The sequence below is a fragment of the Ideonella aquatica genome (genome assembly GCF_018069755.1).
Lineage (GTDB): Bacteria > Pseudomonadota > Gammaproteobacteria > Burkholderiales > Burkholderiaceae_C > Ideonella > Ideonella aquatica.
The window spans coordinates 169,853-279,394 of record NZ_JAGQDE010000003.1; the positions used below are offsets into that span (position 1 = coordinate 169,853).

A 109,542-nucleotide genomic window follows, 5' to 3' on the forward strand; every position below is an offset into this window, starting at 1 on the left:
TTCGAGGACAAGCTGGTCGAGGCCCTGCACACTGCCTGGGGCAACCGTGCCGATGCCCCGGTGTACATCCAGTCCTTCGAGGTGTCGAACCTGCAGTACCTGCGCACGCGCACGGCGATGCGGCTGGTGCAGCTGATCGATGCCGATGACGTCAAGGCCGACGGCTCGATGTCGCTGGTCGCCCCCTACCGCCAGCCTTACGACTTCGTGGTCAAGGGCGATCCCCGCACCTTCGCCGATCTGCTGAGCGACCAGGGCCTGGATTTCGTGAAGGGCTATGCCGACGCGGTGGGCCCCTGGAAGCCCTACCTGGTGAAGACGGTCGACGATGGCACTGACCGCGATGGCGATGGCCAACTGACGATCAATGACCGGCGTCTCGTGGGATCGACGGGCGTCATCGAGCGGGCGCACCAGCGTGGCCTGCGGGTCCACACCTGGACCTTCCGCAACGACGCCAGCGGCTACGGCTTCAGCGATCCGCAGCAGGAAATGACCTACTACATGCAGCTGGGTGTGGACGGCGTGTTCACCGACTTCCCGGCCACCGGCGTCGCGGCACGCAAGGCCCTGTGACCGGGCGGCGCCGGGCTCACACCCGGTGCAGCATCGCCCCGTGCGTGGCGCGCAGCCGCTCGATCAGCTTGGGCGCGATCTGGGTGAGCGGCAGCACCTCGTTGGCGGCACCGTGGTTGATGGCCTCGCGCGGCATGCCGAAGACCACGCAGCTGGCCTCGTCCTGGCAGTAGTTGTAGGCGCCGGCGTCGCGCATCGCCTTCATGGCCTTGGCGCCGTCGCCGCCCATGCCGGTGAGCATGATGCCGATGGCGTTGGGGCCGGCCACGCGCGCGGCCGATTCAAACAGCACCTCGACCGAGGGCTTGTGGCGGTTGACCGGTTCACCGTCGCGCACGCGGGCGATGTAGTTGGCCCCCGATCGTTCCACGCTCAGGTGCAGGCCGCCCGGCGCAATGTAGGCGTGGCCGGGCAGGATGCGCTCGCCGTCCACCGCTTCCTTCACGCGGATCTTGCACAGCCCGTCCAGGCGCGCCGCGTAGCTGCGCGTGAAGCCGGGCGGCATGTGCTGGGTGATCACCACCGCGGGCGAGTCGGGGGGCAGGTTGACCAGCACCTCCTTGGTGGCCTCGGTGCCGCCGGTGGAGGCGCCGATGAAGATCAGCTTCTCGGTCGAGACCCGGCCCAGGCTGGGCAGGGGGGCGCTGGGCGCCGCCGCAGCAGGCGCCGAGCCGGCCTGCGCCACCGTGGACGGCGGCAGGCGGCGGATGTGGGCGCGGCTGGCGATGCGGATCTTGTCGGTGATCTCCTCGGCCAGCTGACGCAGGCCGTCGGAGATGCCCACCTTGGGCTTGGCGACGAAGTCCACCGCGCCCAGCTCCAGCGCCTTGAGCGTGACCTCGGCGCCGCGCTCGGTCAGCGTGGACACCATCACCACCGGCATCGGCCGCAGGCGCATCAGGCGGGCCAGGAAATCGATGCCGTCCATGCGCGGCATCTCCACGTCCAGCGTGATGACGTCGGGGTTGATGTTGCGGATCATCTCTCGCGCGGCAAACGGGTCGGCTGCCGTGCCCACGCACTGCATGTCCGGCTGCCGGTTGATGATCTCGGCCAGCAGGTTGCGCACCAGGGCCGAGTCGTCGACCACCACGACACGTGTCTTGGCCATGTTGTTTTCCTTGGGTCCGTGTCCTCAGAACAGATCGATCGAGCCGCCGCCGGTACTGGCCGGCACCACCTTCTGGGCCGCGGCGCGTTCCTGTGCCACCAGGGCCTCGGCATTGGTGGGCGCCAGGCGCTTGACCATGGCTTTGCCGCTGGCGGGCAGGAAGCAGACCTTGCGCGGATAGATGTCCATCACGTCCTTGGAGACGATGGGGATGCGCTCGGTGGCCAGGAAGTGGGTGACGAACTCGGTGTTGCGCTCGCCCACGTTGATCGAGTTCATGCCGCTGATCACCGCGCCGCCGCCGAAGATCTTGGCCTCCATCGTCAGGCGCGAGGCGCCGCGCTTCATCATCTCGTTGATCAGCAGTTCCATCGCGTAGCTGCCGTAGCGGCCGCTGTCGCCGCTGCCCTCGGGCAGCATGAAGTGGTTCATGCCACCGATGCGCTTCTCGCGGTCCCACAGACAGGCGGCGATGCATGAGCCCAGCGTGGTCATCACCAGCAGATCCTCGTTGTCGACGTAGTACTCGCCGGGCAGCACCTTGACGGCCTCGTTCTTGAAGTGCGCGTCGTAGTAGAAGAACGAGGCTTCTCCGGGCTTGCGCGATGCGGCCTTGAGCCGTTCCAGGCGCGAGCCCGCAGGCGGCAGGCCCGTCAGGCCGCTCAGGCGCTGGGGCGGCAGGGCAGGCCGGGGCGAGGAGGTCGAGGGCATCAGGGCCATGGGGTGTCCTGTGAGGCGGGTGGTTTTGGGGTCAGCTGCGCTGATAAATGGTCTTGCCGCGCAGCTGGAACAGGTCGCGCGAGTCGGTGAAGTTCTCCGAGTGGCCAACGAACAGCAGGCCGCCCGGGCGCATCACGCCGTGGATGCGCTCCAGCACCTTGCGCTGCGTGGCATGGTCGAAATAGATCATCACGTTGCGGCAGAACACCATGTCGAACGGCTCGCCCAGCGACCAGCTGGTGGCCATCAGGTTGAACTGGCGGAACTCCACCAGCCGCGCCAGCTCGGGCTTGACGCGGATGAAGCCGGCGTTGGGCCCGGTGCCGCGCATGAAGTGGCGGCGCAGGCGCTCGGGCGACAGGCCGCGCGCATCGGCCGAATAGACGCCGCGCTGCGCGGTGGCCAGCACCTTGGTGTCGATGTCGCTGCACATCAGCTTCCAGCTGCCGCCGGTGCCCAGCACCTCGGACAACACCATGGCCAGCGAATAGGGCTCCTCGCCGGTGGAGGCAGCGTTGCACCACAGGCGCACCGGTTTGCCGGCCGGATGGGCCTGCAGGGCCTCGGTCAACGCATGAAAGTGATGCTCCTCGCGGAAGAAGGAGGTCAGGTTGGTGGTCAGGCAGTTGATGAACTCCTGCCACTCGGACTCGCCGGCGCCGTTTTCCAGCCAGCGCAGGTACTCGGCGAAGCTGCGGTGGCCGGTCTCGCGCAGCCGGCGTGAGAGCCGGCTGTAGACCATGGCCCGCTTGCCATCGTGCAGGCTGATGCCGGCGCGCTGGTAGATCAGCTGGCGGGTGCGCTCGAAATCGGCGGTGCCGAAAGCGAACTCCTGCTCGCTCTCGTCGCCTGGGCGTTGGATCTCGGCTAGCTGGTTCATCGTGGCGCACGCGGTGATCGTGGTCGGTCGGGGCAGGCCGCGCCGGGGCGCAGACCTGCGTCATGCCCCACAGTCTTGCGGCTGATGGCCGGCCGTGGCGGGTGGAGTTGCACCGGCTTTGGGGGCCTTTTCCGGGCCCTGGCCGGGTGGGGGCCGCTGCTAGACTGATCCGCACCATCCGGAAGCTGCCCAGGCAGTCCGGACCACCGCCCCCTCCACCGCCGTGACGCCACCCCTCGCCACCCGTCTGTCGGACCCCGCCGCGCTGCGGCTGGACTCGGCGCTGCAGCTGCTGCAGCAGTCGGGCCATGCCGCGCTGCCGGGTGCGCCGGGCAGCGTGGCCTGGCTGCAGGGGGTGATCGACGCGCTGTGCGACCTCTCCAGCCGCGACGCCCTGACCGGCCTGGCCAACCGCCGCGCCTTCGAGGCCGCGCTGGGCCGCGAGATCGACCGCGTCGCCCGCTCCGGCGAGCCAGCCCTGCTGCTGCTGCTGGACATCGACCATTTCAAGCGCGTCAACGACACCTACGGCCACCAGGCTGGCGACATCGTCATCCAGGCGGTGGCCGACATCCTGCGCGACTGCGTCCGGCCGATGGACCTGCCGGCCCGCATCGGCGGCGAGGAGTTCGCCATCGTGCTGCCCAACTGCCCGCCGGCCTTTGGCCAGACCGTGGCTGAGCGCCTGCGCGCCCGACTGGAGAGCCAGACCATTGCGCTGGGCCCGCAGCAGCACCTGGGCGTGACCGTCAGCGTGGGCGGCGCCTACGCTCCGCAATGGGTGCGCTCCTCGCCGACGCTGTGGATCGAGCGCGCCGACCTGCAGCTCTACCGTGCCAAGGCCGAAGGCCGCAACCGCACCTGTCTGGAACCGACTCCTGTGTCGCTGGTGAGCGCCGAGGAAAAGGGCATGCTGTTTGGCGGCCCGAGCTGGGATCAATCATGACCACCGCCCCCTCCGACCACCGCGCCCAGATCACCGCCATCACCAGCGGCAAGGGCGGCGTGGGCAAGACCTTTGTCTCGGCCAACCTGGCCGCCGCGCTGGCCCGCCAGGGCGAGCGCGTGCTGGTGCTGGACGCCGACCTGGGCCTGGCCAACCTGGATGTGGTGCTGAACCTCTTCCCCAAGGTCACGCTGCACGACGTCTTCACCGGCAAGAACTCGCTGGAAGACGCCATCCTGCCGGCCCCCGGCGGCTTCTCGGTGCTGCTGGCCGGCTCGGGCATGGTCGAGTACTCGCGCCTGACGCCCGAGGTGCGCGACCAGTTGACCGAAGTGATCCACCGCGTGCGCCCGCGTTTCGACCGCATCCTGCTCGACACCGGCGCCGGCATCTCCGACGTGGTGCTCTACACCGTCTCATTGGCCGACGAGGTGCTGGTGGTGGCCACGCCCGAGCCCACCTCGCTGACCGACGCCTACGCCACCATCAAGGTGCTGGCCACCACCCAGGGTCGGCGCGACATCCAGCTGCTCGTCAACCAGGTCAGCCGCACCGGCGAGGGCCGCACCATCCGCGGCCAGTTGCAGCAGGTGGTGGACCGCTATGTCACGCCGGGCCTGTCCGAGCCGGTGAAGCTGGCCTTTGTGGGCGAGCTGCCGGTGGACCCCAACGTGCGCGAAGCCGTGAAGCGGCGACAATTGCTGCTCGAATGCTTCCCCGGGAGCCCTGCCGCCCAGGCCGTGGTGGCCGTGGCCACCCGCTTGGCCACGTGAGCTCTGCAGACCACCCCGACGACGCCCCGCCACCCGGCCCCACGCCTTTTGACCGCCTGGGCGGCGAGCCCGGCGTGCGCGCGCTGGTCGACCGTTTCTACGACCTGATGGACCTGGAGCCGGCCTACGCCCGCCTGCGCGCGGTGCATGGCAGCACCCTGGCCGACGCCCGCGACAAGCTGTTCTGGTTCCTCTGCGGCTGGCTGGGCGGCCCGGACCATTACATCCAGCGTTTCGGCCACCCGCGGCTGCGCGCGCGCCACCTGCCGTTCAGGATCGGCAGCGTCGAGCGCGACCAGTGGCTGGCCTGCATGTTCCAGGCGATGCAGGAGCTGAACGTCGAGCGCAGTCTGGCCGAGCGGCTCGAGAAAAGCCTGTTCGACACGGCCGACTGGATGCGCAACACGCCGGGGTGACGTCTCCCTGGCGTCCCCGCTGGCGCCTTCCCAGGCACCGGTCGCGCCGCCCGCCGTCGTTTCGTCGCAGGCCCGGTGCGCCGTGGCCGCCCTGCCGCGACAGTGGCGCCATCGACTCACGCACCGGAGACTGCCATGACCGCCACCGTTCCCACCTGGGTTCCCGTCCTGTTCGTCGCGCTGGCCTGGCTGGGCTACCGCCTGTCGCTGCCGCGCACGGTTCGCCCTGGCAAGCTGCTGCTGGTGGCGCTGGGCATGTTCGCCTTCTCGCTCTACGGCCTGGTGGGCACCTTTGGTCTGGCCCCGCTGGCGCTGGGGCTGTGGCTGCTGGGCTATGCCTTGTCGATGACCCTGGGCGCCCGACACTTCACGGCGCGCGGCCTGACGGCCGTGGGCGAGCTGGTCCGCATGCCGGGCAGCTGGGTGCCGCTGGCGCTGTTGATGGGCATCTTCCTGGCCAAGTTCGTGCTGGGCGCGGCCATGGCGATGCGCTCGCCGATGCTGCACGACCTGGCCTTCATCGCCGGCATGAGCGCGGTGCTGGGCGTGCTGAGCGGCGGCTTCGGGGCCCGTGCGCTGGCGGCGCTGCGTTGCGTGGCCCAGGCCCCGGCGGCCTGAGCTCAGCTCACGCCTCAGGACTCTGGATCGAACATGATCTCCCGCACGTCCTGGGCACAGCGGCAGGCGCGGGCGATCTTCCCCGCCCAGGCCAGCGCGTCGTTACGGCTGGCCACCTCGATGATGGAGAAGCCGCCCACCACCGCCTTGCGTTCGGGCACCGGGCCGGGGATGACGGTGCCGTCCGGCGCCACGATGGCGGCCTGCTGACGCTGCAGGCCGCCGCCGAAGATCCAGACGCCGGCGGCCTTGGCCTCGCGCAGCACGGCGTGCGCGGCCTCGCCGACAGCGGGCCAGTCGGCGTCGGGGATGTGGTCCATCGCGCCGTCGTCGAAGGAAATCAGGTAGCGGGGCATCGCGGGGTTCCTTGTATCGTGGTCGGTGTCGAATTCCCGGGCGCTCAGGCGTCGTGCAGGATCCACCCCTCGTCATCGAAAGGCACCCGACCATGAGCACTGGCACCGTCCGACTGCACCGCATCCTCAAGGCGCCGCCCGAGCGTGTCTACCGGGCTTTCCTCGAGCCCGACGCGCTGGCGCGCTGGCTGCCGCCGGATGGCTTCACCTGCATCGTCCACCACCTGGACGCCCGCGTGGGCGGCACGCACCGCCTGTCCTTCCGCAACTTCGGCAGCGGGCACGCCCACTCCTTTGGCGGCGAGTACCTGGAGCTGGTGCCGAACGAGCGCCTGCGCTACACCGACCGCTTCGACGACGCCAACCTGCCCGGCGAGATGACGGTCACGGTGCAACTGCGGGCCGTGACCTGCGGCACCGAGCTGAGCGTCACGCAGGAGGGGATCCCGGAAGTGATTCCAGTGGAGATGTGCATCCTGGGTTGGCAGGAGTCGCTGGCGCAACTGGCTCGACTGGTCGAGCCCGAGATCCCGGGCTGAGCGGCGGGCGGCTCAGCGCTGCCGGCTGGCCAGCAGCACGATCAGTGCCCCGGCGCCACCCTGCGGCCCGCTGGCCTGCGCGAAGGCGATGACTTCCTGGCGCTGCGCCAGCCAGCGCTGCACCTTGGCCTTGAGCACCGGCTGCTTGCCGGGCGAGCCGTGGCCCTTGCCGTGAATCACGCGCACGCAGCGGTGGCTTTGCTGGTGGGCCTGGCGGATGAAGTGGGCCAGGCTCTCGCGCGCCTCGTCGCGGCGCAGGCCGTGCAGGTCCAGCTGGCGCTGGATCGCCCAATGGCCCTTGCGCAGCTTGGCCAGCACATCCGGTGCGATGGCGGGCCGGCGAAAGCCCAGACCGTCGTCGGTCAGCAGCAGTGACTCGACATCGACCTCGTCGGACAGCGCCTCGGCCAGCGCGGCCTGCTCATCCAGCTCGCGCTGGCGTGGTTCGGGCGGCGGCGGCTGGTGGGCATGCAGCACCCGCTGCGGTCCCTTGACCGGCTGCACCGGGCCCACGGCCAGCGCGAAGGCCTGCTGCTCCCGCAGCCGGCGCGCCTGCTCAGCGGCCTGGCGCTGGCGCTCGGCCTCGGCGGCCGCCTCGGCGCGGCGCAGCTCGTCGCGCAGGGCGCCGAGATCACGCAGGTCACGCACGGCTCGCTTGCTCATGGCCCAAGGCTAACCGATCGCGGCCGGGCAGCAGGCTGAACGGCCGCAAACCCCCTTGTCCCACTGACTGGAGCCTCCCTCCTGGAGGGAGGCTGGAGGGAGCCAACGAACGAACTGGAGCCCCCTTCTCGGAGGGGGGCTGGGGGGAGCTCAACGACACGGCCGCAGGCTAGGGCCGCAGGCCAGAGCCGCAGGCTAGGAGCCCCTTGGGCTCCTATCCTTCCCGGCGCAACGCCGGGAAGAGGATGACGTCGCGGATGCTGGGCGAGTTGGTCAGCAGCATCATCAGCCGGTCGATGCCGATGCCGCAGCCGCCGGTCGGGGGCATGCCGTACTCCAGTGCGCGGATGAAGTCGGCGTCGTAGAACATCGCCTCGTCGTCGCCGGCTTCCTTGTTGGCCACCTGGGCGTGGAAGCGCTGGGCCTGGTCCTCGGCGTCGTTCAGCTCGGAGAAGCCGTTGCCGAACTCGCGGCCGGTGATGAACAGCTCGAAGCGCTCGGTGATGGTGGGGTTGCTGTCGCTGGCACGGGCCAGCGGCGAGACCTCCACCGGGTAGTCGATGATGAAGGTGGGCTGCCACAGCTGCTCCTCCACCACCGCTTCGAACAGACCGAACTGCAGCTGGGCCAGGCCCCAGTGCTTGGGCGGCTCCTCGCCCAGCTCCTTCAGCCGGGCGTGGATGGCGGCAGCGTCGTCGGCCTGGGCGGCGGTCAGGCCGGCATGGGCCACCAGCGAGTCGCGCACCGACAGGCGGGCGAAGGGCTCGTCCAGGCGCACTTCCTTGTCACCATAGGTCAGGCGGGCGGTGCCGGTGGCCGCGCGCGCGGCGTGGCGCAGCAGGGCCTCGGTGAAGTCCATCAGGTCGTGGTGGTTCCAGTAGGCCGCATAGAACTCCATCATCGTGAATTCCGGGTTGTGCCGGACGCTGATGCCTTCGTTGCGGAAGTTGCGGTTGATCTCGAACACCCGCTCGAAGCCGCCCACCACCAGGCGCTTGAGGTACAACTCGGGCGCGATGCGCAGGAACATCTCCTGGTCCAGCGCGTTGTGGTGGGTGACGAAGGGCCGCGCATTGGCGCCGCCGGGGATGGGGTGCAGCATCGGCGTTTCCACTTCCAGGAAGCCGTGTTCGACCATGAAGTTGCGGATCGACGCCACGCCCTTGCTGCGCGCGATGAAGCGGGTGCGCGCCTCCTCGTCGGTCATCAGGTCGACATAGCGCTGGCGGTACTTCTGCTCCTGGTCGGTCATGCCGTGGAACTTGTCCGGCAGCGGGCGCAGGCTCTTGGTCAGCAGGCGGATGCGGCTGGCCTTGACAGAGAGTTCACCGGTCTTGGTCTTGAACAGCGTGCCCTCGCAGCCCAGGATGTCGCCCAGGTCCCAGTGCTTGAAGGCGGCCAGTGCCTCGGGGCCGACCATGTCCTGGGTGATGTAGAGCTGGATGCGGCCGGTGGCGTCCTGCAGCGTGGCGAAGCAGGCCTTGCCCATCACCCGCTTGAGCATCATGCGGCCGGCCACGCTCACCTGCACCGGGGCGCCTTCCAGGGCCTCGTTGTCCTTCTCGCCATGCGCCTGGTGCAACGCGGCGGCGCGGTGGCCGGGCTTGAAGTCGTTGGGGAACACCGCCTGACCGCTGGCCTGGGCCGCGGCGCGCAGGCCGGCCAGTTTCTCGCGGCGCTCGGCGATCAGCTGGTTGTCGTCGTCGGGCGTCAGGGGAACAGGCGTGTCGTGGCTCATGGCGGAAGACAAGAAAGGGTGAGGCCCGGAGGCTGCGGGCAAACCCCCGATTGTAGGTGGCCGGCTGAACCGGACATGACACCGGCGGGCGCCTTCTAGAATGCGCGCAGCATGAACGCCGCCCTGCGCGCTGCGCTGGACCAGGGCTATTACCTGGTGCTGCAGCTGATCAATGTCACCCATGGACTGCTGCCCTTTGCGCTGCGGCCGCTGCTGTACCGGGCCTGCGGCTACCGGGTGCACCGCAGCGCCACGCTGCAGGGCGGGGTGCGCTTCTTCCATGTGGGTCGGCTGGCGGTGGGCGAGGGCACGCTGATCAACCGCGGCGTGCTGCTGGACAACCGCGGCGGCATTCGCATTGGCCGGCAGGTCTCGATCGCCCACGATGCGCGCATCTACACCATGGGCCACGACCCGCATGATCCGGACTTCGCCACCAAGTCGGCGCCGGTGCAGATCGACGACCACACGGTGGTGTTTGCCGCCGCGATGATCATGCCCGGCGTGCACCTGGGCGAGGGCTGCGTGGTGATGGCCGGCGCGGTGGTCACGCAGGATGTGCCGCCGGGCAGGATGGTCGGCGGCAACCCGGCACGCGACCTGGGTGAGCGCCGCTGCACGCCGCGCTACCGCCTGAAGCGCCGCTTCTGGTTCGCGCATTGAGCACGGCGGCACCGCGGCGCATCGCCCTGGTGGACCCGGGCGCCTATGTGTTGCCCTACCTGTACCAGCTGGTGTGGGCGCTGGCTGCGCGCGGCGACGGCGTGAGCGTGTGGCTGTCGAGCACCCGCTACAACGCCGAGTTCCTGCAGGCCCTGCGCGCACTGCCGGGCGTGGTGCTGCACGAGCGGGCGATCTCGTCCTCGGTGGCGCCGCGCTGGCGCGGGGCGCTGGCCTACCTGGCGCAACTGGCCAGCCTGCTGCGCCATGCGCGGCGGCACGACCTGGTGAACCTGCAGTGGGTGGGCGCCGGGCCCTGGTGGCTGGAGGGCCTGGTGTTCGGCGGGCTGCTGCCCGCGCTGGGCGTGCCGCTGGCGCTGACCGTGCACAACGCGGTGCCGCATGGCTTTGCGGGCCGCCAGCACCGGCCCACGCGCTGGCTGGCAACGCGCGCAGCGCGGCTGATCTTCGCCAGCCAGGCCTCGCGGGACGACTTCCTGGCCCGCTATGGCGAAACCTTCCGCACCCGCTGCGCGCTGCTGCCGCACGGCCTGCTGCCGCTGACGCCCCAGGCGCCGCTGCAGCCGTGTGAGCCGCTGCCGCGGCCCGAGGCGCTGGTGTTCTGGGGCCGCGTCCAGCCCTACAAGGGCGTTGAGCTGTTTGCCGAGCTGGCGCGCAGCGACGCGCTGCGCCAGCGCGGCCTGGCGCTGGAGGTGCACGGCGCCTGGGCCACCGAGCTGCACCCCTTGCGCGACCAACTGACGTCGCTGGGCGTGCGCGTGGTCGACACCTACCTGGACGAGGCCGCGCTGCAGGCCCTGATGCGCCGGCCGGTGCTGTTCCTGCTGCCCTACCAGCGTGCCACCCAGTCGGGAGCGATGTACGCGCTGCTGCACCACGGCCGATGCTTCGCCTGCAGCGACAGCGGTGACCTGGGCCAGTTCATGCGCACCCACGGCCTGCAGGACCTGCTGCTTGGCGAGCGCAGCGCCGCTGCGGTGCTGGCCGTGCTGGACCGCCTGGCCGAGCGCGCCGAACCCCTGGCCGCGGCCTTCGCGCAGGCCCAGCAGGCCATGGGCTGGGAGCGCCTGCTGCGGATCCACCCCGAGGCCTACGCGCCGCTGCGTTGAGCCTGTCCCCCGGGTGCGACAATGCCCGGTTCCATGAAGAGCATCGTCAAAGCCGCGCTGGCCGGGGCCGGCTGGGAACTCTCCCGCCCCGCCGAGCGCGAAGACCAGGCCCTGGCCGACCTCAGCGAGGCCGACCGCGCCATCGTCCGCCGCGTGGCCCCGTTCACGATGACCGGGCTGGAGCGCCGCGCCAGCCTGCTGGGCGCGGTCGACCACGTGGTGCGCCACCGCATCCCGGGCGACATCGTCGAGTGCGGCGTCTGGCGCGGCGGCAGCATGATGGCGATCGCGCTGGCGCTGATGGCGCGTGGCGACACCTCGCGCCACCTGTACCTCTACGACACCTTCGAGGGCATGAGCGCGCCCACCGAGCACGACCGCGCCCTCAGCGGCGAGGCCGCCGCCGACCAGCTGGCCCGCACCGAGCGCGACCACCCGCTGTGGGCCGTGGCCAGCCTGGAAGACGTGCAGGCCAACCTGGCCAGCACCGGCTACCCGGCCGAGCGCATCCATTTCGTGCGCGGCAAGGTGGAAGACACCCTCCCCGCGACGCTGCCGGCCGCGGTGGCGCTGCTGCGCCTGGACACCGACTGGTACGAGAGCACCCGCCACGAGCTGCAGCACCTGTATCCGCTGCTGGCGCGCCACGGCCTGCTGATCATTGACGACTACGGCCACTGGCAGGGCGCGCGGCAGGCGGTGGACGAGTACTTCGCGGCCCAGCCCGAGCCCGTCTTCCTGCACCGCGTGGACTACACCGCGCGGCTGGTGGTCAAGCACGGCTGACGATGGCCTCGCCGCGGCTGCTGCACGCGCTGCCCGCCGTCTACGCGGCGGCCGCGGTGCGCCTGCTGCAGCCGCTGCTGGTGCTGCCGCTGATGGCCCAGCGCCTGGGCCCCGAGGCCTTCGGCCGGGTCAGCTTCGTGCTGGTCTGGAGCGCGCTGCTGGCGATGCTGGTGGAGGGCGGCTTCCTGGCTGCGGCCACCCGTATGGCGGTGAATGCCGACGCGCCGCAGCGCTGGCGCCTGGCCCAGCAGGTGGCCAGCGCGCGCAGCCTGCTGTGCCTGCCTACGCTGCTGCTGGCGGGGCTGGTGGTGGCGCTGCTGGGTGCGCCCGGCAGCGGCCTGACCGAGGCACTGATCATCGCGGCGCTGGCCTGCGCCCTGGGCTGGCCGGCCACCTGGTACCTGCAGGCCAGCCAGCAGCTGGCCGGCTGGGCGCGCACCGAACTGGTGGTCTATGCCGCGCTGATCGCGGCCACCGTGTGGCTGGCGCATGACGCCGCCACCTTCCTGGCCCTGCAACTGCTCGCCAGCACGGCGCTGGCCCTGCTGGGCTGGCGCTGGCTGCAGCGCGACCTGGCCCCCGCCGCCCAGGGCCGCGGCCTGCTGCAGCGCGACGCGCTGGCGCCGGGTCTGCGCCTGGGCTGGACGATGCTGCCGGTGTCGGTGGCCGGCGCCGCCTACAGCGCGGCGCTGCCGGCCGCGGCCTCGGTGCAGATGGGGCCGCAGGCGCTGGGCACCTATTTCCTGGGCGACCGGCTGGTGCGCGCGGTACTCAACGCCGCCGAGCCGGTGTTCGCGCTGGTCTACCCGCGCATCGTCGCGCGCCAGGCCCAGGGCCTGCGCGCCTCGCTGGCCTACGCCGGCCGCTGGGCGGTGGGCGGCAGCCTGGCCGGCCTGGCGCTGCTGGGCGGGCTGGCCCTGGCCTGGCAGACGCTGGAGCCGCTGGTGGCGCAGCGCGCCGGCCAGGTCGATCTGCCGGCCTTGCGCGCCACGCTGGGGGTGCTGGGCTGGCTGCTGCCGCTGCTGCTGGGCTGGAAGTTCATTGGCTACTGGATGCTGGGCAGCGGCCGCTTCGACGGCGCCTACCGCGCCTGCGTGGTGGTGGGTGGTGTGGTCGGCACACTGGGCGCAGCCACCTGGGCCGCAGCGGCCACGCCGCCGGGCCTGGCGCTGCTGGCCGTGGGGGTGGAACTGCTGGTGATCACGGTGGCGGTGGCCGGCATGGCGCTGACGCGCCGCTGAACACACAGAAAGAGCAAGCGTGGGCATCGACATCCACAACCTGAACCTGCTGGCCCATGCGCAGGACCTGGGCGTGTCCTTCACGCGCACGCTGGCCATCGGCCGCCAGGCCCTGTTCATCGAGGCCTACGAGCTGGAGGACCACCGCCGCCTGCGCGGCCTGCCGCCGCTGACCGAGCCGCCGCGGCCGGCGGGCGCGCCGCGCTACTTCGAGCCGCTGCTGACCCAGTGGCTGGGCGCGCAATCGGCCGAGTCGGTCGATGCCTCGGCCTACGAGCAGGCCACCCACCTGCACGACATGAACCAGCCCTGGCCCGCCGACAGCCCGCTGCCCGGCCAGTTCGACGCGGTGCTGGACTTCGGCTGCCTGGAGCATGTGTTCGACTTTCCCGTGGCCTGGCGCAATGTCACCGCGGCCTGCCGCGTGGGCGGACATGTGCTGCATGCGCTGCCGGCCAACAACCTGTCGGGCCATGGCTTCTACCAGTTCTCGCCCGAGCTGTTCTTCAACCTCTACCGGCCCGAGCGCGGCTTCGAGCTGCGCGGCCTGTGGTTCGCCGTGAAGGGCGACCGCCGCCACTGGTGGCAGGTGGCCAACCCGCGTGAGCTGCGCCGCCGCGTCAACCTGTGCAACGCGCACGAGGTCTACATGATGGTGCTGGCGCGCAAGCTGCACGAACCGGGCGAGCTGCCGCCGCCACAGCAGAGCGACTACGCCGACGACGAGTGGCTCAAGGCGCCCGCTGCGGCCCCCGCACCAGCCGCCGCGCCCGGCCTGCGCCAGCGCCTGCACGGCGCGCTGGGCCGCCAGGGCCTGATCGACCCGCTGCGTGCGCTGCGAGACCGCCTGCGCGCGGTGCGCAGCAGCGGCTGGGCGCTGCCCGCCCCCGACTACACGCGCGTCGATGTGCACGCGCTGATCCGCCGGTGAGCGCCTCGCCCAGCGCGCTGCTGCTGTGCGAGCGGCTGGACATTGCCGGCGGCGTGGAGCGCTTCGCCTGCGAGCTGGCCAACCACCTGGCCAGCCAGGGCTGGGCGGTGGCGCTGGGCAGCCTGGACACCCCGCGCGAGGCGGTGCGCTACCCGCTGGACCCCGCGGTGCGCGTGCTCTGCGGGCCACAGAGGCCTGCCGCGGCTGCGGCCCGCTCCCGCCTGGGGCGGCTGTGGGCCATGGCGCGCCACCAATGGCGCCTGGGCCGCGTGCTGGCCGCGCAGATCCGCAGCACGCAGGCCGATGTGGTGCTGCTCAACGGCCTGACCACCGCGGCCTCGGTGCTGCCCCGCTTGCGCCGCGACCAGGCCGCCCGCGTGGTCTGCTGCGACCACAACCACTTCTTCGCCCGCTCGCGCTTCTGGCAATGGCTGCGCGCGCGCCAGTACCCCCGCGTGGCGGCCCTGGTCAGCCTGACGCAGGCCGACGCGCCGCGCTTTGCCCGCCTGCACCCGGTGACCCGCGTGATCGCCAATGCGTCGGCGCTGCAGGCTGCGCAGGCCGGGGTGGTGGAGGCGCCGGTGGTGCTGGCGGTGGGACGCCACGTGGCGCAGAAGGGCTTCGACCGCCTGCTGCAGGCCTGGGCCCAGGTGCTGCCAGGCCGGCCGCAGGCCGAGCTGCGGCTGATCGGCGACGGGCCGCTGCTGGCCGAACACCAGGCCCTGGCCCGGCAGCTGGGTGTGGCCGACAGCGTGCGCTTCCTGCCGCCCACGGCGGCAATGGCCCATGCCTACCGCGACAGCGCCGTCTTCGTGCTACCTTCGCGCTACGAGGGCATGCCGCTGGTGCTGCTGGAAGCCCAGGCGATGGGCCTGCCGGCCGTGGCCTTCGATTGCCCGACCGGGCCGGCCGATGTGATCGCGCCCGAGACCGGCGTGCTGGTGCCCGACGGCGACATCGATGGCCTGGCCCGGGCACTGGGCGAGCTGCTCGACGACCCGGCGCGCCGCCAGCGCTTGGGCGCCGCGGCGATCGAGCGCAGCCAGCGCCTCTTCAGCCCGCAGCGCCACGCCACGGCGTGGACCACGCTGCTGCAGGCGGTGGCCCGACGGACGCCGGTGCCGGAGGTGCTGGCATGACGGCGCTGAACCTGCCACCGGCGGAGCCGGGCTGGGTATCGGTGATCGTGCCCTGCCGCAACGAGGCCCGCTACATCGACGCCTTCTGCACCAGCGCCCTGGCCCAGCAGCTGCCGGCCGGCTGGCAGCTGGAGCTGCTGGTGGCCGACGGCCAGAGCGACGATGGCACGCGCGAGCGCCTGCAGGCGCTGGCCGCTGCGGATGCGCGGCTGCGCTGGGTGGACAACCCCGGGCGCATCGTCTCCTGCGGCCTGAATGCGGCGCTGCAACAGTCGCGCGGCGAGGTGATCGTGCGCATGGACGTGCACACCGAGTACGCGCCCGATTACATCGCCCAGTGCCTGGCGGTGCTGGCCGAGACCGGCGCCGACAACGTCGGCGGTCCCTGGCACGCGGTGCCCGAGCCCGGCGCCGGCCCGATGCAGCAGGCGGTGGCCGCGGCCTTCCAGTCGCGCTGGGTGGCCGGCGGCGCGCGCTCGCGCGACCTGGGCTTTGACGGCTGGGTCGATACCGTCTACCTGGGCTGCTGGCCACGCCGCGTGCTGGCCCAGCATGGCGGCTTTGACGAATCGCTGGTGCGCAACCAGGACGACGAGCACAACCTGCGCCTGACCCGGGCCGGCGCGCGGGTGTGGCAGTCCAGCCGCATCCGCAGCACGTACCGCCCGCGCGCGCGGTGGGTCCAGGTGTTCCGCCAGTACCAGCAGTACGGCTACTGGAAGCCCTTCGTGATGCGCAAGCACGGCCAGGCGGCGGCGCTGCGCCAGCTGGTGCCGGGGCTGTTCGTGGCCGCGCTGGGGCTGGCCTTGCTGGCCTGGCCGCTGGCGGGCTCCGGCCTGCTGCTGGGCTTGCTGACGCTGTACGCCGCCGCCGTGGCCGCGATGACCGGCGCGGTGGCCGCGTCGTCCGACCTGGATAGCGCCGCCGTGGCGCGCGTGCCGGCGGTGATCGCCGCCTACCACCTGGGCTACGGCCTGGGCTCGCTGCAGGGCTGGTGGGCCGTGCTGCGCGGCCAGGGGCCGCAGGACCGCTTCGCGCGGCTCACCCGATGAGCAGCCCCCCCGACGACGCCGAAACCCGCGCGCTGCGCGAGCGCTACGCCCGCCGCGCGCCGCAGGACCCGCGCTACGCGCTGACCAACCCGGCCGCGCTGTGGCCGCAGCAGGAGCGCCAGCGCGCGCTGGTGGCGCTGCTGCGCCGCCACGGCTGGGCCGATCCGTCGGCCTGCCGGCTGCACGAGGTGGGCTGCGGCCACGGCGGCAACCTGCTCGAGGCGCTGCAGCTGGGCTTCCAGCCCGGGCTGCTCAGCGGCACCGAGCTGCTGGCCGAGCGCTTCGTCACGGCCCGCGAGCGGCTGCCGAGCGCGCTGACGCTGTGGCGGGGCGATGCCCGCCACCTCGGCCCGGCGCCGGGCAGTGTGGACCTGGTGTGGCAGTCCACCGTGTTCTCGTCACTGCTCGATGACACCGTGCAGCAGCAGCTGGCCCAGGCGATGTGGGCGCAGCTGCGCCCCGGCGGCGCGGTGCTGTGGTACGACTTCACCGTCAACAACCCCCGCAACCCGGACGTGCGCGGCGTGCCGCTGGCACGCGTGCGCGCGCTGTTCCCGCAGGGCCGCATCGACGCCCGCCGGGTGACGCTGGCGCCACCGATCGCCCGCGCGGCGGCTCGGCTGCACCCGTCGCTCTACACTGTCTTCAACGCCCTGCCGCTGCTGCGCACGCACCTGCTGGCCTGGATCGCCAAACCCGCATGACCGACACCCAGCCCCCGTTCCTGGCCTTTGCCCTGCCCGACATCGGCGAGGAGGAGATCGCCGAGGTGGTCGACACGCTGCGCAGCGGCTGGGTCACCACCGGCCCCAAGGCCAAGCGCTTCGAGGACGACTTCGCACGCTACCTGGGTGAGCCCGGGCTGCAGGCGATCGCGGTCAACTCGGCCACTGCCGGCCTGCACCTGGCGCTGGAGGCGCTGGGCATCGGCCCCGGGGACGAGGTCATCGTGCCCACCCACACCTTCACCGCCACCGCCGAGGTGGTGCGCTACCTGGGCGCCGACGTGCGTCTGGTGGACGTGGACCCGGTGACGCTGAACATCGACCCGGCGCTGGTGGAAGCCGCCATCACGCCGCGCACCAAGGCCCTGGTGCCGGTGCACTACGCCGGTCTGGCCGCCGACATGCCGGCGCTGCTGGACATCGCCCGCCGCCACGGCCTGAAGGTGGTGGAAGACGCAGCCCATGCGCTGCCCAGCACCTGCGGCGGCCGGCTGGTCGGCACGCTGGACAGCGACGCCACGGTGTTCAGCTTCTATGCCAACAAGACCATCACCACCGGCGAGGGCGGCATGCTGGTCACCCGCGATCCGGCGCTGGCGGCGCGTGCGCGGGTGATGCGCCTGCACGGCATCAGCCGCGATGCGTTCGACCGCTTCACCGCCACCGTGCCCAGCTGGCACTACGAGATCGTGGCCCCCGGCTTCAAGTACAACCTGACCGATATCGCCGCCGCGCTGGGCCTGCACCAGCTGCGCAAGGCCGACGCCTTTGCCGCGCGCCGTGCCGAACTGGTGGCGCGCTACAACGCCGCCCTGGCCGACCTGCCGGTGCTGCGCCCGGCGCTGCCGCCGGCCGGCGAGCGCCACGCCTGGCACCTGTATGTGCTGCGCCTGGCCGATGAGGCCCGCATCGGCCGCGATCAACTCATCGAGGCGCTGTTCAGCGCCCGCATCGGCTGCAGCGTGCACTACATCCCGCTGCACCTGCAGCCCTACTGGCGCGACCGCTACGGCCTGCGGCCCGAGCAGTTCCCGCACAGCCAGCGCGCCTACGAGCGCATGTTGAGCCTGCCGCTGCACACCCGCATGAGCGATGCCGACGTCGACCGCGTCGCTGCCGTGCTGCGGGCTGCGCTGGCCTGAGCCGCCCATGGCCAAACGCCTGCTGGATCTGACCGTGTCGGCGCTGGCCCTGCTGCTGCTGTCCCCGCTGCTGCTGCTGATCGCGCTGGCGGTGAAGCTGGATTCGGCCGGCCCGGTGTTCTTTCGCCAGGAGCGGGTGGGGCAGGGCGGCCGGGTCTTTCGCATCCACAAGTTCCGCACCATGCGCACCGACGCCGAGCGCCTGGGCCCGCAGATCACCGTGGGCCGCGACCCGCGCATCACCCGGGTCGGCCACTGGCTGCGCGACAGGCGCCTGGACGAGCTGCCGCAGTTGATTGACGTGCTGCTGGGCACGATGAGCCTGGTCGGCCCGCGCCCCGAGGTGCCGCGCTACGTGGCCCACTACCCGGCTGCGCTGAAGGCCGAGGTGCTGGCGGTGCGCCCCGGTCTGACCGACCCCGCCACGCTGGCCCACCTGGACGAGGCCGCGCTGCTGGCCGCCGCGCCCGACCCCGAGCGCGCCTACATCGACGAGGTGCTGCCGCGCAAGCTGGCGCTGCAGGCCGACTACGCCCGCCGCGCCACGCTGCGTGGCGACCTGGGGCTGCTGTGGCGCACGCTGTGCGCGCTGGTGCGCCGATGAGCAGCGCCCCCGGCTTCTGGCACCGGCTGGACCGTTTCCTGGCGCGGCTGCGTCCGCACCGCGAACCGCTGTCGATGCTGATCGACGGCGCGCTGGTGGCGCTGGCCTGGAACGTCACCTACCTGTTCCGCCTGGGCTTTGAGCGCTGGCTCAGCGCCCGCCCGGGCTACGACGGCTGGGTGCTGCTGGGCATCGTCGCGGTCTACATGGTGGCTTTCCGCGCGCTGCGCGTGCCGCAGGGCATGTGGCGCTTCTCGGGCTTTGGCGAGGTGCGACGCATAGCGCTGGCCTGCCTGGCCGCCGGCCTGGTCAGCGCGGTGGGCGTGCTGATGCTGCAGCTGGTGCAGGTGCCGCGCGCGGTGCTGGCGCTGCATCCCTTTGTCGCGCTGATGGCCCTGGCCCTGGTGCGCATGGGCTACCGCACGCTCTACGAACACGCCCGCGCGCAGATCACCGGCAGCGAGCGCGAGGTGCGCCGCGCGCTGGTGCTGGGCGCCGGTGATGCCGCGCGGCGCCTGCTGGCCGGCATCCACCAGCAGGGCTGGATCGTGCTGGGCCTGCTCGATGACGACCCCGCCAAGCAGGGCGCGCGCATCGCCGGCATCCCGGTGCTGGGGCCGCTGAGCGCGGTGACCGACAAGGCCGTGCTGCGCGGCGTCACCCACCTGGTGATCGCGCTGCCCGGCGCCACCGCGGCGCAGCGCCGCCGCGCGGTGACGCTGGCCGGTGGCACCGGCCTGCCCGTGCTGACCGTGCCCTCGGCCGATGAGCTGCGCAGCGGCCAGGCCGAGCGGGTGCGCGACATCGAGCCCGAGGACCTGCTGGGCCGCGAACCGGTGCAGCTGGACGAGGCCGGCATTGCCGAAACCGTGCACGGCCGCACGGTGCTGGTCACTGGCGGCGGCGGCAGCATCGGCAGCGAGCTGTGCCGCCAGCTGGCGCGCTTTGCGCCGGCCCGGCTGGTGCTGGTGGAGCTGTCCGAATACAACCTGTATGCGATCGAGCAGGAGCTGGCGCGCCACTTTCCCGGCCTGCCGCTGGTGCCGCTGATCGCCGACGTCAAGGACCTGCCCGCGCTGCGCGCGCTGATGCAGCGCTGGCGCCCGCAGTTGGTCTTTCACGCCGCCGCCTACAAGCATGTGCCGCTGATGGAGGTGGACAACGCCTGGGCGGCGCTGCGCAACAACACGCTGGGCACCTGGCATGCCGCGCTGGCGGCGGCCGAGGCAAGTGCCGAGCGCTTCGTGCTGATCAGCACCGACAAGGCGGTCAATCCGACGAATGTGATGGGCGCCACCAAGCGCGCCGCCGAGCTGGTGGTCTCGGCCATGGCGGCGGCGCACCCGGGCACGCGCTTCATGGCGGTGCGCTTTGGCAATGTGCTGGGCAGCAGCGGCAGTGTGATCCCGAAGTTCAAGGAGCAGATTGCCCGCGGCGGCCCGCTCACTGTGACGCATCCGGAGATCATCCGCTACTTCATGACCATCCCCGAAGCCGCCCGGCTGGTGCTGCAGGCGGCGGCGATCGGCGAGACCGCGCAGGTGCTGGTGCTGGACATGGGTGAGCCGGTGCGCATCGTCGAGCTGGCGCGCACGCTGATCCGCCTGGCGGGCAAGACCGAGGCCGAGGTGGGCATCGTCTTCACCGGCCTGCGGCCCGGCGAGAAGCTCTATGAGGAGCTGCTCGCCGATGACGACAACTCGGTGCCCACCTCCTATGCCCGGCTGCGCGTGGCGCGGCTGCGGCAGACCGATGTACGCGAGCGGGTCCAGGCCTGGCTCGATGCCCTGCCCACCACCGCCGGCGCCGATGACGCGCAGGCCCGCGCGCTGCTGCAGCAGCTCGTGACCGAATTCAGGCCCAGCCCATGAAGATCGCCCTCGGCACCGTGCAGTTCGGCCTGGCCTATGGTGCCTTCAACACCGCCGGCCAGGTGCCTCCTGACGAGGTGGCGCGCCTGCTGGCGCGCGCTGGTGCCGGCGGCGTGCGCTGGCTGGACACCGCCCACGCTTACGGGCGCAGCGAGGCGGTGCTGGGCGAGACCGGTGCCGCCCGGCGCTTTCGCCTGGTCACCAAGGTGCCGGCGATGAACGAGCAGGCCTCGGCCGAGGCGGTGCAGCGCTTCGTGGCCGAGAGCCTGCAGCGCCTGCGCACCGAGCGTGTCGACGGCCTGCTGCTGCACCGCGCCGCCGACCTGCTCGGGACGCAGGGTCCGGCCGTGTGGTCGGCGCTGACGGCGCTGCAGGGCGAGGGCCGCGTGGGCCGCATCGGCGTCTCGGGCTACGGCGCCGACGAGGTGCTGCAGGTGCTGGATCGCTACGACATCGGCCTGGTGCAGCTGCCGATCAATGTCTTTGACCGCCGCCACCAACAGGCCGGCGTGCTGGCCCGCTGCCGCGCGCAGGGCGTGGAGGTGCACGCCCGCTCGGCCTTTCTGCAGGGCTTTGCGCTGGCTGATCCGGCGGCGCTGACGCCGCACCTGTCGGCCTATGCCGGTGTGCTGCTGGCCTTTGACCAGCGCTGCCGCGACCTGGGTCTGGGCCGGCTGGCCGGGGCCCTGCATGCGGTGGCCGATCTGGCCGAGGTGGATCAGGTGGTGGTGGGGGTTGACCGTGTGGCCCAGCTTGATGAGATCCTGGCCGCGGCCGGCACGCCGTCGCCGGGCCTGGCGGCCTGGGACGGCCTGCACAGCGATGATCTGGCACTGATCGAACCTGGGAGATGGCGATGACCCCTGAGAACCTCTTCGTGCAGCGCCTGGGTCCCGGCCTGGACCGCGGCGGCCCGGTGCGCCTGCGCCCGCTGCTGCCCGACGACCTGGGCGAGCGCTACGCCGCCTGGTTCCGCGACGAGCAGGTCACGCGCTTTCTGGAGGCGCGCGGCATCAGTGCGGTGGACGCGCTGCGCCACCTGATGGACGGCTTCCTGTCCGAGGCCTGGTTCATGTACGCGATCGAGCAGCCCCAGCCGCAGCCGCGCCATGTGGGCAACCTGAAGATCGGCCCGATCAACCGGCGCCACGCCACGGCCGAGATCTCGATCGTCATCGGCGAGCGCGACTGCTGGGGCCGTGGCGCGGCCACCGAGGCGGTGCGCCTGGGCACTGCGCTGGCCTTTGGGCACTTCGGCCTGCGCAAGCTCTACGCCGGCATGGTCGAGGGCAACGAGGGCTCGGTGCGGGCCTTCGTGAAGGCCGGCTGGCGCGTCGAGGCGCAGCTGCCGGGGGCCTTCATCCATGAGGGCGTGGTCAAGGGCAAGACCGTGGTGAGCATCGACAACCCGGCCTTCGTGCTGGGCGGCTGAGCGCCAGCGCGCGCCCCGTGCCGGAGGACAATAGCCGCCTGCGCCCGAACCGCCCCACCATGACCACCACCGTCGCCATCATCCAGGCCCGCATGTCCAGCAGCCGCCTGCCGGGCAAGGTGCTCAAGCCCCTGCTGGGCCTGCCGTCCATCGTCTTCATGGCCCAGCGCGTGCGCCAGGCGCGCCGCGTCGACCGCCTGCTGGTGGCCACCAGCACCGATGCCAGCGACGATCCGCTGGCCGCCGCACTGGCGGCCCACGGCATGGAGTGCTTCCGCGGCTCGCTGGCCGATGTGCTGCAGCGCTTTCACCAGGCCGCGCAGCATGCCCAGGCCGACGTGGTGCTGCGCCTGACCGGCGACTGCCCGCTGATCGACCCCGAGCTGATCGACCGTGTTGCGGCCCGGGTGATCGACGGCGGTGCTGCCTACGCCACGAATGCCGTGCCGGCCAGCTACCCTGACGGCCTGGACGTCGAGGCGATGCGCATCGAGGCGCTGGCCGCCGCCGACGCCGAGGCCACACTGCCGTCCGATCGCGAGCACGTCACGCCCTTCATCCGCCGCGAAGCACAGCGCTTCCCGGCGCAGTCGGTCAGCGCCTTCGCCGATCTGTCGGCCATGCGCTGGACCGTGGACCACCCCGACGACCTGGCCCATGTCGAGGCCCTGATCGCCGCGGTCGGGGCCACCTCGCCCACCAGTTTCGACCGCTGGGACCTGTTCCGTGCCATCGAGCGCCTGGGCGTGCGCCGCGACGAGAACACCCACCAGCGCAACGAGGGCTACCTCAAGAGCCTGCGCGACGACGCTGCTGCCTGATCGCCACCCCATCACACGCACCCGAGCACCTGCCATGAAGTCCTTCCAGCGCTCCGAAGCCTTTCTTGAACGCGCCCAGCGCAGCATCCCGCTGGGCAGCCAGACCTTCAGCAAGAGCCGCACCCAGTACCCTCACGGCGTGTCGCCCTTCTTCATCACGCGCGGCCAGGGCTCGCGGGTGTGGGACCTGGACGGCAATGAGTACATCGACTTCGTCAGCAGCCTGTGTTCGGTCACGCTGGGCTACCAGGATCCGGATGTCACGAACGCGGTGCGCACCCAGCTCGACGAGTCCGGCGTGATCTTCTCGCTGCCGCACCCGCTGGAGACCGAGGTGGCCGAGCTGATCTGCGAGATGGTGCCCTGCGCCGAGCGGGTGCGCTTCGGCAAGAACGGCTCGGACGCCACCTCCGGCGCGATCCGCCTGGCCCGCGCCTGGACCGAGCGCGACCGCGTGGCGGTCTGTGGCTACCACGGCTGGCAGGACTGGTACATCGGCTCAACCGCGCGCCACCGCGGCGTGCCCCAGGCCACGCGCGAGCTGACGCATACCTTCGCCTACAACAACCTCGAGTCGCTCGAGACGCTGCTCAAGGCCCACCCGGGCGAGTTTGCCGCCGTGATCCTGGAGCCGATGAACGTGGCCGAGCCGCAGCCCGGTTTCCTCGAAGGCGTCAAGGCGCTGGCCCATGCGCACGGCGCGCTGCTGGTGTTCGACGAGACCATCACCGGCTTTCGTTATGCCAACGGCGGCGCGCAGCAGCTGTTCGGCGTCACGCCCGACCTGGCCACCTTTGGCAAGGGCCTGGCCAACGGCTACCCGGTGTCGGCGGTGGCCGGCCGGGCCGATGTGATGCAGCTGATGGAGGAGATCTTCTTCTCGTTCACCTTTGGCGGTGAGGCGCTGTCGCTGGCCGCGGCCAAGGCCACGCTGACCAAGCTGAAGAACGAACCGGTGGTGCAGACCATCGAGGCGCGCGGCCGCGCGGTCATGGAGGGCGCGCGCCAGGTGATCGACGCCCACGGCCTGGGCGACATCTTCTCGATGGCCGGCCACCCCAGCTGGAGCTTCCTGATGCTCAAGGACGCCCGCGGCGCCACCAGCTTCGAGATCAAGACCCTGCTGATGCAGGAGCTGCACCAGCGCGGTTTCCTGTCGGTGGGCACGCACAACATCAGCTACGCCCACAGCGAGGCCGATGTGCAGGCCCTGCTGGCCGCCTATGGCGACATCCTGCCGATGATCGGCCGCACGCTGGATGCCGCCACGCTGCGCCAGAGCCTGCGCTGCGAGCCGCTGGTGCCGCTGTTCAAGGTGCGCTGAGCGCCGGGGAGCCACACGCATGAGCCAGCAGGACATCCGCATCGGCGAGCGCCTGGTCGGCGCCGGACACCGGCCCTACCTGATCGCCGAGATGTCGGGCAACCACAACCAGTCGCTGGATCGGGCGCTGGAGATCGTCGACGCCGCCGCCCGTGCTGGCGCCGACGCGATCAAGCTGCAGACCTACACCGCGCAGACGATGACGCTGGATTGCCGCCAACCCGGCTTCGTCATCGAGGACCCGAACAGCCTGTGGGCGGGTCGCCAGCTCTATGAGCTCTACGACGAGGCCCACACGCCCTGGGACTGGCACGCGCCCATCATGGCCCGTGCGGCCAGCCATGGCCTGCACTGCTTCAGCAGCCCGTTTGACGAAACCGCGGTCGACTTCCTGGAAACGCTGGGCGTGCCGGCCTACAAGATCGCCTCCTTCGAGATGACCGACCTGCCGCTGATCGCCCGCGTGGCGCGCACCGGCAAGCCGATGATCATCTCCACCGGCATGGCCAGCGTGGCCGAGATCGATGACGCGGTGCGCTGCGCGCGCGAGGCCGGCGCCACCCAGATCGTGCTGCTCAAGTGCACCAGCACCTACCCGGCCACGCCCGAGAACACCAACATCCTGACCATCCCGCACATGCGGCAGACCTTTGGCTGCCCGGTGGGCCTGTCGGACCACACCATGGGCTGCGGCGTGTCGGTGGCCGCCGTGGCGCTGGGTGCGGTGCTGGTGGAAAAGCACTTCACGCTGCGCCGTGCGGATGGCGGCGTCGACTCGGCCTTCTCGATGGAGCCCGAGGAATTCGCGCTGCTGCGCGCTGAATCCGAGCGCGCCTGGCAGGCGGTGGGTGAGGTGCGCTACGGCGGCACCCAGGCCGAAGAGAAGTCACGCGCCTTCCGCCGCTCGCTCTACGTGGCCGAGGACATGAAGGCCGGTGAGGTCTTCACGCCGCGCAACCTGCGTGCGGTGCGGCCGGGCTTTGGCCTGCCGCCGAAGTTCCTGGCCTCGCTGATGGGCCAGCGCATCGCGCGCGACGCCGAGCGCGGCACGCCCTGCACCTGGGACTTGCTGGTGCCGTCCGACGGCGCCAAGGTGCCATCCCCGGAGCGCTGAGGGCGTGGCCCCATCGCGCGGGAGGCGCGGGCCGTCAGCGTCCCCCGGGGGAGCGCGATCATTAACGATTACACTGCCGGGCGCTGACTTGATGTCTCGCGTCCTGCCCTCCTTGCGCCCCTTGAGTGAGCCGGTGGCACCCATCGCATGAACACCCACCTCCAACCCATGGCCGCCGCCAAGCCCGCGCGCGAAGTGACCTTCCTGGACATGATCCACACGATCCTGGTTCACTGGAAGATGCTCATCCTTGTTCCGCTGGCCGCTGGAAGTCTGGCTCTGGGAGGCACCTACCTGGTGACGCCAAGGTTCACCGCCAGCGCCCAGATCACGACGCCGCAGAACCAGAACCTGGCCTCCGCGTTGCTGGGCAACCTGGGGGGCGCGGCTGGGGCGCTGGCCGGTGGTCTGACCGCCGGCCTCAAGAATCCGGCCGACCAGTGGATCGGCCTGCTCAAGAGCCGCGCCATCGCCGACGCCCTGATCGAGCGCTTCGATCTCAAGCAGCGCTATGGCGCGCAGTTCATGTTCGAGGCGCGCGAGTCGCTCGCTGGCGCGTCGCGCATCAGCGTGGGCAAGGATGGCCTGATCGACATTGAGGTCGAGGACACCGACCCCAAGCTGGCCGCCGACCTGGCCAACGCCTACCTCGAGGAATTGCAGAAGCTGGCGCGCCAGATGGCCCTGTCCGATGCGGCACAACGTCGCTCGATCTTCGAAGGGCTGCTGCGCAAGGCCAAGGATGACTTCACCCGCGCCGAGCAGGCCCTGCGGGCCACGGGGGTCAACGAGTCGCTGATGAAGATCAGCCCGACGGCCGCCATGCAGGGGCTGGCGGCCCTGAAGCAGTCCGAGATAGCCGCCGAGGTCAAGCTCAGCGTGCTGCGCAGCGCGCTGGCTGACTCCTCTCCGGAGGTTCTTCAGACGAAGCGTGAACTGTCTGGCATCCGGGCGCAACTTGCCAAACTTGACCAGACCTCGGCTGCCGCGGCGGGCGACAGTGATTACTCCGCCAAGTTCCGCGACTTCCAATATCACTCCATGCTGTTCGAGTTGACGGCCAAGCAGTTCGAACTGGCGCGCATTGACGAAGCCAGCGGCGGCGCGGTGGTTCAGGTGATTGACCGGGCTTCCGTCCCTGAGTGGAAGTCCAGCCCGAAGCGTGGTGTCATCGCTCTGGTCACGGCCGTGCTGTCCTTGTTCGTTTGCCTGACCTGGCTGGTGTTCAAGGCTCAACTGGCCGCGACGGCGGACGACGCGGCCACCGCGGAAAAGCTTGAGCGCATCAAGGCTCTCTGGCGTCGCTGAGACGTCGGACCGGCCCTCGCGACACGGGAACTTCGGCTGACATCGCATGGCGCGACGCATTGCTTTGGTGGATGCGCAGGCCGGGACAGGTCATCGGCGCGCCTATGCGCAGACCCTGATCAATGCCCTTCGTGCACGTGGCGACGACCCGGTCATACTCGGCTCGCCTGCGTGGTGCGCGTCGTTCGCGGGCGAGTTGCCTTGCATCGAGGTGGCGGCGGTGCAGGCCGCTGCCGGTTACCGTGCGCGCGGCCGGGCTTTCCAGGCGTTCCTGCGGGCGGTGTTCGAGGCGGCCAGAGCGCACCAGGTGGATGTCGTGCATCTTCTGTATCTCGATGGCTACCTGCAAGCGCTGCTGGCCGTGGGGATACCCACTGAGTTCAGCACCTGTGCGACCCTGCACTGGTACCCATTCCTTGGAGACACCGCCGGATGGCGCGACCCGCGCCGCTGGTTGAAGGCCGTGCTGACCCGCTATTGGGCGAGGCGGTTGGTGCGTGGCGGTGTGCAGTTGGTTGTCCACTCGCCGGCGGCTCAGGCCGGTCTGGCAGTCGACGCGCTGGTTCTGGACTATCCCAACTTCGACACACCGCCCCATGTCGATGCCGCCGCCAGGGAGGCGGCGCGCTGCCAGCTTGGACTGCGCAGCGATGACCGGCTCTTCCTGTGTTTCGGCGGCACCCGGACCGACAAGGGCGCGGACCGCGCCATTCGTGCCCTGGCCGGCACACCAGAGCATTGCCACCTGCTGATCGCTGGCGCGGCACAGCATTTGTCGGCCACGGCACTGTCGCAATTGGCGCAGGAACTTGGGCTGGCGGCGCGCGTCCACCTGGATCTGCGTTTCATTCCTGACCAGGAGGTGGGGAGCATCTTCTCGGCCGCCGACGTGGTCCTGCTGCCTTACCGCGAGGACTTCGCCGGGCAGAGCGGTCCGTTCGTCATCGGCGCCACGATGGGCCTGCCGGTGATGTTCAGTGACCTGCCAGTGATGGCGGAGACGGCCGAGCGGTTCCGTTTTGGTCGGCGGGTGTCGCCCGCGTCATCGCTTGAGGCACTGACCCAGGCCATGTCGGGACCGCTGCCGCCCGTGGCATCGGGCGAGGACCGAGCGGCCCTGCTCGATGCCACCGACCCGGTCATGTTCGGCCACCGCATGGCAGCGGCCTACGGAACGTCTGAGGACGGACGGCGGGCTCATGGCTGACCTGTCGGTGCAATGGCCGCAGTCCTCCACGATCGGACGTGGCGCTGACGCTGCGCGCTCGATGCTGATGGCGCTGGCCCTGATGGGTTATCCGCTTGTCGCTGCCCTGGCCGGCATCGCCGGTCTGGGGGAATCCTCGGCGCCGTCGATCGCCTTGCGCGTCGGGGTGGTGGTGCTCGCGATCTATGTGCTGTTCGAGCGGCCGCTGCGCATCACGCACGGCCTGGGCTGGTTCATTGTTGGCACCATGTGTTTCTGGAGTGCCTACCTGGGACGCATCCTGGTCGACGGTTTTGCGCGCGACATGACCCTGCAACTGTCGGGTAGCGAGTACCTGGCCTATGCGGTCATGTTTTCCCTGCTGCCGGCGTGCGGTGCGTTGCAAGGACCGCCGGAACCCACCCGTTCAACGCTGTTGCTGAGGCGCCTGGTGCTGCTGGGGCTGCTGACGATGCTGCTGGCGGCCCTGGCTTATCTGCGCAGCCTGAGTGACCTGCAGTCTGCGCTGCAAGGGCGGGCCGGCCTGGAAAAGCTCAATCCGATCTCGCTGGGCCATCTCGGTGTCAGCCTGTTCCTGCTGTCGTGCGTCCTGCTGGCCTGCGGACCGTCCGGCCGGGGCAGCATCTGGGTCACCGCAGCGGCGATGCTGACCCTGGTACTGGGCGCCGTGGCGGTGGGGATGGCGGGCTCCAAAGGCCCGTTCGTGGCGCTGCTGGTGGCTGCCAGCGCGTACCTGCTGGCGCCCATGCGGGGTGCCCAGCGGCTGCGATGGATCGTCGCGGGTGCGTTGGTGCTGGGTGTGTTGGCGGTGGCCCTGGTCAACATGGGCGATCAACTGGAGAGCGTTCAGCTGCTCGCGCGGCTGGCCGATCTGCTCAGCGGCCAGTCGGCCGACGAGAGCACCACATCTCGGATGGATGCGTATCAATCCGCCATCGATCAGTTCAGTGAATCGCCAATCTATGGCGACGCGCTGGTCGAGAGGATCCATCACTACTACCCGCACAACGCGATTCTGGAAGTCGCGATGGCCACGGGCTTGATGGGCCTGCTGCCCTTCCTGGCCATCGTGCTGGCGTCGATGATCCAGTCCTGGCGCGCCCTGGCCCAAGGCGGCGAGGGGCGCTGGATCCACATGCTCAACATCCAGTACTTCGTGGCCGCCATCTTCTCGGGCGGCGTTTTCTCGGACTCGCAGATGTGGTTCTTCCTGCTGCTGTGCTATGCCTCGTCGCAGCAGGGTTCGCCGCCTCGCGCGTCTGCGCTGCCTGCGTGACCTGACAACCGACATGTCGACCCCGACCTTGGCAGATCCAGACCCGACCGTCGCCCAGGCACCGACGCCCGGCCACGCGCCGGTTGCCGTCATGGCCTATCGCCGGCCGCAGCACCTGGACGCCACCTTGCAAGCCCTGCTGCTGTGTCCGGAGGCGGCCGACAGCGATATCCATGTGTTCGTGGATGGACCCAAAGGCGAGGCGGATCGGGCCGAAGTGCAGGCCACCCGCGACGTGGCGCGCCGCCTATTGGGGGAGCGGGCGACCTATCACTTCGCGCAGACCAACCAGGGGCTGGCCCGTTCCATCATCGGCGCGGTCACGTCCCTGAGCGCTGCGTACGGGAGAGTGATTGTCCTGGAGGACGACATCGTTGTGGCGCCCATCACGCTGACCTACTTGAATGCAGCCCTGGCCCGCTACCAGGACGACCCACGCGTGATGCAGGTGTCGGCGCACATGTTTGACAACGTTCCCTGGGCTGATGGGGATCCGGCCTTGATGCTGCCGTTCACCACCTCGTGGGGCTGGGCCACCTGGGAGCGTGCGTGGCGTCAGTTCGACCCCCTGGCCATCGGCTGGGAGGGACTGGCCACAGACAAGGCCCTGCGTCGATCGTTCAATCTGTCGGGTGTCTACGACTTTGCCAGCATGCTGGAGCGGCAGATGCGGGGCCTGCGCGATTCCTGGGCCATCCGCTGGTACTGGAGCGTGTACCGGGCCGGCGGCATGGTGCTGTATCCGCCACGGTCGCTGGTCAGCAACACTGGCTTCGATGGCTCAGGCACCCATGGCCGGGCCCTGCTTCGGCGCTTTGGCAGCGACGGTTCCAGCCCGGCCGCGCCACCGGCGCTGCCGCGTTGGCCTGAGCTGGTCCAGGTGAACGATGCGGACATGCGTGCGGTGTGCCGTGCGATTCGCAAGAGCAATGGCGGCTGGACCGGTTGGTTGGTGGACCGGTTGCGGCATCTGATCGGACGATGATGGCCGACGAGCACCTTCCCCCTCCCGGCCTGAAGGCTCGGGTCAAGGCGATGCTGCGGCAGCACCCTGTGCTGGCGCTGTGGGTGGCACGTGGCCTGGCCTCGGTCATGGCGATCCGGGCCTGGCCGCGACGCCTTCATGCCCTGACGTATTGCAGCGTGGCCGGTGATGTGCGGGTCACTGGCTGGCGCCAGGTGGCGCTGGGTCGCAACTGCGTGATTGGTGCGGGCAGCTGGCTCAACGTCAACCACCGCGGCGATGCGTCGGCTGCGCTGCGGATCGGCCATGATGCCTTCATCGGTCGGCGGAACTTCTTCACCGTCGGGCGCACGATCGATGTCGGCCCCTACTGTCTGACCGCTTCTGACTGTGCATTCGTGGGCAGTTCGCACCATGTGGCCGATCCCGGGCTCCCGTATATCGCCACCGGCACGACGCAGGACGCGGACATCGTCGTTGGCGCCAACTGTTTCTTCGGCTACCGCGCGGCGGTGCTGGGCCACGTGCGCATCGGCCATGGCTCCATCATCGGCGCGTTCAGCGTGGTCAGGCATGACTTGCCGCCGTTTTGCGTAGCCGTGGGCAATCCTGCCCGGGTGATTCGACGCTTCGACTGGGCGGCTGGCCGCTGGCGCGAGGCGGATGCCGCTGTGGACTGGACCTGTCCAGACGAGCCGACCTATCTGCGCCGGCTGCAGGAACGCCACGGGCATGTGCTGCAGCCGCTGTCAGCGGCGCGAACATGGGGAGGTGACATATGAGTGCGTTGGCAGGAGCGCCGGTTCGGTCCGCACTGGTCACAGGTGCCCGCGGCTTCATCGGGCGCCACCTGTGCCGTCACCTGGCGTTGAACGGCTGGCAGGTGGCGGGATTGGGGCATGGCCACTGGCCTGAGGCCGAGGCGATGCGTTGGGGCGTGAGCCGTTGGGTCAACGGCGGTGTCACGGCAGCGAACCTGGATGCTCTGTACCCCTCTACTGGGGCACTCAGCACGGTGTTCCATCTGGCCGGGGGGTCGTCGGTGGGGGCGGCCATCGCCAACCCCCGCGAGGACTTTGACCGCACGGTGACCACCACGGCGGATCTGATGGAGTGGCTGCGACTGAACGCGCCGGCCACGGCTGTGGTCGCCGTCTCCAGTGCGGCGGTGTATGGCGCGGGACACGAGGGTCCGATCGCCGAGGACGCCGACCTCCATCCCTATTCGCCGTATGGGCACCACAAGCTGATGATGGAGTCGCTGTGCCGGTCCTACGGAGCGAGCTTTGGCACCCGGGCGACGGTGGCGCGGCTGTTTTCGGTCTACGGTGCCGGTCTGAGCAAGCAATTGCTGTGGGACATCTGCTCGCGCCTGCACAAAGGGGTGAGGTCGTTGGAACTCGGCGGCAGTGGCAATGAGTTGCGCGACTGGGTGGCCGTGGACGATGTGGTCTGCGCACTGGAGCGCCTGGCAGACGAGGCCCATCCCGCCGTGCCTGCCTTCAATGTCGGCACGGGCCTGGCCACCCCGGTTCGGGACGTTGCCGAGTTGGTCCTGAAGGCCTGGTCCTCGACCAACGGTGGCACTGCTCCGGCGCTGTCGTTCTCCGGCGCATCGCGACAGGGGGATCCGTTCAGCCTGTGCGCCGACGTCGGTCGGCTGGCGCACCTGTCCTGGCGCGCCCGCCACGGCCTCGAAGCCGGTCTTGCCCGGTACGTGGCGTGGTTCCAGCAATCGCAGATGGATGTATCGTGATACGCGTGGGCTTCATGTTGATCGGCGGCCGGCACTGGACCGGCGGCTACAACTACCTGTTGAACCTGGTTCAGCAGATCGACCGCTTCGTGCCGGATCGAATTCGACCGGTGCTGTTCTTTGGTGATGACCTCGACCACGAGGATGTGGCACCCTTTGAGCGCATTGAATCCGCCGAAGTGGTGATATCGCCGCTGGTCAATGCTGCGCGGCGGCGCTCGTCTCTGATGCGTTGTCTGCTCTCGGGAAGAGACCCGGCGCTGGTGTCTCTCTTCGGGGCCTGCCGGATCGACGTGGCCTTTGAGAACGCGCAGTTCCTGGGCTGGCGCTGGCGCATTCCCACCATCGCATGGATCCCGGATTTCCAGCATCTGTGCCTGCCGCACCTGTTCACCCGCAGGAGCTTCTGGCAACGCGAACTCGGCTTTCAGGCCCAGGTACGATCGGGCCGCCTGATCATGCTGTCGAGCGAGGATGCCTTGCAAATGTGCGAGGCGCACTACCCAGGCAGCCGAGGTCGTACCGAGGTTGCGCGCTTCGCCATCTGGCCGCCGGCGCGCCCCAGCCTGGCTGATTCGCTGGCCGTGGCGGCGAAGTACGGTCTGACCTCGCCCTATGTGTTCATGCCCAACCAGTTCTGGAAGCACAAGAATCACCGCCTGGTGATCGAGGCGCTGAGCCTTCTGAAGGCGCGCGGCCATCGGGTCATGGTGGCGGCTTCGGGTCGGCAACTGGACACCCGTGACGCGGCGTATTTCCCGTCCATTGAGTCGCTGGTGAAGGAGCGCGGCGTCAGCGATGAATTCCGTTTGCTGGGCATGCTGCCCTATGCGGACCTGGCGCCGCTGATGCGCGCCAGCGTGGCGCTGCTCAATCCATCGCTGTTTGAAGGCTGGAGCACGACCGTGGAGGAGGCTCGGGCGCTGGGTGTGCCGATGCTGCTGTCCGACCTGGATGTGCACAAGGAGCAGGCTGGAGCGCAGGCCATGTATTTCGATCGGTGCGATGCTGGCGCGCTGGCCGATGCATTGATGGCCCTGCCACAGGCTCCGCTGCCCGACGACGCCTTGCAGGAAGCCGCCGTGAGCGAGGTCGCCAAGGCGCGCAGCAAGGCGTTTGCCCAGCGCTTTGCTGAAGTGGCGGAGCGCGCGGCGGCGATGGGGTGAGGACGCTCGTGCGAGCGTCGCTCACTCGGTGTAGAACACCGTTTCGTCGCGGTGCTGCTCGATGAACTCGTGCCGCACGGTGCGCTCCAGTGCCGCCTCCAGGCTGACTGGAGCCTCAAAACCCAGGGCAGCCGCACCGCTGGAAAACAGCGTGTTCGCGCAGAACTTCTTCACCCGGATGGCGCTGACCGGGAACTTCTTGCCGGTCACGGTGGCGACGCCATCCGCCAGGTGGCCCAGGGCCATGCCCACCGGCACGGGCAGGCGCCAACGCAAGGCCGGCCTTCCCAGCATCTGCCGCACCCGGCCGACGAGCTGATTCATGCTCAGGTCCGGCTTGTCGATGTAGTTGCACAGGTGCACGCCAGGACCGCGTTGCAAGGCGAAGGCCAGGAAGGCACTGACGTTCTCGACATAGGCCATCGACTTGCGGTTCTGACCCGAACCAATCATCACGAAGCGTCCACCGGCGATCTGCTTCAACAGGTTGTAGACGTTGCCGCGGTTGCGTTCACCGAACACCACGGTGGGACGGACGATGAAGAGACTGCGCTCAGAGGGGGCTTCGGCCTGCCAGGCACGCAGGACCTCCTCGGCCTCATGCTTGGTGCGGCCGTAGTCATTGAACGGCTGGATGGCACCGCCTTCGTCAGTGCCCAGGGGCGCAAATCCGTACACCGCGACCGAACTGGTGAAGACAATCGTGCGGACACGGCGCCTGCGCGCGGCTTCACAGACATTGCGAGTGCCTTGCACGTTGACATCGTCGTAGAGGCTCTTCGGTGTGACATCGTCGCGGTGTTCGGCTGCCAGATGCACGATGGGTGACGCGTCGGGCATGGCTGCCACCAAGGCATCCAGGTCCCGGATGTCCGCCAGCCGCACGCGTTCCGCAAACTGTGCGCTGGGCGCTTTGTCGATGATGACCACCTCGGTGCCCTGATGCTGAAGCAGGTGCTGGGTAAACCGGGTACCGATGAAACCGGAGCCGCCGATGACGGTGATGCTGGAATGCATGTGCTCTTCAGGTGCGTAGGGCCGCGATGCGAAAGCCGGGGAGCTTGGACAAGACCTTGCGGGCGACATACAGGCTGCCTCCACGGCCCTCGACCTCGTTGTAGGCGCGTCTGGACTCTTGCCAGCCTCGCCAGTAGGCTCGCACGCCGCTGGTGCTGGCACCGCCGATCTCCATCACCGCCAAGGTTCTGGGCAGGTAGTGGCCCTTGACCTGCATCCGGTTGATCAGCAGCAGTTGCTGCTTCAGGTCGGCCGAGATGCGGTAGCTTGGGTCGAACGGGCCCGACAACTGGGCCAGCACACTGCGGCGAACGAACAAGGCAGGGTGCGGGATCTGGGCAGCGCGCAGCCGTCGCAGGCAGGCATCGGTGGTCACCCATCGGCGCACAACCTGGCCCTGCGCGTCCGTCATCTCAACGTCGCCGTAGACGTAATCGGCGCCACTGCGCTCGAACGCCGCCGCGACCTCCGCCAGCACCTGATCGTCGGCGTAATGGTCATCCGAATTGAGAAACGCGACCACCTCACCCGTGCAGGCCGCGAAGCCCTGGTTCATTGCGTCATAGATGCCGCGGTCCGCCTGGTTGATGACGATGGCCGATGCACTGACGGACTGGGCAAGTTCCCGGGTGTTGTCGGTGGATCCTGCATCCTTGATCAGGTGTTCGACATCCGGATGGCGCTGACCGAGCACCGAACGCATCGTGCGCTCCAGGGTGCGTGCGCTGTTCTTGGTGACGGTGACGATGGAAATCTTCATGCAATGGGCTCGATGGCACCGGTCTACTTGGCGGCGCGGGGATTCTTCAGGACTTTCTGGGCAAAGAACTTGGTCTCTTCCCACCACGCGGCCTGCTCGTCCCAGACGCGCGGCTTGCGGGCGCCCATGTCATAGCCGCCCCACATCACAACGCCGTCGGCCAGCCGGAAGGCCGTCTCCAACTCCAGCCGCCAGTAATCGCGCTCAAGAAAGGTGTATTGGCGCGTCTTGTTGCTGTCGTGGTATTCGTTCCAGATGAAGATGTAGACCGGCTTGTCCGACACGCGCCGCGCTTCGCAGATCTGGGCGGTCGCGTAGCGGACCCAGCCGGCACGGTCTTCGTAGAAGGTGTAGACCGACGGGAAGATGATGTCAACCTGCCTGGCCAGCTCGCGCAGGCGGTTGTTCTGGGCCTGCCAGTCTGCGTAGGGACCGCTACCGATGCCTTTCATCGCCCGCCAGTAGTCCCGCACCGGAATCGCGCCGTAAAAGCCAAACGACCTGCCAGGCGCGGCGCTGCGAAATGCCTTGAGAACGCCGCTCAATGCGTCGACACCGCGTTGGGCCGTGGCGTCATCGACGGTGAAGTTGAAGGACTCGATGTCCAGCACAACGGGTTCATCGCCTTTGGGCAGCCCCTGGGCCAGTCCCTGGATGCGCTCGGGGTCGGCGGTCTGACCATTCGGCCCGTCCTTCAGCATGCCCCGGTCCAGGATCTTGAAGGTCTGGATGCCGTAGCGGGACAGCTCAGGCTTGCCCTGGAAGATGAAGGACTCGGCCAGGACAAATGGCGTGGCACGGGTGACACCGTCGGAGGCCATGCGCGGTCCACAGCCGGATGGGTCGGCTGCCAAGGCCAGGCCGGCCGTCATCAGCATGGAGAGGCCAACGCCCCATCGACACAGGGCATGGCGCGGCAATGACAAAAGGGGGTTGGTGTGCATCAGGGTGCGCAAAGTCAGTGTCAGCGTCCGCGTTGGTTGGCTGAATGATGATAGCAATCGAGGTCTGCAGGCATGCCGCCCTGCGTCACCGCCAGCGCAAGCCACGAACGACGGCGGCCCGCGCCAGCCGCCTTGCGTAGTGCCAGTCGAACTCGTCGTAACGCACCCCCATCGAGCCGGACACACCGTGGATGATTGGTGGCGGCAGCATCGCGTACCTGAACAGCGGCTCCGTCGCCAGTGCCCGTGCGAAGCAGTGCTCGAGATTGACGCCCGCCGGCTCGTCGACCTGGTGATGGGCTGTGGCAAGTCGGTCCCGGTAGAACGCCAGATCGCACAGGTAGAAGCGCGTGTCGAGCAACACCGGACGAAGGCGGCCTCGGTAGTCGAAGGAGGCGGGCTGCTGTCGGTTCCAGGCCTCGACAGCGGCCAGGTTCGAGATCCACAGCTTGCCGGTGCACTTGGCAAATCGCGTTGCCCCCTGCAGCGTCCGTCCGTGGGCGAGCGCGAACTGGACGATCTCACCTTCACCAAAGCCTTTGCCTCGCCGCTGCACCTGTGACTGGTCGTTGACGAAGTGCAGCACTTCCACCGAGGCCGACGGCGCCACGCGGCGACACAGGTCGTCGACCTGCTCCCGCAGGTCGAAGCCACTGCCGTCGCACACCACGTAGGCGAGTTCAGGTCGCAGGCGCAGCCAGCGCTCCAGGCCTTCCAGCGTGAGGGCCAGCCGTTCCTCGGTGGCCGCGACGGCAGTGCGGGGGGCATTGGCCACGACGGAGGTCGTGATCAGCAGTGGCAAAGGCGAGGTCTGAACCATGGGCGCTGTCAAGGCGGACGCTGTCGGTAGGCGAGGGCGAGCACGGCGATGGCCACCAGGCCAGACAGCGCGGCCGCCATCGCCACGCCGGGCGTGTGCCAGCGACTGATGAGCAAGGGGGCGCTGGCGCCCAGGCACAGCAACTGGGTCAGCGTGGCCCAGGTGATGGCCTGCGGCTGGCCAATGGCCCTGAAATAGGGCGAGAGCAGCATGAGGAAGCAACCGACGGTCGCCGGCAGCAACGCAAACTTCAGCAGGTGTGCGCTGGCAGACCAGTCACCCATCCAGGGTGTTGCCGTCAGGGTTGGCATCAGCAGCCAGGCCAGCACCAACAGTGCGAAGCAGTACAGGCCGAGCCCGGACAGCACCTTGCGCATCAGGGCGTCGACCAGCCGGCGCGACTCGCGATTCAGTGCCGCCAGGGTCGGGAACAGGTAGGCCGCCAGGGCCGCGATCACATCGACGGTGCAGATTTGCGCCACCTTCATCGCCACCTGGAACTGGCCCAGTTCGGCGCTGCCGAACCACCGCGCCACGATGATTTTGTCAAGCTGGTTGAGCAAGGCGGTCAGGATGCCGTTCAGCCAGATCCAGCGACCGAACCTCATCAGCGGCAAGACACCTTGCCAGTCGGGCCGCAATTGCATGTCAACCCGGAAACGGGTCCAGCTCAGCAGCAGCCGGATCGACTCGCCAGCAATGCTACCGATGATGATCGCCAGCGGTCCAACGCCCTGCCGGATCAGCACCAGGGTGACGGCCAGATCCAGCCCCACGGCCAGCATCTCCATCGCGGCCAGTCGGCGGAACTGGCGCCCCCGGCTTTGCAAGGTCAGTCCGGGGTTGAACAGGTTGCGCAGCAGGCACTGCGCCGAGGCCAGCGCGATCAGGGGTGCGGCCCGGGCCTCGCCCAGCGCCAGCGCAAACAGGTCTGCCCCAAAGAACAGCAGCAAGGCCAGGAAACCACCGCGCAGCGCGGTCAGCACATAGGCCGTGCCCAGCGTTCGAGGGCTGGCCTCCGTGCTGGATTGGATAAGCGCTTGAGGAATGCCGGTTTCCGAGATGGCCTCGGACATTGCCATCGCGACCAGCGCAATGCTGACCAGGCCGATGGCCTCGGGCCCGAGCCAGGCGGCCGCCACGAAGAACTTGGCCGCGATCGCAACACGTTGCCAGATCTGCTGCAGGTAGACCCAGCGCGCGCTGTCCTGGGCGGGCAACTGCCAGCTCATCGGCTAGGCGGACCGAGCACGCCGCGCATGTCAGCGGCGGGCCGGATCCAACGTGCTGAGAAAATCCTGGTAGGCCAGGGCGATGCCCTCGCGGAGCGTGGTGTGCGCCTTCCAGCCCTGTGCGGCCAGATGCGATACATCCAACAGCTTGCGTGGCGTGCCATCGGGCTTGGAGCTGTCGAAAACGATGCGACCGCCGAAGCCCACAACCTGCATCACCGTCTCGGCCAGCTCACGGATGGTCACATCCTGACCGGTGCCGATGTTGACCAGGGGGCCGTCATAGCCCTGCTCCATCAGGTGCACGCAGGCATCGGCGAGGTCGTCCACGTAGAGAAACTCGCGCATCGGCGTGCCAGTGCCCCACACCACGTACTCGGTTTCGCCGCGCAGCTTGGATTCATGGGCCTTGCGGATCAGTGCCGGCAGCACGTGGCTGTTGGCCAGGTCGTAGTTGTCGTTCGGGCCATACAGGTTGGTCGGCATCACGCTGATGTACTGCCGGCCATACTGCGCGTTGTAGGCTTCGCACAGCTTGATGCCGGCGATCTTGGCAATCGCGTAGGGCTCGTTGGTGGGCTCCAGCGCGCCGCTCAGCAGGTACTCCTCCTTCAGCGGCTGCGGCGCCAGCTTGGGGTAGATGCAGCTGCTGCCCAGGAACATCAGCCGCTGCACGCCTGCCAGGTGGGCGCCGTGGATCAGGTTGTTCTGGATGCTCAGGTTGTTGAACAGGAACTCGCCGCGGTAGGTGTTGTTGGCCTGGATGCCGCCCACCTTGGCTGCGGCGATGAAGACATAGTCGGGCCGGTGCTGTGCCAGGTAGGCATGCACGGCTGCGGTGTCCATCAGGTCGAGCTCTGCGCGCACCGGCGCCAGCACGCGGCTGTAGCCGCCTGCCTGCAGGCGGCGCACCAGCGCGCTGCCCACCATGCCGCGCGCGCCAGCGACCAGGATGGTGGCGTCCTTTGCGATCGCGCTCATGGCTTACTCGTGGTGGTCGAAGGTCTGGAAGCCGGCCAGCTTCACCAGGCTGTCCTTGCGGGCGGTCGCATAGTCGGCTTCCATCATCTCGGCCACCAGCGACTGCAGGCTGGTCTTGGGCGTCCAGCCGAGCTTGGTCTTGGCCTTGGCGGGGTCGCCCAGCAGGGTCTCCACTTCGGTGGGGCGGTAGTAGCGCGGGTCCACCCGCACAATCACGTCGCCCACCTTGCACTTGGCCTTGATCTCGCCATCCACCGGCTCGATGGACTTGACAGTGCCCACCTCGGTCTCGGCCTCGCCGCTGAACTCGATCGTGATGCCCAGCTCCTTGGCGGCGAAGTCCACGAACTGGCGCACGCTGTATTGCACGCCAGTGGCGATGACGAAGTCTTCAGCCTGCTGCTGCTGCAGCATCAGCCACTGCATCTCGATGTAGTCGCGAGCGTGACCCCAGTCGCGAAGCGCGCTCATATTGCCCAGGTACAGGCAGTCCTGCAGACCCAGCGCAATGCGGCTGAGGGCGCGGGTGATCTTGCGGGTGACGAAGGTCTCGCCGCGCAGCGGACTCTCGTGGTTGAAGAGGATGCCGTTGCAGGCATAGATGCCGTAGGCCTCGCGGTAGTTCACCGTGATCCAGTAGGCGTACATCTTGGCCACCGCGTACGGGCTGCGCGGGTAGAAGGGCGTTGTCTCCTTCTGGGGGATCTCCTGCACCAGGCCGTACAGCTCCGAGGTGCTGGCCTGGTAGAAGCGGGTCTTCCGGGTCAAGCCCAGGATGCGAATGGCTTCCAGGATGCGCAGCGCGCCGATGCCGTCGGCGTTGGCGGTGTACTCGGGCTCCTCGAAGGACACGGCCACATGGCTCTGCGCTGCCAGGTTATAGATCTCGTCAGGCTGCACTTTCTGGATGATGCGCACCAGGCTGGTGGAGTCGGTCAGATCGCCATAGTGCAGGATGAACTTGCGGCCGTCGACGTGCGGGTCCTGGTACAGATGGTCAATGCGGTCGGTGTTGAACAGCGACGAACGGCGCTTGATGCCATGCACCTCGTAGCCCTTCTTCAGCAGGAACTCAGCGAGGTAGGCGCCATCCTGGCCGGTCACACCCGTGATCAAGGCAACTTTTTTCTGAGACATGGCGGGATCGTTTCTTTGGACTGATGAAAAAAGAACGCGGCTGACTGCGCTGCAGGCTCAGCCACGGGGTGTCAGTTGGTGGCCGAGCGCAGACCCGCCAGGCCCAGGCCCAGTTGGTAGAGGATCTGCGTCCAGTCCTTGGCGTCCTGCAGGAGGGTGGTCTTGTTCATCTCCTCGGGCACAAAGACCGTGTCGCCCGGCAGCGCCGGCATCGAGGCCAGCGGACCATTGTTGAACCAGCCCGAGCCCTGCAGGTTGCTGACCACGCTGCCATTGGCGCGCAGCACGAAGGCGGCTTCCTTGTCGGCGCCGCGGGTGGGGCCGCCGGCCATCTTCAGATAGTCGCCAATGCTGTGGCTGCCGTCAAAGACGAAGTTGCCGGTGTTGAAGACGCTGCCGAACACGCCCACCGAGGTGGGTCGGGCCGGCACATAGAGACGGTCGCCGTCCTCCAGTTGCATCGGCGGCAGGCTGCCGGCGTCAGCCGGCAACTGCAGCACCAGGCGGCCGTCGGGCTGCAGATTGCGCATCTTTTCGACCAGGCGTGCCGCGGCGTCGGCCCGGGCCTCCTGGGCCTTGACCTCGTCATTGGTGGCAATGCGCTGGGTGGAGCTGGCGCGGGTGATGTCCACCTCCAGGTCACGCAGCACGCGGTCGTAGTTGAGCAGTTGCGCCTGGCGCACGGTCTCGCGGGTGAACTGGGCCCCGAAGACATACGCGTTGGCGGTGAATCCACCAGCCTGGTTGATCAGGTCGGCCAGGCTGCTGGCGGCCGGCAGCACATAGACACCGGGGCGCAGCACCTCGCCCTCGATCACCACGCGCTTGTTCTGGCGCACCGTGGGCTGGCGCGGGTCGATCGCGCTGTGCACGGTGATCACGTCGCCCCGTCCGAGCGGGCGGCGCGCGGCATCGGCCAGCGGCACGTCGAAGACGCGGGCGCCGCTGCGGTCGTCCAGCGGCTCGATCGACAGGCGGTTGACGTCGGCCACCGAGGACAGGCCGCCCACCATCTTCAGCGCGCTCTCCAGCGTCTCGCCTGGCTTGAGCTCGACCACGGCCGGCTGATTGACGCTGCCCAGCAGCGCCACCTGCGGCCCGACCGGCAGCACGTGCACGACATCGTCGGGCTGCAGCACCTGGTCGGCCCGGCGGTCGCCACTGACCAGCAGGTCATAGAGATCGAAGGCCACCGGTGCCTGGCCGCGGCGGCGCAGCTCGATGCGGCGGAAGCTACCGGCCGCGGTGGGGCCACCGGCCTGGATCAGTGCCGAGGAGACCGTGGACAGTGCACCGACCACATAGCTTCCCGGCCGCGCGACAAAGCCGGTCAGGTAGACCCGCATGCCGCGCAGCTGGCCCAGCGAGACGTTGAGGTTGAAGTTGCGGAACACCTTGCCCAGCTGGCGGTTCAGCAGGGCGGGCAATTCGCTGTAGCGGGTGCCCGCCACCATCACGCTGCCCGCGCGCGGCAGCGTGATGCGGCCGGAGCGGTCGACCTGCACGCGGGTGTCGACATCGACCGAGCCCCAGACCGTGATCGCCAGCTCGTCGCCCGGCACCACCAGGTAGTCGGCCGGCACCACCGGCAAGGGGTCGGCGGCCGACAGGTCGGGCTGCATCAGCTCGGCGCCCAGGCGGCGCACCGGCACCGGCATGGCCAGACGCTGCACGTACTGCTCGAACTCGCCGGGCACGTAGGGCACGGCCTCGGGCAGCCAGGGCTGGCCATTGGCCGACAAGCCGGGCCGCTGATTGGGCGAGGCCTGCAGGGTGCGCAGACCGCCCGGGCGGCCTTGCAGGCGGGGGTCCAGCGCCTGCTGGGGCACCTGTGGCGACTGCGTCGCCGGCATGCCCATGCTGCCGCCCTGTGTGCCGTAGGTGCTGCTGCCGACACCGGTGCCGCCGTAACTGCTGCCCAGGCCCGAGCCGGTGCTCCCGGTATTGCCGTTGTTGCCCAGCACCGGCCCGACGTAGCCACCGGTGACGTTGGGCAATCCAAGGCTGTTGCTCAGCGAGCTGCCGCTTTGCGCCTGCAGCGCTGGCGCGGCCAGCCCCAGCAGGGTCGCAATAACCAGCGGCAGGCTGCGCTGGACGACGGGGACGAGGGAGAAGGGCAGGCGCATCGTTGACAGGAATATGTTCACGACCGGGACCGCGTCGCCGGATCAAGCCCGCCATTGTAGGGGCCGACCCTGGACGTGACGGTAAGATGTCGGGATGGAGATCTTGTTGACATCCTTCACGGCGGCTTGGGTCCTGACCCTGATCGCGGTGAGATCGTCACGGCACTTCGCGCACCTGTCGCACGACAACGACCTGTCGGGTCCGCAGAAGATCCATGCCACGCCGGTGCCGCGCATTGGCGGGATGGGCATCTTTGGTGGCGTTCTGGCCGGCGTGATCCTGATCGATGCGCGCGAGGGCCCCGGCCTGTCCTTCGGTACCTTGCTGATGCTGGCGGCGGTGCCGGCTTTCGCCGCCGGATTCATCGAAGACCTGCTGAAATCGGTCAGCCCGGCGCGCCGCCTGCTGGCCACTGCCGCCTCGGCGGCGCTGGCAGCCTGGCTGGTGGACGCGCTGGTGCGCCGCACCGATATCCCGGGCCTGGACTGGGTGGCCGCCTCCACGGTCGGTGCCCTGGTGCTGACCATCCCGGCGGTGGCTGGCATCGCCAATGCGGTCAACATCATTGACGGATTCAATGGCCTGGCGTCGATGTGCTCGATGCTGATGCTGGCCGCCATCGCCTACGTGGCCTTCCAGGTGGGCGACAGCGCACTGGTCACGCTGGCGCTGGCGGGCATCGGTGCCATCATGGGCTTCTTCCTCTGGAACTACCCGGCCGGGCAGATCTTCCTGGGCGATGGTGGCGCCTACTTCCTGGGCTTCCTGGTGGCTGAGCTGGGGGTGCTGCTGATCGCCCGCAACCCCCAGGTCTCGCCCTTGTTCCCGCTGGTGGTGTGCGTGTACCCGGTATTCGAGACGCTGTTCTCGATCTACCGCCGGGTCGTGGTGCGCGGCCACCACGCCAGCCATCCGGATGGCGTTCACTTGCATTCGCTGGTCTTCAAGCGCCTGATGCGATGGGCGGTGGGCAGCGAGGACCCGCGTCAGCGCACGCGGCGCAACTCGCTGACCTCGCCCTACCTGTGGGTGCTGTGCTCGCTGCCGCTGGCGCCAGCGATGCTGAGCTGGCACAGCTCGGCCATCCAGGCGGCTCTGCTCGTCACCTTTGCGCTGATCTACGTGACGCTGTACTCCCGCATCGTCAGCTTCCGCACGCCGCGCTGGCTGATCTTCCGCCGCTGATGGGCGGCCGGGTCGCTCTGGCCCGGGCCGCCACGCGGCGAGATAATTCTTTTTCCAGCCTCGCAGGACACCATGCTCAGCAATCAGGCCATTCTCGTGACCGGCGGCACCGGATCCTTCGGCAACACCTTCGTGCCGATGACCCTGGCCCGGTACAACCCGAAGAAGATCATCATCTACTCACGCGACGAGATGAAGCAGTGGGAGATGGCCAAGAAGTTCCAGGGCGACCCGCGGGTGCGCTTCTTCATCGGCGACGTGCGTGACCGCGAGCGCCTGTACCGCGCGCTCGACGGCGTCGATCTGGTGGTGCACGCCGCGGCTACCAAGATCGTCCCCACCGCCGAATACAACCCCTTCGAGTGCGTCAAGACCAATGTGCTGGGCGCGATGCACCTGATCGACGCCTGCATCGACCGCGGCGTGCGCCGCGTGGTGGCCCTGTCCACCGACAAGGCTTCCAGTCCGGTCAATCTGTACGGTGCCACCAAGCTGGCCTCGGACAAGCTGTTTGTCGCTGGCAACTCGTATGCCGGCGGCCATGACACCCGCTTTGCGGTGGTGCGCTATGGCAATGTGATGGGCTCGCGCGGCTCGGTCATCCCGTTCTTCCTGTCGATCCGCGACCAGGGCGTGCTGCCGATCACCGATGCCCGCATGACCCGTTTCATGATCTCGCTGGAGCAGGGCGTGGAGCTGGTCTGGCACGCCTTCGAGGACATGGTGGGCGGCGAGATCTACGTCAAGAAGATCCCGTCGATGAAGGTCACCGACCTGGCCACCGCCGTCGCTCCCGAGGCCACGCAGAAGATCGTCGGCATCCGCCCCGGCGAGAAGCTGCACGAGCAGATGATCAGCCCCGAGGACTCGTTCTACACCTACGAGTACCCGGAGCATTTCAAGATCCTGCCGGCCATCCACAACTGGGACACCACCAGCGAGCGCATCAAGGACGGCGTCAAGGTTCCTGAAGGCTTCGAGTACGCCAGCGACAACAACGGCGAATGGATGAGCATCGAGCAGCTGCGCGAGTGGGTGGCCGTCAACGCCCACAAGATCGGCAACATCTGATGATTCCCTACGGTCGCCAGAACATCACGGACGCTGACGTTGCCGCGGTCGTCCAGGCGCTGCGCTCGGACTGGATCACGCAAGGCCCGGCGATCCCGCGCTTTGAGCAGGCGCTGGCCGCCCGGGTGGGCGCACGCCATGGTGTGGCGGTGTGCAATGCCACGGCCGCGCTGCACCTGGCCTGCATGGCGCTGGGTCTGGGGCCGGGTGACCGGCTGTGGACCAGCCCGATCACCTTCGTGGCGTCGGCCAACTGCGGCCTGTACTGCGGCGCCACGGTCGATTTCGTCGACATCGATCCGCGCAGCTACAACATGAGCGTCGTGGCCCTGGAGGCCAAGCTGCAATCCGCCCAGGCCGCCGGTACGCTGCCCAAGGTGGTGGTGCCGGTGCACCTGGCCGGCCAGAGCTGCGACATGGTCGCCATCCACGCGCTGGGCCAGCGCTACGGCTTTCGCATCATCGAAGATGCCTCGCACGCCGTGGGCGGCAGCTACCTCGGTCAGCCGGTGGGCAACGGCCGCTACAGCGACATCACCGTCTTCAGCTTCCACCCGGTGAAGATCATCACCACCGCCGAAGGCGGCATGGCGATGACCAATGACCCGGTACTGGCTCAGGCCATGGAGCGCCTGCGCAGCCATGGCATCACCCGCGATGCCGCGCTGATGGAGGGCGAACCCGACGGTCCCTGGGACTACCAGCAGATCGACCTGGGCTACAACTACCGCCTGACCGACCTGCAGGCGGCGCTGGGTCATTCCCAGCTGAGCCAGCTGGAGGGTTCGGTGGCGCGCCGCCATGCGATCGCGCAGCGCTACGACACCGAGCTGGCCGGCCTGCCGCTGATCACGCCCTGGCAGTCGCCCGATGCCCATTCGGCGCTGCACCTGTACCCGATCCAGGTCGATCCGGCGCGCACCGCTGTCAGCCGCCGCGCCCTGTTTGACGGCCTGCGCGCTGCGGGCATCGGCGTCAATGTGCACTACATCCCGGTGCACACCCAGCCGCACTACCGCCGCCTGGGCTTTGCGCGCGGTGACTTCCCGGTGGCCGAGGCCTACTACGCCCACGCGCTGTCGCTGCCGATGTTCCCCACGCTCACCGAGGCCGAGCAGGGCACGGTCATCGCCGCGCTGCGCCGCCTGCTGGGCTGATGGACGCGCGTGGCCGCCGTCTGCTGGTCCGGGCCGATGCCTCGACCACGCTGGGTGCCGGCCATGTGATGCGCACGCTGACGCTGGCCGAGGCCTGGCGCGACCGCGGCGGCGAGGCGCTTTTCGTCTGCCGTGAAGCGCCCGGCAACCTGGGGGAGCTGGTCCAGGCGCGGGGCCACGGCCTGCGCCTGCTGCCGCCCGAGGCGGTCGCACCCGCGCAGGATGCGCTGCAGACCTTGCAGGCCAGCGCCGACTGGCGTGGTGCGGCGCCGCTGGACTGGGCGCTGGTGGACCACTACAGCCTGGCAGCCGACTGGGAGCGCCCCTGGCGCGGGCCGGCCGCGCGGGTGGCGGCGATCGATGACCTGGCCGACCGGGCGCACGACGTGGACCTGCTGCTGGACCAGAACCTGGGTCGGCAGGCCACCGATTACGACGCGCTGGTGCCTGCCACGGCGCGCCGCCTGATCGGGCCAACCCATGCGCTGCTGCGGCCCGAGTTCGCAGAGCGGCGGACAGCCAGCCTGGCGCGCAGGGCGAACGGCGAGCTGCGCCACCTGGTGATCAGCATGGGCGGCTCCGACCCGGGCGGGGCCACCGCACGCTGCCTGGCCGCACTGGCGCCGGCACCGGCGTTGCCGCTGGCGCGCGTCACCGTGGTGCTGGGACCGCAGGCCCAGACCCTGGCGCAGGTGCGCCGGGCACTGGCCGCGTTGCCGCTGCCCACCGAGCTGCGCCTGAACGAACCCGACATGGCCAGCCTGCTGGCCAGCGCCGACCTGGCGCTGGGCGCAGCCGGCGGCAGCGCCTGGGAGCGCTGCTGCCTGGGTCTGCCCACGCTGCTGCTGGTGCTGGCCGACAACCAGGTGCCGGGCGCCCGGGCCCTGGCGGCCCAGGGCGCGGCACTGTCGCTGGGCGGGCCTGAAGAGCTGCCGCAGACGCTGGTGCCGGCGCTGCAGGCGCTGTCCGAGCCGGCGCGCCTGCAGCCCCTGTCGCGGGCGGCGGCGGCGCTGTGCGATGGCCTGGGGGCCGCGCGCGTGGTGGAGGCCCTGCTGGACGAGGGGCCTGGGCGATGAGCACTGACCGCTTGCGGCCGCTGCGGGCCGAGGACCTGCCGCTGGTGCGCGCCTGGCGCAACCACCCCGCGGTGCGCCAGCACATGTTCACCACCCACGAGATCACGGCCGAGGAGCACGCCCAGTGGTTCCAGCGTCAGCAGGCCGATGCCACCCGGCGCCTGTACCTGTTTGAGCGCGACGGCCGGCCGCAGGGCTTCATGCACCTCAGTGGCGTGCAGCTCGGCGGCGTGTGCGAGTGGGGCTTCTATGCGGCGCCCGACGCGCCGCGCGGCACCGGCCGGGCCATGGGGGCGGCCACGCTGGCCGAGCTGTTCACGGTGGAGCAGGTGCACAAGATCTGCGGCCAGGTGCTGCAGGGCAATGCCGCGTCGATGCGCTTTCATGAGACGCTGGGCTTCCGGCCCGAGGGCGTCTTGCACCAGCAGCACTGCAGCACCGATGGCCGGCACCTGGACGTTCACTGCTACGGCCTGCTGGCGGCCGACTGGCGCGCCAGCCAGACCGGCTGATCAGGGCAGCTCGGCCAGCATCCGCTCCACCCCGGTCTGCCAATGCGGCAGCACCAGGCCGAAGGCCGCTTGCAGCCGGCGCGTGTCCAGCCGCGAGTTCAGTGGCCGCTGCGCCGGCGTGGGGTACTGGCTGGTGGGGATGGGGCGGATCGCCTCGGGCGCCACCTTGATCGGCCGGCCCTGGGCGCGGGCCCACTCGATCACATGGCGCGCGTAGCCATGCCAGCTGACCTCGCCGCCGGCCACGCAGTGGTACAGACCGGCCAGCTCGGGGCGCTGCTGCAGTGTGCGCAGTGCCTGCGCGCTGACATCGGCCAGCAGCTCGGCGCCGGTGGGGGCGCCGATCTGGTCGTCGATCACGTTCAGCGCCTCGCGCTCGGCCGCCAGGCGCAGCATGGTCTTGGCGAAGTTGCCCCCGCGTGCCGCATAGACCCAGCTGGTGCGCAGGATCAGGTGGCGGCAGCCGCTGGCCTGGATCTGCTGTTCGCCGCCCAGCTTGCTGCGGCCGTAGACGCTCAAGGGGGCGGTGGCGGCGTCCTCATCGCGCGGCGCGTGGCCGCTGCCGTCAAAGACGTAGTCGGTGCTGTAGTGCAGCAGCGTGGCGCCCAGCGCGGCGGCTTCACGGGCCAGCACGCCGGGGGCGTCGGCGTTGATCGCCTGGGCCAGCGCGGGCTCGCTCTCGGCCTTGTCCACTGCGGTGTGGGCGGCGGCATTGACGATGACATCAGGCCGCACCGCACGCACCGTGGCGGCCAGCGCCTCGGGCTGGCCGAGGTCGGCGTGCAGCTCACGGCTGTGGCGGTCCAGGCCAATGACTTCGCCCAGCGGCGCCAGTGCGCGCTGCAGCTCCCAGCCGACCTGGCCGCCTTGTCCGAGCAGCAGGATCTTCATCGCGCGCTGTAGTTGGTGCCGATCCAGTCCTTGTAGGCACCGCTCTGCACATCGGCCACCCAGGCCGCGTTGTCCAGGTACCACTGCACCGTCTTGCGGATGCCGGTGGCAAAGGTCTCGGCCGGGCGCCAGCCCAGCTCGCGCTCGATCTTGCGCGCGTCGATCGCGTAGCGGCGGTCGTGGCCGGGGCGGTCGGTGACGTAGGTGATCAGCCGGGCGTAGGGGCCGGCGGGGTCAGGGCGCAGCTCGTCGAGCAGCGCGCACACCGTCTTGACGATGTCGATGTTGGCCATCTCGTTCCAGCCGCCGATGTTGTAGGTCTCGCCCACGCGGCCGCCGGCCAGCACCGCGCGGATGCCGCTGCAGTGGTCCTTCACGTACAGCCAGTCGCGGATCTGCTGGCCGTCGCCATACACCGGCAGCGGCTTGCCGGCCAGGGCGTTGACGATCATCAGCGGGATCAGCTTCTCGGGGAAGTGCAGCGGCCCGTAGTTGTTCGAGCAGTTGGTGGTCAGCACCGGCAGGCCGTAGGTGTGGTGCCAGGCGCGCACCAGGTGGTCGCTGGCGGCCTTGCTGGCGCTGTAGGGGCTGTTGGGCTCGTAGGCGTTCGTCTCGGCAAAGGGCGGGTCGGTGGGCTTGAGCGAGCCGTAGACCTCGTCGGTGCTGACGTGGTGGAAGCGGAAGGCGGCCTTGTCGGCACCGTCCAGCGTGTTCCAGAAGCCGCGCGCGGCCTCGAGCAGCGTGAAGGTGCCTTCGACATTGGTCTTCATGAAGGCGCCCGGGCCATGGATGCTGCGGTCCACATGGCTCTCGGCGGCGAAGTGGACGATGGCGCGCGGGCGGTGGGTGGCCAGCAACTGATCGACCAGCGCGCGCTCGCCGATGTCGCCATGCACGAAGACATGCCGCGCATCGCCGTCCAGCGAGGCCAGGTTGGCGCGGTTGCCGGCGTAGGTGAGGGCGTCGAGGTTGATGACGGGCTCGTCGCTCTGCGCGAGCCAGTCGAGGACGAAATTGCTGCCGATGAAGCCGGCGCCGCCAGTGACAAGAATCATGAGCGTTTCAAGGAATCAATACACGCGTTCGCGCAGGATCTGCTGCAGGTACTGGCCGTAGCCACTCTTGGCCAGCGGGGCGGCCAGGGCTTCCAACTGGGCGTCACTGATCCAGCCCTGGCGCCAGCAGATTTCCTCGGGGCAGCAGACCTTCAGGCCCTGGCGCTTTTCCAGCGTCTGCACAAAGGCGCTGGCCTCCAGCAGGCTGTCGTGGGTGCCGGTGTCCAGCCAGGCGTCGCCGCGGCCGAAGCGCTGCACATCCAGCTCGCCGGCCTCCAGGTACAGGCGGTTGAGGTCGGTGATCTCCAGTTCACCCCGCGGGCTGGGCCGCAGCGACTTGGCGCGCGCCACCACCTGGCGGTCGTAGAAATACAGCCCGGTGACGGCGAAGCGGCTGCGCGGCTGCTTCGGTTTTTCCTCCAGGCTGACGGCCCGGCCCTCGCGATCGAACTCGACCACGCCGTAGCGCTCGGGGTCGGTCACCGGATAGGCGAACACGGTGGCACCCTCTTCGCGCGCCGAGGCCAGCTCCATGCGGCGACCCAGGTCATGGCCGAAGAAGATGTTGTCGCCCAGCACCAGCGCGCTGGGTGAGTCGCCCAGGAAGGACTCGCCGATCAGGAAGGCCTGGGCCAGGCCGTCCGGGCTGGGCTGCACGGCGTACTGCAGCGACAGGCCCCACTGGCTGCCGTCGCCCAGCAACTGCTGGAAGCGCGGCGTGTCCTGCGGCGTGCTGATCAGCAGGATCTCGCGGATGCCGGCCAGCAGCAGCGCGCTGAGCGGGTAATAGACCATCGGCTTGTCGTACACCGGGATCAGCTGCTTGCTGATCGCCAGCGTGGCCGGGTGCAGGCGGGTGCCGGAGCCGCCGGCCAGGATGATGCCCTTGCGGGGGGAAGACACGGTGATGACTCCCGTCGGATGCGTTGGAAAAAGGCGCCCGCAGGGGGCAGCCCGTCAGTGTAAACAGGCAAAAGCCGGCCAAGCGGCGATAATTGGGGGACATGAACCCCGAATCTCAGGCCAGCGTGGCCAGCCCAGCGCCGGAGGCCGAATCCGCGCCCCCCGCCCGTTTCGACACCCTGCCGCTGGACGCCAAGTTGTTGCGCGCCGTCGACGACCAGGGCTACGCGACGATGACGCCGATCCAGGCCAAGGCCATCCCCATCGTCCTGGCCGGCCGCGACGTGATGGGCGCCGCCCAGACCGGCACCGGCAAGACCGCGGCCTTCTCGATCCCGCTGCTGCAAAAGATGATGCGGCACGAGAACAGCAGCGCCTCGCCCGCCCGCCACCCGGTGCGCGCGCTGGTGCTGGCGCCCACCCGCGAGCTGGCCGACCAGGTGGCCAACAACGTCAAGGCCTACTGCAAGCACACCGGGCTGCGCGCCGCGGTGGTCTTCGGCGGCGTGGACATGAAGCCGCAGACGGCCGAGTTGAAGCGCGGTGTCGAGATCCTGATCGCCACCCCCGGCCGGCTGCTCGACCACATCGAGGCCAAGAACTGTGTGCTCAACCAGGTCGAGTACGTGGTGCTCGACGAGGCTGACCGCATGCTGGACATCGGCTTCCTGCCCGATCTGCAGCGCATCCTCAGCTATCTTCCCAAGGGCAACCGCCAGACCCTGCTGTTCTCGGCCACCTTCAGCCCCGAGATCAAGAAGCTGGCCAACAGCTACCTGCACGACCCGGTGCTGGTCGAGGTGGCGCGGCCCAATGCCACCGCCTCCACTGTGGAGCAGCGCTTCTACAGCGTCTCGGATGACGACAAGCGCGCGGTGGTGCGCCAGCAACTGCGCCAGCGCGAGCTGAAGCAGGCCATCGTGTTCGTCAATTCCAAGCTGGGCGCGGCCCGCCTGGCCCGCTCCTTTGAGCGCGACGGCCTGCGCACCGCCGCGCTGCACGGCGACAAGAGCCAGGACGAGCGCCTGAAGTCGCTGGCGGCGTTCAAGGCCGGCGAGGTCGACCTGCTGGTGGCCACCGACGTGGCCGCCCGTGGCCTGGACATTGCCGACCTGCCGGCGGTCTTCAACTTCGACGTGCCCTTCAACGCCGAGGACTACGTGCACCGCATCGGCCGCACCGGCCGCGCCGGCGCCTCGGGCGTGGCGATCACGCTGGTCACGCGCGATGACAGCCGCCTGGTGGCCGACATCGAGAAGCTGATCAAAAAGAAAATCGACCTGGAAGCCATCGAGCTGGACGACGATCGCCCGCGCCGCCCGCCGCGCCGCCGCGATGACGACGAATCCCCGGCCGAGCGCCGCAGCGCCGAGCCGGCGCCGCGCCGCGCTGTGCCCAGCGCCTCGCGCGATCCGTTCTTCGACAAGCCCTACGAGTCCGCTGAGCGCGCCGAGCCGGCCGCTTGGGAGAAGGACAAGACCACCGCGCCGGCGCCAACCGCCGCCGCTGCCCGCGTGTCGCCGAACATCCGGCCCAAGCGCAAGGTGGCCTCGCTGCTGGGCGGCGGCAAAGCCTGATTGCCGTGCCGCGCACCGGCACCTGGCGCGCGCTCTTTGTCGGCGCGCTGCTGGTCATCCTGTGGCTGGCGGTGCGTCCCAATGCGGGCGCGGAAGATTGGTTTGACCAGGCCGACAAACTGCGCCACGCGGCGGCCTTTGCCCTGCTGTGGCTGGTGGGCTGGCGTGCCGGCGCCCGAGGCTGGATGCTGGCCGCCGGCCTGCTGGTCTTCGGCGGGTTGATCGAGGGCCTGCAATCGCTGACCCCGGATCGCGAGCCCTCGTGGGGCGATGTTGTGGCCGATGCGGTGGGTGTGGCGCTGGGGGCCCTGGCCACGCGCCGCCGCTGATCAGGCCAGCCAGAGGAACACGGCCGGCAGCGTGTCGGGCAGCACCGGCGGTTGGCGCCGCCAATCGGCCACGGTGCGGGTGGCGCAGAACCCGCCGGGCGACGTGAGTCCGCAGGCCAGCGACAGCCGCGTGGCGGGTTGCAGCGCGGCCAGCAGCGCATCGGCCAGCGCCTGGTTGCGGTAAGGCGTCTCGATCACCAACTGGGTCTGGCCCTCCTGGCGCGAGCGCTGCTCCAGTGTCTTGACGCGGCGTGCGCGCTCGCCGCTGTCTTGCGGCAGATAGCCCTCGAAGGCGAAGCGCTGGCCGTTCAGGCCGCTGGCGGCCAGCGCCAGCGTCAGCGACGAGGCCCCCGCCAGTACCTCCACCACCACACCGTGCGCATGCGCCGCAGCCACCAGCCGCGCGCCGGGGTCGGCCACGGCCGGCAGCCCGGCGTCCGACAGCAGACCCAGCGTCTGGCCGGCCAGCGCGGGCGCCAGCAGGGATGCCCAGGCCTTCGGGTCGGTGTCGTCGGCGGGGGCGCCTTTGCGCGGACGAGGCAGTTCCACCAGTTGCAAGGCCTGCAGGGGCCGCGCCAGCGGCACGACTTCGCCGACGCGCTTGAGAAAGGCGCGTGCCGCCTTGGCGTTTTCCACCACCCAGTGCTCGATGCCGGCCGCGCGGGCGATCGCGCCGTGGCTGAGCACCTCGGTGATCGGCGTGGGCGCAGCCTGCAGGTCCAGCGTGCTGGGCACCAGCACCAGGCGGCCGTCCGACCTGCTCATCGGGCCTGGCGCACCGGATCCAGCCCGGCGGCGCGCAGCAGGGCGCTGGTGCGGATCAGCGGCAGGCCGACCAAGGCGGTGGGGTCATCGGACTCGATCGCCGACAGCAGCGCAATGCCCAAGGTTTCGCACTTGGCGCTGCCGGCGCAGTCATAGGGCTGCTCCAGCCGCAGGTAGCGCTCGATCTCGTCGTCATCCAGGGCTCGAAAACGCACCGTCACCGGCACCCGCTCGACCTGCTCGAAACCGGTGTCGGGGCGCACCACGGCCACGGCCGTCTGGAACACCACCGCGCGGCCGCTCATGCGGCGCAGCTGGGCCACAGCGCGTTCGTGGCTGCCGGGCTTGCCGATCGCCTCGCCATCCACATCGGCCACCTGGTCGGAGCCGATCACCAGCGCACCGGGGTGGCGCGCCGCCACCTCGCGCGCCTTGGCCAGCGCCAGCCGGGTGGCCAGAGCGGCGGGGGCCTCGCCGGGCAGCGGCGTTTCATCGACGCGCGGCGCATCGGCCGTGAAGGGCAGGCGCAGGCGCTCGAGCAGCTCGCGCCGGTAGCGCGAGGTCGAGCCCAGGATCAGCGGGGGCAGGGCGGTCATGGCGGAATTCTCCCATCGGCCTCGTACACTGAGCGCATGAAACCGAAGTCGAGGCCGCACGATCCCCTGAAGCTGGACATGGCCGCCTTTGCCGCCGAGCACGGCGAGCTGGCCGGCGACTGGCCGCTGGCCTCGCTGCCGCGGCTGGCCGAGTCGGCGGTGCCCGAGGCCTCGGCCGGCGCACTGGTGCACTGGCAGGCCCGCGGCGAGCTGCGCCCGCTGCCCGGCGGCACCGCCGAGGTCTGGCTGCAGCTCAAGGCTGATGTGCGCCTGGCGCTGTGCTGCCAGCGCTGCCTGGCGCCGGTGGACGAGACCGTGGCGCTGGACCGCGCACTGCGCTTTGTCGCCGACGAGCAGCAGGCAGCGGCGCTGGACGCCGAGCTGGAAGACGACGTGCTGTCGCTGGAGCGCGCGCTGGACCTGCGCGAGCTGGTGGAGGACGAACTGCTGCTGGCGTTGCCACTGGTGCCCCGTCATGCCGAATGCCCACAGCCGCTGCCCTTGCCGCCTGCCCATGACGACGAGCCCGAGGACGAGCGCCCCAACCCGTTCGCCGTGCTGGCGGCCCTGAAAGGGCAGGGTGGGCGCGGCGCTGGCGAGTGAACGCCCTGCGTGCTATACTTTCGGGCTTTCCCGACTCAGGGGTGTCGCTGCTGCGGCGTCTCGCGGGCCCGGAAGACCACCCTTTTTCCAACATTCACGGCGGCCGGCCGGGGCAACCCGGTGTCTTGAGCCGCACGCGCGGGTCCTGCCAGTGCGTCGCATCGCGGCGCCGGTGGTTCCAGGCGCCCCCAGGAGATTTCCATGGCCGTCCAGCAGAACAAGAAGTCGCCCTCCAAGCGCGGCATGCACCGCTCGCACAACGCGCTGACCAACCCGGGCACCGCGATCGAGCCGACCACCGGTGAAGTGCACCTGCGCCATCACATCAGCCCGACCGGCTTCTACCGCGGTCGCAAGGTCCTGAAGGGCAAGGCCGAGGCCTGATCCTGAGTATGCTGCCGGGTCGGCATCCCATGCCGAGCCTTGCTGCCCTGAACCCGGGCCGGCTGGCGCGTTCGATGCCCCGGTCCTGCCCTCATCGCCTGCTGAACCTCGCCTGTGCCGCCACGGCCCAGGCGCGTTCGTGCGTGCATTGACGGCTTTGCGCTGCCCGTGACCCATCGCCTGAACTTCCAGCCGCTCGAGCGCGTGCGCCTCGCCGTCGACTGCATGGGCGGCGACCATGGCCCGTCGGTCACGCTGCCGGCCTGCCGCGCCTTCCTCGACAGCCACCCCCAGGCCGAGCTGCTGCTCGTTGGCCAGGCAGATGCCCTGCGCGAGGCGGCCGGCTGGAGCCGCTGCACCCTGGTCGAGGCCACTGAAGTGGTGGCCATGGACGACCCGGTGGAAGTGGCTCTGCGCCGCAAGCGCGACTCGTCGATGCGCGTGGCCATCTCCCAGCTCAAGCCGGATGACTCCGGCGCCATGCGCGCCGACGCCTGCGTGTCGGCCGGCAATACCGGCGCACTGATGGCGCTGGCGCGCTACCTGCTCAAGACCCTGGACGGCATCGACCGCCCGGCCATCGCCTCGGTGCTGCCCAACGAAAAGGGCGCCTACACCACGATGCTGGACCTGGGCGCCAACGTCGATTGCACGCCCGAGCACCTGCTGCAGTTCGCCGTCATGGGCAGCGCCCTGGTGGCCGCGATCGACGGCAAGCCCGATCCCACCGTGGGCCTGCTCAACATCGGCGCCGAGGTCATCAAGGGCTCCGACGTGATCAAGCGTGCCGGCGAGCTGCTGCGCGCTGCCGGGGCCGACGGCCACATCCACTACATCGGCAACGTCGAAGGCAACGACATCTTCACCGGCACGGTGGACCTGGTGGTCTGCGACGGCTTTGTGGGCAATGTGGCGCTGAAGACCTCGGAAGGCCTGGCCCATGCGCTGGCCCAGTTCATCAAGGAAGAGTTCACCCGCACCTGGTGGACCAAGCTGATCGCGCTGGCGGCGCTGCCGGTGCTGGGCCGCTTCAAGAAGCGCGTCGATCCGCGCGGGTACAACGGCGCCGCGCTGCTGGGCCTGCGGGGCCTGGTCTTCAAGAGCCACGGCTCGGCCGATGCGATGGCCTTCGGCAATGCGCTGGCCCGCGCTTATGATGCGGCTCGCAACCGACTGCTCGACCAGGTGCATGACCGCATCGTCGAGACCCTCGAGGCGATGCCGGCCACACCGGCCGACGCCGCTGCCTGACTTCCCCCTCTGACATCACCGCGTGGACACGCAACGCTACGCCCGCATCACCGGCACCGGCAGCTGCCTGCCGACCCGCCGCGTCACCAACGCCGAGCTGGCCGCCGAGCTGGCCCAGCGCGGTCTGGAAACCTCCGACGACTGGATTGTCGAGCGCACCGGCATCCGCGCGCGCCACTTCGCCGCCGCTGACCAGTCGTCCAGCGACCTGGGCGTGAGCGCCGCGCGCCACGCGCTGGAGGCTGCCGGCCGGCTGCCGGAGGACGTGGACCTGATCATCGTCGCCACGTCCACGCCGGACATGGTGTTTCCGTCCACCGCCACCATCGTTCAGCACAAGCTGGGCATCGCCGGCTGCCCGGCCTTCGACGTGCAGGCGGTGTGCTCGGGCTTCGTCTATGCGCTGACCGTGGCCGACGCGATGATCCGCACCGGCGCCGCCAACTGCGCTCTGGTGATTGGTGCCGAGGTGTTCTCGCGCATCCTCGATTTCAACGACCGCACCACCTGCGTGCTGTTCGGCGACGGCGCCGGCGCGGTGGTGCTGGAGTCGTCCAGCGAGACCGGCCTGTTGGCCTGCAAGCTGCACGCCGACGGCAAGCACCGCGAGATTCTGCAGGTGCCCGGCACCGTCAGCGGCGGCCAGGTGCTGGGCGATCCGCTGCTGAAGATGGACGGCCAGGCGGTGTTCAAGCTGGCCGTGGGCGTGCTGGACGAAGTCGCCCGCGAGGCCCTGGAGGCCGCCGGCCGCACGCCCGCCGACATCGACTGGCTGGTGCCCCACCAGGCCAACATCCGCATCATGCAGGGCACCGCCCGCAAGCTGAAGCTGCCTACCGAGCGCGTGGTGGTGACCGTGCACGAGCACGGCAACACCTCGGCCGCGTCGATCCCGCTGGCGCTGGACCACGGCGTGCGCAGCGGCCAGGTCAAGAAGGGCCAGACCGTGCTGCTCGAAGGCGTGGGTGGCGGCTTCACCTGGGGTGCCGTGCTGCTCGAACTCTGAGCCCGGCCCGCGCCCCCTCCCAGAACATCAGAGACAAGTCATGAGCACCGCATTCGCATTCGTCTTTCCCGGTCAGGGCTCGCAGTCCGTGGGCATGCTCGACGCCTGGGGCGACCACCCCGCCGTGACCGCCACGCTGGCCGAGGCCTCGGCCGCGCTGAACGAGGACATCGGCGCCCTGATCAAGACGGGCCCGAAGGAGCAGCTGGACCTGACCGCCAACACCCAGCCGGTGATGTTGACCGCCGGCATCGCCTGCTACCGCGCCTGGCTGGCTGAGACCGGCCTGCAACCGGCGGCGGTGGCGGGCCATTCGCTGGGCGAGTACAGCGCGCTGGTGGCCGCGGGGGTGCTGACGCTGTCTGACGCGCTGCCGCTGGTGCGCCTGCGCGCCCAGGCCATGCAGGAGGCCGTGCCGGTGGGCGTGGGCGCGATGGCGGCGATCCTGGGCCTGGAGGCCCAGGCGGTGCGCGAGGGCTGCGCCGAGGCCGCCGCCGCCAGCGGCGAGGTGGTCGAGGCCGCCAACTTCAACGACCCCAAGCAGACCGTGATTGCCGGCACCAAGGCCGGTGTCGACAAGGCCTGCGAGGTGCTCAAGGCCAAGGGCGCCAAGCGCGCGCTGCCGCTGGCGGTGTCGGCGCCTTTCCACTCCAGCCTGATGAAGCCGGCCGCCGAGCGCCTGAAGGCCCACCTGGCCGCGGTCACGCTGGCCGCGCCGCAGATTCCGGTGGTCAACAACATCGATGTCGCCGTGGTGTCGGATGCCGACGCCATCCGCGACGCGCTGTACCGCCAGGCCTTCGGCCCGGTGCGCTGGGTCGAGGTGGTGCAGGCGCTGCGCGCGCGCGGCGTGGGCGCCATCCTTGAGTGCGGCCCGGGCAAGGTGCTGGCCGGCATGGTCAAGCGCATCGATGCCGAGGCCGCCAGTGCCACCGTCCTCGATCCGGCCTCGCTGGCCGAGGCCCGCGCGCTGCTGGGCTGAACTGCAGGAGCTTTCCCGAACATGAGCGACACCACTTCGCGCCAGGTGGCCCTGGTCACCGGCGCCTCGCGCGGCATCGGCCGCTCGATCGCCGCCACGCTGGCCGCCAAGGGCTTCATCGTCGTTGGCACCGCCACCAGTGAGGCTGGCGCCGCCGGCATCACCGAGGCGCTGGCCGCCCAGGGCGGCCGCGGCGTCAAGCTGGACGTCAACGATGCCGCCGCCTCCGAGGCCCTGGTCGACGCCCTGGTCAAGGAGCACGGCGCGCTGCAGGTCCTGGTCAACAACGCCGGCATCACCCGCGACACGCTGGCGATGCGCATGAAGGATGACGACTGGGACGCTGTCCTGGACACCAACCTGAAGGCGGTGTTCCGGCTCGCCCGCGCCGTGGTGCGCCCGATGATGAAACAGCGCTATGGCCGCATCATCAACATCACCTCGGTGGTGGGCGCCTCCGGCAACCCGGGCCAGGCCAATTACGCCGCCGCCAAGGCCGGCGTGGCCGGCATGACGCGCGCGCTGGCGCGCGAACTGGGCAGCCGTGGCATCACCGTCAACTGCGTCGCGCCGGGCTTCATCGCCACCGACATGACTGGTGAACTGCCCGAGGCCCAGAAGGCCGCGCTGCTGGCACAGATCCCGCTACAACGCCTGGGCCAGCCCGAAGAAATTGCCCATGCCGTGGCCTTCCTGGCCTCGCCCGAGGCCGGCTATATCACCGGCACTGAAATGCACGTCAACGGCGGCATGTTCATGGGCTGAAACCCGCAGGCGGGTCCCACCCTCTCCCCGGGTAGAATCCGGGCCGTTTTGCACCAACCTCCTGGAGGAGTCATGAGCGATATCGAAGCACGCGTCAAGAAGATCATTGCCGAACAACTGGGCGTTCCCGAAACCGATGTCAGCAACGAGAAGGCCTTCGTCGCCGATCTCGGCGCCGACTCGCTGGACACCGTCGAGCTGGTGATGGCCCTCGAAGACGAGTTCGGCATCGAGATCCCGGACGAAGAAGCCGAGAAGATCACCACCGTGCAGCTGGCGATCGACTACGCCAAGAACCACGCCAAGGCCTGAGCGGCCTGCGTCGCTCGGGCGCGCCCTGACCCGAGCGCCCGAACTGACTACGAAGTGAAGAACGCATGACTCGTCGTCGCGTCGTCGTGACCGGTCTTGGGCTGATCAGCCCGATCGGTAACACCGTCACCGAAGGCTGGGCGAACCTGATCGCCGGCCGCCCGGGCATCGCCCCCATCACCAAGTTCGACGCCTCTGGCATCACCTGCCAGTTCGCGGGCGAGGTCAAGGGCTTCAAGGTCGAGGACTACATCCCCGGCAAGGAAGCCAAGGCGATGGACAGCTTCATCCACTACGGCATGGCCGCCGCGATCCAGGCCGTGCAGGATGCCGGCCTGCCCACCAACGACGCCCTCACCGAGGAGACGGCCGAGCGCATCGGCTGCATGATCGGTTCGGGCATCGGCGGCCTGCCGGAGATTGAAGCCACCACCCGCACGGTGGTCGAGCGCGGCCCGCGCCGCATCTCGCCGTTTTTCGTGCCCGCCTCGATCATCAACATGATCAGCGGCCATGTCTCGATCCGCTTCGGTTTCACCGGCCCCAACCTGGCCGTGGTCACCGCCTGCACCACCGGCCTGCACTGCATTGGTGAGGCCGGCCGCATGATCGAATACGGCGACGCCGACGTGATGGTGGCCGGTGGCTCCGAGGCGACGGTGTCGATGCTGGGCGTCGGCGGCTTTGCCGCGGCGCGCGCGCTGTCCACCCGCAACGAGTCGCCCGAGACCGCCTCCCGCCCCTGGGACAAGGACCGCGACGGCTTCGTGCTGGGCGAGGGCGCCGGGGTCATCGTGCTCGAAGAGTACGAACACGCCAAGAAGCGCGGCGCCAAGATCTACGCCGAACTGCGCGGCTTCGGCATGGGCGCCGATGCGTACCACATGACCGCGCCCAACGTCGATGGCCCCAAGCGCTCGATGAAGGCGGCGCTGCGCAATGCCGGCATCAACGCCGACCAGGTGCAGTACCTCAACGCCCACGGCACGTCCACGCCGCTGGGTGACCTCAACGAGACCAACGCGATCAAGCTGGCCTTTGGGGACCACGCCAAGCAGCTGGTCGTCAACTCCACCAAGTCCATGACCGGCCACCTGCTGGGCGGGGCGGGCGGCGTGGAGTCGGTCTTCACGATCCTGGCGCTGCACCACCAGATCTCGCCGCCGACGATCAACATCTTCAACCAGGATCCTGAATGCGACCTGGATTACTGCGCCAACACCGCGCGCGACATGAAGATCGATCTGGCCGTGAAGAACAACTTCGGCTTCGGCGGCACCAACGGCACCTTGGTGTTCGGCCGGATCTGAGCCGAGCACCGCAGCCCGGGGCCCACCACTGACAATGCGCGCCGCCCCCACGATCGAGATCCAGGCCGACCTGCGGGGTGGCTGGTGGATCGCGGCGTGGCTGCTGTGGGCGATGGCTGCGCTGGCGTGGGCCGGCACGCTCGTCTGGCACATTCAGGCCGACGGCCTGCCCGGTCTGGACGGCCCGCTGGGCACCTGGCTGCTGGTCGGATTTGGCGGCCTGGGTGTGCTGACCGCCGCCGTCACTGCCCTGTGGCATGCCCGTCAGCACCCGGCCCAGCTGCGCTGGACCGGCACCGAATGGCGCTGCACCCTGCCGGGCCACTGGCAGGTGCGCGAGACCGAGGGTGAACCCGGGCAGGTCGACACCGTGATCGACGTTGGTGACGCCATGCTGCTGCGCTGGGAGTCCGAGCCCACCGACGGCCGCCGACGCCGCCGCGTCTGGCTGCCTGTCGCCCGCTCCAGCCAGGGCAGCGCCTGGCATCCGCTGCGGGTGGCCCTGCGCCAGACCGCGGCCCCGGCGGAGGGACCGTTGGTGTGAGTGCCGAACAGGCGGACGCCGATGCCGCCCTGGTCGACCGGGTCAAACGAGGGGATACCCGGGCTTTCGAGATGCTGGTCGTCAAATACCAGCGTCGGATCGAGCGCCTGATTGCCCGCATGGTGCGCGACACCGACCTGGTCGAGGACATCGCCCAGGAGACCTTCATCCGGGCCTACCGCGCACTGCCGCAGTTCCGCGGCGAGAGCGCCTTCTACACCTGGCTCTACCGGATCGCCGTCAACACGGCCAAGAAGGCCCTGCTGGAGCTCAAACGCGACCCGATCGTGACCGAATCGGCGCTGGCCCCGGTCGATGAGGAGGAAACTTCCGGGCGCCAGGTGGAACCAACAGACATGGCCACGCCCGATGCCCTGCTGGCCAGCAAGGAGATTGCCGCCACGGTGAACGCGGCGATCGAATCGCTGTCTGAGGATCTGCGCCAGGCGATCACGCTGCGCGAGATCGAAGGTTTGAGCTACGAAGAGATATCCGAAGTGATGAACTGTCCGATCGGCACCGTTCGCTCACGCATCTTCCGTGCGCGAGAGGCGATCGCCGAGCGCCTGCGGCCGCTGCTTGACACGCGCGACGGCGAACGCTGGTGAATGGACCGCAAGAAGTGGAAGGTGGAAGTCGATGAAGCCGCAAGTCCAGACCGATGCCGGTGAGTCCTTGGCGCAGCGCCTGTCCGCGCTGTGCGATGGCGAAGCCCGGGGCCCCGAGCTCGACGCCGCGCTGCAAGCCTGGCGCGACGACGCCCCCCAGGCCCGTCAGCGCTGGCATGCCTATGCGGTGATCGGCGATGTCTTGCGCTCGGACGATCTGTGCCCACGTGGCGCCGATCACGACGCCGCCTTCCTGGCGCGCTTCCAGCAGCGCCTGGCCCAGGAGCCGGTGGTGCTGGCGCGTGCGCCCGAGGCGCGTCCCGCAGCTTCGCGCGCGGCGGTGCGCACCTGGCGCCGGCTGAGTGCTCCCATGGCCATGGCGGCTGGCGTGATGACCGTGGTTGGCGTGGCGGTGATGATGCGCCCGGGTGCGCCCGAGGCCACCGGTGCCGGCACCCAGTTGGCCCAGACGGGTGCGGGCGTGCAGCAGGTGTCGCAGACCTCACCCGCCGCGCCCCGCGGCGTGGCCGCGGCCGGCCCGGCAGGCAGCGACGTGCTGCTGCGCGACCCGCTGCTCGACCGCTACCTGGAAGAGCACCGCCTGCGCTCACGCGGCGCCACGGTGGCGCTGAGCCCCGAGGACGGTGTTCGCCAGGTCGTGGCCCCGGCGCGCTGAGCGGTCGTCGCCGATGTCGTCGTTGCGTCCCCGCCGCCAGCTGTGCCTGGCCGTCATCGGACCGTGCCTGGCCTCCGGCCTGGCCTGGGCCCAACCGGCCTGGCCGCCTGAGCCGGACGCGCCACATGATGCGCGCGCCTGGGTGAGCCGCAGCCAGGATGCGGCGGCCCGGCGCAACTACCGGGGCACACTGGTGGTCAGCGTGAATGGCCTGTCCAGCGCCTCGCGCCTGGTGCATTACGCCGATGGCAGTGTGCAGGCCGAGCGCATCGACTGGCTCGACGGCGAGAGCCGCCTGATGATCCGCCTCAACGAGGTCCAGCACACGCTGTGGCCGCGCTCGCGCCTGGCGGTGGTGGAGAGCCGCGACGCCCGCAGCGCCTTCCCTGCCGTCTTCGCCACCGGGGCGCGGCAGGTACTGGAATCCTACGAGTGGCGCCGCATCGGCCGCGACCGAGTGGCCGGCCTGGATGCCGAGGTCGTGCTGATGCGCGCCCGCGACCCCTTGCGCTTCAGCCAGCGCCTGTGGTCCGAACTGGGCAGCGGCCTGCTGCTGCGGGCCGAAATCCTGTCGCCCGCTGGTCAGGTGCTTGAGTCCGTGGGCTTCACCGAGCTGGCGCTGGGCGTGCGCCCCCAGATCGACCAGTTGCAGGCGCCGCTGCGCCAACTCGACAACTACCGGGTGGCCAAGGCCACCGCGCTGCCGGTGCGTCTGGAGTCCGAAGGCTGGCAGTTGGGCGCGCTGCCTGCGGGTTTCCGTGAGCTGCATTGCGTGCGCCGCGTGCTGGGCCCGGCCAGCGAGCCCAACGCCCCGGTGGTGCTGCAGGCCATTTATGGCGACGGCCTGACGCATGTGTCGGTCTTCATCGAACCTTTTCAGCCCGAGCGACACCAAGCCCGTGCCAGCGCGCCGGTGGGTGCCACCAGCACCCTGACCCTGCGCCGCGACGCCTACTGGATCACCCTGGTTGGCGACGTGCCCGCCGAGACCTTGCAGCGCTTTGGCGAGGCGCTCGTGCGGCGTCGCTGACACGGCCTGTCGTACCGCCTGCCGATCCTGCCGGATCTGCCCACACCGATGATGTTCAAGGAGTTCTGATGTCGACGATGTCCATCGCCTCGCCCCTGCCGCGCGTGCGCCGTACGCTGTCGGCCGCCGCGCTGCTGTGCGCCGCCGCGCTGGCGGTTGTCGCGCCCGAGGTGTCCGCACAGGTCCGCCCGGGCCCTGATTTCACCGAACTGGTCGAGCAGACCAGTCCGTCGGTGGTCAACATCCGCACCAGCGAGAAGGCCAAGATCGGCAACCGCGGTTCGCAGCAGCTTGACCCCGGCATGGAGGAGTTCCTCCGCCGCTTCGGCATCCCGATGCCCAACGGCCGCACGCCGCGTGGCAACGACGACGACGCGCCGCAGCGCCGCGGTGTCGGCTCGGGCTTCATCCTCACCGCCGACGGCCTGGTCATGACCAATGCCCATGTGGTCGATGGCGCCGACGAGCTGATCGTCACCCTCACCGACAAGCGCGAGTTCAAGGCCAAGCTGATCGGCGCCGACGCCCGCACTGACGTGGCGGTGGTCAAGATCGAGGCCACCGGTCTGCCGGCGGTGAAGATCGGCGACGTCAGCCGCCTGAAGGTCGGTGAGTGGGTGATGGCCATCGGCTCACCCTTCAACCTGGAGAACACCGTGACCGCCGGCATCGTCAGCGCCAAGCAGCGCGACACCGGCGACTACCTGCCCTTCATCCAGACGGATGTGGCCATCAACCCCGGCAACTCCGGCGGGCCGCTGCTGAACATGCGCGGCGAGGTGGTGGGCATCAACTCGCAGATCTACAGTCCTTCGGGCGGGTATGCCGGCATCTCGTTCGCCATCCCCATCGACGAGGCGATGCGCGTGGCCGACCAGCTGCGCAGCAACGGCCGGGTCGTCCGCGGCCGCATTGGCGTGCGCATCGCGCCGGTCAGCAAGGACGTGGCCGAATCGCTGGGCCTGGGCAAGAACCAGGGCGCGCTGGTGCAAGGCGTCGAGCCCGGCACGCCGGCCGAGAAGGCCGGCGTCGAGGCCGGTGACATCATCACCAAGGTTGACGGCAAGCCGGTCGAGCGCTCGGTGGACCTGCCGCGCATCATCGGCGGCACCAAGCCGGGCACCAAGCTGCCGATCACGGTGTTCCGCCGCGGCACGGCCAAGGAGCTGGTGGTCACCGTGGCCGAGCTGGAGCCCGACACCAAGACCGGCAAGGCGCCGGCCGAGCCGGCCTCGTCGCCGGTCAAGTCGGCGCTGGGCCTGACGGTCAGCGACCTGAACGAGGCCGCCCGCAAGGAACTCAAGATCAAGGGCGGCGTGAAGGTCGAGTCGGTTGACGGCGCCGCGGCGCGCGCCGGCCTGCGCGAGGGCGATGTCCTGCTGCAGATCGACAACGCCGACATCACCGATGCCAGGCAGTTCACCGCGCTGGTCGCCAAGCTCGACAAGAACAAGCCGGTGTCGGTGCTGGCGCGGCGTGGCGACTGGGTCAGCTACTACGTGATTCGTCCCACCAAGTGATGGCCGCGCGGGCCGCGACAGCGGCCTGCGCCACCGGCGGGCATCATCCAAGTGGAAACATGGGTCTTTTCACTTGGCGGGATGCCCGGTCTCTGCGTCCGGCCTTTCATTCCAAGAGTGAGTGTTCGCCAACATTTCCACGTGCCCGCATTGACATTGCCTGGCGCTACAATAGTGCCTGTTTTGACGCCGTTTAGGCGCTTGTTTCGCAATAGCCTGCGGTCAGTCACGCTGCGATCGCGCGGCACCTGGGCAATGTGAATAAGCTGTGGATAAATTCGCTGTTGGCGACCTGCAACGACGCCTGGGCGAACAAATTCGCGGCTTGCAGCGGGGGCCTTTTGGCTACAATGAAGGCCCAACAAGCAGTTGCCATACGTTTTGTTGGAAGGCGCGTCTCACCTTGGACGTGCCTTTTTTTTAGCTCCTCCCGGACACCCGCCTGACGGGGCGTCCGACGCCTCCGACGGACCCGCGTCACCACCGCAGGCGGTGACCGCTGCAGGCGCCCAGATCTCCCCATGGACCACATCCGCAACTTCTCGATCATTGCCCACATCGACCACGGCAAGAGCACGCTGGCCGACCGCATCATCCAGCGCTGTGGCGGGCTGTCCGATCGCGAGATGGAAGCGCAGGTGCTCGACTCGATGGACATCGAGCGCGAGCGCGGCATCACGATCAAGGCGCAGACCGCGGCGCTGCGCTACACAGCGCGCGACGGCAAGGTCTACAACCTCAACCTGATCGACACGCCCGGGCACGTCGACTTCTCCTATGAGGTGAGCCGCTCGCTGTCGGCCTGCGAGGGTGCGCTGCTGGTGGTCGATGCCTCGCAGGGCGTCGAGGCACAGACCGTGGCCAATTGCTACACCGCGCTCGACCTGGGTGTCGAAGTGGTGCCGGTGCTCAACAAGATGGACCTGCCGTCGGCGGACCCCGACAACGCCAAGGCCGAGATCGAAGACGTCATCGGCATCGACGCCACCGACGCCATCCCCTGCTCGGCCAAGACCGGCATGGGCATCGATGAGATCCTCGAGGCCGTCATCACCCGCATGCCAGCACCGCGCGGCAACCCCGAGGGTGCGCCGCGCGCGATGATCATCGACGCCTGGTTCGACAACTACGTGGGTGTGGTGATGCTGGTGCGCATGGTCGACGGCCAACTGGCCAAGGGCGAGCGCATCCGCCTGATGGCCACCAACACCGTCTATCCGATCGAGCACCTGGGCGTGTTCACGCCCAAGAGCGAGAACCGCGACGTGCTGCGCGCCGGTGAGGTGGGCTTTCTGATCTGCGGCATCAAGGAACTGGCGGCGGCCAAGGTGGGCGACACCGTCACCATCGAGAAGAAGCTGCCCAACAACGCCGGTCCGGCCACCGAGGCGCTGCCTGGCTTCAAGGAGATCCAGCCGCAGGTCTTCGCCGGCCTGTACCCGACCGAGGCCTCCGAGTACGACCAGCTGCGAGACGCGCTGGAAAAGCTCAAGCTCAACGACAGTTCCTTGCGCTACGAGCCCGAGGTCTCGCAGGCACTGGGCTTCGGCTTCCGTTGCGGCTTCCTGGGCCTGCTGCACATGGAGATCGTGCAGGAACGCCTGGAGCGCGAGTTCGACCAGGACCTGGTGACCACCGCGCCCAGCGTGGTCTACGAGGTCGAGCTCAACGACGGCACCGTGCTGCAGGTCGAGAACCCCAGCAAGATGCCCGACCAGGGCCGCATCCGCGAAATCCGCGAACCCATCGTCACCGTCCACCTGTACATGCCGCAGGACTATGTGGGCGTGGTGATGACCCTGGCCAACCAGAAGCGCGGCGTGCAGCTCAACATGGCCTACCACGGCAAGCAGGTCATGCTGACCTATGAACTGCCGCTGGCCGAGATCGTGCTGGACTTCTTCGACAAGCTCAAGAGCGTCTCGCGCGGCTATGCCTCGATGGACTATGAGTTCAAGGAGTACCGCTCGGCCGATGTGGTCAAGGTCGACATCATGATCAACGGCGACCGCGTGGACCCGCTGGCCATGATCGTCCACCGCAGCCAGAGCCAGTACCGCGGCCGCGCCGTGGCCGCCAAGATGCGCGAGCAGATCCCGCGCCAGATGTACGACGTGGCCATCCAGGCCGCCATCGGCGCCAACATCATCGCCCGCGAGAACATCAAGGCGCTGCGCAAGAACGTGCTGGCAAAATGCTACGGCGGCGACATCACCCGCAAGCGCAAGCTCCTCGAGAAGCAGAAGGCCGGCAAGAAGCGGATGAAGCAGATCGGCTCGGTCGAGGTGCCCCAGGAAGCCTTTCTCGCGATCCTCCAGGTGGACGACTGACCGCCCCGACACTGCCCTTCATGAGCCAACTCACCGCTGCGCTGTTCACCCTGCTGGCCGCCTACCTGGCGGGCTGGTACTTCGACGCCTGGCACGGCAACTTCGCGCTGCTGCTGTTCGTGCTGACCCTGGTCACCTGCGTCTACTGGCTGGCCGAGCGGCTGCGCTTCAAGCCGGCACGTGAAGCCGCGGTGCGCCAACTCGAAAGCCAGGACAGCGCGCGCCGCGCCGAACTGACCCGCCTGGGCATCGAGAAGGTCGACGGCAACCTCGACGAGGCCCGCGCCAAGCTGCTGGCCCAGCCCTGGTGGCTGGACTGGACCGCGGGCCTGTTCCCGGTGATCCTGGTGGTCTTCGTGCTGCGCTCCTTCCTCTTCGAGCCCTTCAAGATCCCGTCCGGCTCGATGATTCCCACGCTGGTGGTGGGCGACCTGATCCTGGTGAACAAGTTCCACTACGGCGTGCGTCTGCCGGTGATCAACAAGAAGATCATCGCCAACAACGACCCGCAGCGCGGCGACGTGATGGTCTTCCGCTACCCGGTGGACACCCGCATCGACTTCATCAAGCGGGTGGTGGGCGTGCCGGGCGACGAGATCTCCTACCTGAACGCCGAGCTGCGCGTCAACGGCCAGCCGGTGCCCACCGCCGCCGGGGCCGACGCCTATGACGACGAGGCCATGCGCTACATGGCCCGCTTCACCGAGAAGCTGGGTGAGGTCGAGCACCGCATCCAGCGCTACAAGCAGGTGCTGCCTTTCAACCCGATGCAGGTGCGCGACTTCCCCGGCAAGGACCAGTGCCGCTACAGTGCCGAGGGCTTCGTCTGCAAGGTGCCGCCGGGCCACTATTTCATGATGGGCGACAACCGGGACAACTCCGAGGATTCGCGCTACTGGGGCTTCGTGCCTGACGAGAACATCGTCGGCCGGGCCTTCTTTGTCTGGATGAACTTCTCCAGCCTGGGGCGCATTGGCGCCTTCCGCTGAGCTCACTGCAGGAGTTTGATGCGATGCGATATTCCCGCCGTTTCGGCCACCAGGGCATGGGCCTGTTCGGGATGCTGTTCCTGGCCATCCTGGTCGCGTTCATCGGTCTGGTGGCGGTGCGCGTGCTGCCCACGATCAACGAGTACCTGACGATCGAGAAGGCCGTCAGGAAGGTGCTCGACGAGAACCCGGGTTCGGTGCCGGCGATCCGCACCGCCTTCGATCGCCAGAAGGACATCGAGTACTCGATCTCGTCCATCTCCGGCTCCGACCTCGAGGTCACCCAGCAGGGTGACCGCACCACCGTGAGCTACGCCTACGAGCGCGAGGTGCCGGTGATCGAGCCGGTCTTTCTGCTGATCAAGTACCAGGGCAGCCACACGAGGTGAGCGGCTCCACGCGCCCGCGCGACACCGGCATGGACTCACGCCTTGAACAGTTGCAGCAGCGGCTGGACTATCGCTTCAGGGATCCGGCCCTGCTGCAGCGCGCGTTGACGCACCGCAGCTTCGGCAGCGGCCACAACGAGCGCCTGGAGTTTCTGGGCGATGCGGTGCTGAACCTGACGGTGTCGCACCTGCTGTTCGAGCGCTTTGGTGAGTCGGCCGAGGGCGACCTCACCCGGGTGCGCGCCCACCTGGTGCGCGAAGACAGCCTGCACCGCGCCGCGTTGCAACTGGGCCTGCCACAGGTGCTTCGCCTGTCCGAGGGCGAGGCCCGCGGCGGCGGTGCCCAGCGGCCGTCGATCCTGGCCGATGCGGCCGAGGCGGTGATTGGTGCGGTGTACCTGGACGGTGGCTTCGACGCCGCCCGCGCCCTGGTGGCGTCGCTGTTTGGCGAGCTGATCCTGGACACCAGCGTCGACGCCTGGCGCAAGGATGCCAAGACCGAGCTGCAGGAGTGGCTGCAGGCGCGGCGCCATCCGGTGCCTGATTACCGCATTGCCGCCACCCGCGGCCAGGCCCATGCCCAGATCTTCGAGGTCGAGTGCCTGGTCCCGGCCCTGGGCCGACGCGCGGTGGGCGAGGGCCGTTCGCGCCGCGCCGCCGAGCAGGAAGCGGCCCGCCAGATGCTCGAGCTGCTGCTCGCCCAAGGCTGATGCCCATGTCCGACCACCCTGATACCGCGCAGCGCTGCGGCCTGATCGCCATCATCGGCCGACCCAACGTGGGCAAGTCCACGCTGATGAATGCGCTGGTCGGCCAGAAGATCAGCATCACCTCCAAGAAGGCGCAGACCACGCGCCACCGCATCACCGGGGTGCGCACCGTGGGCGCGGCCCAGTTCGTGTTCGTTGACACGCCCGGCTTCCAGATGAAGCACGCCACCGCGCTGAACCGCACCCTCAACCGCACGGTGCAGTCCACGCTGGCCGATGTCGATGTGGTGCTGTTCCTGGTCGAGGCCGGCCGCTTCGGCATGGACGATGCCAAGGTGCTGTCGCTGGTGCCCGAAGGCAAGCCCTGTGTGCTGCTGGCCAACAAGCTGGATGAAGTCAAGCGCCGCGCCGACCTGCTGCCCTGGCTCAAGAGCATGCAGGAGCGCCACGCCTTCGCCGAGTTCGTGCCGATGTCGGCCCAGAAGAAGGCCGATGTCGATCGCCTCTTCGGCATCCTCGAGCCCTACCTGCCCGAGCAGGACTGGTACTACGACGAGGACATGCTGACCGACCGCAGCGAAAAATTCCTCGCCAGCGAAATCATCCGCGAGAAGCTCTTCCGCCTGACCGGCGACGAGCTGCCCTACACCTCCACCGTGGTGATCGACCAGTGGCTGGAGGAAGAGGGCGGGGCCAAGCGGCGCATCGGCGCCAGCATCATCGTCGAGCGCGATGCCCACAAGGGCATGATCATCGGTGCGGGTGGCGAGCGGCTTAAGCGCATCGGCTCGGAGGCGCGCCAGGAGATGGAGCACCTGATGGAGGCGCATGTCTTCCTGGAGCTGTGGGTCAAGGTGCGCTCAGGCTGGGCCGACAGCGAGGAACACCTGCGCTCCTACGGTTACGAATGAAGCCGCGCTCGGCGCCCACGCCGGCCTTCGTGCTGCACCGCTACGACTGGAGCGAAACCAGCCTGATCCTGGACCTGTTCACCCGCGAGCGCGGCCGGGTCACCGTGGCCGCCAAGGGCGCCAAGCGGCCGTATTCGCAGCTGCGCCCGGTGCTGCTGCCCTTCCAGCGCCTGATGGCGCTGCTGAGCCAGCCCAAGGGCGACGAGCCCGTGGACATCTTCACGCTGCGCAGTGCCGAATGGGCCGGTGGCGCGCCGATGCTGCAGGGTGCCGCGCTGTTCAGCGGCTTCTACCTGAACGAGCTGCTGATCAAGCTGCTGCCAAGGGGTGACGCCCACCCGGTGCTGTTCGACGCCTATGCCCACACGCTGCCGGCGCTGTCGCTGGCCGACCCCACGCTGACCCCGGCCGCGCTGCGCGCCTTCGAGGTGGTGCTGCTGCGCGAGCTGGGCCTGCTGCCGCAGCTCGACCGCACCGGCACCCGTGACCAGCGCCTGGATGAGGAGGCGCTGTACATGCTGCGCCCCGAGCTGGGCGTGCTGCCCTATGCCCATGGCGACGCGCCGATCAGCGGCCGCACACTGAGCGCGATGCAGGACGCACTGGACCAGGGCGACCTGCCGGCCTTGCAGGCTGCGGCAGCGCAGGCGCTGCCGGCGCTCAAGCTGACCCTGCGCCAGTGGCTGCACTACCATCTGGGCTCAACCCGGCTGCGCACCCGCGAGGTGATGCTGGCCTCCCAGCAATTCGCCCTGCGGCCCGACAGCGCGGCCACCGCCCCGGAAGACGCCGTCCCATGAATCCTCTCGTCGCCGCCGACAGCGGCACTGCCCTGTCGGTCAACCTGAACAAGGTCGCGCTGCTGCGCAACACCCGCCACCTGGGCATTCCCAGCGTGCTGCGCGCCGCCGAGCTGGTGCTGCAGGCCGGCGCCGACGGCATCACCGTCCACCCGCGCCAGGACGAGCGCCACATCCGCGGCAGCGACGTCCACGAGCTGGCGGCACTGCTGCGCCGCGACTGGCCGCAGATCGAGTACAACATCGAAGGCAACCCGCTGCACAACCTGATGGACTTCATCCGCAGTGTGCGGCCGCATCAGGCCACCTTCGTGCCTGACAGCGTGGGCCAGTTCACCTCCGACCACGGCTGGAACCTGCCGGCCGACGCCGACACGCTGCGCCCGCTGATCGACGAATGCCACGCCCTGGGCGTGCGCGTGAGCCTGTTCATGGATCCGCAGCCCGAGGCCATGGCCCATGCGCGTGCGGTGGGCGCCGACCGGGTGGAGCTCTACACCGAAAGCTACGCCAGCGCCTGCGGCACGCCGCAGGAGGCCGCGGTGCGCGCGCAGTTCGCCGCCACCGCACAGGCGGCACTGGCCGCCGGCCTGGGTGTCAACGCCGGCCACGACCTCAACCGCGACAACCTGGGCGCGTTTCTGCGCGAGGTGCCCGGCGTGCTGGAGGTGTCGATCGGCCACGCGCTGATCGCCGACGCCCTGGAGCTGGGCTACGCCGCCACGATCCGTGACTACCAGCGCGTGATCCGCGCCGCCCACGCGCGCTGAGCGATGGCGGTCTACGGCATCGGCACCGACGTCTGCGACCTGCGTCGCATCGCGCGCGTGCTCGAGCGCAAGGGCGACCGCTTCGCGCACAAGACGCTGGGACCGAGCGAGTGGCTGGTGTTCCAGCACCGGCGCGCGCGTGAGACCTCGCGCGGGCTGGCCTACCTGGGCAGCCGCTTCTCGGCCAAGGAGTCCTTCTCCAAGGCGATCGGCCTGGGCATGCGCATGCCCATGACCTGGCGCGCCTGCGAGATCCTCAACCACCCCAGCGGCCAGCCCTACATCCGCCTGCACGGCGCGCTGGCCGAGTGGTTCAGCCAGCAGGGCCTGCAGGCCCACGTCACGCTCAGCGACGAGAGCGACTACACGGTCAGCTTCGTCGTCGTCGAAACCCAAGCGCCTCCGCCATGAGCACACACGCCCCCGTCATCCTCGACATCGCCGGTCCCGAGCTCACTGCCGCCGACCGCCGCCGCCTCGCCCATCCGATGACCGGCGGCATGATCCTGTTCGGTCGCCACTGGACCAACCGCGCCCACCTGACCCGCCTGGTGGCCGAGTGCAAGGCCATCCGGCCCGACCTGCTGGTCTGCGTCGACCATGAGGGCGGCCGGGTGCAGCGTTTCCGCACCGACGGCTTCACGCACCTGCCACCGATGCGCCACTTCGGCCAGTGGTGGATGCGCGACCCGATGGCGGCCACCGACGCCGCCACCGCGGCCGGCTATGTGCTGGCCAGCGAGCTGCGCGCCTGCGGCGTGGACTTCAGCTTCACGCCGGTGCTGGACCTGGACTTCGGCGAAAGCAGCGTGATCGGCGACCGCTCTTTCCACCGCGATGCGCGCGTGGTGACCCTGCTGGCCAAGAGCCTGGCCCTGGGCCTGGCGCAGGCCGGCATGGCGCACTGCGGCAAGCACTTCCCCGGCCATGGATTCGTGCAGGCCGACAGCCATGTGGCGGTGCCGGTGGACAAGCGCTCGCGCAAGGCCATCCTGGCCGACGACGCCCGGCCCTACGCCTGGATGAGCAGCTCGCTCACCGCGGTGATGCCGGCGCATGTGGTCTATCCCCGGGTGGACAAGCGGCCAGCCGGTTTCTCCAGCGTCTGGCTGCAGGACATCCTGCGCGGCCAGCTGGGTTTCACCGGTGTGGTCTTCAGCGACGACCTCAGCATGGAGGGCGCGCGCTTCATCGAGGGCCGGGCGGTCAGCGCCACCGACGCCGCGCTGGCCGCGCTGGAAGCCGGCTGCGACCTGGTGCTGCTGTGCAACCAGTCGGCGGTGGATGCTGGCCGGCCGCTGGACGAGCTGCTCGACGGCCTGGGCGAGGCGCTGGCCCGCGGCCGCTGGGCCGCCAACCCGCACAGCGAGCGGCGCCGCGTCGCCCTGCTGCCGCAGACCGACCCGCTGCCCTGGGACGAGCTGATGCACCACGCGCCCTACCTGCGCGCGCTGGAGCGGCTGGGCAGCTGAAGGCCGACGCACGACGCTCCACAACGACAAAGGCCACCCGAGAGGGTGGCCTTTGTTCATGGCAGCACAGCCGCCATGGCACCGGCTCAGGCGGTGGTTTGCGCGTCGCGGTCGAAGGGCAGGCTCACCTGCGACAGATCCTTGCGCGTCTCGACCAGGATCAGCGGGCCTTCATCGACGATGAGCAGCGGCGGCCGCTCGCGCGGCACATGCACCGGACGCGGCTCGGCGGCGATCGCGGCTTGCACCGCCGCCACCTTGTCGGCGTCGGAGTTCACCCAGGCCAGGCCGGCGGCCTCGGCCACGCGCTGCAGATCGTCCATCGCCAGCACATAGGGCTCGACGCGGGCGGGCTGGGCCACGCTGGGCGCGGCTGCGGGCGGCGTGTCGTCGGCCACGGTGCGGACCTCGACCGCAGCCACTTCGGTGGCCTGGGGCACGGTGGCCTCCACCGCCTCGACCACGTCGCCATCGCGGCGCTCGCCACCCCGGCGGCCACGGCGGCGGCTGCCGCCGTCTCGGCCTTCACCGGTCTCGGCCGGGGTGTCCGCCGCCGCCTCGGCGGGGCTGGCGATGTCGGCGCTGGCGCCCACCGCGTCGGCCGGGGTGTCAGCAGCGTCGGCGTTGGCGTCGCTGCCTTCCTCACGGACCTCGTCACGGCTGCCGTCTTCGCGGCCACGGCCACCGCGGCGGCGGCGGCGGCGGCGGCCTTCACCACCTTCACCGGCGGCCGTGTCGGCCGGGGCCTCACCGGCGGGCGCGCTGGACTCGGTATCGAGCAGGGTCTGGGCCTCGACCGCCTCGGTCGGGGCGCTCAGCTCGCGCGGCGGGCGCGGCGGGCGGCGTTGGCCCTGGGCCTCGGCCAGCGGCTGGGTGCTTTCAAAGTCCTCGGTGCGGGCCGGGGCCGGGGTGCGGCGGCTGCCGTCGCGGTTGCCATCACGGTTGCCATCACGCGGACCACGGTCGCCACGCGGGGCGTTGTCCTTGCTGCCGCTGCTGCGCTGGCCATCGCGGCCACCGCGCGAGCTGTCCTTGCCGCCACGTCCGCTGTCGCGCGAGCCGCCACGGCTGCCGCGGCTGCCACGGTCGCTGCCGGAGCGCTCGCCGCTGCGGGCGGGCGCCTCGGCGGCCGGGGCCGCCGCCGGGGCAGCGGGCGCGGCGGCCGGCGCCGGGGCGTCGCCACCAAAGAGCTTCTTGAGCCAGCCGAAGAAGCCACCACTGGCTGGCGCGGGCGCCGGGGCCGGCGCCGGTGCAGCCACCGGCGGGGCGACGGCCGCCACCGGTTCGGGCGTGGGGGCGGGCGGCGGGGCGATCGGGGCCGGTTGGTCGGGCAGCACGCCCTTGATCACCGGCTCCTGCTTGGCCTTGGTCTTCTCGCGGCGCGAGATGGCCACTTCCTCGTCCGGCTCCTCGATCATCGTGTAGCTGGCCTGCAGGTTCTCCAGACGCGGGTCGTCGTGGCGCAGGCGCTCGAGCTTGTAGTTCGGCGTCTCGAGGTGCTTGTTGGGCACCAGCAGCACGGTGGTGCGCTGCTTCAACTCGATCTTGGTGATCTCGGTGCGCTTCTCGTTGAGCAGGAAGGAGGTGACCTCCACTGGCACCTGCACATGCACGGCGGCGGTGTTCTCCTTCATCGACTCTTCCTGGATGATGCGCAGGATCTGCAGCGCGGAAGACTCGGTGTCGCGGATGTGGCCGGTGCCGTTGCAGCGCGGGCAGGTGATGTGGCTGCCTTCGCTCAGGGCCGGGCGCAGGCGCTGGCGGCTCAGCTCCAGCAGGCCGAACTTGGAAATCGAGCTGAACTGCACGCGGGCGCGGTCCTGGCGCAGGGCGTCGCGCAGGCGCTGTTCCACGTCACGGCGGTTCTTGCTCTCCTCCATGTCGATGAAGTCGACCACGATCAGGCCGCCCAGGTCGCGCAGGCGGCACTGGCGGGCGATCTCGTCGGCCGCTTCCAGGTTGGTGCGGGTGGCGGTTTCCTCGATGTCGCCGCCGCGGGTGGCGCGCGCCGAGTTGACGTCCACCGCGACCAGCGCTTCGGTGTGGTCGATCACGATGGCGCCGCCCGAGGGCAGGTTCACCGTGCGGCTGAAGGCCGTCTCGATCTGGTGCTCGATCTGGAAGCGGCTGAACAGCGGCGCATCGTCGCGGTAGCGCTTCACGCGATGCGCGGATTCCGGCATCACGTGGTTCATGAACTGCTGGGCCTGATCGTAGATGTCGTCGGTGTCGATCAGGATCTCGCCGATGTCGGCCGAGAAGTAGTCGCGGATCGCACGGATCACCAGCGAGCTTTCCTGGTAGATCAGGAAGGCGCCCTTGCCGGCCTTGGAGGCGCCATCAATGGCGTCCCACAGCTTGAGCATGTAGTTCAGGTCCCACTGCAGCTCGGCGGCCGAGCGGCCGATGCCGGCGGTGCGGGCGATCAGGCTCATGCCCTTGGGGTACTCGAGCTGGTCGAGGTTTTCCTTCAGCTCCTCGCGCTGCTCGCCCTCGATGCGGCGGCTGACGCCACCGCCACGCGGGTTGTTGGGCATCAGCACCAGGTAGCGACCGGCCAGGCTGACGAAGGTGGTCAGCGCCGCGCCCTTGTTGCCGCGCTCTTCCTTCTCGACCTGGACCAGCAGTTCCTGGCCGTTGGAGATGACATCCTGGATGCGCGCGTCGCGGACGCTGGCGCCTTCCTTGAAGTACTGCTTGGAGATTTCCTTGAAGGGCAGGAAGCCGTGGCGGTCCTCGCCGTAGTCGACGAAGCAGGCCTCCAGGCTGGGCTCGACGCGCGTGACGACGGCCTTGTAGATGTTGCCCTTGCGCTGCTCGCGACCTTCGATCTCGGTTTCAAAGTCGAGCAGCTTCTGGCCGTCGACGATCGCCAGGCGCCGCTCTTCGGGCTGCGTGGCGTTGATCAGCATGCGTTTCATGTGCACTCCTTCCCGCGCCACCGACCCGATCTGACGGGCTCAGCGGCGCGCACTGCGCGCGAGGCCGCGCCGGGTGCCCTGAAGGGCGCCCGCTCAGGCCTCCATCGATGCACGAGGAACGCCGACGCGCCGTGGGAAGGAATCGCCCTGGACCATGGTGGTGGCCTGGCCGCCGGGTAGGCGGCCGACCGTCACGGCGTTGGCGCGTGCCAGTGTGTCTGACGCCGCCGCCGGTGCAGGCGCTCGGCACTGCCCAGCGCACCGCCGGGCCGCGCCGGCAGGGAGCCGGGGCCGTGGATCAGCGTTGCGAGGGTGGTGTCTGGCGACATGCGTTGGGGGGCGCCGGAGCGCGCTGACCGGGACCGTGGACCCCGCGGCGTGAACGCCGGGACTCCGCGTGCCCGTGAAAACCTTGTTGGACTTCCCTGCACAGTGCAGGGCGGCACGTCCGATGTTTCTCTGCCACCTGATGGGCACCGGCCGAGGGTCGCTTCGGGACGCTCATTCCGGCACCGGCTCAGGTGTTGCATCACCTGTGGAACACACCCCGAGGATGTGTTCCGCCACGATAAGCCCGCTCATGCCCGGGTAAACTCTGATAAATCAAGCACTTACGGCTCAATCGTGGTTCGGACCATTATAAAGGGGAAAACCCCGGCTGCGGCCACGCCTGATCCGGCCCCGGCGGTGCGCCTGGTGACCGTCGATGACGGCTCCGACGGCCAGCGCCTGGACAACTTCCTGCTGCGCGAACTCAAGGGTGTGCCCAAGACGCACGTCTACCGCATCATCCGCGCCGGTGAGGTGCGCGTGAACAAGGGCCGCGCCGCCGCCGATACCCGGCTGAGCCTGGGCGACGTGGTGCGGGTGCCGCCGGTGCGCGTGCCCACGCGCACCGCCGAGCCGGATGCCGCGCCGCCGCGCGAGTTTCCGCTGCTGTTCGAGGACGATGCGCTGCTGGTGGTCGACAAGCCGGCCGGCACCGCGGTGCACGGGGGCAGTGGCGTGAGCTTCGGTGTCATCGAGCAGCTGCGCCGGGCCCGGCCGCAGGCGAAGTTTCTGGAACTGGTGCACCGCCTCGACCGCGAGACCTCGGGCGCGCTGTTACTGGCCAAGAAACGCAGCGCCCTGACCGCGCTGCAGGACCAGTTCCGCCAGCGCGAAACCGGCAAGACCTACGCTGCACTGGTGGTGGGCAGCTGGCCGGCCAGCAAGAAGGTCATCGACGTCGCGCTGCACAAGTACCTCACGCCCGAGGGCGAGCGCCGCGTGCGCCCGGTGCCGGCCGATCACCCCGAGGCGATGCGCTCGATCTCGCTGGTCAAGGTGGTGCGCGCCTTCCGCGGCTTCACGCTGCTGGACGTGACGATCAAGACCGGCCGCACACACCAGATCCGGGTGCACCTGGCCAGCCAGGGCCACCCGATCGTCGGCGACGACAAGTATGGCGATTTCGCGCTGAACAAGGCCCTGGCCGGCGGCCGCCTGCTGCCGGGCCAGAAGTTCGAGCGCATGTTCCTGCACGCGCGCCGCCTGTCCTTTGACCACCCGACCAGCGGCGAGCGCATCACCCTGGAGGCGCTGTTGCCTGCGGAATGCGCGACACTGCTGGCCGCCTTGCCCGACCCCGCCGCATGACCGATAGACCTCGCCAGTTTGACCTGATCGCCTTCGACTGGGACGGCACGCTGTTCGATTCCACGGCGCTGATCGTGCGCGCCATTCAGCAGGCCTGCCGAGACATCGGCGTGGCCGTGCCCGATGACGCGCGCGCCTCGTACGTGATCGGCCTGGGCCTGCGCGACGCGCTGATGCACGCCGTGCCCGGCCTGCCCGAGGCCCGCTACCCCGAACTGGGCCAGCGCTACCGCCACCATTACTTTGCCGCTCAGCACCAGATCAGCCTGTTCGACGGCACGCTGGAGATGCTGCACGCGCTGCGCCAGCGCCACCACTGGCTGGCGGTGGCCACCGGCAAGACCCGCCAGGGCCTGAACGAGGCGCTGGCGCACACCGAGCTGAAAGGCCTGTTCGACGGCAGCCGCACCGCCGACGAAACCCTCTCCAAGCCGCACCCGCGCATGCTGGAAGAGCTGATGGCCGAGTTCGGCGTGCCGCCCGAGCGCACGCTGATGATCGGCGACACCACCCACGATCTGCAGATGGCGGCCAATGCCGGCACGGCCTCGGTGGGCGTGAGCTTCGGCGCCCACGACCACGCCGCCTTCGAGCCCCTGGGCCCGCGTTTCGTCGCCCACAGCACGCGCGAACTGCACGACTGGCTGCTGGCCCACGCATGAACAGCCCGGAGCGCATCGCCCTGTGCCCGACCGACGCGCTGGTCGAGCGGGGCCGCGGCCATGTCTTCGACGTGCGCTTGTGGGGCCAGCCGGCGCGTGCCTTTGCGCTGCGCTTTGACGGCCGCGTCGTGGCCTACGTCAACCGCTGCGCCCATGTGCCGGCGGAGCTGGACTGGCAGCCGGGCGAGTTCCTGGACCTGGAGCGGCGCTGGATCGTCTGCTCGATCCATGGCGCCGTCTACGAGCCGTCCAACGGCCTGTGCGTGGCCGGCCCCTGTGTCCACAAGCGGTTGATCCCGCTGCAGGTCGGCGAGGCCGACGCCCTGGTGTATTGGTATCCTAGCCGCGACGTCGAGCCCGCCGCGGGCGAGTGCTCCACGTCCCCCATCGCGCCCTCTGCGGCGCCCCCGCCATGAACCCCTCCGACGACCTCAATCCCTTCTCGCCCGCCCCGGCCCCTGCGCCGGAGGCTGCCCCGGCCGCGCCGGTGCAGGCCAGCGTGCCGGTGCAGCCGCTGGCGCTGGAGCCGCTGCTGCGCGAGTTCAAGGACGATCTGCTGCGCGAGCGCCGCTCCGCACGCCGCTGGAACATCGGGGTCCGGCTGGGCTGGCTGGCGCTGTTCGTCTTCCTGGTCTGGAGCGCGTTCAGTGCCCAGCCGGGCGCCAAGACCCACCCCAACGCCGGTCCGCACACCGCGCTGGTGGAGGTGCGCGGCGAGATCGCGGTGGACACCGAGGCCAACGCCGAGAACCTGATCGGCGCGATCAAGTCGGCGATGGAGGACGGCGGCTCCGAGGCGGTGGTGCTGCGCATCAACTCGCCCGGCGGCAGCCCGGTGCAGGCCGGCATCATCAATGACGAGATCCGCCGTCTGAAGGCCCTGCACAAGAAGAAGGTCTACGCGGTGGTCGAGGAGATGTGCGCCTCAGGTGCCTACTACATCGCTGCGGCGGCCGACGAGATCTATGTCGACAAGGCCAGCCTGGTGGGCTCGATCGGGGTGCTGATGGATGGCTTCGGCTTCACCGGCCTGATGGACAAGCTGGGTGTCGAGCGCCGCCTGCTCACGGCCGGCGAGAACAAGGGCATGCTCGACCCGTTCTCGCCGCAGAACGACAAGCAGACCGCCTACGCCAAGGCGATGATCGGCCAGATCCACGAGCAGTTCATCCAGGTGGTGCGCGAGGGCCGCGGCGACCGCCTGAAGGAAACGCCCGAGACCTTCTCGGGCCTGTTCTGGAACGGCGAGGAGGCGGTCAAGCTGGGCCTGGCCGATGCGTTCGGCAACCTCGATTTCGTCGCCCGCGAGGTGGTCAAGGCCGAGCACGTGATCGACTACACCCCACAGGAGAACGTCGCCGAGCGCCTGGCCAAGCAGTTCGGCGCCTCGATCGGCCAGGGCGCCGTGAAGGCGCTGCGCCAGATCGCGCCGATCCGCTGACGTCAGCGCACCGAGGCCAGCAGGTGGTCCAGCGCTGAGGCCACTTCCTCGTCGCTCAGCTTGGGGTTGCCCGCTTTGGGGGGCATCGCGCCCTTGCCCTTGAGGGCCGAAGCCAGCAGGGCGTCGCGCCCGGTCTCCAGGCGCGGGGCCCAGGCCGCCTTGTCGCCGAACTTCGGCGCATTGGCCAGGCCGGGCACGTGGCACATCGCGCAGTTCTGGTTGTAGACGGTGGGGCCATCGGCGGCCGCGGCCAGCAGCGGTGCGCACAGGGCCAGGCCCAGCAGGGTCTTCGTCATCGGGGGTCTCCTCGGTGGGTTTTCAACGCGGTGCCCCGGGGCGCAAGCCGTGTGCCAGGCGGTCCGCGCGCCCGCGCAACCGTTTCCGCGCGCATGCGCACGGCGCTGTTTCAGGGTTCCCCCGGGGATCTGAGCCGCCAGGCGTGCCAGCGCGGCACGCCTGGCGTCAGATCAGGACACGGCCCCAGTGGGCCTGCGACAGGCCCGCGATCGGTTCCAATAGCGGCATGAGCCGACCTCGCAGCTGGCTGCGCCGCTTCCAGGCGGCGCGCCTGGCCACCTACCTGATCGCCCTGTGGAAACTGGCGCGACACCCACGCACGCCGCGCCTGGCGCGCTGGGTGGCGCTGGCCGTGCTGGCCTATGCGGTCAGCCCGATCGACCTGATCCCCGACTTCATCCCGGTGCTGGGTCAGCTCGACGACCTGGTGCTGATCCCGGCCGGCGTGGCCCTGGTCGTGCGGCTGACGCCCGGCGAAGTGTGGCAGGACTGCCTGCGCGCCGCCGAGACCCAGGCCGAGGTGCTGCCCCAGCTGCGCGGCGGCCTGTTCGCGATCATCGCGCTGTGGCTGGTGCTGCTGATGCTCTTCGTGTGGTGGCTGGGCAGCACGGTCTGGAACGGCGCCTGACTCAGGCGCGCATCAGCGTGCTCTTGCCAAACAGGCTTTCGATCAGGTCCACCGCCAGCTCGGCGGTCTTGTTGCGCAGGTCCAGCGCCGGGTTCAGCTCGACCACGTCCAGGCTGCCCAGGCGGCCAGTGTCGGCAATCATCTCCATGCACAGCTGCGCCTCGCGGTAGGTGGGGCCGCCGGGCACGGTGGTGCCCACGCCGGGCGCGATGTCGGGGTCGAGGAAGTCGACGTCAAAGCTCACGTGCAGGTGGGTGTTGGCGTCCAGCGTGGCCAGCGCCAGCTCCATCGCGTGGCGCATGCCCATCTCGTCGATGTAGCGCATGTCGAACACCTCCAGGCCCGCCTGGTGGACAAAGCGCTTTTCGCCCGGGTCGACGCTGCGGATGCCGATCTGGCGGATCCACCTGGGGTGGATGGCTGGCACCTGGCCGCCGATCTCGATCAGCTCACGTGGGCCGTGGCCGCACAGGCAGGCCACCGGCATGCCGTGGATGTTGCCGCTGGGGGTGAGCTCGTTGGTGTTGAAGTCGGCGTGGGCGTCCAGCCACAGCACGCGCAGCTTCTTGCCGGTTTCGCGGCAGTGGCGCGCCACCGCGCTGATCGAGCCCAGCCCCAGGCAGTGGTCACCGCCCAGCAGGATGGGCAGGCGGCCCAGCGCCAGCTCGGCGTGCACCGCCTCGTGCACGAGGCGGTTCCAGGCCACCACCTCGGGCAGGTGGCGGTAGCCGTTGACCGGCGGTTGCCAGGGGTTGGCCGGTCCGGACAGGTTGCCGCGGTCGACCACGTCCACGCCATGGCTTTCAAGGATAGGGCCGATGTTGGCCACCCGCAGGGCCTCGGGGCCCATGCTGGCGCCGCGCGCCCCGGCACCGATGTCGGTGGGGGCGCCGATCAGGGAGACGAGTGGGTGCTGCATGGGGCGCCATTGTGCGCGCGCCGCCGCCGCCGATCCGTCGGTCATGCCCCGCTGTGGCCGAACTTTCCATGGGCTACCATGGGCTGGTCGACACCAAGACGGAGGCGCGCGATGCCCGTGATCGCCGTGGCCAACCCCAAGGGCGGGGTGGGCAAGAGCACCCTGGCCACCAACCTGGCCGGCTGGCTGGCGCGCCAGGGCCATGCCGTGATGCTGGGTGACCTGGATCGGCAGCAATCGTCCTGTCAGTGGCGTGCGCTGCGCCCGCCGCAGCTGCCGCCGATCGCCGGCTGGGAGCTGCGCGAGGGCGGTCTGGTGCGCCCGCCCAAGGGCACCACGCATGCGGTCATCGACACCCCGGCGGGGCTGCATGGCAAGAAGCTTGATGCGCTGCTGCGCATCGTCGACCGCCTGCTGGTGCCGCTGCAGCCCAGCCTGTTCGACATCCAGGCCACCCATGCCTTCATGCAGGCGCTGCGCGAGCACCCGCGTGCCGAGCGCATTGACGTGGCCCTGGTCGGCATGCGGGTCAAGGACCACACCATCGCCCGCGAGCGGCTGGAGGAGTTTGCCGCCACGCTGCAGGCGCCAATGGTGGCGATGCTGCGCGACACCCAGAACTACGTGCACCTGGCGGCCCATGGCCTGACGCTGTGGGACGTGGCGCCGGGCCGGGTCGAGCGCGACCTGGCGCAGTGGGCGCCACTGACAGATTGGCTGTCCCGTCAATAGGGGGCCGCACGTCAGGGCCGCGTGGGCTGCTGCAGCTAGCATCGGGTCATGGTCCACGCTGCTCGCCTCGCCAAAGTCCTGCTGGTCGACGATCATCCGCTGATCCTGTCCGCGCTGAAGGCCATGATCGAGCAGATGCAGCCCGGCGTCCTCGTGACCGCCCTGTCCAGCGCCGCGGCGCTGCGCGAGGCGCTGCAGAACGACGGCGAGCAGGACCTGGTGCTGCTGGATCTGCAGCTCGGTGATGCCCAGGGCTTTGATCTGCTCAGCACGCTGCGCAGCGGCTACCCGCAGCTGCCGGTGGTGGTGATTTCAGCCTCGGACCGCGCGGTGGATGTGCTGGCCGCAATCGACCTGGGCGCGATGGGCTACCTGCCCAAGCGCATGAGCACCGAGGCGCTGGCCGATGCCCTGAAGCTGGTCATGGAGGGCGGCATCTTCGTGCCGCCGCTGCCGCTGGCCGACCTGATGGCGGTGTCCGGGCCGGGCTCGGTGTCGGCGCCCGATGCGGTCTATGCCGGCAAGCTGTCGGTGGACGACCTGGGCATCACGCCGCGCCAGACCGACGTGCTGCACCTGCTGCTGCAGGGCCTGCCCAACAAGGACATCGCGCGCCGCCTGGGCCTGTCGGTCGAGACGGTGAAGGACCATGTGCAGGCGGTGCTGCGCTCGCTGGGCGTGTCCTCGCGCACCCAGGCGGTGCTGGCGGTGTCGCGCATGGGGGCGTCCAAGCGGCGCCTGCGCATCGGCGAGCCGTCGCCGGATGAGGGCGAGCCCACCCCCGAGTGAGCCCGCCGCTCAGTGCGGCGTGTAGCTCAGCCGCACGTAGATCGGCGCAAAGGCCTCGGCCTGGGTCAGCTCCAGCAGGCGCTCGCGCGCCAGCTCCAGCATCGCGATGAAGGTGACCACCATCACCGCCGGTCCGCGGGTCACGTCGAACAGGTCGCGGAATTCCACAAAGCGCTCGCCCTGCAGGCGGCGCAGCACCACGCTCATGTACTCGCGCACACTCAGCTGCTCGCGGGTGATCTTGTGGTGCTGATGCAGCTTGGCGCGCTTCATGATGTCGGCCCAGGCGGCGCGGATGTCGTCAGCGTCCACCTCGGGGAAGCGCGGCGTGATCGCCTGTTCGATCGTCACCTGGGCGCGCAGCACGTCGCGACCCAGCTGGGGCCGCGCATCCAGGCGCGCGGCGGCCAGCTTCATCTGCTCGTACTCCAGCAGGCGGCGCACCAGCTCGGCACGCGGATCCTCGGGCTCCTGGCCGTCATCGCTCTTCTTGGGCGGCAGCAGCATTCGCGACTTGATCTCGATCAGCATGGCCGCCATCAGCAGGTAGTCGGCTGCCAGCTCCAGGTTGTGGCGTCGGATCTGCTCGACATAGGCCAGGTACTGCCGCGTGACATCCGCCATCGGGATGTCGAGGATGTTGAAGTTCTGCTTGCGGATCAGGTAGAGCAGCAGGTCCAGCGGGCCCTCGAAGGCCTCGAGGAAGATCTCCAGCGCATCGGGCGGGATGTACAGGTCGGTGGGCAGCGCGAACAGCGGCTCGCCGTACAGGCGCGCCACGGCAATGCCGTCCACCACCTGCGGGGTGTCGGCCTCGGGCGCGGGTGGCGCAGGGGGCAGGACGTCGTCGTTCACGCGCCGCGGGGCCGGGCCGGTGTCGGCCTGGCCAGGATCACTTCTTCTGCGCGAAGTAGACGTAGGCCGTCTGTGGCACCTTGGCCGTGCGGTAGGCCGCGGCGGCATCGGCGTCCTGCGGGCGGTCCCACAGCAGCGAGCGGCCGGCCAGCTGCTCGGACTCGAGCGTCGGCTTCTTCGACTTCAGCTCATTGATGAACTGGGTGGCGTCGGACTGGTAGGGCTTCCAGAAGAGCGGCATAGCGTGGGGCGTGGTTCGACGAAACCGCCGATTTTAGGCCAGGGGCTGACACCGGGCCTTCAGGCCGTCCCCGCACACGGACAATCGCGCCATGACCGAGACCGAGCTGAAGTTCCAGATCCCCGCCGCCGCGCTGCCCGCCCTGCGCGAGGAACTGCTGGCCCGCGGCGCCACGCCGCAGTCGCTGCGCGCGCTCTACCTGGACACGCCCGACGGCCGGCTGTCGGCCGCCCGGGCCGCGCTGCGCCTGCGCCTGGAGGGCGAGGCCGGCTGGGTGCAGACCGCCAAGGCGCTGGGCGCCGATGTCCTGACCCGGCTGGAGCACGATGCGCTGGTCGGCCCGGCGCCTGAGCCGCCAGCCCTGGACCTGGCGCGCCACGCCGGCACGCCGGTGGCCCAGGCGCTGCAGGCCGCGCTGCAGGGCGCCACCGCAGCCCTGAGCGTGGTCTTCGAGACCGATGTGCAGCGCCTGCGCCTGGACGCCCCCGCGCCCTCGGGCGCCTGGGTCGAGCTGGCACTCGATGAAGGCGCGGTGCGTGCCGCGGGCCGCGAACTGCCGCTGGCCGAGATCGAGTTCGAGCTGCGCAGTGGCGAGCCAGCGGCGCTGCTGCACCTGGCGGCCGAGGCGGTGGGCCGCCACGGGCTGTGGCTGGACACCCGCAGCAAGGCCGAGCGCGGCCACCTGCTGGCGCGCAAGCTGCCCGCCACGCCGCCGCGCGCCGTGGCGCGCCCGGCCGCCAGCCTGCCCGCGCGTGCCGCCGTGGCGGGCCTGCTGGACGGCGTGCTGGCCAGCGCCAGCGTGCTGGCCGACCCGGACATGCCCGCCGAGGCCGCTGCCCCGCACCTGAGCGCCTGGCTGCGCGGCCTGGCCGAGCTGCTGCAGGTGCTGGGCCGTGCGGCGGCCGACGAAGCCCCACCCGACCCGGCCTGGGCCGAGACCCTGGTGGCCCTGCTGGCGCCGCTGGACACCCAGCCGATGGTGGGCGCCGCCGCCCGGGTGGCCCGCGGCGAGCGCTACAACCGGCTGGTGCTGGCGCTGCTGGGTTGGTCGCAGCCGCTCTGAACCCCTAGCCTCGGCCTTGGCCTAGGGGGATGGTCGGCCGCAGCCGACCTGCGGGAATCCGTTTGTACGAGGGACGGGACGGCAGTGGCCGGACCGCACAGACCTCAACCATTCGGAGCCCCCATGCACATCCGCCCCATGCCCTTCGCCCTGGCCGCCCTGGTCAGCCTGTCCGCCCTGGCCGCGTCGGCCCAGGCCGCGGGCCATGCCAACGCCGATCACCCCGCGGTGGCCCAGCAGCGCCTGGCCACCCAGGCCGGCATCGACACCAACCACTTCCTGGTGCAGCCGCCGGCCACCGTGACCTGGGCGGTGCGGACCGACGCCCCGGTGCGCCACGCCAACGCCGACCATCCGGCCGTGGCGCAGCAGCGGCTGGCTGCCCAGACGGGCATCGACGCCAACCATTTCCTGGTGCAGCCTCCCGCCTCGGTGACCTGGGTCGACCTGCCCACGCCCACCCGGCTGGCCGCCGTGGCGCGCTGAGTCAGAGGGCCTCGACGCCCGGGATGATGGCCTCGGCGCCCAGTTCGGCGGCAAAGCCCGAGCGCTGGATCAGCCCCAGCGGCTGCGGGTTCACGCTGGCCAGCACCAGGGCGATGCCGCGCCGCTTCAGCGCCGCGTGCAGCTGCTCCAGCGCGTCCAGGCCCGAGGTGTCCATCGACACCAGGCGGTGCATCTCCAGCACCACGGTACGGGTGCCCTCGGGCACCTGCTCGGGCAGGGCCTCGATCTTGCCCACGGCGCCAAAGAACAGCGAGCCGAACAGCTCGAAGACCTCGTTGCCGGGCGGCAGGCCCTCGTGCGGCACATGGGTCACGCTGAACAGCGTGCCCATGCGGTAGATGAAGAAGCCGCAGGCCGCCAGCAGGCCCATCTCCACCGCCACCGTCAGGTCGAACACCACGGTCAGCACGAAGGTGCCCAGCAGCACCGTGCGGTAGGGCAGCAGGAACTGGCGCAGCCGCGCGAACTCGCGCCACTCGCCCATGTTCCAGGCCACGAACAGCAGGATGCCGGCCAGCGCCGCCAGCGGCACATGCTGGGCCAGCGGCGCCGCCACCAGCACGATCACCAGCAGCGTCAGCGCATGCAGCATGCCGGCCACGGGCGTGCGGCCGCCGGCGCGCACATTGGTGACCGTGCGGGCGATCGTGCCGGTGGCCGGGATGCCACCGAAGAAGGGCGTGACGAAGTTCGCCACGCCCTGGGCCATCAGCTCCTGGTTGGGGTCGTGGCGCGGGATCTCGGCCATGTTATCGGCCACACGCGCGCACAGCAGCGACTCGATCGCGCCCAGCAGCGCGATGGTGATGGTCGGGATCACCAGCTGCTTGGCCGTGGCCCAGGTGAACTCGGGCAGATCAAAAGCGGGCAGCGCCTGCGGGATGCCGCCGAACTTGCTGCCGATGGTCTCCACCGGCAAGGCCAGCAGTTGCGCCACCACCGTGGCCCCGGCCAGCGCGATCACCGTGCCCGGTACCTGCGCGGCGTGGCGGCGGAACTTGTCGCGCCAGGTCTGCGGGCCGACCGGCATGGTGTAGCTCTTGGGCCAGATCACCACCAGCGCCAGGCAGGCCAGGCCGATCGCCACGGCCCAGGGGTTGACGCTGTCCAGGTGGCGCGCCAGCGTGGCGATCTGCGAGAAGAAGTCCCCCGGCATCTTCGCCACCTGCAGGCCCAGCAGGTCCTTCAGCTGGCTCAGGCCGATCAGCACCGCGATGCCATTGGTGAAGCCGATCACGATGGACACCGGGATGTAGCGCACCAGCGCGCCGAGCTTCAGCCAGCCCATGATGAACAGCAGCACGCCGGCCAGCGAGGTGGCGATCAGCAGATTGGCCAGACCGTAGCGCTCGACGATGCCGTAGACGATGACGATGAATGCGCCGGCTGGCCCGCCGATCTGCACGTTCGAGCCGCCCAGCGCCGAGATCAGGAAGCCGGCGATGATGGCCGTGAACAGGCCGGCCTCGGGCTTGACGCCGCTGGCAATGGCAAAGGCCATGGCCAGCGGCAGCGCGACGATGCCCACGGTCAGGCCGGCACCCAGGTCCTTGGCGAAGGACAGGCGGTCATAGCCCTGGACAGCCTGGATCAGGCGCGGCTGAAAACGGTGCAGGCGAGCCATCGGATCACCGTGCGGCGGGGTCGTCGTTCCCGGCCGCCGCCGCCGCGCTGCCGCTGGGCTGGTAGGACACGCCGTGGGCCGCCAGGTGGTCGCGGATCAACTGGCGCACCACCTGCGAGGGCGTGCGGTCCTGGGAGGCACACAGGCGCTCGAAGGCGGCCTTTTTGGCCGGATCAATCAGCACGGTCAGCCGGGCGGTCTTGAGTTCCATGCGGCGCAGTTCAAAAACATGTGCGTCATATGCACATACAAGGCGAATCCTAGGCGCATATGATGTGTGTCGCAAGGCCCTTCTTGCACGCCATGCCGACCGATTTCCTGCACCGCCTGACCGCGCCCCAGCGCACCCGCCGCGCCAACCGGCAGCTGGGCAGCGTGCTGGCCTTCGTGGCCGGCGCGGTGAATGCCGGCGGCTTTCTGGCGGTGCAGCGCTATACCTCGCACATGAGTGGCATCGTCTCGGGCATTGCCGATGACCTGGTGCTGGGCCAGGTGGCGCTGGCGCTGGGCGGCGTCTCGCTGCTGCTGGCCTTTGTGGCCGGGGCGGCCACCACCGCGATGCAGATTCACTGGGCGCGCCGCCAGGGTCTGCAGGGCGAGTTTGCGCTGCCGCTGATGACCGAGGCGGTGCTGCTGCTGCTGTTCGGGCTGCTGGGGGCGAACCTGGAGCTGCTGGTGGACATCTTCGTGCCGTCCACCGTGCTGCTGCTGTGCTTCGTGATGGGACTGCAGAACGCCGTGGTGACCAAGATCTCGCAGGCCGAGATCCGCACCACCCACATGACCGGCGTGATCACCGACCTGGGCATCGAGCTGGGGCGCCTGTTTTACTGGAACCGTCGGCCCGACGCGGAGGCCGGCCATGCGGTCCTCGCCAACCGCGACAAGCTGGGCATCCATGCCACCATCCTGGCCATGTTCTTCGGTGGCGGCCTGCTGGGGGCCGTGGCCTTCAAGCGCCTGGGCTTTGTGGCCACGCTGCCGATCGCCGGCCTGCTGATGGTGATGGCCGCGCCGCCGCTGCTGCGCGACCTGTGGACGCGCCGAGCCGCGCCATGAGCGAGGCCTGGTGGGCGCTGCCCGAGCCGGCCGAGCCTGACCAGGTGCAGCCTTTCCTGGTGCGCGACGGGGAGCACCTGTCGCTGCACTTTCACCTGGGCGAGGTGCAGAGCAGCATGCGCAGCGACGATCCGCAGCGGCTGGCGCTGGACTACACGCGGACCATGGCCGCTGCGCTGCTGCTGGCGCCGGCGCCGCGCACCGTGCTGATGATTGGCCTGGGTGGCGGCTCGCTGCTGAAGTTCCTGCGCGCGCAGCTGCCCGCCGCGACACTGACCGTGGTGGAGATCAATCCGCACGTGATCGCGCTGCGTGACGCCTTCGCCATTCCGCGCGACGACGAGCAGCTGTGCGTGCTGTGCGCCGATGGGGCGGCGCATGTGGCCTCGACATCGGCGCAGTACGACCTGCTGCTGGTCGACGGCTTTGACTACGACGGTCAGCCCGAGGCCTTGTGCAGCCCCGACTTCTACGCCCATTGCCGCGAGCGCCTCGCGCCCGGCGGCCTGCTGGTCGTCAACCTGCACGCCGACGGCGACCAGGAACACCGGCTGCTGGACCGGCTGGCGCTGTGCTTCGACGGTCAGCTGGTGGCGGTGCCCAGCGCGGATGCGGGCAACCGCATCGTCTTCGCAGGGGCACCCTGCCAGCCCGGCCGCGACCTGGGCGCGGTGCGACGGCGCTGGGCCGGGATGCCTGCCGGGCAGCGCGAGACCCTGGCTCACGTCCATCCCGTGTTGATGCAGGCGCTGATGGCACAGGGCGCGGCCTGAGGGCACTGGGCGCGGCCTGAGCCGGCTCATCAGGACGTTTGCGGGCATTCAGGGCCCCAGTTAAGGTGAATGCCCATAAACGGTAGAGGGTATTGTCACCAGCCAAGCCGCCACCCTGAGTCGGTGCGCCCTTCTTGACCTGGAGATGCCCTTGAGAACCCTGTCCTCGCTTGGCGTGATCGCCCGCTTGACGCTGGCCGTCGGCGTGCTGCTGGCCGTGCTGGCCGCCAATGCCGGTCTGAACCTGTGGCAGCAGTCGCAGACAGCCACGATGATGGCCGGACTGGCCGCGCAGTCCGACAAGCTGCGCCTGGTCGACCGCTGGGCCGCGCTGTCCGAGTCCGCCTCGGTGCGCATCATGGCGGTCAACAAATCGGGTGATGAGGCCATCTCGGCCCTGTTCGGTCCGGAGATCGGCCCCAAGGTGAAGGAGGTCGGCGAGCTGTTCCGCCAGATCAAGGGCCTGGCGACCCGGCCAGAGGAGCTGGCCTGGTTCGAGCAGATGACGCCCAAGCGCGAGGCGCTGCTGCAATCGCTCAAGGACATGGCCGAGTACCGGAAGATCGGCGACATGCCCGCTGCCAGCACCATGTTCGACACCGCCTTCATGCCGGCGCAAAAGGCCTACAACGAACACATCCAGGGCTTTGTGCGGATGCAGCGCGACTACCTGGAGCGCGAAGCCGCCGAGACCGCCGCCCGCGGCCGCCAGCAGGCCCTGCTGGCGCTCGGCGTGGTCGGACTGCTGGCCGTGGGCGGCGGGGTGCTGGCGGCCACTGTGCTGCGACACATCCGCCGCTCGCTGGGCGAAGCGGTGGCCGTGGCCCAGGCCGTGGCCGCCGGCGACCTGAGCCACCCGGTGACCGTGCGGGGCCGCGACGAATTCGGCACCCTGATGCGGGCCCTGGCCGAGATGACCGGCTCGCTCGAGCGCATCGTCGGCCAGGTGCGCCAGGGCACCGACAGCATCGCCACCGCCTCCGCCGAGATCGCCCAGGGCAACAACGACCTCTCGCAGCGCACTGAGCAGCAGGCCGGCAATGTGCAGGCCGCCGCGTCGGCGATGGACCAGATCACGGTGTCGGTGCGGCAGAACGCCGAGCACGCCCGCCAGGCCAATGCCCTGGCCCAAGCGGCCAGCGAGGTGGCCCAGCGCGGCGGCGAGGCCGTGGCCCGCGTGGTCGACACCATGGGCCAGATCAACACCGCGTCACGCCGCATCGAGGAGATCATCGGCGTGATCGACGGCATCTCGTTTCAGACCAACATCCTGGCCCTGAACGCCGCGGTCGAGGCGGCGCGCGCCGGCGAGCAGGGCCGCGGCTTTGCCGTGGTGGCCGGCGAGGTGCGCAGCCTGGCGCAGCGATCGGCCAACGCGGCCAAGGAGATCAAGGACCTGATCGCCGACTCCACCGACAAGGTGCGGGTGGGCAGCGAGCAGGTCGAAGGGGCCGGCCGCACCATGGACGAGATCGTCGACTCGGTGCGGCGCGTCAGCACGCTGGTGTCGGAAATCACGCAGGCCACGGCCGAGCAGGACAGCGGCATCGCCAGCGTCGGCCAATCGGTCAGCGAGATCGATCAGATGACGCAGCAGAACGCCGCCCTGGTGGAGCAGGCGGCGGCTGCGGCCGAGTCGATGCGCCGGCAGGCGCAGGAGCTGGAGCAGGCGGTGGCGGTGTTCCGCGTCGGACGCTGAGCGTCAGCGCACGCGCATCCCGGGCTGGGCGCCCGGGAAGGGCTCGAGCACGAAGATGCCCGGGTGGGCCTTCTCGTCGGCGTGGCTGGCGGCCAGCACCATGCCTTCGCTGACGCCGAACTTCATCTTGCGCGGCGCCAGGTTGGCCACCATCACGGTGAGCTTGCCTTCCAGGTCCTCAGGGCGGTAGGCGCTCTTGATGCCGGAGAAGACATTGCGGGTGCGTCCCTCGCCCACATCCAGCGTCAGACGCAGCAGCTTGTCGCTGCCCTCCACGTGCTCGGCCTTGACGATCTTCGCGATGCGCAGATCGACCTTGGTGAAGTCGTCTATTCTGATCTCGGGCGCCAGATCCTCGCCGCCGGGCACCACCTTCGGCGCCGGCGGCGGGGCCAGCAGCTCGTCCAGCAGCTTGGCGTCCACCCGTTGCATCAGGTGCTTGTACTCGCCGATGACATGGCCGCCCAGCGAGCGCGCCGCGTCGGCGAAGGCGAAAGGCTCGACCTTCAGGAAGCCTTCGACCTGGGCCACCAGCGCCGGCAGCACCGGCTTCAGGTAGATGCTCAGCAGGCGGAAGGCCTCGATGCAGGTGCTGCAGACATCGTGCAGCGCAGCGTCGGCGCCGTCCTTCTTGGCCAGCTCCCAGGGCTTGTGGGTGTCGACGTACTCGTTGACCTTGTCGGCCAGCGCCATGATCTCGCGCAGCGCCTTGCCGAATTCGCGCTCCTCGTACAGCGCCTCCACGGCACTGCGGTGCGCGCGCAGGGTATCCAGCAGCGTGCGGCCTTCGACGCCCAGGTCGGCGCTCAGGCGCCCGCCAAAGCGCTTGCTGAGGAAGCCCGCGGCGCGGCTGGCGATGTTGATGTACTTGCCCACCAGGTCGGCATTGACGCGGGCGATGAAGTCATCGGGGTTGAAGTCGATGTCCTCCACCCGGGCGTTGAGCTTGGCGGCGATGTAGTAGCGCAGCCACTCGGGGTGCATGCCCAGCTCCAGGTACTTCAGCGGGCTGATGCCGGTGCCGCGGCTCTTGCTCATCTTCTCGCCGCCATTGACGGTGATGAAGCCGTGCACGTTCACCTTGTCCGGCGTCTTGCGGCCGCTGAAGTGCAGCATCGCCGGCCAGAACAGGGTGTGGAAGTAGGTGATGTCCTTGCCGATGAAGTGCACCTGCTCCACCGCCGGGTCGCGGAAGAAGGCGTCGTAGTCCAGGCCCTTCTTGCCGAAATAGTTCTTCAGCGAGGCCAGGTAGCCGATCGGCGCGTCCAGCCAGACGTAGAAGTACTTGCCCGGCGCATCCGGGATCTCGATGCCGAAGTAGGGCGCGTCGCGGCTGATGTCCCAGTCGCCCAGGCCGCCCTGGCCCTGCTCGTCCTTGGCGAACCACTCCTTGATCTTGTTGAGCACCTCGGGCTGCAGGCGGCCCGGCTCATGGGTCCACTGCTCCAGGAAGCTCACGCAGCGCGGGTCGGACAGGCGGAAGAAGTAGTGGTCCGAGGTCTTCAGCACCGGCGTCGCACCCGACAGTGCCGAGTACGGGTTCTTCAGCTCGGTGGGCGCGTAAACCGCGCCGCAGACCTCGCAGCTGTCGCCATACTGGTCCTTGGCGCCGCACTTGGGGCACTCGCCCTTGATGAAGCGGTCGGGCAGGAACATGCCCTTGTCGGGGTCGAAGAACTGCTCGATCGTCTTCACGTCGATCAGGCCGTTGTCGCGCAGGCCGCGGTAGATGTCCTGCGCCAGCTGATGGTTCTCGGGCCCGTCGGTCGAGTGCCAGTTGTCGAAGCTGATGTGAAAGCCGTTCAGGTACTGCGGCCGGCCGGCGGCCACCTCGGCGACGAACTGCTGCGGCGTCTTGCCGGCCTTCTCGGCGGCGATCATGATCGGCGCGCCATGGGCGTCGTCGGCGCCGACGAAGTGCACTTCGTGGCCCTTCATGCGCTGCGCCCGCACCCAGATGTCGGCCTGGATGTACTCCATCATGTGCCCGATGTGGAACGGGGCGTTGGCGTAGGGCAGGGCGGTGGTGACGAAGAGCTTGCGGGTCATGGTGCAGCCAGGGACGCCGGGCCCGCGCGGGCCGGCGGCCCGCCTGCAGGGTCAGGCGCCGCAGGAAACCCGTGATTTTACGGTGCACGGGGGATGGACAGGGCCATCACTGCGCGGCACCCTGTCGGCCAGGAAGGACCACCGCCATGAGCACCCGCCGAACCAGCCTGCGCGCCGCCGCCGGCCTGCTGTCCGCCGCCGCCCTGTCCCCGGCCGAAGCGCAGACGTCGCCACCGGCGCGCGACCAGCGCTGGGTGGTCGTGCACCGCCCGGGGCCGGCCTGGCAGTCCGGGGTCAGCCCGTTCGAGCAGCCGGGCCTGGACACCCACATCGCCCACTACCGCCGCTGGCAACAGGAGGGCAAGCTGGCCCTGGGCGGCCCGTTCATGGACGGGTCGGCCGGCGGCATGATGATCGCGGCGGCCGGCGTGCCCGAGGCCGAGGTGCGCGCGCACGCCCAGTCTGACCCGGCGGTGCAGTCGGGGCTGCTGACGGCCGAGCTGCGGCCCTGGCTGATCGGCATGCGCGGCACGGTTTGAGCCGCGGCAAGCCGCCCTGCGGTGCTGTCGGGCACGATCACCGGCGATGCACCTGCTGATCGACACCTTGGCGCTGTGCCTGTTGCTGGCCTCGGCCGAGACCCTGCACGGCATCGCCCGCACGCTGTGGGTGGCGCCGCGCCTGGGACAGCAGCGGGCCCGCCGATGGAGCGTGATCAGCGGCTCACTGCTGGCCTTTGGCCTGTGCGCCTGGCGGGTGCCCGGCTTCGGCCTGCAGGGGCCACTGGCCCACGCGCTGCTGGGCGCGGTGCTGGCCGCCTTCATGGCCAGCTTCGACCTGGCGCTGACCCATTGGCTGCTGCGCCGCCCCTGGCGCCAGGCGCTGCAGGACCTGAACCTGCGCCAGGGCCAGCTGCTGCCGCTGGGCCTGATGGCGCTGGCAGCCTCGCCGACGCTGGTGTGGTGGCTGCAGCGCAGCAGCTGAGCGGCCCTCAGCCGCCCTCGAACCCCGCCAGCACGCTGACCACGTTGTCGCCGATCTCAGCCACCGCGTAGCCGCCTTCCAGAACGAACACCGTGGGCAGGCCCAGCGCGGCCAGGCGTGCGCCCAGACGCTTGAACTCTGGCGTGCGCAGGTGAAAGCGCGAGATCGGGTCGCCCTCGAAGGTGTCCACGCCCAGCGAGACCACCAGCGCCTCGGCGCCATGGGCGACGATGCGGCGGCAAGCCGCTTCCAGCGCCTCGAACCAGCGCGTGTTGTCACTGCCGGCGGGCAGCGGGTAGTTGGCGTTGAAGCCCAGGCCGGTACCCGCGCCGGTCTCGTCGGCGTGGCCCAGGTAGAACGGGTACTCGGTGCGCGGATCGCCGTGGATGCTCTGGAACAGCACGTCCGACCGTTGGTAGAAGATCTGCTGCGTGCCGTTGCCGTGGTGGTAGTCCACGTCCAGCAGCGCCACGCGGGCGGCGCCGCCATCGACGAAGGCCTGCGCCGCGATGGCGGCATGGTTGAGGAAGCAGTAGCCGCCGTAGAAATCGGTGCCGGCGTGGTGGCCGGGCGGCCGTGCCAGCGAGAACGCAGCACGGGCGCCCTGCGCCACCGCGGCCTGGGCCGTCAGCGCGCAGTGGGCACCGGCCAGCGCCGCCGTCCAGGTGCCGGCGGTGATCGGGCTGCCGCTGTCGAAGGAGTACAGACCCAGTTGGGCCACCAGGTTGTCAGGCTCGATGTCGTCGCGAAAGCCGCGTGTCGGCCACACGGCCGGCAGCAGGTCGCGCGTGCCGCCCTGCGCGGCCCAGGCGTCCCACACCCGCGCCAGGAAGGCCAGGTAGCGCGGCGCGTGGATGCGCTCGATCGGCGCCAGGCCGTGGTCCTCGGGCGCAGACACCTCGCCCAGGCCGGCGCGCTGGAAGGCCTGCAGCACGAAATCGGCACGCTCGGGCTTTTCAAAGCAGGGCACCAGCTCGCCGCGGTAGATCTCGTGGGTGCCGGCATGGCCACGGTGCAGGGGGGAGTGGAAGCAACGCATGCGACGGATTCTGCTCCTGGGCGGCCCCCTATACTGGCCTGGACAAGACAGCCACGATGACCATGACCTTTCTGCCACGACTGCTGCTGGGCCTGCTGCTGGCCCTGACCCAATGGGCTGCCCAGGCGGCCACGATCGACAAAATGCTGGTGGCGCCCTTCGGACAGTACGACCAGAGCTACAACGCGGGCGGCAGCTTCATGGTCTTCCCGCAGGCCCTGAGCTACCAGCTCAGCGATGGCAGCAGCTGGAGCTCGGGTGCCGGCTGGCACCCCCACACCCAGGCCGCACCGGCCAGCGTGAGCGAGGTGGACGGCGTGCTGACCGTCCGCTTCGTCCGTCCGGCCGACGGCATCCTGTTCCAGAACACCGATTACGACAGCGGCGACCATTCGGCCCAGGGCGTGCTGGGTGCGCCCAAGGTGATCGAGCTGGTGGCCAAGGTGGGCAGCAGCCACGGCACGATCCGCGGCCGCACCCTGATCGTCTCGAACGACGAGACCTGGTACGGCCAGCCGCGCTTCAACTTCTATTCGGCCGCGGTGGGCCAGAAGGTGCCTTTCAAGCTCACCGTCACCTTGCTGGGCGGCCAGACCTTCCACGCCGGCCTGTTCAACGGCAGTTTCAGCTACCGCATCGCCGGTCAGGTCGACTTCACCCGGCCGCGCTGAGCAGCGCCGCCTGCAGCTCCAGCTCCACCGTCGCGTTCTTGGGCAGCGAGGCCACCCCGACCGACGTGCGAGCGTGGCGGCCGGCCGGACCCAGCACCGCCACCAGCAGCTCGGAGGCAGCGTCGGCCACCTCTGAGTGCTGGCTGAAGCCGGGCCCGGCCTGCACGTAGACGCCCACCCGCAGCAGCTGCGCCACAGCGCCGAGGCTGCCCAGTTGCTGGCGCAGCAGCGCCAGCGCGCGCAGCGCGCCGATGCAGGCGGCGCGGCGGGCCTCCTCCAGCCCCACCGTCTCGGCCGAACCGGTGACCACCACCTGCTGGCCGATGCGCGGCACCTGGCCGCTCACGTGGGCGATGCCGGCATGCAGCAGCAGGGGCTGGTAGTTGCCGCCCACCAGCAGGGGGGCATCGGGGTCCAGACCCAGGGCGCGGGCCCGGTCCAGCAGACGTTGGTCGCGGTCGGAGGGCATCGCCCGATTCTCGCCGCGGCTGGGGCGAGAATGTCGGGCACCCCACCATGAACGGCCCTCGACTCATCCGCTTCGCCGAGCTGCCCGCTGGCCTGGCCGCCCTCACCGCCACCGCACGCGGCATGGAGGAGGGCCGCTTCAGCCGCGCCTCGGCCGAGGCCTTTGGCGAGCTGGCCCGCGCGACCCGGCTGGCTGGCCATATCCGGGAGGTGCGCAACTGCATCAGCATCAGCCCCGATGTGCCCAGCGGGCCGGACGACGCCGATTGCCGCTTCGTGGCGGGCTACCTCTTCGGCCATGACCTGCGCACCGGCCAGGGCGCGGGCGAACGTCCGGCGGTGGCGATGCACGGCTCGCTGGCCTGGTGGCCGCTGGCCAGCGGGCGCTACGCGGTGTTCGGCCACCAGGGTCCGCACGACACGCTGGCCCAGGCCTGGCGCGAGGTCTTCGACACGGCGTTGCCGGCCATGGGCCTGCAGGCCAGGGCGGCGCCGCTGGACCTGATGGTCGATGACCGACGGGACACGCCGGCACAGGCGCTGCGCACCGAGATCTGGGTGCCGGTCTGAAACGGCACGGGCCGCCCGAAGGCGGCCCGTGACAGGGGGGTGACGAAGGCCTCAGGCGGCCGCGTCGCTGATCAGGCCCATGTCGGCCGAGGACATCAGCGCCTGGATGTCCATCAGGATCAGCATGCGCTCGCCGACGTTGGCAATGCCGGTGATGTAGGACATGTCGACCTGGGCGTTCATCATCGGCGCCGGCTTGATGGCGTCGCCGCCCAGCTCCAGCACGTCTGACACCGCATCCACCACCGCCCCCACCACGCGGCCGCGGATGTTCAGCACGATCACCACGGTGAAGGCGTTGAACTCGGCGCTGGGGCAGTTGAGCTTCACGCGCAGGTCGATGATCGGCACGATCACGCCGCGCAGGTTGACCACGCCCTTGATGAAGTCAGGCGCGTTGGCGATGCGGGTGGGCTGCTCGTAGCTGCGGATCTCCTGCACGCGCAGGATGTCGATGCCGTATTCCTCCCCGCCCAGGCGGAAGGTCAGGAACTCGCCGTGGGGGGTGGTGGCGGGGCCGCGAGCGTCGGCCTGGCCGCTGCGGGCGGCTTCGTGGCGGGCCACGTGGCGGGCTTCGGTGATCATGTCCATGGCGAGGTCCTCGGAGGGCGGTTCAGGGGTTCAGAAGGGTTCATCGGCCGCCGGTGGCGGCACTTGAGGGCGGTGTCAGAAGGTCTCCCAGTCACCGTCCGCGGTGGCGCCCGCCAGTGCCGGCGTGGGCATGGCCAGCGCACGGGTGGCGGCGGCAGCTGCGGCCGCCACCGGCGCCGGTTTGGGCGTCGCAGGCGCGGCCGGCCGGCCCTGCGGCGCGGCGGATGGCACGGACGCGCCCAGCGAGGCCGCGTGCCCCGGCAGACGGAAACTGCCCACCAGATTGGCCAGGCCACTCGCCTGGGTGCGCATGCTCTCGGCGGCGGCGGCGCTTTGCTCCACCAGCGCGGCGTTCTGCTGCGTCATCTGGTCGAGCTGGCCCACCGCCTGGCTGATCTGGCCGATGCCGTCGCGCTGCTCGCCGCTGTGGGCGGTGATCTCGGCGATGATGTCGGTGACGCGCTGCGAGGAGCCGACGATCTCGGTCATCGTGGTGCCCGCTTCCTGCACCAGGCGCGAGCCGCTCTCGACCTTTTCCACCGACGCGGCGATCAGTGCCTTGATCTCGCGCGCGGCGTCGGCCGAGCGACCCGCCAGGCTGCGCACCTCGCCGGCCACCACCGCGAAGCCGCGGCCCTGCTCGCCGGCGCGGGCGGCTTCCACCGCGGCGTTGAGCGCCAGGATGTTGGTCTGGAAGGCGATGCCGTCAATCACACCGATGATGTCGGCGATCTTGCGCGAGGCCTGGTGGATCTCGTCCATCGTGCTGACCACCTGGGACACCACGTTGCCCCCACGCTGGGCCACCGTGCTGGCCGAGGTGGCCAACTGGTTGGCCTGGGCCGCGGCATCGGTGCCCTGGCGCACCGACTCGGTGAGCTGGGTCATCGACGAAGCGGTCTGCTGCAACTGGCTGGCGGCGGTTTCCGTGCGCTGCGACAGGTCCTGGTTGCCGGTGGCGATTTCGCTGCTCACGCTGGCGATGCTGTCAGCGGCCTGGCGGACCTGCTGCATCGACGACTGCAGGCGCTCGACCATGCGCGCCAGGCTGCGCTGCAGCGCGCCGATCTCGTCCTGGCGGTCGGTGTCGACCTGCACCGTCAGGTCACCGTCGGCGACCGATTCGGCGGCCTGCGAGGCGCGTGACAGCGAGCGGGCCACACTCACCAGCAGCCGCGCGCCCACGCCCACCGCGGCGGCGGTCAGCAGCAGCGTGGCCACCAGCAGGGCGATGGTGAGGCGGTCGTTGGTGGCCAGATCAGCCGCCTGCTCGTCGCGGCTGGTGGCCAGGATGGCCTTTTGCATCTCGACCAGCTGGCCGGCCAGGTCCTTGTAGGCCGCGTCGGCGCCCTGCATGGCCGCAATGCCGGTGTTCGGGTCCACCGAGGCCAGGTCCAGGGCCTGGGCGGCCTGTTTGGCGTATTGGGCCAGTGCCGACTGGATTGTGGGCACGGTGACCGGCGAGTTCCCCAGGTCGGCCTCGTCGATCGACTGTGACAGGCTGTCGTCGATCGCCTTGCTGCCGCTGACGATGCCATCGGAGAGCGCCTTCAGGCCGGCCTCGTCGATCGAGCCAATGATGCTGATGCCGCGGTAGACCCCGGAATGCAGCTGTCCCAGCCGGGCCTGGGCGTCGGCCAGCGCGCGTACCTCACCCAGGCTGGCTTCATGGTTGCGGGCGGCCTTGGCCGCCTGCAGGTGACTGCCCATGCCCACGGCGGCGGCGCCGGCCAGGGCCACCAGGGCGGTGACCAGCGCAGGGGCCAACAGCTTGGTGCCGAGTTTCATCAGGTTCTCCAGAGTCTAGTCAGGCGGCCTGTGTCAGCCCACAGGCCCGTGGCCGATGTCACTTGTAGATGCCACCGCAGACGATGGTCTCGTCCAGGCGCTCGCAGTACATGGCCTTGGGCTCGATCTTCTTGGTTTCGGGGTTGGTGAACTTGTAGTCCTGCCAGAAGCTGGGCTTGGCCTTGGCCAGCTCGACGCGCTCGCGCACGAACGCCTTGCCGTCCACATCTTTCAGGTCGATCAGGTTCTTGCCCACCATCTTCTCGTTGGCACCGTGGGCGTGGACCATGCCATCCAGGCCGTAGACCACCAGGTACAGGTCCTGCTGGCGGAACTGGCCGGTCTTGCTGGTGATCTCGGCGTAGCCCTTGTCCTTGCCATTGGCCTTGATGAAGGCCAGGCCCTTCTTGACCATGCCGGTGGCATCGGCCTCGGTGGCACCGCCCTCGGCGGCATGGGCGCCGATCAGCGCGATCGGCAGGATCAGGGTGGCGGTGAGGAAGCGCTTCATGGCGTGTCTCCAGGAGGTGCGGACAGGGCCGCGGGGTCAGAAGGATTCCCAGTCATCGCTGGGCCCGGGGGCCGGCGTGCTGGACGGTCGGGGAGAGGAGGGCGCGGGTGCCGACGGGGCGATCTGTGCACGCACCTGCGCCAGGGCGATCACGTCGCGGGCGGCGCGGGCGTGGGGTGGCTCGCCGGGCGCCGTCGGCAGCTGCCGGGGGCGGTCATCCAGGTGGAAGGAGTTGGCGGCCTGGTTCAGGCGGGCGGCCTGTTGCTGCAGGCTCTCGGCAGCGGCTGCGCTTTGTTCGACCAGCGCGGCGTTCTGCTGCGTCATCTGGTCGAGTTCCTGCACGGCGGCGTGCAGCTCCAGGATGCCGCTGCTCTGCTGCTCGGCATCGACGGTGATCTCGCGCACCCGCTGTGACACATGGGTCACGGCGGCAGCCAGCTCGCCGATGCGCTCGTCCGTCTCGCGCACCTGCTGGGTGCCGCTGTCGACCTTTTCGCTGGAGCTGAGGATCAGGCTGCGGATTTCGCGCGCTGCCTCGGCCGAGCGGCCCGCCAGCGTGCGCACCTCGGATGCGACGACGGCGAAGCCGCGGCCTTGCTCGCCAGCGCGCGCGGCCTCCACCGCCGCGTTCAAGGCCAGGATATTGGTCTGGAAGGCAATGCCGTCGATGACGCCGATGATGTCGCTGATGCGCCGGCTCGACTGGTTGATTTCTTCCATCGTGGACATCAGCTGCTGCATCGATGCACCGCCCCGCTCGGCGGCGGCAGAGGCATCGCGCGCCAGACGGTCGGCGTCGCTGGCGGCGGCGCTGCTGTGGTGCATGGTCTCGCTCAGGCCCTGCATGCCCGAGGCGGTGCGCTGCAGGAAGCCGGCGGCGCGCTCGGTGCGTTGCGACAGGTCGAGGTTGCCGCTGGCAACCTCGCGGCTGGCGGTGTGGATGCTTTCGGCACTGTCCTGCATCTGGCCGACGGTGCGGCGCAGGCCGTCGCGCATCGCGACCACCGAGCGCATCACATCGCCGATCTCGTCGTGGCGCGTGGTGTCCAGCTGAACACGCAGGTCGCCCTCGCCGATCTGGCGCGCGGCGCGGGCCAGCTCGGCCAGCGGCCGGCAGATCGCGCGCACCAGCAGGGTCGAGGCCACGGCCAGCGCGGCCGCCACCAGCACCGAGACGCCTGCGACCAGCCACACGGTGCGCATGCGCTCCTGGCTGGTGCGCACATGCAGCGCCTCGGCCAACTGTTCTTCCAAAGCCACCAGATCGCTCAGCGCGGCGCGGTAGGGCGCCAGAGCGGTCAGGTCGCCGGGCAGCGAGCCCAGGCGGGCCAGCGTGCGGCGCTCATCGTCGCTGCTGGCCAGCGGGCTCAGGCGCTGGCGCAGGGCCTCGATGCGGGCCGCTTGGGTGGTGGCGGCGGCGCCGGCCGACAGCCGTGCCTCCAGCGCAGAGAGCTCACCCTGCCATTGGTGGGCCAGCGTCAGGCGCGTCTGCTGGTCGCGCGAGGCCTGTCCGGCAGCCTCGATCAGGCTGCGCGTGCGCACTGCGGCGATCACGCTCATCACGACCAGCATGACGATCAGCACCAGCGTGGGTGTCCACAGGCGGGTCGAGAGCTTGAGTGGCATGGCGCTGGGGTCAGAACGTGGTCCAGTCGTCCTGGTCGCCCGCGCTGGCGGTGGCGACCGGCGCTGCAACCGGCGTGGAAGGGGCAGGCCTGGCTGGCGGCCGGACGGTGGCGGGCGCCGGCACGGCGGGTCGGCTGGCGGCCGGTGTGGCTGGCGTGGCCGACGCCGCGGCGATCGTTGCGCGCGGCGCATCGCCGGTGCGGAAGGTGGCCACCAGCGTGGTCAGGCCCTCGGCCTGGTGGCGCAGGCTGTCGGCCGCGGCGGCGCCCTGCTCGACCAGGGCGGCGTTCTGCTGGGTCATCAGGTCCAGGCTGTCCAGCGCGGTACCGACATGGCCGATGCCGCTGCTCTGCTCGCCGGAGCGGGTGGCGATCTCCTGCACGATCACCGAGACGCGCTGCACCGAGCCGACGATGTCGGTGATGGTCTGGCCAGCGTCGCGCACCAGGGCCGAGCCGGTTTCCACCCGCTCGGTTGACTGGCCGATCAGTTGCTTGATCTGGCGCGCGGCGTCGGCGCTGCGCTGGGCCAGCGTGCGCACCTCGCCGGCCACCACGGCGAAACCGCGGCCCTGCTCACCAGCGCGTGCGGCTTCCACCGCGGCGTTGAGGGCCAGGATGTTGGTCTGGAAGGCGATGCCGTCGATGACGCCGGTGATGTCGGCAATCTGGCGGCTGGCCTGGGCAATGTCGTTCATGGTCTGCACCACCCGGCCCATGGCTTCGCCACCCCGCTGCGCGACCTCGCTGGCCGATCGGGCCAGATCGCTGGCCTGGTGGGCCGATTCGGTACCGGCCTGCACGACGCGTGTCAGGTCCTGCATGTGCGAAGCGGTCTGCTGCAGGTCGCTGGCGGCCTGCTCGGTGCGCTGCGACAGGTCCAGGTTGCCGCTGGCCACTTCAGAGCTGGCGACGCGGATGCTGTCGGCGCTGTCGCGCACCTGGCTGACGATGCCGCGCAGTGCGTCCTGCATTTGCGCCAGGGTGTGCATGAAGCGGGCGATCTCGTCCGAGCCCGGGCTGTCCAGGCGCTGCGACAGGTCGCCGTTGGCCACCGCGGCGGCGGCGGCGGTGGCCTGGTCCAGGGGCACGGTGATCGAGCGCGCGGCGGCCCACATCAGCGCGCTGAAGCTGGCCAGCAGCACCAGCACGACAACGGTGCGCAGCACCGACAGTCGCTGAGCGACCACGACGGCCTCGGCCTGGCGGGCATCGATCGCGCCGCGGCGTGCGTCCGACCAGGACTGCACCGCCTGGCGTGCCTTGTCCAGCGACTCGGCCGAGCGCTGGGTGTAGGCGTGGCCCGCCGCGGCATCCATGCGGGCGTCGACCACCTGCTGCAGCACGTCACCCACTTCCTTGGCATAGGTGGACAGGCCGTCACGGGCGGCCTGCAGCGCAGCCCCTTGCGGCGCCGCGGCCAGGGCTGCCAGGTCATGGTCGCCCTGGGCAATGGTCTTGCTCCAGGCTGTCTTGAGCTCACCGGCTTCAACCGCGTTGTTGCCGGTCAGCAGCACCGCCTGTTCCAGACGCTGGATGCGCTCCAGCGTCAGCTGCAGGCCGGCACCGGTGCCGGCGAACGCCGCCTGCTCATGCAGCAGCTCGGCGGCCAGGTCCTGCTGCTGGCGCAGCGACCAGGCCGACCACAAACCCAGACCGACCACCGCCACCGCGAGCAGGGCCATGCTGCCCAGCAAACGCAGGCGAATGCTCAGTCGACGCAGCAAGGCCTGCATGTCGGTCCTTTCAGGCGGGCAGACGGAAGGAGCCCACGACCTCGGCCAGCGTGCTGGCCTGGCCTCGCAGGTGCTCGGCCGCGGCCGTGCTCTGCTCCACCAGTGCGGCGTTCTGCTGGGTCACGCGGTCCAGATCGGTGACGGCAGCGTTGACCTGACCGATGCCGCGGCTTTGCTCGGCGGCAGCGTGCGAGATCTCGCCGATGATGTCGTTGACGCGCTGCACCGAGGCCACGATGTCCTGCATCGTGGCGCCGGCTTCGCCCACCAGGCGCGAGCCGTTCTCGACCTGCTCGACGCTGGCGCCGATCAGGCGCTTGATCTCGCGTGCCGCGTCGGCGCTGCGCTGTGCCAGGCTGCGCACCTCGCCGGCGACCACCGCGAAGCCGCGGCCCGATTCACCGGCGCGGGCGGCTTCCACCGCGGCGTTGAGTGCCAGGATGTTGGTCTGGAAAGCGATGCCATCGATCACGCCGATGATGTCGGCGATGCGGTGCGAGGCGGCATTGATCTCGTTCATGGTCTGCACCACCTGGGCGACGACCTCGCCGCCATGGCTGGCCACGCCGGTCGCGGCCTGCGCCAGGCCGCTGGCCTGCTGGGCGTTGTCGGCGCTGTGGCGGACGCTGCCGGTCAGCTCTTCCATCGAGCTGGCGGTCTGCTGCAGGCTGCTGGCGGCCTGCTCGGTGCGCTGGTTCAGATCGGCATTGCCCGAGGCCACTTCGCCCGAGCCCATGCGGATGCTCTCGCTGGCCTCACGCACCCGGCCGACGATGCGGCCCAGGCCGCCCTGCATCTGGTCCAGGGCACGCAGCAGCTCGGCCAGCTCGTCCTGGCCGCGGGCGTCGATGCGGCGGGTCAGATCACCGTCGGCGATGGCCAGGGCCACCTCGCGGGCCTGCACCATCGGTCGGGTGATCGAGGCCGAGTTGGCCAGCGTCAGCGGCACGACGATGAACACCGCAGCCGCCAGCACCGCCAGGAAGGCCATCGTGGTGCGCTGCAATTGCTCGTCGAACGAGGCGCGGGTGCCCTCGACCTCGCTGGTCAGGATGGTGTCGATCTTGTCGAGATCGGCTTCGACCGCCTCGATGTGTTGCCTGCCGCGCGCAAACATGCGGTCCGCGCCACGGGCGTTGTCATAGGCGCCATCCTGGATGCGGCTGAGCAGCTCACCGGTGGACTTGGCGTAGGTGTCGATCTCGGCCAGCGCGTGGCGGGCCAGTGGGTTGTCCTCGTCCTCCTCGCCTTCGAGCAGGGCATTGAAGGCCTTGCGCAGGCCGGCCACTTCGGTCTGCCATTTCTCGCGGTGCGCCAGCACAGCCACGCCATCCTCGTAGTCGATCAGCATGTTGCGCTCATGCAGGCGCAGCGCGCCCAGTCGGGTGCGCAGCTCGGTGGCATTGCGCAACTCGGCCACCGAGTGGTGCATGAAATCCTCGCTCAGCGAGGACAGGTGCCGACCGCCGACCAGGGCGGCGACGCCGACCAGGGCGAACAGCCCCAGCACGACACCGATCGCACCCAGCATGCGCAGGCGGATGGAGAAACGCCGCATCAGAGGCATCAGGGCATTGAACAAGGCAGACTCCGGGTAGTGCGAGAGGAGCGCTGTGGCAGCAGAGCGATCAGTGGCGCGAGCGTCGGACCAGCGCGCCCACATCCAGGATCAGCGCCACGCGGCCGTCACCCATGATGGTGGCGCCCGAGACGTCGTTGACCTTGCGGTAGTTGGCCTCGAGGTTCTTGACCACCACCTGCTGCTGGCCGAGCAGTTCGTCGACCAGCAGGGCGACGCGGCCGCCCTCGGCCTCGACCACCACCATGATGTTGGAGACGTTGTCGAACTCGAAGCGGGGCACGTCGAAGACGCGCTCCAGGTCGATCACCGGCATGAACTCGTCACGCACCTCGACCACGCGGCCGGTGCCGCCGATCGTCTTGATCATGGTCTTCTCGACCTGGAAGGACTCGACCACCGAGGACAGCGGCAGGATGTAGACCTCCTCGCCGACACCGATGCTCATGCCATCCATGATGGCCAACGTCAGTGGCAGGCGCACCCGCACACTCATGCCGTAGCCCTCGGCCGAGTCGATCTCGACCGAGCCGCCCAGTGCGGTGATGTTCTTTTTCACCACGTCCATGCCGACACCGCGGCCGGAGACGTCGGTCACCACCTCGGCGGTGGAGAAGCCCGGCGCGAAGATCAGGTTGTAGACCTCGCCGTCGGTCAGGCTGTCGGGGGCGTCGATGCCGCGTTCGCGGGCCTTGGCCAGCAGCTTGGCGCGCGACAGGCCCTTGCCGTCGTCACGCACCTCAATGACGATCGAGCCGCCCTGGTGCGAGGCGACCAGGGTGATCGTGCCGTGTTCGGGCTTGCCCTTGGCCAGGCGCTCGGCGGGCAGCTCGATGCCGTGGTCGCAGCTGTTGCGCACCAGGTGGGTCAGCGGGTCGGTGATCTTCTCGACCAGGCCCTTGTCCAGCTCGGTGGCTTCGCCCTGCGTGACCAGCTCAACCTTTTTGCCCAGCTTGCTGGCCAGGTCGCGCAGCATGCGCGGGAAGCGGTTGAAGACCATCGACATCGGAATCATCCGGATCGACATCACCGCTTCCTGCAGATCGCGGGTGTTGCGCTCCAGATCGGTCAGCCCGGAGAGCAGCTGCTGGCTGAGCTGCTGGTCGCTGTCGCGGCTGTTCTGGGCCAGCATGGCCTGGGTGATGACCAGCTCGCCCACCAGGTTGATCAGCTGGTCGACCTTCTCCACCGACACCCGCAGCGTGGACGAATCCAGGCCCTGGCCGGCGTTCTTGGACTCGGCCTTGGGCGCTGCCGGCTTCGGTGCGACCGGGGCGGCGGCCGCCGCGACCGGTGCGGCCGGGCTGGTCGGCTCGGCGGCTGCCGCAGGTGCGCTGGCCCCGGGCGAGCCCGGGGCGTCGTCGAAGAAACCGTAGCCGGGGTCCACCGCCGGTGCAGCGGTCTCGGCGGGCGCGCCGGGGTTGCCGTCATGGAAGCCATAGCCCGGACCCAGCGGCTGCAGCTGCATGCGCTCGCGCGCCACGTGGAAGGTGAACAGGTCGAGCAGGTCGTCGTCGCTGCTCGCCGTGGTGATCTTGAAGCGGCGCATGCCGTCGGCGTCGCGGCCGGCGTCCAGCGGCTCGATGCTGCCCAGGTCGGTGATTTCCTTGAACAGCTCGGCCAGGTTGTCGGCCTGTGCGGGGTCGTCCAGCGGACCGACGGTCAGCTCCAGCGTGCGCACCGAGGGGCCCGCCGCGGCCACAGGGGCCGGCACGGCGGTGACCGGCGCGACCGGGGTTGGCGCAGGTGCCACGGCGGCCGGGGGCGCGCCGCCGTCGGCCAGCGCGCGGATGTGGGCGACCAGGTCGCGGGTGTCCAGGGCCTCGCCGGCGCCGCCGGCCTGGTGACGGGCGAGCAGGCTCTTGAGCGCATCGCCGGCCTGCAGCAGCACGTCGACCATGGCCGTGGTGGGCGTCAGCTCGTGGCGGCGCAGCTTGTCCAGCAGCGTCTCCATCTGGTGGGTCAGCTCGGCCACGTCGTTGAAGCCGAAGGTGGCGGCGCCGCCCTTGACCGAGTGGGCGCAGCGGAAGATGGCGTTGAGTTCCTCGTCGTCGGCGGCGGTGACGTCAAGCTCGAGCAGCTTCTGCTCCATCAGCTCGAGGTTCTCGCCGGCTTCTTCAAAGAAGACCTGGTAGAACTGGCTCAGGTCGATGCCGGCGCCGGACTGTCCGGATTCGTGGTGCATGGTGTCGGCCATGGGAGGCTCCTGGTCGTTGTCGTGGTGGGCCGTGCAGGTCCGTGGGGTCCGGTCAGCGGATGACCTTCCCGATCACCTCGATCAACTTGGCGGGGTCGAAGGGCTTGACCAGCCAGCCGGTGGCGCCCGCTGCGCGGCCGGCCTGCTTCATCTGGTCGCTGGACTCGGTGGTCAGGATCAGGATGGGCGTGCCCTTGAACTTGGGGTTCTCGCGCAGCTTCTTGACCAGGCTGATGCCGTCCATGCGGGGCATGTTCTGGTCGGTCAGCACCAGGTTGAAGTCGCGCTGGTTGGCTTTCTCCCACGCGTCCTGGCCGTCCACCGCCTCGACGACGTTGAAACCGGCGTTCTTCAGCGTGAACGACACCATCTGGCGCATCGAGGGAGAGTCGTCAACGGCAAGGATCGAGTGCATGGCAGTTCTCCAGAAATCTTTCGGTGCAGGCGGGATGGGTGGGTCAGAAGAGGTCGATGGACCCGGCGTCCATCTCGTCCTGGGTCACGGGATTGGGGCGGCCAGGGCCTTCCTCGACGATGGTCTCGCCTTCGGGGTCCTCGCCCATCGCCTCGGCGGCGATGCGGTCGGCGCAGTTGCGCAGCCGACGGTGGGTGTGGGCAATCAGTTGCGTGGCCATGTCGTGGAACTGCAGCGCGGTGATCGCGCCGGCCAGTTCGGTCATGGCCTGGTTGAGGGCGCCGTCGTCGTCGCCACCCTCGGCCAGGATGGCCAGGTCGCGCAGCACGTGCTTGATGCGGTCGGTGGCACCGTAAAAGTGCCCCGACAGCGTCTCGCTGGCGTCGTCGAGCAGACGTTGCAGGCGCTCCAGGTCGTTGCTGGCCACCATCAGGTGGTCCTGCAGGTCCGCGGCCATCAGCAGCGGAAGGGCAGCGCCGGGGTCCGGTGGCGAGGTCTCGTTGAGTTGCATCGGCGTTCCACGCGTGTCTGGCATGGGTGGGAGGCCCCCGAGGTGGCGGTCGCCATCCGGGGAGTTGTCATGGATTCTTCGGCAGCACCGGGCCAGGTGTTGCGTCAATGACCCCGGCATTCCGACCGTATTTCGCACGACAGGGAGGCTCAACCCGCCAGCCCGGGCTGGGCCATACTTGCGGGTATGCAGGTCCCCGCCGTTCCATCACCCTTGCGCGTGCTGCACCTGGAGGATTCCGACCTGGACCATGCGCTGGCCATGGCCCAGTTGCAGCGTGCTGGGCTGACGGTGCTGGCCACCCGGGTGGAGGACGAAGCCGCCTTCCGCGCTGCCCTGGCTGAATCCTGGGACATCGTGCTGTCCGACTACAACCTGCCGGGCTTCAGCGGCATCCGCGCACTGGACATCGTGCGCGAGATGGCCGAGCCGCCGCCCTTCATCCTGGTGTCCGGCGAGATTGGCGAGGATGTCGCCGTGGCCGCCATGCGCAATGGCGCCAGCGACTACCTGCTGAAACAGAACCTGGCGCGCCTGGCGCCGGCGGTGGAGCACGCCATCGATGCCCACGCCAGCGAGCGCGCCCGCCGCGCCGCCGACCAGGCGCTGGCGGCCTCGCGCGAGCGCGTGTCCGAGCTGGCCCAGCATCTGCAGACCACCGTCGAGCACGAACGTGCGGCGATTGCCCGCGAAATCCATGACGACGTCGGGGGGTCCTTGACCGCCCTCAAGTTCGATCTGGCCTGGCTGGGCCGCCACATCGGCGAGAACACGCCCGAGGTGCGCCAGCGCCTGGAGACCGCCACCGAGACGCTGACCCATGCCCTGGAGGCCAGCAAGCGCATCATGCACAACCTGCGCCCGGCCATCCTGGAGCAGGGCCTGGTGGCCGCGCTGCAGTGGATGGCCACGCGCTTCGAGCGCCGCACCGGCATCGCCTGCAGCTTCCGCGCCAGCCACGAGCTGCCGCCGCTGCCGGCCGGCGTGCCGCTGGTGGCCTACCGCACCGCCCAGGAGGCGCTGACCAACGTCAGCAAGCACGCCCAGGCCACGCGGGTGGCGATCGACCTGACCCTGGCCGGTGGCGTGCTGTCGCTGGAGGTGTCCGACAACGGCCGCGGCCTGTCGCCCGAGGACCTGGCCAAGACGCGCAGCTTCGGCATCCGCGGCCTGCGCGAGCGCTCGGGCACGGTGGGTGGCTGGGTGGACCTGTCCAGCGGGGCGGGCGGTACCACGCTGATCCTGTCGATCCCGCTGGACGGTGAGTCGCTGGACGACGAGGAGCCCGGCGCACCCGACCCGGGATTGTTCGGCGAGGCGGGACACGACCCGTCCGCCTGGGGAGAGCCATGACCCGCGTCATCATCTGTGACGACCACGCGCTGATCCGGCGTGGCATCCGCGACACCCTGTCGGATGCCCCCGACATCGACGTCATCGGCGAGGCCGGCGACTATGGCGAGCTGCGCGCGCTGATGCGCCAGGAACGCTGCGACGTGCTGGTGCTGGACATCAACATGCCCGGTCGCAGTGGCCTGGACGTGCTGCATGTGCTCAAGGACGAGGGCTCGCCGATCAAGGTGCTGGTGGTCAGCATGTACCCCGAGGACCAGTACGCGATCCGCGCCCTCAAGGCCGGCGCCTTCGGCTATGTCAACAAGGGCGGCGATCCGGCGCAGCTGGTGCAGGCGGTGCGCACCGTGGCGCAGGGCCGCAAGTACGTCACGCCCGAGATCGCCCAGATGCTGGTCGAGAGCCTGACCGCCCCCGAAGTGGCCAACGCCCACGAGAAGCTCTCCGACCGCGAATTGCAGACCCTGGTGATGATCGCCAGCGGCAAGCGCCTGGCCGACATTGCCAATGAGCTGATGCTCAGCCCCAAGACGGTCAGCGTCTACCGGGCGCGGGTGCTGGAGAAACTGGGCCTGTCGAACAACTCCGAGCTGACCGTCTATGCCATCCGCAATGGCCTGGTCGGGGAATGAGGACACCCGGCGCGGGGGTACCCGCGCCACCCTCCGAGAGGGTGCGCGGCCGCTTGGGAGCGGCCCGGCGCTGGCCGCGCGGGCCGGCCCGATCCTCAATGGAACGGCGCGCGGTAGATCCACACCGGCTTGCCCGGCACGGTCTCCAGGCGCGCCGCGGGCGTCCAGCCCACCGCCTCGAACTCCAGGCTGACCAGCCAGGCGCCAGCGCGCAACTCGGCCTGGGCCTTGGCCATCGCCCGCGGCATGCTTTCGGGCCGCTGGAACAGGTAGACCATGTCCAGGGCCGACCAGTCGGCGCGCCAGATGTCGCCGCGCCGCACCCGGGCGAAGCGGCAGCGCAGCCGGCACAGCAGGGCCAGCGGCCAGCTCCATTCCAGGCCTTCCAGCCGGGCACCGGGGTACTCGGCGTGCAGCGCCAGCAGGCCGTCGCCCAGGCCGCAGCCAGCGTCCAGCACCTGGGCACCCGGGGGCAGGGGGGCCGCGGCCGCCA

General features: G+C 69.7%; 115 protein-coding genes (2 of these 115 only partly in view). 76 read left to right on the forward strand and 39 right to left on the reverse strand.

Features of this window, described 5'->3' with window-relative positions:
- Positions 1-576, forward strand: partial view of a glycerophosphodiester phosphodiesterase family protein gene (locus tag KAK06_RS05015; protein ID WP_210800825.1) — the 3' portion only. 549 nt of this gene lie to the left of the window's left edge; only the last 576 of its 1,125 coding nucleotides appear in the window; the start codon falls outside the window, past its left edge; the stop codon is at positions 574-576.
- Positions 577-592: 16 nt separating this feature from the next.
- Here KAK06_RS05015 and KAK06_RS05020 read toward each other — a convergent pair whose 3' ends face one another.
- From KAK06_RS05020 to KAK06_RS05030, 3 genes are read right to left on the reverse strand one after another with little or no spacing between them, the layout of a single operon-like run.
- A complete protein-coding gene (locus KAK06_RS05020) occupies positions 593-1,687 on the reverse strand; it encodes a protein-glutamate methylesterase/protein-glutamine glutaminase (protein ID WP_210800826.1) in 1,095 nt (364 codons plus the stop codon).
- A gap of 24 nt (positions 1,688-1,711) precedes the next feature.
- Positions 1,712-2,407, reverse strand: a complete 696-nt coding sequence (gene cheD, locus KAK06_RS05025) for a chemoreceptor glutamine deamidase CheD (protein WP_210800827.1) — start codon at positions 2,405-2,407, stop codon at positions 1,712-1,714.
- A gap of 31 nt (positions 2,408-2,438) precedes the next feature.
- Positions 2,439-3,287, reverse strand: a complete 849-nt coding sequence (locus tag KAK06_RS05030) for a CheR family methyltransferase (protein WP_210800828.1) — start codon at positions 3,285-3,287, stop codon at positions 2,439-2,441.
- 223 nt (positions 3,288-3,510) lie between these two features.
- On the opposite strand from KAK06_RS05030, the gene KAK06_RS05035 reads away from it, so the two are divergent.
- The 4 genes from KAK06_RS05035 to KAK06_RS05050 all read left to right on the forward strand — a co-directional run bounded on the left by KAK06_RS05035 (position 3,511) and on the right by KAK06_RS05050 (position 6,040).
- The gene (locus KAK06_RS05035) at positions 3,511-4,233 is read left to right on the forward strand and encodes a GGDEF domain-containing protein (protein WP_310741037.1); all 723 of its coding nucleotides are present in this window, start codon (positions 3,511-3,513) and stop codon (positions 4,231-4,233) included.
- Positions 4,230-5,006: a MinD/ParA family protein gene (locus tag KAK06_RS05040; RefSeq protein ID WP_210800829.1), complete on the forward strand. Its 777-nt coding sequence runs from the start codon at positions 4,230-4,232 to the stop codon at positions 5,004-5,006. Before KAK06_RS05035 ends, KAK06_RS05040 begins: the two co-directional genes overlap by 4 nt.
- Positions 5,003-5,422 (forward strand): group II truncated hemoglobin, encoded by a 420-nt coding sequence (locus KAK06_RS05045; protein WP_310741038.1) that lies wholly within the window; start codon positions 5,003-5,005, stop codon positions 5,420-5,422. The genes KAK06_RS05040 and KAK06_RS05045 overlap by 4 nt, the downstream gene beginning before the upstream one ends.
- 135 nt (positions 5,423-5,557) lie before the next feature.
- Complete coding sequence (locus tag KAK06_RS05050) at positions 5,558-6,040, forward strand: DUF6622 family protein (RefSeq protein WP_210800831.1); 483 nt, start codon at positions 5,558-5,560, stop codon at positions 6,038-6,040.
- A gap of 14 nt (positions 6,041-6,054) precedes the next feature.
- Here the strand turns inward: KAK06_RS05050 and KAK06_RS05055 are convergent, their stop codons facing one another.
- Positions 6,055-6,396, reverse strand: coding sequence for a YciI family protein (locus KAK06_RS05055; protein WP_210800832.1), 342 nt, complete (start codon positions 6,394-6,396; stop codon positions 6,055-6,057).
- 92 nt (positions 6,397-6,488) lie between these two features.
- On the opposite strand from KAK06_RS05055, the gene KAK06_RS05060 reads away from it, so the two are divergent.
- Complete coding sequence (locus KAK06_RS05060; RefSeq protein ID WP_210800833.1) at positions 6,489-6,935, forward strand: SRPBCC family protein; 447 nt, start codon at positions 6,489-6,491, stop codon at positions 6,933-6,935.
- Between the two features lie 12 nt (positions 6,936-6,947).
- Here the strand turns inward: KAK06_RS05060 and KAK06_RS05065 are convergent, their stop codons facing one another.
- Both KAK06_RS05065 and lysS read right to left on the reverse strand, forming a co-directional pair.
- Positions 6,948-7,598, reverse strand: a complete 651-nt coding sequence (locus KAK06_RS05065; RefSeq protein WP_210800834.1) for a Smr/MutS family protein — start codon at positions 7,596-7,598, stop codon at positions 6,948-6,950.
- 214 nt (positions 7,599-7,812) lie between these two features.
- Positions 7,813-9,336 carry a lysine--tRNA ligase gene (gene lysS, locus KAK06_RS05070; RefSeq protein ID WP_210800835.1) on the reverse strand — a complete coding sequence of 508 codons (1,524 nt, stop codon included), beginning with the start codon at positions 9,334-9,336 and terminating at the stop codon, positions 7,813-7,815.
- Positions 9,337-9,447: 111 nt separating this feature from the next.
- Here lysS and KAK06_RS24495 point away from each other — a divergent pair, with 111 nt between their 5' ends.
- The 23 genes from KAK06_RS24495 to KAK06_RS05185 all read left to right on the forward strand — a co-directional run bounded on the left by KAK06_RS24495 (position 9,448) and on the right by KAK06_RS05185 (position 32,985).
- A complete protein-coding gene (locus tag KAK06_RS24495; protein WP_210800836.1) occupies positions 9,448-9,999 on the forward strand; it encodes an acyltransferase in 552 nt (183 codons plus the stop codon).
- Positions 9,996-11,126, forward strand: coding sequence for a glycosyltransferase (locus tag KAK06_RS05080; protein ID WP_210800837.1), 1,131 nt, complete (start codon positions 9,996-9,998; stop codon positions 11,124-11,126). Before KAK06_RS24495 ends, KAK06_RS05080 begins: the two co-directional genes overlap by 4 nt.
- Before the next feature lie 33 nt (positions 11,127-11,159).
- Positions 11,160-11,912, forward strand: a complete 753-nt coding sequence (locus KAK06_RS05085; RefSeq protein WP_210800838.1) for a TylF/MycF/NovP-related O-methyltransferase — start codon at positions 11,160-11,162, stop codon at positions 11,910-11,912.
- Positions 11,913-11,914: 2 nt separating this feature from the next.
- Positions 11,915-13,153: an oligosaccharide flippase family protein gene (locus tag KAK06_RS05090; protein ID WP_210800839.1), complete on the forward strand. Its 1,239-nt coding sequence runs from the start codon at positions 11,915-11,917 to the stop codon at positions 13,151-13,153.
- 19 nt (positions 13,154-13,172) lie between these two features.
- A complete protein-coding gene (locus tag KAK06_RS05095; protein ID WP_210800840.1) occupies positions 13,173-14,084 on the forward strand; it encodes a class I SAM-dependent methyltransferase in 912 nt (303 codons plus the stop codon).
- Positions 14,081-15,223: a glycosyltransferase family 4 protein gene (locus KAK06_RS05100; protein ID WP_210800841.1), complete on the forward strand. Its 1,143-nt coding sequence runs from the start codon at positions 14,081-14,083 to the stop codon at positions 15,221-15,223. Before KAK06_RS05095 ends, KAK06_RS05100 begins: the two co-directional genes overlap by 4 nt.
- Positions 15,220-16,275, forward strand: coding sequence for a glycosyltransferase family 2 protein (locus tag KAK06_RS05105; RefSeq protein ID WP_210800842.1), 1,056 nt, complete (start codon positions 15,220-15,222; stop codon positions 16,273-16,275). Before KAK06_RS05100 ends, KAK06_RS05105 begins: the two co-directional genes overlap by 4 nt.
- Positions 16,272-16,979, forward strand: a complete 708-nt coding sequence (locus KAK06_RS05110) for a class I SAM-dependent methyltransferase (protein WP_210800843.1) — start codon at positions 16,272-16,274, stop codon at positions 16,977-16,979. Before KAK06_RS05105 ends, KAK06_RS05110 begins: the two co-directional genes overlap by 4 nt.
- On the forward strand, positions 16,976-18,142 hold the full coding sequence (locus KAK06_RS05115; protein ID WP_210800844.1) for a DegT/DnrJ/EryC1/StrS family aminotransferase: 1,167 nt from the start codon (positions 16,976-16,978) through the stop codon (positions 18,140-18,142). The genes KAK06_RS05110 and KAK06_RS05115 overlap by 4 nt, the downstream gene beginning before the upstream one ends.
- Before the next feature lie 7 nt (positions 18,143-18,149).
- Positions 18,150-18,746 carry a sugar transferase gene (locus KAK06_RS05120; RefSeq protein WP_210800845.1) on the forward strand — a complete coding sequence of 199 codons (597 nt, stop codon included), beginning with the start codon at positions 18,150-18,152 and terminating at the stop codon, positions 18,744-18,746.
- A complete protein-coding gene (locus tag KAK06_RS05125) occupies positions 18,743-20,617 on the forward strand; it encodes a nucleoside-diphosphate sugar epimerase/dehydratase (RefSeq protein ID WP_210800846.1) in 1,875 nt (624 codons plus the stop codon). Before KAK06_RS05120 ends, KAK06_RS05125 begins: the two co-directional genes overlap by 4 nt.
- Entirely contained in the window at positions 20,614-21,477 is an 864-nt protein-coding gene (locus KAK06_RS05130) for an aldo/keto reductase (protein WP_210800847.1), read from the forward strand. Before KAK06_RS05125 ends, KAK06_RS05130 begins: the two co-directional genes overlap by 4 nt.
- A complete protein-coding gene (locus KAK06_RS05135) occupies positions 21,474-22,049 on the forward strand; it encodes a GNAT family N-acetyltransferase (RefSeq protein WP_210800848.1) in 576 nt (191 codons plus the stop codon). Before KAK06_RS05130 ends, KAK06_RS05135 begins: the two co-directional genes overlap by 4 nt.
- A 59-nt stretch (positions 22,050-22,108) precedes the next feature.
- Positions 22,109-22,870: a cytidylyltransferase domain-containing protein gene (locus KAK06_RS05140; RefSeq protein ID WP_210800849.1), complete on the forward strand. Its 762-nt coding sequence runs from the start codon at positions 22,109-22,111 to the stop codon at positions 22,868-22,870.
- A 34-nt stretch (positions 22,871-22,904) separates the two neighbouring features.
- Positions 22,905-24,194: an aminotransferase class III-fold pyridoxal phosphate-dependent enzyme gene (locus tag KAK06_RS05145; RefSeq protein ID WP_210800850.1), complete on the forward strand. Its 1,290-nt coding sequence runs from the start codon at positions 22,905-22,907 to the stop codon at positions 24,192-24,194.
- Between the two features lie 19 nt (positions 24,195-24,213).
- A complete protein-coding gene (pseI, locus tag KAK06_RS05150) occupies positions 24,214-25,308 on the forward strand; it encodes a pseudaminic acid synthase (protein WP_210800851.1) in 1,095 nt (364 codons plus the stop codon).
- Positions 25,309-25,455: 147 nt separating this feature from the next.
- Positions 25,456-26,616, forward strand: coding sequence for a Wzz/FepE/Etk N-terminal domain-containing protein (locus tag KAK06_RS05155; RefSeq protein ID WP_210800852.1), 1,161 nt, complete (start codon positions 25,456-25,458; stop codon positions 26,614-26,616).
- Positions 26,617-26,662: 46 nt separating this feature from the next.
- A complete protein-coding gene (locus KAK06_RS05160) occupies positions 26,663-27,823 on the forward strand; it encodes a glycosyltransferase (RefSeq protein WP_210800853.1) in 1,161 nt (386 codons plus the stop codon).
- Positions 27,816-29,099, forward strand: coding sequence for an O-antigen ligase family protein (locus tag KAK06_RS05165; protein WP_210800854.1), 1,284 nt, complete (start codon positions 27,816-27,818; stop codon positions 29,097-29,099). Before KAK06_RS05160 ends, KAK06_RS05165 begins: the two co-directional genes overlap by 8 nt.
- A 13-nt stretch (positions 29,100-29,112) precedes the next feature.
- Positions 29,113-30,084 carry a hypothetical protein gene (locus tag KAK06_RS05170; RefSeq protein ID WP_210800855.1) on the forward strand — a complete coding sequence of 324 codons (972 nt, stop codon included), beginning with the start codon at positions 29,113-29,115 and terminating at the stop codon, positions 30,082-30,084.
- Positions 30,081-30,845: an acyltransferase gene (locus KAK06_RS05175; RefSeq protein ID WP_210800856.1), complete on the forward strand. Its 765-nt coding sequence runs from the start codon at positions 30,081-30,083 to the stop codon at positions 30,843-30,845. Before KAK06_RS05170 ends, KAK06_RS05175 begins: the two co-directional genes overlap by 4 nt.
- Complete coding sequence (locus tag KAK06_RS05180; RefSeq protein ID WP_210800857.1) at positions 30,842-31,819, forward strand: NAD-dependent epimerase/dehydratase family protein; 978 nt, start codon at positions 30,842-30,844, stop codon at positions 31,817-31,819. The genes KAK06_RS05175 and KAK06_RS05180 overlap by 4 nt, the downstream gene beginning before the upstream one ends.
- 14 nt (positions 31,820-31,833) lie before the next feature.
- Complete coding sequence (locus KAK06_RS05185; RefSeq protein ID WP_247652678.1) at positions 31,834-32,985, forward strand: glycosyltransferase family 4 protein; 1,152 nt, start codon at positions 31,834-31,836, stop codon at positions 32,983-32,985.
- 21 nt (positions 32,986-33,006) lie between these two features.
- Here the strand turns inward: KAK06_RS05185 and KAK06_RS05190 are convergent, their stop codons facing one another.
- The 8 genes from KAK06_RS05190 to KAK06_RS05225 all read right to left on the reverse strand — a co-directional run bounded on the left by KAK06_RS05190 (position 33,007) and on the right by KAK06_RS05225 (position 42,023).
- The gene (locus tag KAK06_RS05190) at positions 33,007-34,002 is read right to left on the reverse strand and encodes an NAD-dependent epimerase/dehydratase family protein (protein WP_210800859.1); all 996 of its coding nucleotides are present in this window, start codon (positions 34,000-34,002) and stop codon (positions 33,007-33,009) included.
- A 7-nt stretch (positions 34,003-34,009) separates the two neighbouring features.
- Positions 34,010-34,762: a glycosyltransferase family 2 protein gene (locus KAK06_RS05195; RefSeq protein WP_210800860.1), complete on the reverse strand. Its 753-nt coding sequence runs from the start codon at positions 34,760-34,762 to the stop codon at positions 34,010-34,012.
- A 23-nt stretch (positions 34,763-34,785) separates the two neighbouring features.
- Positions 34,786-35,706: a hypothetical protein gene (locus KAK06_RS05200; RefSeq protein ID WP_210800861.1), complete on the reverse strand. Its 921-nt coding sequence runs from the start codon at positions 35,704-35,706 to the stop codon at positions 34,786-34,788.
- A gap of 85 nt (positions 35,707-35,791) precedes the next feature.
- Positions 35,792-36,526 carry a glycosyltransferase family protein gene (locus tag KAK06_RS05205; RefSeq protein ID WP_210800862.1) on the reverse strand — a complete coding sequence of 245 codons (735 nt, stop codon included), beginning with the start codon at positions 36,524-36,526 and terminating at the stop codon, positions 35,792-35,794.
- 8 nt (positions 36,527-36,534) lie between these two features.
- Complete coding sequence (locus KAK06_RS05210) at positions 36,535-37,746, reverse strand: oligosaccharide flippase family protein (protein ID WP_210800863.1); 1,212 nt, start codon at positions 37,744-37,746, stop codon at positions 36,535-36,537.
- Between the two features lie 42 nt (positions 37,747-37,788).
- The gene (locus tag KAK06_RS05215) at positions 37,789-38,739 is read right to left on the reverse strand and encodes a GDP-L-fucose synthase family protein (RefSeq protein ID WP_210800864.1); all 951 of its coding nucleotides are present in this window, start codon (positions 38,737-38,739) and stop codon (positions 37,789-37,791) included.
- A gap of 3 nt (positions 38,740-38,742) precedes the next feature.
- Positions 38,743-39,876: a GDP-mannose 4,6-dehydratase gene (gene gmd / locus KAK06_RS05220; protein ID WP_210800865.1), complete on the reverse strand. Its 1,134-nt coding sequence runs from the start codon at positions 39,874-39,876 to the stop codon at positions 38,743-38,745.
- 71 nt (positions 39,877-39,947) lie between these two features.
- Complete coding sequence (locus tag KAK06_RS05225; protein ID WP_210800866.1) at positions 39,948-42,023, reverse strand: SLBB domain-containing protein; 2,076 nt, start codon at positions 42,021-42,023, stop codon at positions 39,948-39,950.
- Between the two features lie 73 nt (positions 42,024-42,096).
- Between KAK06_RS05225 and KAK06_RS05230 the strand changes: the two genes are divergently transcribed.
- The 5 genes from KAK06_RS05230 (at position 42,097) to pseH (ending at position 47,004) form a co-directional block, all read left to right on the forward strand.
- Positions 42,097-43,188, forward strand: coding sequence for an MraY family glycosyltransferase (locus tag KAK06_RS05230; RefSeq protein ID WP_210800867.1), 1,092 nt, complete (start codon positions 42,097-42,099; stop codon positions 43,186-43,188).
- Between the two features lie 72 nt (positions 43,189-43,260).
- Complete coding sequence (gene pseB / locus KAK06_RS05235; protein WP_210800868.1) at positions 43,261-44,259, forward strand: UDP-N-acetylglucosamine 4,6-dehydratase (inverting); 999 nt, start codon at positions 43,261-43,263, stop codon at positions 44,257-44,259.
- The gene (gene pseC / locus KAK06_RS05240) at positions 44,259-45,416 is read left to right on the forward strand and encodes a UDP-4-amino-4,6-dideoxy-N-acetyl-beta-L-altrosamine transaminase (RefSeq protein WP_210800869.1); all 1,158 of its coding nucleotides are present in this window, start codon (positions 44,259-44,261) and stop codon (positions 45,414-45,416) included. The genes pseB and pseC overlap by 1 nt, the downstream gene beginning before the upstream one ends.
- The gene (gene pseG / locus KAK06_RS05245; RefSeq protein ID WP_210800870.1) at positions 45,416-46,492 is read left to right on the forward strand and encodes a UDP-2,4-diacetamido-2,4,6-trideoxy-beta-L-altropyranose hydrolase; all 1,077 of its coding nucleotides are present in this window, start codon (positions 45,416-45,418) and stop codon (positions 46,490-46,492) included. Before pseC ends, pseG begins: the two co-directional genes overlap by 1 nt.
- Positions 46,489-47,004 carry a UDP-4-amino-4,6-dideoxy-N-acetyl-beta-L-altrosamine N-acetyltransferase gene (gene pseH, locus KAK06_RS05250; protein ID WP_310741040.1) on the forward strand — a complete coding sequence of 172 codons (516 nt, stop codon included), beginning with the start codon at positions 46,489-46,491 and terminating at the stop codon, positions 47,002-47,004. Before pseG ends, pseH begins: the two co-directional genes overlap by 4 nt.
- Here the strand turns inward: pseH and rfbD are convergent, their stop codons facing one another.
- Genes rfbD through rfbA form a run of 3 tightly spaced genes read right to left on the reverse strand, consistent with a single transcriptional unit; the run spans position 47,005 to position 49,853 of the window.
- The gene (gene rfbD, locus KAK06_RS05255; RefSeq protein WP_210800871.1) at positions 47,005-47,895 is read right to left on the reverse strand and encodes a dTDP-4-dehydrorhamnose reductase; all 891 of its coding nucleotides are present in this window, start codon (positions 47,893-47,895) and stop codon (positions 47,005-47,007) included. It lies immediately after the preceding gene.
- On the reverse strand, positions 47,892-48,950 hold the full coding sequence (gene rfbB, locus KAK06_RS05260; protein WP_210800872.1) for a dTDP-glucose 4,6-dehydratase: 1,059 nt from the start codon (positions 48,948-48,950) through the stop codon (positions 47,892-47,894). The genes rfbD and rfbB overlap by 4 nt, the downstream gene beginning before the upstream one ends.
- Before the next feature lie 15 nt (positions 48,951-48,965).
- Positions 48,966-49,853 carry a glucose-1-phosphate thymidylyltransferase RfbA gene (gene rfbA / locus KAK06_RS05265; protein ID WP_210800873.1) on the reverse strand — a complete coding sequence of 296 codons (888 nt, stop codon included), beginning with the start codon at positions 49,851-49,853 and terminating at the stop codon, positions 48,966-48,968.
- 101 nt (positions 49,854-49,954) lie between these two features.
- Here rfbA and KAK06_RS05270 point away from each other — a divergent pair, with 101 nt between their 5' ends.
- On the forward strand, positions 49,955-51,430 hold the full coding sequence (locus KAK06_RS05270; protein ID WP_210800874.1) for a DEAD/DEAH box helicase: 1,476 nt from the start codon (positions 49,955-49,957) through the stop codon (positions 51,428-51,430).
- A 5-nt stretch (positions 51,431-51,435) separates the two neighbouring features.
- Positions 51,436-51,759 carry a VanZ family protein gene (locus KAK06_RS05275; protein ID WP_310741041.1) on the forward strand — a complete coding sequence of 108 codons (324 nt, stop codon included), beginning with the start codon at positions 51,436-51,438 and terminating at the stop codon, positions 51,757-51,759.
- On the opposite strand, the gene KAK06_RS05280 is transcribed toward KAK06_RS05275, so the two are convergent.
- Both KAK06_RS05280 and KAK06_RS05285 read right to left on the reverse strand, forming a co-directional pair.
- The gene (locus KAK06_RS05280) at positions 51,760-52,524 is read right to left on the reverse strand and encodes an SAM-dependent methyltransferase (RefSeq protein WP_210800875.1); all 765 of its coding nucleotides are present in this window, start codon (positions 52,522-52,524) and stop codon (positions 51,760-51,762) included. It abuts the gene before it with no gap.
- Positions 52,521-53,120, reverse strand: coding sequence for a Maf family nucleotide pyrophosphatase (locus KAK06_RS05285; protein WP_210800876.1), 600 nt, complete (start codon positions 53,118-53,120; stop codon positions 52,521-52,523). Before KAK06_RS05285 ends, KAK06_RS05280 begins: the two co-directional genes overlap by 4 nt.
- Before the next feature lie 36 nt (positions 53,121-53,156).
- On the opposite strand from KAK06_RS05285, the gene KAK06_RS05290 reads away from it, so the two are divergent.
- From KAK06_RS05290 to nagZ, 22 genes are all read left to right on the forward strand, one after another.
- Complete coding sequence (locus KAK06_RS05290) at positions 53,157-53,723, forward strand: YceD family protein (RefSeq protein WP_210800877.1); 567 nt, start codon at positions 53,157-53,159, stop codon at positions 53,721-53,723.
- Positions 53,724-53,924: 201 nt separating this feature from the next.
- A complete protein-coding gene (rpmF, locus tag KAK06_RS05295) occupies positions 53,925-54,107 on the forward strand; it encodes a 50S ribosomal protein L32 (protein ID WP_210800878.1) in 183 nt (60 codons plus the stop codon).
- A gap of 225 nt (positions 54,108-54,332) precedes the next feature.
- Positions 54,333-55,358, forward strand: coding sequence for a phosphate acyltransferase PlsX (gene plsX, locus KAK06_RS05300; protein WP_247652682.1), 1,026 nt, complete (start codon positions 54,333-54,335; stop codon positions 55,356-55,358).
- A gap of 22 nt (positions 55,359-55,380) precedes the next feature.
- Positions 55,381-56,364, forward strand: a complete 984-nt coding sequence (locus tag KAK06_RS05305) for a beta-ketoacyl-ACP synthase III (RefSeq protein ID WP_210800879.1) — start codon at positions 55,381-55,383, stop codon at positions 56,362-56,364.
- Between the two features lie 40 nt (positions 56,365-56,404).
- The gene (gene fabD, locus KAK06_RS05310; RefSeq protein ID WP_210800880.1) at positions 56,405-57,346 is read left to right on the forward strand and encodes an ACP S-malonyltransferase; all 942 of its coding nucleotides are present in this window, start codon (positions 56,405-56,407) and stop codon (positions 57,344-57,346) included.
- Positions 57,347-57,367: 21 nt separating this feature from the next.
- Positions 57,368-58,111 carry a 3-oxoacyl-ACP reductase FabG gene (gene fabG / locus KAK06_RS05315; RefSeq protein ID WP_210800881.1) on the forward strand — a complete coding sequence of 248 codons (744 nt, stop codon included), beginning with the start codon at positions 57,368-57,370 and terminating at the stop codon, positions 58,109-58,111.
- A gap of 72 nt (positions 58,112-58,183) precedes the next feature.
- A complete protein-coding gene (gene acpP / locus KAK06_RS05320; RefSeq protein ID WP_210800882.1) occupies positions 58,184-58,423 on the forward strand; it encodes an acyl carrier protein in 240 nt (79 codons plus the stop codon).
- 65 nt (positions 58,424-58,488) lie between these two features.
- On the forward strand, positions 58,489-59,733 hold the full coding sequence (gene fabF / locus KAK06_RS05325) for a beta-ketoacyl-ACP synthase II (protein WP_210800883.1): 1,245 nt from the start codon (positions 58,489-58,491) through the stop codon (positions 59,731-59,733).
- 34 nt (positions 59,734-59,767) lie between these two features.
- A complete protein-coding gene (locus KAK06_RS05330; protein WP_210800884.1) occupies positions 59,768-60,277 on the forward strand; it encodes a hypothetical protein in 510 nt (169 codons plus the stop codon).
- On the forward strand, positions 60,274-60,885 hold the full coding sequence (rpoE, locus tag KAK06_RS05335; RefSeq protein ID WP_210800885.1) for an RNA polymerase sigma factor RpoE: 612 nt from the start codon (positions 60,274-60,276) through the stop codon (positions 60,883-60,885). The genes KAK06_RS05330 and rpoE overlap by 4 nt, the downstream gene beginning before the upstream one ends.
- Positions 60,886-60,916: 31 nt before the next feature.
- Complete coding sequence (locus KAK06_RS05340; RefSeq protein ID WP_210800886.1) at positions 60,917-61,561, forward strand: sigma-E factor negative regulatory protein; 645 nt, start codon at positions 60,917-60,919, stop codon at positions 61,559-61,561.
- Positions 61,562-61,574: 13 nt separating this feature from the next.
- Positions 61,575-62,591, forward strand: a complete 1,017-nt coding sequence (locus KAK06_RS05345; protein WP_210800887.1) for a MucB/RseB family sigma factor regulatory protein — start codon at positions 61,575-61,577, stop codon at positions 62,589-62,591.
- A gap of 68 nt (positions 62,592-62,659) precedes the next feature.
- A complete protein-coding gene (locus KAK06_RS05350; RefSeq protein ID WP_310741043.1) occupies positions 62,660-64,111 on the forward strand; it encodes a DegQ family serine endoprotease in 1,452 nt (483 codons plus the stop codon).
- A gap of 521 nt (positions 64,112-64,632) precedes the next feature.
- Positions 64,633-66,441 carry a translation elongation factor 4 gene (gene lepA, locus KAK06_RS05355; RefSeq protein WP_210800888.1) on the forward strand — a complete coding sequence of 603 codons (1,809 nt, stop codon included), beginning with the start codon at positions 64,633-64,635 and terminating at the stop codon, positions 66,439-66,441.
- Positions 66,442-66,461: 20 nt separating this feature from the next.
- Entirely contained in the window at positions 66,462-67,430 is a 969-nt protein-coding gene (lepB, locus tag KAK06_RS05360) for a signal peptidase I (RefSeq protein ID WP_210800889.1), read from the forward strand.
- Between the two features lie 23 nt (positions 67,431-67,453).
- Positions 67,454-67,819, forward strand: a complete 366-nt coding sequence (locus KAK06_RS05365; RefSeq protein ID WP_210800890.1) for a DUF4845 domain-containing protein — start codon at positions 67,454-67,456, stop codon at positions 67,817-67,819.
- A gap of 29 nt (positions 67,820-67,848) precedes the next feature.
- Positions 67,849-68,529, forward strand: a complete 681-nt coding sequence (gene rnc / locus KAK06_RS05370; RefSeq protein ID WP_210800891.1) for a ribonuclease III — start codon at positions 67,849-67,851, stop codon at positions 68,527-68,529.
- Positions 68,529-69,440, forward strand: a complete 912-nt coding sequence (era, locus tag KAK06_RS05375; RefSeq protein WP_210800892.1) for a GTPase Era — start codon at positions 68,529-68,531, stop codon at positions 69,438-69,440. Before rnc ends, era begins: the two co-directional genes overlap by 1 nt.
- The gene (gene recO, locus KAK06_RS05380) at positions 69,437-70,240 is read left to right on the forward strand and encodes a DNA repair protein RecO (protein WP_210800893.1); all 804 of its coding nucleotides are present in this window, start codon (positions 69,437-69,439) and stop codon (positions 70,238-70,240) included. Before era ends, recO begins: the two co-directional genes overlap by 4 nt.
- The gene (locus KAK06_RS05385) at positions 70,237-71,010 is read left to right on the forward strand and encodes a pyridoxine 5'-phosphate synthase (RefSeq protein WP_210800894.1); all 774 of its coding nucleotides are present in this window, start codon (positions 70,237-70,239) and stop codon (positions 71,008-71,010) included. The genes recO and KAK06_RS05385 overlap by 4 nt, the downstream gene beginning before the upstream one ends.
- A 3-nt stretch (positions 71,011-71,013) precedes the next feature.
- Entirely contained in the window at positions 71,014-71,421 is a 408-nt protein-coding gene (gene acpS, locus KAK06_RS05390) for a holo-ACP synthase (RefSeq protein WP_210800895.1), read from the forward strand.
- The gene (gene nagZ, locus KAK06_RS05395) at positions 71,418-72,482 is read left to right on the forward strand and encodes a beta-N-acetylhexosaminidase (RefSeq protein ID WP_210800896.1); all 1,065 of its coding nucleotides are present in this window, start codon (positions 71,418-71,420) and stop codon (positions 72,480-72,482) included. The genes acpS and nagZ overlap by 4 nt, the downstream gene beginning before the upstream one ends.
- 86 nt (positions 72,483-72,568) lie before the next feature.
- Here nagZ and KAK06_RS05400 read toward each other — a convergent pair whose 3' ends face one another.
- Complete coding sequence (locus KAK06_RS05400; protein WP_210800897.1) at positions 72,569-75,403, reverse strand: Rne/Rng family ribonuclease; 2,835 nt, start codon at positions 75,401-75,403, stop codon at positions 72,569-72,571.
- A 687-nt stretch (positions 75,404-76,090) separates the two neighbouring features.
- Between KAK06_RS05400 and KAK06_RS05405 the strand changes: the two genes are divergently transcribed.
- Genes KAK06_RS05405 through KAK06_RS05420 form a run of 4 tightly spaced genes read left to right on the forward strand, consistent with a single transcriptional unit; the run spans position 76,091 to position 79,144 of the window.
- The gene (locus KAK06_RS05405; protein ID WP_310741045.1) at positions 76,091-77,041 is read left to right on the forward strand and encodes an RluA family pseudouridine synthase; all 951 of its coding nucleotides are present in this window, start codon (positions 76,091-76,093) and stop codon (positions 77,039-77,041) included.
- On the forward strand, positions 77,038-77,703 hold the full coding sequence (locus KAK06_RS05410) for an HAD family hydrolase (RefSeq protein WP_210800898.1): 666 nt from the start codon (positions 77,038-77,040) through the stop codon (positions 77,701-77,703). Before KAK06_RS05405 ends, KAK06_RS05410 begins: the two co-directional genes overlap by 4 nt.
- On the forward strand, positions 77,700-78,119 hold the full coding sequence (locus KAK06_RS05415) for a Rieske (2Fe-2S) protein (RefSeq protein WP_210800899.1): 420 nt from the start codon (positions 77,700-77,702) through the stop codon (positions 78,117-78,119). The genes KAK06_RS05410 and KAK06_RS05415 overlap by 4 nt, the downstream gene beginning before the upstream one ends.
- Positions 78,116-79,144 (forward strand): S49 family peptidase, encoded by a 1,029-nt coding sequence (locus KAK06_RS05420; RefSeq protein ID WP_210800900.1) that lies wholly within the window; start codon positions 78,116-78,118, stop codon positions 79,142-79,144. The genes KAK06_RS05415 and KAK06_RS05420 overlap by 4 nt, the downstream gene beginning before the upstream one ends.
- Positions 79,145-79,146: 2 nt before the next feature.
- Here the strand turns inward: KAK06_RS05420 and KAK06_RS05425 are convergent, their stop codons facing one another.
- A complete protein-coding gene (locus tag KAK06_RS05425; RefSeq protein WP_210800901.1) occupies positions 79,147-79,440 on the reverse strand; it encodes a c-type cytochrome in 294 nt (97 codons plus the stop codon).
- 227 nt (positions 79,441-79,667) lie between these two features.
- Between KAK06_RS05425 and KAK06_RS05430 the strand changes: the two genes are divergently transcribed.
- A complete protein-coding gene (locus KAK06_RS05430; RefSeq protein ID WP_210800902.1) occupies positions 79,668-80,069 on the forward strand; it encodes a YkvA family protein in 402 nt (133 codons plus the stop codon).
- A gap of 1 nt (position 80,070) precedes the next feature.
- Here the strand turns inward: KAK06_RS05430 and rocF are convergent, their stop codons facing one another.
- The gene (rocF, locus tag KAK06_RS05435) at positions 80,071-80,988 is read right to left on the reverse strand and encodes an arginase (protein ID WP_210800903.1); all 918 of its coding nucleotides are present in this window, start codon (positions 80,986-80,988) and stop codon (positions 80,071-80,073) included.
- A gap of 111 nt (positions 80,989-81,099) precedes the next feature.
- On the opposite strand from rocF, the gene KAK06_RS05440 reads away from it, so the two are divergent.
- Positions 81,100-81,720: a nucleotide-binding protein gene (locus KAK06_RS05440; protein ID WP_210800904.1), complete on the forward strand. Its 621-nt coding sequence runs from the start codon at positions 81,100-81,102 to the stop codon at positions 81,718-81,720.
- A gap of 48 nt (positions 81,721-81,768) precedes the next feature.
- Entirely contained in the window at positions 81,769-82,509 is a 741-nt protein-coding gene (locus tag KAK06_RS05445) for a response regulator (RefSeq protein ID WP_210800905.1), read from the forward strand.
- A 9-nt stretch (positions 82,510-82,518) separates the two neighbouring features.
- Here the strand turns inward: KAK06_RS05445 and KAK06_RS05450 are convergent, their stop codons facing one another.
- Positions 82,519-83,364 carry a segregation and condensation protein A gene (locus tag KAK06_RS05450; protein ID WP_310741046.1) on the reverse strand — a complete coding sequence of 282 codons (846 nt, stop codon included), beginning with the start codon at positions 83,362-83,364 and terminating at the stop codon, positions 82,519-82,521.
- Positions 83,365-83,401: 37 nt separating this feature from the next.
- Positions 83,402-83,605, reverse strand: coding sequence for a DUF3460 family protein (locus KAK06_RS05455; RefSeq protein ID WP_210800907.1), 204 nt, complete (start codon positions 83,603-83,605; stop codon positions 83,402-83,404).
- Positions 83,606-83,696: 91 nt separating this feature from the next.
- On the opposite strand from KAK06_RS05455, the gene KAK06_RS05460 reads away from it, so the two are divergent.
- Together KAK06_RS05460 and KAK06_RS05465 are read left to right on the forward strand one after the other, a co-directional pair.
- Positions 83,697-84,668 carry a CYTH domain-containing protein gene (locus KAK06_RS05460; RefSeq protein WP_210800908.1) on the forward strand — a complete coding sequence of 324 codons (972 nt, stop codon included), beginning with the start codon at positions 83,697-83,699 and terminating at the stop codon, positions 84,666-84,668.
- A 123-nt stretch (positions 84,669-84,791) separates the two neighbouring features.
- Positions 84,792-85,154, forward strand: a complete 363-nt coding sequence (locus tag KAK06_RS05465; protein ID WP_210800909.1) for a hypothetical protein — start codon at positions 84,792-84,794, stop codon at positions 85,152-85,154.
- 1 nt (position 85,155) lies between these two features.
- On the opposite strand, the gene KAK06_RS05470 is transcribed toward KAK06_RS05465, so the two are convergent.
- Entirely contained in the window at positions 85,156-86,799 is a 1,644-nt protein-coding gene (locus tag KAK06_RS05470) for a SulP family inorganic anion transporter (RefSeq protein WP_210800910.1), read from the reverse strand.
- Between the two features lie 4 nt (positions 86,800-86,803).
- Entirely contained in the window at positions 86,804-87,010 is a 207-nt protein-coding gene (locus KAK06_RS05475; protein ID WP_210800911.1) for a ribbon-helix-helix protein, read from the reverse strand.
- 92 nt (positions 87,011-87,102) lie between these two features.
- On the opposite strand from KAK06_RS05475, the gene KAK06_RS05480 reads away from it, so the two are divergent.
- The 3 genes from KAK06_RS05480 to KAK06_RS24500 all read left to right on the forward strand — a co-directional run bounded on the left by KAK06_RS05480 (position 87,103) and on the right by KAK06_RS24500 (position 90,330).
- The gene (locus tag KAK06_RS05480) at positions 87,103-87,858 is read left to right on the forward strand and encodes a YoaK family protein (RefSeq protein ID WP_210800912.1); all 756 of its coding nucleotides are present in this window, start codon (positions 87,103-87,105) and stop codon (positions 87,856-87,858) included.
- Entirely contained in the window at positions 87,855-88,631 is a 777-nt protein-coding gene (locus tag KAK06_RS05485) for a fused MFS/spermidine synthase (RefSeq protein ID WP_210800913.1), read from the forward strand. Before KAK06_RS05480 ends, KAK06_RS05485 begins: the two co-directional genes overlap by 4 nt.
- A 151-nt stretch (positions 88,632-88,782) precedes the next feature.
- Positions 88,783-90,330, forward strand: coding sequence for a methyl-accepting chemotaxis protein (locus KAK06_RS24500; protein ID WP_310741047.1), 1,548 nt, complete (start codon positions 88,783-88,785; stop codon positions 90,328-90,330).
- 3 nt (positions 90,331-90,333) lie between these two features.
- On the opposite strand, the gene metG is transcribed toward KAK06_RS24500, so the two are convergent.
- Positions 90,334-92,379, reverse strand: coding sequence for a methionine--tRNA ligase (metG, locus tag KAK06_RS05495; protein WP_210800915.1), 2,046 nt, complete (start codon positions 92,377-92,379; stop codon positions 90,334-90,336).
- A 146-nt stretch (positions 92,380-92,525) separates the two neighbouring features.
- Here metG and KAK06_RS05500 point away from each other — a divergent pair, with 146 nt between their 5' ends.
- Together KAK06_RS05500 and KAK06_RS05505 are read left to right on the forward strand one after the other, a co-directional pair.
- On the forward strand, positions 92,526-92,918 hold the full coding sequence (locus KAK06_RS05500) for a YciI family protein (RefSeq protein WP_210800916.1): 393 nt from the start codon (positions 92,526-92,528) through the stop codon (positions 92,916-92,918).
- A 46-nt stretch (positions 92,919-92,964) separates the two neighbouring features.
- Positions 92,965-93,363, forward strand: a complete 399-nt coding sequence (locus KAK06_RS05505) for a hypothetical protein (RefSeq protein WP_210800917.1) — start codon at positions 92,965-92,967, stop codon at positions 93,361-93,363.
- Positions 93,364-93,370: 7 nt separating this feature from the next.
- Here KAK06_RS05505 and KAK06_RS05510 read toward each other — a convergent pair whose 3' ends face one another.
- On the reverse strand, positions 93,371-94,402 hold the full coding sequence (locus KAK06_RS05510; protein ID WP_210800918.1) for a histone deacetylase family protein: 1,032 nt from the start codon (positions 94,400-94,402) through the stop codon (positions 93,371-93,373).
- A gap of 56 nt (positions 94,403-94,458) precedes the next feature.
- Here KAK06_RS05510 and KAK06_RS05515 point away from each other — a divergent pair, with 56 nt between their 5' ends.
- The gene (locus KAK06_RS05515; protein ID WP_210800919.1) at positions 94,459-95,073 is read left to right on the forward strand and encodes a hypothetical protein; all 615 of its coding nucleotides are present in this window, start codon (positions 94,459-94,461) and stop codon (positions 95,071-95,073) included.
- Here the strand turns inward: KAK06_RS05515 and KAK06_RS05520 are convergent.
- The gene (locus KAK06_RS05520; RefSeq protein WP_210800920.1) at positions 95,057-95,542 is read right to left on the reverse strand and encodes a RidA family protein; all 486 of its coding nucleotides are present in this window, start codon (positions 95,540-95,542) and stop codon (positions 95,057-95,059) included. The genes KAK06_RS05515 and KAK06_RS05520 overlap by 17 nt on opposite strands.
- Before the next feature lie 47 nt (positions 95,543-95,589).
- Between KAK06_RS05520 and KAK06_RS05525 the strand changes: the two genes are divergently transcribed.
- Positions 95,590-96,111 carry a GyrI-like domain-containing protein gene (locus tag KAK06_RS05525; protein ID WP_210800921.1) on the forward strand — a complete coding sequence of 174 codons (522 nt, stop codon included), beginning with the start codon at positions 95,590-95,592 and terminating at the stop codon, positions 96,109-96,111.
- Between the two features lie 51 nt (positions 96,112-96,162).
- Here KAK06_RS05525 and KAK06_RS05530 read toward each other — a convergent pair whose 3' ends face one another.
- The 9 genes from KAK06_RS05530 to KAK06_RS05570 form a co-directional block, all read right to left on the reverse strand.
- Positions 96,163-96,702: a chemotaxis protein CheW gene (locus tag KAK06_RS05530; RefSeq protein ID WP_210800922.1), complete on the reverse strand. Its 540-nt coding sequence runs from the start codon at positions 96,700-96,702 to the stop codon at positions 96,163-96,165.
- Between the two features lie 75 nt (positions 96,703-96,777).
- Entirely contained in the window at positions 96,778-98,490 is a 1,713-nt protein-coding gene (locus KAK06_RS05535) for a methyl-accepting chemotaxis protein (RefSeq protein ID WP_210800923.1), read from the reverse strand.
- Positions 98,491-98,548: 58 nt separating this feature from the next.
- Positions 98,549-99,001 carry a cache domain-containing protein gene (locus tag KAK06_RS05540; RefSeq protein ID WP_210800924.1) on the reverse strand — a complete coding sequence of 151 codons (453 nt, stop codon included), beginning with the start codon at positions 98,999-99,001 and terminating at the stop codon, positions 98,549-98,551.
- Positions 99,002-99,037: 36 nt separating this feature from the next.
- Positions 99,038-100,627 (reverse strand): methyl-accepting chemotaxis protein, encoded by a 1,590-nt coding sequence (locus KAK06_RS05545; protein ID WP_210800925.1) that lies wholly within the window; start codon positions 100,625-100,627, stop codon positions 99,038-99,040.
- Between the two features lie 10 nt (positions 100,628-100,637).
- Positions 100,638-102,362, reverse strand: coding sequence for a methyl-accepting chemotaxis protein (locus tag KAK06_RS05550; protein ID WP_210800926.1), 1,725 nt, complete (start codon positions 102,360-102,362; stop codon positions 100,638-100,640).
- A gap of 10 nt (positions 102,363-102,372) precedes the next feature.
- Entirely contained in the window at positions 102,373-103,929 is a 1,557-nt protein-coding gene (locus tag KAK06_RS05555) for a methyl-accepting chemotaxis protein (RefSeq protein WP_247652660.1), read from the reverse strand.
- A gap of 61 nt (positions 103,930-103,990) precedes the next feature.
- Positions 103,991-106,138, reverse strand: a complete 2,148-nt coding sequence (locus KAK06_RS05560) for a chemotaxis protein CheA (RefSeq protein WP_210800927.1) — start codon at positions 106,136-106,138, stop codon at positions 103,991-103,993.
- A gap of 52 nt (positions 106,139-106,190) precedes the next feature.
- Positions 106,191-106,553, reverse strand: a complete 363-nt coding sequence (locus KAK06_RS05565; protein WP_210800928.1) for a response regulator — start codon at positions 106,551-106,553, stop codon at positions 106,191-106,193.
- A gap of 43 nt (positions 106,554-106,596) precedes the next feature.
- A complete protein-coding gene (locus tag KAK06_RS05570; RefSeq protein ID WP_210800929.1) occupies positions 106,597-107,064 on the reverse strand; it encodes a hypothetical protein in 468 nt (155 codons plus the stop codon).
- A gap of 186 nt (positions 107,065-107,250) precedes the next feature.
- Here KAK06_RS05570 and KAK06_RS05575 point away from each other — a divergent pair, with 186 nt between their 5' ends.
- A complete protein-coding gene (locus tag KAK06_RS05575) occupies positions 107,251-108,417 on the forward strand; it encodes a hybrid sensor histidine kinase/response regulator (protein WP_210800930.1) in 1,167 nt (388 codons plus the stop codon).
- A complete protein-coding gene (locus KAK06_RS05580; RefSeq protein WP_210800931.1) occupies positions 108,414-109,049 on the forward strand; it encodes a response regulator in 636 nt (211 codons plus the stop codon). Before KAK06_RS05575 ends, KAK06_RS05580 begins: the two co-directional genes overlap by 4 nt.
- A gap of 95 nt (positions 109,050-109,144) precedes the next feature.
- On the opposite strand, the gene KAK06_RS05585 is transcribed toward KAK06_RS05580, so the two are convergent.
- On the reverse strand, positions 109,145-109,542 hold the 3' portion of the coding sequence (locus KAK06_RS05585; RefSeq protein WP_210800932.1) for a class I SAM-dependent methyltransferase. 325 nt of this gene lie beyond the right edge of the window; only the last 398 of its 723 coding nucleotides appear in the window; its start codon lies off the right edge, out of view; its stop codon occupies positions 109,145-109,147.

Bases quoted from the DNA above. Each gene is read 5' to 3' on its own strand.
- KAK06_RS05020 (WP_210800826.1), bottom strand. From the start codon at position 1,687: ATGGCCAAGACACGTGTCGTGGTGGTCGACGACTCGGCCCTGGTGCGC.
- cheD (WP_210800827.1), bottom strand. From the start codon at position 2,407: ATGGCCCTGATGCCCTCGACCTCCTCGCCCCGGCCTGCCCTGCCGCCC.
- KAK06_RS05030 (WP_210800828.1), bottom strand. From the start codon at position 3,287: ATGAACCAGCTAGCCGAGATCCAACGCCCAGGCGACGAGAGCGAGCAG.
- KAK06_RS05040 (WP_210800829.1), top strand. From the start codon at position 4,230: ATGACCACCGCCCCCTCCGACCACCGCGCCCAGATCACCGCCATCACC.
- KAK06_RS05050 (WP_210800831.1), top strand. From the start codon at position 5,558: ATGACCGCCACCGTTCCCACCTGGGTTCCCGTCCTGTTCGTCGCGCTG.
- KAK06_RS05055 (WP_210800832.1), bottom strand. From the start codon at position 6,396: ATGCCCCGCTACCTGATTTCCTTCGACGACGGCGCGATGGACCACATC.
- KAK06_RS05060 (WP_210800833.1), top strand. From the start codon at position 6,489: ATGAGCACTGGCACCGTCCGACTGCACCGCATCCTCAAGGCGCCGCCC.
- KAK06_RS05065 (WP_210800834.1), bottom strand. From the start codon at position 7,598: ATGAGCAAGCGAGCCGTGCGTGACCTGCGTGATCTCGGCGCCCTGCGC.
- lysS (WP_210800835.1), bottom strand. From the start codon at position 9,336: ATGAGCCACGACACGCCTGTTCCCCTGACGCCCGACGACGACAACCAG.
- KAK06_RS24495 (WP_210800836.1), top strand. From the start codon at position 9,448: ATGAACGCCGCCCTGCGCGCTGCGCTGGACCAGGGCTATTACCTGGTG.
- KAK06_RS05085 (WP_210800838.1), top strand. From the start codon at position 11,160: ATGAAGAGCATCGTCAAAGCCGCGCTGGCCGGGGCCGGCTGGGAACTC.
- KAK06_RS05090 (WP_210800839.1), top strand. From the start codon at position 11,915: ATGGCCTCGCCGCGGCTGCTGCACGCGCTGCCCGCCGTCTACGCGGCG.
- KAK06_RS05105 (WP_210800842.1), top strand. From the start codon at position 15,220: ATGACGGCGCTGAACCTGCCACCGGCGGAGCCGGGCTGGGTATCGGTG.
- KAK06_RS05110 (WP_210800843.1), top strand. From the start codon at position 16,272: ATGAGCAGCCCCCCCGACGACGCCGAAACCCGCGCGCTGCGCGAGCGC.
- KAK06_RS05115 (WP_210800844.1), top strand. From the start codon at position 16,976: ATGACCGACACCCAGCCCCCGTTCCTGGCCTTTGCCCTGCCCGACATC.
- KAK06_RS05120 (WP_210800845.1), top strand. From the start codon at position 18,150: ATGGCCAAACGCCTGCTGGATCTGACCGTGTCGGCGCTGGCCCTGCTG.
- KAK06_RS05125 (WP_210800846.1), top strand. From the start codon at position 18,743: ATGAGCAGCGCCCCCGGCTTCTGGCACCGGCTGGACCGTTTCCTGGCG.
- KAK06_RS05130 (WP_210800847.1), top strand. From the start codon at position 20,614: ATGAAGATCGCCCTCGGCACCGTGCAGTTCGGCCTGGCCTATGGTGCC.
- KAK06_RS05135 (WP_210800848.1), top strand. From the start codon at position 21,474: ATGACCCCTGAGAACCTCTTCGTGCAGCGCCTGGGTCCCGGCCTGGAC.
- KAK06_RS05140 (WP_210800849.1), top strand. From the start codon at position 22,109: ATGACCACCACCGTCGCCATCATCCAGGCCCGCATGTCCAGCAGCCGC.
- KAK06_RS05145 (WP_210800850.1), top strand. From the start codon at position 22,905: ATGAAGTCCTTCCAGCGCTCCGAAGCCTTTCTTGAACGCGCCCAGCGC.
- pseI (WP_210800851.1), top strand. From the start codon at position 24,214: ATGAGCCAGCAGGACATCCGCATCGGCGAGCGCCTGGTCGGCGCCGGA.
- KAK06_RS05155 (WP_210800852.1), top strand. From the start codon at position 25,456: ATGAACACCCACCTCCAACCCATGGCCGCCGCCAAGCCCGCGCGCGAA.
- KAK06_RS05160 (WP_210800853.1), top strand. From the start codon at position 26,663: ATGGCGCGACGCATTGCTTTGGTGGATGCGCAGGCCGGGACAGGTCAT.
- KAK06_RS05165 (WP_210800854.1), top strand. From the start codon at position 27,816: ATGGCTGACCTGTCGGTGCAATGGCCGCAGTCCTCCACGATCGGACGT.
- KAK06_RS05170 (WP_210800855.1), top strand. From the start codon at position 29,113: ATGTCGACCCCGACCTTGGCAGATCCAGACCCGACCGTCGCCCAGGCA.
- KAK06_RS05175 (WP_210800856.1), top strand. From the start codon at position 30,081: ATGATGGCCGACGAGCACCTTCCCCCTCCCGGCCTGAAGGCTCGGGTC.
- KAK06_RS05180 (WP_210800857.1), top strand. From the start codon at position 30,842: ATGAGTGCGTTGGCAGGAGCGCCGGTTCGGTCCGCACTGGTCACAGGT.
- KAK06_RS05185 (WP_247652678.1), top strand. From the start codon at position 31,834: ATGTTGATCGGCGGCCGGCACTGGACCGGCGGCTACAACTACCTGTTG.
- KAK06_RS05190 (WP_210800859.1), bottom strand. From the start codon at position 34,002: ATGCATTCCAGCATCACCGTCATCGGCGGCTCCGGTTTCATCGGTACC.
- KAK06_RS05195 (WP_210800860.1), bottom strand. From the start codon at position 34,762: ATGAAGATTTCCATCGTCACCGTCACCAAGAACAGCGCACGCACCCTG.
- KAK06_RS05200 (WP_210800861.1), bottom strand. From the start codon at position 35,706: ATGCACACCAACCCCCTTTTGTCATTGCCGCGCCATGCCCTGTGTCGA.
- KAK06_RS05205 (WP_210800862.1), bottom strand. From the start codon at position 36,526: ATGGTTCAGACCTCGCCTTTGCCACTGCTGATCACGACCTCCGTCGTG.
- KAK06_RS05215 (WP_210800864.1), bottom strand. From the start codon at position 38,739: ATGAGCGCGATCGCAAAGGACGCCACCATCCTGGTCGCTGGCGCGCGC.
- gmd (WP_210800865.1), bottom strand. From the start codon at position 39,876: ATGTCTCAGAAAAAAGTTGCCTTGATCACGGGTGTGACCGGCCAGGAT.
- KAK06_RS05230 (WP_210800867.1), top strand. From the start codon at position 42,097: ATGGAGATCTTGTTGACATCCTTCACGGCGGCTTGGGTCCTGACCCTG.
- pseB (WP_210800868.1), top strand. From the start codon at position 43,261: ATGCTCAGCAATCAGGCCATTCTCGTGACCGGCGGCACCGGATCCTTC.
- pseC (WP_210800869.1), top strand. From the start codon at position 44,259: ATGATTCCCTACGGTCGCCAGAACATCACGGACGCTGACGTTGCCGCG.
- pseG (WP_210800870.1), top strand. From the start codon at position 45,416: ATGGACGCGCGTGGCCGCCGTCTGCTGGTCCGGGCCGATGCCTCGACC.
- pseH (WP_310741040.1), top strand. From the start codon at position 46,489: ATGAGCACTGACCGCTTGCGGCCGCTGCGGGCCGAGGACCTGCCGCTG.
- rfbD (WP_210800871.1), bottom strand. From the start codon at position 47,895: ATGAAGATCCTGCTGCTCGGACAAGGCGGCCAGGTCGGCTGGGAGCTG.
- rfbB (WP_210800872.1), bottom strand. From the start codon at position 48,950: ATGATTCTTGTCACTGGCGGCGCCGGCTTCATCGGCAGCAATTTCGTC.
- KAK06_RS05270 (WP_210800874.1), top strand. From the start codon at position 49,955: ATGAACCCCGAATCTCAGGCCAGCGTGGCCAGCCCAGCGCCGGAGGCC.
- KAK06_RS05280 (WP_210800875.1), bottom strand. From the start codon at position 52,524: ATGAGCAGGTCGGACGGCCGCCTGGTGCTGGTGCCCAGCACGCTGGAC.
- KAK06_RS05285 (WP_210800876.1), bottom strand. From the start codon at position 53,120: ATGACCGCCCTGCCCCCGCTGATCCTGGGCTCGACCTCGCGCTACCGG.
- KAK06_RS05290 (WP_210800877.1), top strand. From the start codon at position 53,157: ATGAAACCGAAGTCGAGGCCGCACGATCCCCTGAAGCTGGACATGGCC.
- rpmF (WP_210800878.1), top strand. From the start codon at position 53,925: ATGGCCGTCCAGCAGAACAAGAAGTCGCCCTCCAAGCGCGGCATGCAC.
- plsX (WP_247652682.1), top strand. From the start codon at position 54,333: ATGGGCGGCGACCATGGCCCGTCGGTCACGCTGCCGGCCTGCCGCGCC.
- fabD (WP_210800880.1), top strand. From the start codon at position 56,405: ATGAGCACCGCATTCGCATTCGTCTTTCCCGGTCAGGGCTCGCAGTCC.
- fabG (WP_210800881.1), top strand. From the start codon at position 57,368: ATGAGCGACACCACTTCGCGCCAGGTGGCCCTGGTCACCGGCGCCTCG.
- acpP (WP_210800882.1), top strand. From the start codon at position 58,184: ATGAGCGATATCGAAGCACGCGTCAAGAAGATCATTGCCGAACAACTG.
- fabF (WP_210800883.1), top strand. From the start codon at position 58,489: ATGACTCGTCGTCGCGTCGTCGTGACCGGTCTTGGGCTGATCAGCCCG.
- KAK06_RS05330 (WP_210800884.1), top strand. From the start codon at position 59,768: ATGCGCGCCGCCCCCACGATCGAGATCCAGGCCGACCTGCGGGGTGGC.
- KAK06_RS05340 (WP_210800886.1), top strand. From the start codon at position 60,917: ATGAAGCCGCAAGTCCAGACCGATGCCGGTGAGTCCTTGGCGCAGCGC.
- KAK06_RS05345 (WP_210800887.1), top strand. From the start codon at position 61,575: ATGTCGTCGTTGCGTCCCCGCCGCCAGCTGTGCCTGGCCGTCATCGGA.
- KAK06_RS05350 (WP_310741043.1), top strand. From the start codon at position 62,660: ATGTCGACGATGTCCATCGCCTCGCCCCTGCCGCGCGTGCGCCGTACG.
- lepA (WP_210800888.1), top strand. From the start codon at position 64,633: ATGGACCACATCCGCAACTTCTCGATCATTGCCCACATCGACCACGGC.
- lepB (WP_210800889.1), top strand. From the start codon at position 66,462: ATGAGCCAACTCACCGCTGCGCTGTTCACCCTGCTGGCCGCCTACCTG.
- KAK06_RS05365 (WP_210800890.1), top strand. From the start codon at position 67,454: ATGCGATATTCCCGCCGTTTCGGCCACCAGGGCATGGGCCTGTTCGGG.
- rnc (WP_210800891.1), top strand. From the start codon at position 67,849: ATGGACTCACGCCTTGAACAGTTGCAGCAGCGGCTGGACTATCGCTTC.
- era (WP_210800892.1), top strand. From the start codon at position 68,529: ATGCCCATGTCCGACCACCCTGATACCGCGCAGCGCTGCGGCCTGATC.
- recO (WP_210800893.1), top strand. From the start codon at position 69,437: ATGAAGCCGCGCTCGGCGCCCACGCCGGCCTTCGTGCTGCACCGCTAC.
- KAK06_RS05385 (WP_210800894.1), top strand. From the start codon at position 70,237: ATGAATCCTCTCGTCGCCGCCGACAGCGGCACTGCCCTGTCGGTCAAC.
- acpS (WP_210800895.1), top strand. From the start codon at position 71,014: ATGGCGGTCTACGGCATCGGCACCGACGTCTGCGACCTGCGTCGCATC.
- nagZ (WP_210800896.1), top strand. From the start codon at position 71,418: ATGAGCACACACGCCCCCGTCATCCTCGACATCGCCGGTCCCGAGCTC.
- KAK06_RS05400 (WP_210800897.1), bottom strand. From the start codon at position 75,403: ATGAAACGCATGCTGATCAACGCCACGCAGCCCGAAGAGCGGCGCCTG.
- KAK06_RS05410 (WP_210800898.1), top strand. From the start codon at position 77,038: ATGACCGATAGACCTCGCCAGTTTGACCTGATCGCCTTCGACTGGGAC.
- KAK06_RS05415 (WP_210800899.1), top strand. From the start codon at position 77,700: ATGAACAGCCCGGAGCGCATCGCCCTGTGCCCGACCGACGCGCTGGTC.
- KAK06_RS05420 (WP_210800900.1), top strand. From the start codon at position 78,116: ATGAACCCCTCCGACGACCTCAATCCCTTCTCGCCCGCCCCGGCCCCT.
- KAK06_RS05425 (WP_210800901.1), bottom strand. From the start codon at position 79,440: ATGACGAAGACCCTGCTGGGCCTGGCCCTGTGCGCACCGCTGCTGGCC.
- KAK06_RS05430 (WP_210800902.1), top strand. From the start codon at position 79,668: ATGAGCCGACCTCGCAGCTGGCTGCGCCGCTTCCAGGCGGCGCGCCTG.
- rocF (WP_210800903.1), bottom strand. From the start codon at position 80,988: ATGCAGCACCCACTCGTCTCCCTGATCGGCGCCCCCACCGACATCGGT.
- KAK06_RS05440 (WP_210800904.1), top strand. From the start codon at position 81,100: ATGCCCGTGATCGCCGTGGCCAACCCCAAGGGCGGGGTGGGCAAGAGC.
- KAK06_RS05445 (WP_210800905.1), top strand. From the start codon at position 81,769: ATGGTCCACGCTGCTCGCCTCGCCAAAGTCCTGCTGGTCGACGATCAT.
- KAK06_RS05455 (WP_210800907.1), bottom strand. From the start codon at position 83,605: ATGCCGCTCTTCTGGAAGCCCTACCAGTCCGACGCCACCCAGTTCATC.
- KAK06_RS05460 (WP_210800908.1), top strand. From the start codon at position 83,697: ATGACCGAGACCGAGCTGAAGTTCCAGATCCCCGCCGCCGCGCTGCCC.
- KAK06_RS05465 (WP_210800909.1), top strand. From the start codon at position 84,792: ATGCACATCCGCCCCATGCCCTTCGCCCTGGCCGCCCTGGTCAGCCTG.
- KAK06_RS05470 (WP_210800910.1), bottom strand. From the start codon at position 86,799: ATGGCTCGCCTGCACCGTTTTCAGCCGCGCCTGATCCAGGCTGTCCAG.
- KAK06_RS05475 (WP_210800911.1), bottom strand. From the start codon at position 87,010: ATGGAACTCAAGACCGCCCGGCTGACCGTGCTGATTGATCCGGCCAAA.
- KAK06_RS05480 (WP_210800912.1), top strand. From the start codon at position 87,103: ATGCCGACCGATTTCCTGCACCGCCTGACCGCGCCCCAGCGCACCCGC.
- KAK06_RS05485 (WP_210800913.1), top strand. From the start codon at position 87,855: ATGAGCGAGGCCTGGTGGGCGCTGCCCGAGCCGGCCGAGCCTGACCAG.
- metG (WP_210800915.1), bottom strand. From the start codon at position 92,379: ATGACCCGCAAGCTCTTCGTCACCACCGCCCTGCCCTACGCCAACGCC.
- KAK06_RS05500 (WP_210800916.1), top strand. From the start codon at position 92,526: ATGAGCACCCGCCGAACCAGCCTGCGCGCCGCCGCCGGCCTGCTGTCC.
- KAK06_RS05505 (WP_210800917.1), top strand. From the start codon at position 92,965: ATGCACCTGCTGATCGACACCTTGGCGCTGTGCCTGTTGCTGGCCTCG.
- KAK06_RS05510 (WP_210800918.1), bottom strand. From the start codon at position 94,402: ATGCGTTGCTTCCACTCCCCCCTGCACCGTGGCCATGCCGGCACCCAC.
- KAK06_RS05515 (WP_210800919.1), top strand. From the start codon at position 94,459: ATGACCATGACCTTTCTGCCACGACTGCTGCTGGGCCTGCTGCTGGCC.
- KAK06_RS05520 (WP_210800920.1), bottom strand. From the start codon at position 95,542: ATGCCCTCCGACCGCGACCAACGTCTGCTGGACCGGGCCCGCGCCCTG.
- KAK06_RS05525 (WP_210800921.1), top strand. From the start codon at position 95,590: ATGAACGGCCCTCGACTCATCCGCTTCGCCGAGCTGCCCGCTGGCCTG.
- KAK06_RS05530 (WP_210800922.1), bottom strand. From the start codon at position 96,702: ATGGACATGATCACCGAAGCCCGCCACGTGGCCCGCCACGAAGCCGCC.
- KAK06_RS05535 (WP_210800923.1), bottom strand. From the start codon at position 98,490: ATGAAACTCGGCACCAAGCTGTTGGCCCCTGCGCTGGTCACCGCCCTG.
- KAK06_RS05540 (WP_210800924.1), bottom strand. From the start codon at position 99,001: ATGAAGCGCTTCCTCACCGCCACCCTGATCCTGCCGATCGCGCTGATC.
- KAK06_RS05545 (WP_210800925.1), bottom strand. From the start codon at position 100,627: ATGCCACTCAAGCTCTCGACCCGCCTGTGGACACCCACGCTGGTGCTG.
- KAK06_RS05550 (WP_210800926.1), bottom strand. From the start codon at position 102,362: ATGCAGGCCTTGCTGCGTCGACTGAGCATTCGCCTGCGTTTGCTGGGC.
- KAK06_RS05555 (WP_247652660.1), bottom strand. From the start codon at position 103,929: ATGCCTCTGATGCGGCGTTTCTCCATCCGCCTGCGCATGCTGGGTGCG.
- KAK06_RS05560 (WP_210800927.1), bottom strand. From the start codon at position 106,138: ATGGCCGACACCATGCACCACGAATCCGGACAGTCCGGCGCCGGCATC.
- KAK06_RS05565 (WP_210800928.1), bottom strand. From the start codon at position 106,553: ATGCACTCGATCCTTGCCGTTGACGACTCTCCCTCGATGCGCCAGATG.
- KAK06_RS05570 (WP_210800929.1), bottom strand. From the start codon at position 107,064: ATGCAACTCAACGAGACCTCGCCACCGGACCCCGGCGCTGCCCTTCCG.
- KAK06_RS05575 (WP_210800930.1), top strand. From the start codon at position 107,251: ATGCAGGTCCCCGCCGTTCCATCACCCTTGCGCGTGCTGCACCTGGAG.
- KAK06_RS05580 (WP_210800931.1), top strand. From the start codon at position 108,414: ATGACCCGCGTCATCATCTGTGACGACCACGCGCTGATCCGGCGTGGC.